The 115343-nt window shown below is 44.0% G+C and carries 108 protein-coding genes and 2 pseudogenes (1 of these 110 cut by a window edge); 38 read left to right on the top strand and 72 right to left on the bottom strand.

Translation table 11 applies throughout. The features are described from left to right. Together F6K63_RS00985 and F6K63_RS00980 are read right to left on the bottom strand one after the other, a co-directional pair. Window positions 1–720, bottom strand: partial view of an SPFH domain-containing protein gene (locus tag F6K63_RS00985; protein WP_008189472.1) — the 5' portion only. It extends 273 nt beyond the left edge of the window; only the first 720 of its 993 coding nucleotides appear in the window; its start codon is at window positions 718–720; its stop codon lies beyond the left edge, outside the window. A 307-nt stretch (window positions 721–1027) separates the two neighbouring features. Beyond that, window positions 1028–1459: an NfeD family protein gene (locus F6K63_RS00980; RefSeq protein WP_044495164.1), complete on the bottom strand. Its 432-nt coding sequence runs from the start codon at window positions 1457–1459 to the stop codon at window positions 1028–1030. A 536-nt stretch (window positions 1460–1995) separates the two neighbouring features. Here F6K63_RS00980 and F6K63_RS00975 point away from each other — a divergent pair. Next, window positions 1996–3990 carry a PP2C family protein-serine/threonine phosphatase gene (locus F6K63_RS00975; protein WP_008189467.1) on the top strand — a complete coding sequence of 665 codons (1995 nt, stop codon included), beginning with the start codon at window positions 1996–1998 and terminating at the stop codon, window positions 3988–3990. A 213-nt stretch (window positions 3991–4203) separates the two neighbouring features. After that, window positions 4204–4431 (top strand): ferredoxin-thioredoxin reductase variable chain, encoded by a 228-nt coding sequence (locus tag F6K63_RS00970; protein ID WP_008189465.1) that lies wholly within the window; start codon window positions 4204–4206, stop codon window positions 4429–4431. A gap of 182 nt (window positions 4432–4613) precedes the next feature. On the opposite strand, the gene F6K63_RS00965 is transcribed toward F6K63_RS00970, so the two are convergent. The 4 genes from F6K63_RS00965 to F6K63_RS00950 form a co-directional block, all read right to left on the bottom strand. Then, window positions 4614–4847, bottom strand: a complete 234-nt coding sequence (locus tag F6K63_RS00965; RefSeq protein WP_044495218.1) for a hypothetical protein — start codon at window positions 4845–4847, stop codon at window positions 4614–4616. A 43-nt stretch (window positions 4848–4890) separates the two neighbouring features. Further along, window positions 4891–5736, bottom strand: coding sequence for a YdcF family protein (locus F6K63_RS00960; RefSeq protein WP_008189461.1), 846 nt, complete (start codon window positions 5734–5736; stop codon window positions 4891–4893). A 120-nt stretch (window positions 5737–5856) separates the two neighbouring features. After that, window positions 5857–6174 carry a hypothetical protein gene (locus F6K63_RS00955; RefSeq protein ID WP_008189459.1) on the bottom strand — a complete coding sequence of 106 codons (318 nt, stop codon included), beginning with the start codon at window positions 6172–6174 and terminating at the stop codon, window positions 5857–5859. Between the two features lie 171 nt (window positions 6175–6345). After that, window positions 6346–7767 (bottom strand): DUF2252 domain-containing protein, encoded by a 1422-nt coding sequence (locus tag F6K63_RS00950; protein WP_131827205.1) that lies wholly within the window; start codon window positions 7765–7767, stop codon window positions 6346–6348. Window positions 7768–8087: 320 nt separating this feature from the next. Between F6K63_RS00950 and F6K63_RS00945 the strand changes: the two genes are divergently transcribed. Next, window positions 8088–8567: a DNA phosphorothioation-associated protein 4 gene (locus F6K63_RS00945; RefSeq protein ID WP_287294829.1), complete on the top strand. Its 480-nt coding sequence runs from the start codon at window positions 8088–8090 to the stop codon at window positions 8565–8567. A gap of 529 nt (window positions 8568–9096) precedes the next feature. Here F6K63_RS00945 and F6K63_RS00940 read toward each other — a convergent pair. Together F6K63_RS00940 and F6K63_RS00935 are read right to left on the bottom strand one after the other, a co-directional pair. Next, entirely contained in the window at window positions 9097–9252 is a 156-nt protein-coding gene (locus F6K63_RS00940) for a hypothetical protein (protein WP_154659945.1), read from the bottom strand. A gap of 73 nt (window positions 9253–9325) precedes the next feature. After that, on the bottom strand, window positions 9326–10927 hold the full coding sequence (locus F6K63_RS00935; protein ID WP_008189444.1) for a DGQHR domain-containing protein: 1602 nt from the start codon (window positions 10925–10927) through the stop codon (window positions 9326–9328). A 702-nt stretch (window positions 10928–11629) separates the two neighbouring features. On the opposite strand from F6K63_RS00935, the gene dndC reads away from it, so the two are divergent. From dndC to dndD, 3 genes are all read left to right on the top strand, one after another. Further along, window positions 11630–13180, top strand: coding sequence for a DNA phosphorothioation system sulfurtransferase DndC (gene dndC / locus F6K63_RS00930; protein ID WP_287267817.1), 1551 nt, complete (start codon window positions 11630–11632; stop codon window positions 13178–13180). Between the two features lie 21 nt (window positions 13181–13201). After that, the gene (locus F6K63_RS00925; RefSeq protein WP_287294638.1) at window positions 13202–13789 is read left to right on the top strand and encodes a DUF924 family protein; all 588 of its coding nucleotides are present in this window, start codon (window positions 13202–13204) and stop codon (window positions 13787–13789) included. A gap of 240 nt (window positions 13790–14029) precedes the next feature. Next, window positions 14030–16030, top strand: coding sequence for a DNA sulfur modification protein DndD (dndD, locus tag F6K63_RS00920; protein ID WP_287267819.1), 2001 nt, complete (start codon window positions 14030–14032; stop codon window positions 16028–16030). Here the strand turns inward: dndD and F6K63_RS00915 are convergent. Continuing rightward, complete coding sequence (locus F6K63_RS00915; protein ID WP_287310410.1) at window positions 16020–16553, bottom strand: hypothetical protein; 534 nt, start codon at window positions 16551–16553, stop codon at window positions 16020–16022. The two genes, dndD and F6K63_RS00915, sit on opposite strands and share 11 nt — an antisense overlap. A gap of 87 nt (window positions 16554–16640) precedes the next feature. Then, a complete protein-coding gene (locus F6K63_RS00910; RefSeq protein WP_008189435.1) occupies window positions 16641–17453 on the bottom strand; it encodes a calcium-binding protein in 813 nt (270 codons plus the stop codon). 390 nt (window positions 17454–17843) lie between these two features. Here F6K63_RS00910 and dndE point away from each other — a divergent pair, with 390 nt between their 5' ends. Beyond that, on the top strand, window positions 17844–18239 hold the full coding sequence (gene dndE / locus F6K63_RS00905) for a DNA sulfur modification protein DndE (protein WP_008189434.1): 396 nt from the start codon (window positions 17844–17846) through the stop codon (window positions 18237–18239). 43 nt (window positions 18240–18282) lie between these two features. Here dndE and F6K63_RS00900 read toward each other — a convergent pair whose 3' ends face one another. Together F6K63_RS00900 and F6K63_RS00895 are read right to left on the bottom strand one after the other, a co-directional pair. After that, window positions 18283–18930, bottom strand: coding sequence for a DUF2062 domain-containing protein (locus F6K63_RS00900; protein WP_081431929.1), 648 nt, complete (start codon window positions 18928–18930; stop codon window positions 18283–18285). Window positions 18931–19122: 192 nt separating this feature from the next. Then, a complete protein-coding gene (locus F6K63_RS00895; protein WP_008189429.1) occupies window positions 19123–19731 on the bottom strand; it encodes a thioredoxin family protein in 609 nt (202 codons plus the stop codon). Between the two features lie 267 nt (window positions 19732–19998). Here F6K63_RS00895 and F6K63_RS00890 point away from each other — a divergent pair, with 267 nt between their 5' ends. After that, window positions 19999–20403 (top strand): NIL domain-containing protein, encoded by a 405-nt coding sequence (locus F6K63_RS00890; RefSeq protein ID WP_008189427.1) that lies wholly within the window; start codon window positions 19999–20001, stop codon window positions 20401–20403. 94 nt (window positions 20404–20497) lie between these two features. Further along, a complete protein-coding gene (locus F6K63_RS00885; RefSeq protein ID WP_008189425.1) occupies window positions 20498–21835 on the top strand; it encodes a HEAT repeat domain-containing protein in 1338 nt (445 codons plus the stop codon). 152 nt (window positions 21836–21987) lie between these two features. Here the strand turns inward: F6K63_RS00885 and F6K63_RS00880 are convergent, their stop codons facing one another. Further along, a complete protein-coding gene (locus tag F6K63_RS00880; RefSeq protein ID WP_071986957.1) occupies window positions 21988–22107 on the bottom strand; it encodes a photosystem I reaction center subunit VIII in 120 nt (39 codons plus the stop codon). 1200 nt (window positions 22108–23307) lie between these two features. Between F6K63_RS00880 and F6K63_RS00875 the strand changes: the two genes are divergently transcribed. Continuing rightward, the gene (locus F6K63_RS00875; protein ID WP_044495154.1) at window positions 23308–23799 is read left to right on the top strand and encodes a photosystem I reaction center protein subunit XI; all 492 of its coding nucleotides are present in this window, start codon (window positions 23308–23310) and stop codon (window positions 23797–23799) included. A 139-nt stretch (window positions 23800–23938) separates the two neighbouring features. Continuing rightward, a complete protein-coding gene (locus tag F6K63_RS00870) occupies window positions 23939–24418 on the top strand; it encodes a recombinase family protein (protein WP_287310408.1) in 480 nt (159 codons plus the stop codon). A gap of 21 nt (window positions 24419–24439) precedes the next feature. On the opposite strand, the gene F6K63_RS00865 is transcribed toward F6K63_RS00870, so the two are convergent. Further along, window positions 24440–24574, bottom strand: a complete 135-nt coding sequence (locus F6K63_RS00865) for a hypothetical protein (protein ID WP_267872107.1) — start codon at window positions 24572–24574, stop codon at window positions 24440–24442. Between F6K63_RS00865 and F6K63_RS37035 the strand changes: the two are divergent. From F6K63_RS37035 to F6K63_RS00850, 4 genes and pseudogenes are all read left to right on the top strand, one after another. Then, window positions 24559–24675 (top strand): annotated as a pseudogene (locus F6K63_RS37035) (RNA-guided endonuclease TnpB family protein); the annotation flags it as partial. The gene F6K63_RS00865 and the pseudogene F6K63_RS37035 overlap by 16 nt on opposite strands. Window positions 24676–24699: 24 nt before the next feature. Continuing rightward, window positions 24700–25164, top strand: a complete 465-nt coding sequence (locus F6K63_RS00860; protein ID WP_008189419.1) for a hypothetical protein — start codon at window positions 24700–24702, stop codon at window positions 25162–25164. A 67-nt stretch (window positions 25165–25231) separates the two neighbouring features. After that, window positions 25232–25648, top strand: a complete 417-nt coding sequence (locus tag F6K63_RS00855; protein ID WP_287310406.1) for a zinc ribbon domain-containing protein — start codon at window positions 25232–25234, stop codon at window positions 25646–25648. Window positions 25649–25851: 203 nt separating this feature from the next. Continuing rightward, window positions 25852–26094 carry a FeoA family protein gene (locus tag F6K63_RS00850; protein WP_008189415.1) on the top strand — a complete coding sequence of 81 codons (243 nt, stop codon included), beginning with the start codon at window positions 25852–25854 and terminating at the stop codon, window positions 26092–26094. Between the two features lie 78 nt (window positions 26095–26172). Here F6K63_RS00850 and trpE read toward each other — a convergent pair whose 3' ends face one another. From trpE to F6K63_RS00835, 3 genes are all read right to left on the bottom strand, one after another. Next, the gene (gene trpE, locus F6K63_RS00845) at window positions 26173–27705 is read right to left on the bottom strand and encodes an anthranilate synthase component I (RefSeq protein WP_287310404.1); all 1533 of its coding nucleotides are present in this window, start codon (window positions 27703–27705) and stop codon (window positions 26173–26175) included. Window positions 27706–27799: 94 nt separating this feature from the next. Then, window positions 27800–28228 (bottom strand): photosystem I reaction center subunit II PsaD, encoded by a 429-nt coding sequence (locus F6K63_RS00840; protein ID WP_008189408.1) that lies wholly within the window; start codon window positions 28226–28228, stop codon window positions 27800–27802. A gap of 1067 nt (window positions 28229–29295) precedes the next feature. After that, entirely contained in the window at window positions 29296–30240 is a 945-nt protein-coding gene (locus F6K63_RS00835; protein ID WP_161603198.1) for a DALR anticodon-binding domain-containing protein, read from the bottom strand. 70 nt (window positions 30241–30310) lie between these two features. On the opposite strand from F6K63_RS00835, the gene F6K63_RS00830 reads away from it, so the two are divergent. Next, complete coding sequence (locus tag F6K63_RS00830) at window positions 30311–31012, top strand: Crp/Fnr family transcriptional regulator (RefSeq protein ID WP_008189404.1); 702 nt, start codon at window positions 30311–30313, stop codon at window positions 31010–31012. Window positions 31013–31437: 425 nt separating this feature from the next. Here F6K63_RS00830 and F6K63_RS00825 read toward each other — a convergent pair whose 3' ends face one another. The 5 genes from F6K63_RS00825 to rimM form a co-directional block, all read right to left on the bottom strand. Beyond that, window positions 31438–31974: an NADPH-dependent FMN reductase gene (locus F6K63_RS00825; protein WP_008189403.1), complete on the bottom strand. Its 537-nt coding sequence runs from the start codon at window positions 31972–31974 to the stop codon at window positions 31438–31440. An 839-nt stretch (window positions 31975–32813) separates the two neighbouring features. Then, complete coding sequence (locus F6K63_RS00820) at window positions 32814–33596, bottom strand: ABC transporter ATP-binding protein (RefSeq protein WP_008189402.1); 783 nt, start codon at window positions 33594–33596, stop codon at window positions 32814–32816. After that, on the bottom strand, window positions 33581–34123 hold the full coding sequence (locus F6K63_RS00815; protein ID WP_008189401.1) for a hypothetical protein: 543 nt from the start codon (window positions 34121–34123) through the stop codon (window positions 33581–33583). Before F6K63_RS00815 ends, F6K63_RS00820 begins: the two co-directional genes overlap by 16 nt. Before the next feature lie 792 nt (window positions 34124–34915). After that, a complete protein-coding gene (locus tag F6K63_RS00810) occupies window positions 34916–35806 on the bottom strand; it encodes an alpha/beta fold hydrolase (RefSeq protein ID WP_044495152.1) in 891 nt (296 codons plus the stop codon). Between the two features lie 143 nt (window positions 35807–35949). Further along, window positions 35950–36576, bottom strand: coding sequence for a ribosome maturation factor RimM (gene rimM / locus F6K63_RS00805; RefSeq protein WP_008189395.1), 627 nt, complete (start codon window positions 36574–36576; stop codon window positions 35950–35952). 662 nt (window positions 36577–37238) lie between these two features. On the opposite strand from rimM, the gene F6K63_RS00800 reads away from it, so the two are divergent. Beyond that, on the top strand, window positions 37239–39065 hold the full coding sequence (locus tag F6K63_RS00800) for an ABC transporter ATP-binding protein (protein ID WP_229414747.1): 1827 nt from the start codon (window positions 37239–37241) through the stop codon (window positions 39063–39065). 288 nt (window positions 39066–39353) lie between these two features. Here F6K63_RS00800 and F6K63_RS00795 read toward each other — a convergent pair whose 3' ends face one another. The 3 genes from F6K63_RS00795 to F6K63_RS00785 form a co-directional block, all read right to left on the bottom strand. Next, on the bottom strand, window positions 39354–39803 hold the full coding sequence (locus F6K63_RS00795; protein ID WP_287310402.1) for a QcrA and Rieske domain-containing protein: 450 nt from the start codon (window positions 39801–39803) through the stop codon (window positions 39354–39356). 177 nt (window positions 39804–39980) lie between these two features. Further along, window positions 39981–41705: a cytochrome c biogenesis protein gene (locus F6K63_RS00790; RefSeq protein WP_287310400.1), complete on the bottom strand. Its 1725-nt coding sequence runs from the start codon at window positions 41703–41705 to the stop codon at window positions 39981–39983. Window positions 41706–41766: 61 nt separating this feature from the next. Beyond that, a complete protein-coding gene (locus F6K63_RS00785) occupies window positions 41767–43542 on the bottom strand; it encodes a cytochrome c biogenesis ResB family protein (protein ID WP_287310398.1) in 1776 nt (591 codons plus the stop codon). A 704-nt stretch (window positions 43543–44246) separates the two neighbouring features. Between F6K63_RS00785 and F6K63_RS00780 the strand changes: the two genes are divergently transcribed. After that, a complete protein-coding gene (locus F6K63_RS00780) occupies window positions 44247–44708 on the top strand; it encodes a pentapeptide repeat-containing protein (protein ID WP_287310396.1) in 462 nt (153 codons plus the stop codon). A 7-nt stretch (window positions 44709–44715) separates the two neighbouring features. Here the strand turns inward: F6K63_RS00780 and F6K63_RS00775 are convergent, their stop codons facing one another. From F6K63_RS00775 to F6K63_RS00745, 7 genes are all read right to left on the bottom strand, one after another. Further along, complete coding sequence (locus F6K63_RS00775; RefSeq protein WP_287310394.1) at window positions 44716–45147, bottom strand: hypothetical protein; 432 nt, start codon at window positions 45145–45147, stop codon at window positions 44716–44718. A 17-nt stretch (window positions 45148–45164) separates the two neighbouring features. Then, window positions 45165–45638 carry a thioredoxin domain-containing protein gene (locus F6K63_RS00770; RefSeq protein WP_287310392.1) on the bottom strand — a complete coding sequence of 158 codons (474 nt, stop codon included), beginning with the start codon at window positions 45636–45638 and terminating at the stop codon, window positions 45165–45167. Window positions 45639–45763: 125 nt separating this feature from the next. Continuing rightward, a complete protein-coding gene (locus F6K63_RS00765) occupies window positions 45764–46375 on the bottom strand; it encodes a hypothetical protein (RefSeq protein ID WP_287310390.1) in 612 nt (203 codons plus the stop codon). Window positions 46376–46687: 312 nt separating this feature from the next. After that, on the bottom strand, window positions 46688–47332 hold the full coding sequence (locus tag F6K63_RS00760) for a Tll0287-like domain-containing protein (RefSeq protein WP_287310388.1): 645 nt from the start codon (window positions 47330–47332) through the stop codon (window positions 46688–46690). Between the two features lie 154 nt (window positions 47333–47486). Further along, a complete protein-coding gene (locus tag F6K63_RS00755; protein ID WP_287310386.1) occupies window positions 47487–48329 on the bottom strand; it encodes a cytochrome c3 family protein in 843 nt (280 codons plus the stop codon). Further along, complete coding sequence (locus tag F6K63_RS00750) at window positions 48326–48970, bottom strand: cytochrome c3 family protein (RefSeq protein ID WP_287310384.1); 645 nt, start codon at window positions 48968–48970, stop codon at window positions 48326–48328. The genes F6K63_RS00755 and F6K63_RS00750 overlap by 4 nt, the downstream gene beginning before the upstream one ends. Before the next feature lie 25 nt (window positions 48971–48995). Then, window positions 48996–49559, bottom strand: a complete 564-nt coding sequence (locus tag F6K63_RS00745) for a globin family protein (protein WP_287310382.1) — start codon at window positions 49557–49559, stop codon at window positions 48996–48998. A 541-nt stretch (window positions 49560–50100) separates the two neighbouring features. Between F6K63_RS00745 and F6K63_RS00740 the strand changes: the two genes are divergently transcribed. Continuing rightward, the gene (locus tag F6K63_RS00740) at window positions 50101–51294 is read left to right on the top strand and encodes a HEAT repeat domain-containing protein (protein ID WP_287310380.1); all 1194 of its coding nucleotides are present in this window, start codon (window positions 50101–50103) and stop codon (window positions 51292–51294) included. 395 nt (window positions 51295–51689) lie between these two features. Then, window positions 51690–52289: a PAS domain-containing protein gene (locus tag F6K63_RS00735; RefSeq protein WP_044495145.1), complete on the top strand. Its 600-nt coding sequence runs from the start codon at window positions 51690–51692 to the stop codon at window positions 52287–52289. A gap of 166 nt (window positions 52290–52455) precedes the next feature. On the opposite strand, the gene F6K63_RS00730 is transcribed toward F6K63_RS00735, so the two are convergent. From F6K63_RS00730 to F6K63_RS00690, 9 genes are all read right to left on the bottom strand, one after another. Then, window positions 52456–53061, bottom strand: coding sequence for a Uma2 family endonuclease (locus F6K63_RS00730; protein WP_008189366.1), 606 nt, complete (start codon window positions 53059–53061; stop codon window positions 52456–52458). A gap of 281 nt (window positions 53062–53342) precedes the next feature. Then, the gene (locus F6K63_RS00725; RefSeq protein WP_287310379.1) at window positions 53343–53549 is read right to left on the bottom strand and encodes a type II toxin-antitoxin system HicB family antitoxin; all 207 of its coding nucleotides are present in this window, start codon (window positions 53547–53549) and stop codon (window positions 53343–53345) included. Between the two features lie 116 nt (window positions 53550–53665). Further along, the gene (locus tag F6K63_RS00720) at window positions 53666–57172 is read right to left on the bottom strand and encodes a CHAT domain-containing protein (protein ID WP_287310377.1); all 3507 of its coding nucleotides are present in this window, start codon (window positions 57170–57172) and stop codon (window positions 53666–53668) included. Continuing rightward, entirely contained in the window at window positions 57169–58461 is a 1293-nt protein-coding gene (locus F6K63_RS00715; protein WP_287310375.1) for an AAA-like domain-containing protein, read from the bottom strand. Before F6K63_RS00715 ends, F6K63_RS00720 begins: the two co-directional genes overlap by 4 nt. 88 nt (window positions 58462–58549) lie before the next feature. Next, on the bottom strand, window positions 58550–58765 hold the full coding sequence (locus tag F6K63_RS00710) for a XisI protein (RefSeq protein WP_287310373.1): 216 nt from the start codon (window positions 58763–58765) through the stop codon (window positions 58550–58552). A 6-nt stretch (window positions 58766–58771) separates the two neighbouring features. Further along, on the bottom strand, window positions 58772–59986 hold the full coding sequence (locus F6K63_RS00705; protein WP_008189359.1) for an RNA-guided endonuclease InsQ/TnpB family protein: 1215 nt from the start codon (window positions 59984–59986) through the stop codon (window positions 58772–58774). Between the two features lie 101 nt (window positions 59987–60087). Next, window positions 60088–60225 carry an element excision factor XisI family protein gene (locus tag F6K63_RS00700; RefSeq protein ID WP_287310371.1) on the bottom strand — a complete coding sequence of 46 codons (138 nt, stop codon included), beginning with the start codon at window positions 60223–60225 and terminating at the stop codon, window positions 60088–60090. 24 nt (window positions 60226–60249) lie between these two features. Further along, window positions 60250–60432, bottom strand: coding sequence for a PD-(D/E)XK nuclease family transposase (locus tag F6K63_RS00695; protein ID WP_287310702.1), 183 nt, complete (start codon window positions 60430–60432; stop codon window positions 60250–60252). A gap of 34 nt (window positions 60433–60466) precedes the next feature. After that, on the bottom strand, window positions 60467–61072 hold the full coding sequence (locus F6K63_RS00690) for a Uma2 family endonuclease (protein ID WP_287310369.1): 606 nt from the start codon (window positions 61070–61072) through the stop codon (window positions 60467–60469). Between the two features lie 464 nt (window positions 61073–61536). Here F6K63_RS00690 and F6K63_RS00685 point away from each other — a divergent pair, with 464 nt between their 5' ends. The 3 genes from F6K63_RS00685 to F6K63_RS00675 all read left to right on the top strand — a co-directional run bounded on the left by F6K63_RS00685 (window position 61537) and on the right by F6K63_RS00675 (window position 65246). Then, window positions 61537–61782, top strand: a complete 246-nt coding sequence (locus F6K63_RS00685) for a hypothetical protein (RefSeq protein ID WP_287310367.1) — start codon at window positions 61537–61539, stop codon at window positions 61780–61782. A gap of 495 nt (window positions 61783–62277) precedes the next feature. After that, window positions 62278–64251 (top strand): iron uptake porin, encoded by a 1974-nt coding sequence (locus F6K63_RS00680; protein WP_287310366.1) that lies wholly within the window; start codon window positions 62278–62280, stop codon window positions 64249–64251. 608 nt (window positions 64252–64859) lie between these two features. Further along, window positions 64860–65246 carry a mannose-binding lectin gene (locus F6K63_RS00675; RefSeq protein ID WP_287310364.1) on the top strand — a complete coding sequence of 129 codons (387 nt, stop codon included), beginning with the start codon at window positions 64860–64862 and terminating at the stop codon, window positions 65244–65246. A gap of 277 nt (window positions 65247–65523) precedes the next feature. On the opposite strand, the gene psbA is transcribed toward F6K63_RS00675, so the two are convergent. Next, window positions 65524–66603 (bottom strand): photosystem II q(b) protein, encoded by a 1080-nt coding sequence (gene psbA / locus F6K63_RS00670; protein WP_070393396.1) that lies wholly within the window; start codon window positions 66601–66603, stop codon window positions 65524–65526. 496 nt (window positions 66604–67099) lie between these two features. Between psbA and F6K63_RS00665 the strand changes: the two genes are divergently transcribed. Continuing rightward, window positions 67100–68095 carry a LysR family transcriptional regulator gene (locus F6K63_RS00665; RefSeq protein WP_287310362.1) on the top strand — a complete coding sequence of 332 codons (996 nt, stop codon included), beginning with the start codon at window positions 67100–67102 and terminating at the stop codon, window positions 68093–68095. Window positions 68096–68125: 30 nt separating this feature from the next. Next, window positions 68126–69235 carry an anthranilate phosphoribosyltransferase family protein gene (locus F6K63_RS00660; protein ID WP_287310361.1) on the top strand — a complete coding sequence of 370 codons (1110 nt, stop codon included), beginning with the start codon at window positions 68126–68128 and terminating at the stop codon, window positions 69233–69235. Between the two features lie 118 nt (window positions 69236–69353). Here F6K63_RS00660 and F6K63_RS00655 read toward each other — a convergent pair whose 3' ends face one another. After that, the gene (locus F6K63_RS00655) at window positions 69354–69485 is read right to left on the bottom strand and encodes a hypothetical protein (RefSeq protein ID WP_267872019.1); all 132 of its coding nucleotides are present in this window, start codon (window positions 69483–69485) and stop codon (window positions 69354–69356) included. A gap of 1 nt (window position 69486) precedes the next feature. Beyond that, window positions 69487–70029, bottom strand: a complete 543-nt coding sequence (locus F6K63_RS00650) for a hypothetical protein (protein WP_287310359.1) — start codon at window positions 70027–70029, stop codon at window positions 69487–69489. A gap of 498 nt (window positions 70030–70527) precedes the next feature. On the opposite strand from F6K63_RS00650, the gene F6K63_RS00645 reads away from it, so the two are divergent. Beyond that, on the top strand, window positions 70528–71208 hold the full coding sequence (locus F6K63_RS00645) for a hypothetical protein (protein ID WP_287310357.1): 681 nt from the start codon (window positions 70528–70530) through the stop codon (window positions 71206–71208). Between the two features lie 443 nt (window positions 71209–71651). On the opposite strand, the gene F6K63_RS00640 is transcribed toward F6K63_RS00645, so the two are convergent. The 18 genes and pseudogenes from F6K63_RS00640 to F6K63_RS00555 all read right to left on the bottom strand — a co-directional run bounded on the left by F6K63_RS00640 (window position 71652) and on the right by F6K63_RS00555 (window position 90234). Beyond that, window positions 71652–72581, bottom strand: a complete 930-nt coding sequence (locus F6K63_RS00640) for a hypothetical protein (RefSeq protein WP_287263428.1) — start codon at window positions 72579–72581, stop codon at window positions 71652–71654. A gap of 870 nt (window positions 72582–73451) precedes the next feature. After that, window positions 73452–74259: pseudogene (locus F6K63_RS00635) on the bottom strand (D-alanine--D-alanine ligase family protein); the annotation flags it as partial. An 8-nt stretch (window positions 74260–74267) separates the two neighbouring features. Beyond that, window positions 74268–75599, bottom strand: coding sequence for a sedoheptulose 7-phosphate cyclase (locus F6K63_RS00630; RefSeq protein ID WP_287310353.1), 1332 nt, complete (start codon window positions 75597–75599; stop codon window positions 74268–74270). A 474-nt stretch (window positions 75600–76073) separates the two neighbouring features. After that, window positions 76074–76232 carry a hypothetical protein gene (locus tag F6K63_RS00625; RefSeq protein WP_154659750.1) on the bottom strand — a complete coding sequence of 53 codons (159 nt, stop codon included), beginning with the start codon at window positions 76230–76232 and terminating at the stop codon, window positions 76074–76076. A 771-nt stretch (window positions 76233–77003) separates the two neighbouring features. Continuing rightward, a complete protein-coding gene (locus F6K63_RS00620) occupies window positions 77004–80417 on the bottom strand; it encodes a DEAD/DEAH box helicase family protein (RefSeq protein WP_287310351.1) in 3414 nt (1137 codons plus the stop codon). A 24-nt stretch (window positions 80418–80441) separates the two neighbouring features. Then, the gene (locus F6K63_RS00615) at window positions 80442–81638 is read right to left on the bottom strand and encodes a restriction endonuclease subunit S (RefSeq protein ID WP_287310350.1); all 1197 of its coding nucleotides are present in this window, start codon (window positions 81636–81638) and stop codon (window positions 80442–80444) included. A 57-nt stretch (window positions 81639–81695) separates the two neighbouring features. Then, window positions 81696–81941 (bottom strand): type II toxin-antitoxin system HicB family antitoxin, encoded by a 246-nt coding sequence (locus F6K63_RS00610; RefSeq protein WP_287310701.1) that lies wholly within the window; start codon window positions 81939–81941, stop codon window positions 81696–81698. 280 nt (window positions 81942–82221) lie between these two features. Continuing rightward, a complete protein-coding gene (locus F6K63_RS00605) occupies window positions 82222–82404 on the bottom strand; it encodes a hypothetical protein (RefSeq protein ID WP_287310348.1) in 183 nt (60 codons plus the stop codon). 35 nt (window positions 82405–82439) lie between these two features. After that, entirely contained in the window at window positions 82440–83927 is a 1488-nt protein-coding gene (locus F6K63_RS00600) for a type I restriction-modification system subunit M (protein WP_287310346.1), read from the bottom strand. A 113-nt stretch (window positions 83928–84040) separates the two neighbouring features. Beyond that, window positions 84041–85921, bottom strand: a complete 1881-nt coding sequence (gene ftsH4 / locus F6K63_RS00595) for an ATP-dependent zinc metalloprotease FtsH4 (RefSeq protein ID WP_287310344.1) — start codon at window positions 85919–85921, stop codon at window positions 84041–84043. A gap of 464 nt (window positions 85922–86385) precedes the next feature. Further along, entirely contained in the window at window positions 86386–86577 is a 192-nt protein-coding gene (locus F6K63_RS00590) for a DUF2949 domain-containing protein (RefSeq protein ID WP_287310342.1), read from the bottom strand. 11 nt (window positions 86578–86588) lie between these two features. Continuing rightward, on the bottom strand, window positions 86589–86819 hold the full coding sequence (locus F6K63_RS00585; protein ID WP_008182589.1) for a photosystem II protein, Psb35-related: 231 nt from the start codon (window positions 86817–86819) through the stop codon (window positions 86589–86591). A gap of 55 nt (window positions 86820–86874) precedes the next feature. Continuing rightward, entirely contained in the window at window positions 86875–87045 is a 171-nt protein-coding gene (gene psb34 / locus F6K63_RS00580) for a photosystem II assembly protein Psb34 (RefSeq protein ID WP_044492715.1), read from the bottom strand. A gap of 136 nt (window positions 87046–87181) precedes the next feature. Beyond that, the gene (locus F6K63_RS00575; RefSeq protein WP_287310340.1) at window positions 87182–87412 is read right to left on the bottom strand and encodes a photosystem II protein, Psb35-related; all 231 of its coding nucleotides are present in this window, start codon (window positions 87410–87412) and stop codon (window positions 87182–87184) included. A gap of 54 nt (window positions 87413–87466) precedes the next feature. Beyond that, on the bottom strand, window positions 87467–87637 hold the full coding sequence (gene psb34, locus F6K63_RS00570; RefSeq protein WP_044492715.1) for a photosystem II assembly protein Psb34: 171 nt from the start codon (window positions 87635–87637) through the stop codon (window positions 87467–87469). A 136-nt stretch (window positions 87638–87773) separates the two neighbouring features. Further along, the gene (locus F6K63_RS00565; protein WP_287310340.1) at window positions 87774–88004 is read right to left on the bottom strand and encodes a photosystem II protein, Psb35-related; all 231 of its coding nucleotides are present in this window, start codon (window positions 88002–88004) and stop codon (window positions 87774–87776) included. Window positions 88005–88058: 54 nt separating this feature from the next. Beyond that, window positions 88059–88229, bottom strand: a complete 171-nt coding sequence (gene psb34 / locus F6K63_RS00560) for a photosystem II assembly protein Psb34 (protein ID WP_044492715.1) — start codon at window positions 88227–88229, stop codon at window positions 88059–88061. A gap of 763 nt (window positions 88230–88992) precedes the next feature. Next, complete coding sequence (locus tag F6K63_RS00555; RefSeq protein ID WP_287310699.1) at window positions 88993–90234, bottom strand: vWA domain-containing protein; 1242 nt, start codon at window positions 90232–90234, stop codon at window positions 88993–88995. A 227-nt stretch (window positions 90235–90461) separates the two neighbouring features. Here F6K63_RS00555 and F6K63_RS00550 point away from each other — a divergent pair, with 227 nt between their 5' ends. The 3 genes from F6K63_RS00550 (at window position 90462) to F6K63_RS00540 (ending at window position 92675) form a co-directional block, all read left to right on the top strand. Beyond that, window positions 90462–91118 (top strand): ATP-dependent Clp protease proteolytic subunit, encoded by a 657-nt coding sequence (locus tag F6K63_RS00550; RefSeq protein ID WP_287310338.1) that lies wholly within the window; start codon window positions 90462–90464, stop codon window positions 91116–91118. 88 nt (window positions 91119–91206) lie between these two features. Beyond that, the gene (locus tag F6K63_RS00545; protein ID WP_070393421.1) at window positions 91207–91803 is read left to right on the top strand and encodes an ATP-dependent Clp protease proteolytic subunit; all 597 of its coding nucleotides are present in this window, start codon (window positions 91207–91209) and stop codon (window positions 91801–91803) included. A 248-nt stretch (window positions 91804–92051) separates the two neighbouring features. Then, window positions 92052–92675 (top strand): J domain-containing protein, encoded by a 624-nt coding sequence (locus F6K63_RS00540; protein WP_287310336.1) that lies wholly within the window; start codon window positions 92052–92054, stop codon window positions 92673–92675. Between the two features lie 151 nt (window positions 92676–92826). Here the strand turns inward: F6K63_RS00540 and F6K63_RS00535 are convergent, their stop codons facing one another. The 5 genes from F6K63_RS00535 to tnpA all read right to left on the bottom strand — a co-directional run bounded on the left by F6K63_RS00535 (window position 92827) and on the right by tnpA (window position 96949). Next, a complete protein-coding gene (locus F6K63_RS00535; protein WP_287310335.1) occupies window positions 92827–93933 on the bottom strand; it encodes a T3SS effector HopA1 family protein in 1107 nt (368 codons plus the stop codon). Window positions 93934–94059: 126 nt separating this feature from the next. Next, window positions 94060–95241 (bottom strand): phosphotransferase family protein, encoded by a 1182-nt coding sequence (locus F6K63_RS00530; protein WP_287310334.1) that lies wholly within the window; start codon window positions 95239–95241, stop codon window positions 94060–94062. Window positions 95242–95405: 164 nt separating this feature from the next. Then, the gene (locus tag F6K63_RS00525; protein ID WP_287310333.1) at window positions 95406–95777 is read right to left on the bottom strand and encodes a hypothetical protein; all 372 of its coding nucleotides are present in this window, start codon (window positions 95775–95777) and stop codon (window positions 95406–95408) included. Window positions 95778–96001: 224 nt separating this feature from the next. Next, window positions 96002–96394: a hypothetical protein gene (locus F6K63_RS00520; RefSeq protein WP_271970251.1), complete on the bottom strand. Its 393-nt coding sequence runs from the start codon at window positions 96392–96394 to the stop codon at window positions 96002–96004. 66 nt (window positions 96395–96460) lie between these two features. After that, window positions 96461–96949 (bottom strand): IS200/IS605 family transposase, encoded by a 489-nt coding sequence (gene tnpA / locus F6K63_RS00515; RefSeq protein ID WP_071104753.1) that lies wholly within the window; start codon window positions 96947–96949, stop codon window positions 96461–96463. A gap of 26 nt (window positions 96950–96975) precedes the next feature. Here tnpA and F6K63_RS00510 point away from each other — a divergent pair, with 26 nt between their 5' ends. Further along, window positions 96976–98229 carry an RNA-guided endonuclease InsQ/TnpB family protein gene (locus F6K63_RS00510; RefSeq protein WP_071104754.1) on the top strand — a complete coding sequence of 418 codons (1254 nt, stop codon included), beginning with the start codon at window positions 96976–96978 and terminating at the stop codon, window positions 98227–98229. Between the two features lie 32 nt (window positions 98230–98261). Here F6K63_RS00510 and F6K63_RS00505 read toward each other — a convergent pair whose 3' ends face one another. Next, a complete protein-coding gene (locus F6K63_RS00505; RefSeq protein ID WP_287310330.1) occupies window positions 98262–99908 on the bottom strand; it encodes an acetolactate synthase large subunit in 1647 nt (548 codons plus the stop codon). A gap of 159 nt (window positions 99909–100067) precedes the next feature. On the opposite strand from F6K63_RS00505, the gene F6K63_RS00500 reads away from it, so the two are divergent. Further along, window positions 100068–100214, top strand: coding sequence for a hypothetical protein (locus F6K63_RS00500; protein ID WP_154659688.1), 147 nt, complete (start codon window positions 100068–100070; stop codon window positions 100212–100214). Window positions 100215–100806: 592 nt separating this feature from the next. On the opposite strand, the gene F6K63_RS00495 is transcribed toward F6K63_RS00500, so the two are convergent. Next, window positions 100807–102174 carry an NAD-dependent succinate-semialdehyde dehydrogenase gene (locus tag F6K63_RS00495; RefSeq protein ID WP_287247621.1) on the bottom strand — a complete coding sequence of 456 codons (1368 nt, stop codon included), beginning with the start codon at window positions 102172–102174 and terminating at the stop codon, window positions 100807–100809. A gap of 792 nt (window positions 102175–102966) precedes the next feature. On the opposite strand from F6K63_RS00495, the gene F6K63_RS00490 reads away from it, so the two are divergent. After that, window positions 102967–104574, top strand: a complete 1608-nt coding sequence (locus F6K63_RS00490; RefSeq protein ID WP_008180370.1) for an adenylate/guanylate cyclase domain-containing protein — start codon at window positions 102967–102969, stop codon at window positions 104572–104574. A 477-nt stretch (window positions 104575–105051) separates the two neighbouring features. Continuing rightward, window positions 105052–106323, top strand: a complete 1272-nt coding sequence (locus tag F6K63_RS00485) for a serine/threonine protein kinase (protein ID WP_044492365.1) — start codon at window positions 105052–105054, stop codon at window positions 106321–106323. Between the two features lie 161 nt (window positions 106324–106484). On the opposite strand, the gene F6K63_RS00480 is transcribed toward F6K63_RS00485, so the two are convergent. After that, the gene (locus F6K63_RS00480; RefSeq protein WP_287247617.1) at window positions 106485–107387 is read right to left on the bottom strand and encodes a c-type heme family protein; all 903 of its coding nucleotides are present in this window, start codon (window positions 107385–107387) and stop codon (window positions 106485–106487) included. Between the two features lie 60 nt (window positions 107388–107447). On the opposite strand from F6K63_RS00480, the gene F6K63_RS00475 reads away from it, so the two are divergent. The 3 genes from F6K63_RS00475 (at window position 107448) to hetR (ending at window position 110226) form a co-directional block, all read left to right on the top strand. Then, window positions 107448–108311 (top strand): phosphate/phosphite/phosphonate ABC transporter substrate-binding protein, encoded by an 864-nt coding sequence (locus tag F6K63_RS00475; protein WP_287310328.1) that lies wholly within the window; start codon window positions 107448–107450, stop codon window positions 108309–108311. Window positions 108312–108785: 474 nt separating this feature from the next. Beyond that, window positions 108786–109031 (top strand): hypothetical protein, encoded by a 246-nt coding sequence (locus F6K63_RS00470; protein ID WP_008186642.1) that lies wholly within the window; start codon window positions 108786–108788, stop codon window positions 109029–109031. 295 nt (window positions 109032–109326) lie between these two features. Further along, window positions 109327–110226, top strand: coding sequence for a heterocyst differentiation master regulator HetR (gene hetR, locus F6K63_RS00465; protein WP_287247612.1), 900 nt, complete (start codon window positions 109327–109329; stop codon window positions 110224–110226). Between the two features lie 190 nt (window positions 110227–110416). Here hetR and F6K63_RS00460 read toward each other — a convergent pair whose 3' ends face one another. Beyond that, on the bottom strand, window positions 110417–111181 hold the full coding sequence (locus F6K63_RS00460) for a TIGR00297 family protein (RefSeq protein WP_287310327.1): 765 nt from the start codon (window positions 111179–111181) through the stop codon (window positions 110417–110419). A 235-nt stretch (window positions 111182–111416) separates the two neighbouring features. Between F6K63_RS00460 and F6K63_RS00455 the strand changes: the two genes are divergently transcribed. Next, window positions 111417–111590 (top strand): hypothetical protein, encoded by a 174-nt coding sequence (locus tag F6K63_RS00455; protein WP_154659852.1) that lies wholly within the window; start codon window positions 111417–111419, stop codon window positions 111588–111590. 34 nt (window positions 111591–111624) lie between these two features. After that, complete coding sequence (locus F6K63_RS00450; RefSeq protein WP_008186652.1) at window positions 111625–112056, top strand: VOC family protein; 432 nt, start codon at window positions 111625–111627, stop codon at window positions 112054–112056. Between the two features lie 223 nt (window positions 112057–112279). Here the strand turns inward: F6K63_RS00450 and F6K63_RS00445 are convergent. Beyond that, window positions 112280–115343 (bottom strand): Calx-beta domain-containing protein (locus F6K63_RS00445; RefSeq protein WP_287310325.1); only part of this gene is annotated, 3064 nt, incomplete at its 5' end.

Raw genomic sequence — 115343 nt, 5'->3', positions numbered from 1 at the left:
CTGTCGTTCTGCCTGAGCTTTCAGAACTATTGCCTGTTGTTGGGCTTCAGCGTCCATAATCGCAGCTTTTTTACGGGCTCCAGCATCTAACTCTAGTGCCTCGGCCTTACCTCTGGCAGTGTTAACCGCAGATTCTCGTTCCCCTTCAGAGGTCAAAATTGCCGCCCGTTTACGCCGTTCTGCGGACATCTGTAACTCCATTGAGTCCTGCACTGCCTGAGATGGCACAATGTCCCGCAGTTCCACCCGGGTGACTTTAACTCCCCAAGGATCAGTGGAAATGTCTAATTCCCGCAGTAGGGTTTCATTGATTTGAGAGCGAGCAGTAAAGGTTTGATCCAGTTCCAGTTTCCCCATTTCAGCTCGAATCTGGGTCAGCACCAAATTCTGCATGGCGGAGCGCAGGTCTTCAACCTTATAGTAGGCTTTCTCCATATCCATGATCCGCCAGTACACCACAGCGTCAACGGTAATGGAAACATTATCGGAGGTGATACAAGGCTGAGGTGGCACATCAAGGACTTTTTCCCGAATGGTTTGCTGGAAAACCACCCGCTCAATCACGGGAATGACAAAGTTGAGCCCAGGTTCGAGTTTTTTGCCACTATATTTTCCCAATCGTTCCACTAAGGCTTGGTTTCCTTGATTAATAATCTTGACGGAACCGAAAAGACCTGAACCGCCCAAAGCTAAAAACACAAGCAAAAACCACTGTGACACGCTCTTTCCTCCATTTCTGGTAGTGTTTTACAAATTTGTTGTTAGAGGGGGAGCGGATGGGTGGGGGAGGGCAGAAAACTGATTTAGTCTGATTCTCAAGTGCTTGAAGCTGACTCTATTCCCATCTGCCCAACCTGACTTTTTAACCTATCTTTTGTCAAAAAACAGTGGACTGGGTTAGAAGGGAGACTCCCAACAACTAGTCACTAGGGGGAGTAATAAATCTACCGTTGACTCTATTACCCCATCACCCTATTAACCCATCACTATCCCCTGAACCTGGCAGAGCACCCTTGGTCGATCAACTTCAGTCATGCAATAGGTGATGAGGCACAACAATCAGGGTAGTGCCTTCCCTACGCACTACGTAGACTTTTTGGTTGGGTGCGATCGCATCTGCATAGTCTTCACAACGGGCACGCCATGAGTTGCCTTCATAGAGTACCCGCCCAGTTTGCCCTGGCAGAATTTCTGTCAAGGTTTGAGCTTCCATCGCATCCAAATTTTTGCCCACTCTAGCAGGGGGCATCAGGCGACGGGATAAAAAGACTGAGGCAGTGGAAAGCAGCAACCATAACCCCACTTGTAGGGTATAAGATATGGGCAAAATCGAGATCACAAATGCTACGACCAAAGCACTGATGCCCATCATGAAAGCAACAAATGCTGTTGGCACAAACAGCTCGACTAAGCACAGCATTGACCCGGCAATTAGCCAAAGCATCGAGGAACTTACCATCGGCTCATAATATACAGGGTATGGGGTAAGTAGTTGCGGGTAACTCTAATTTATTTTGTCTGACGTCAGACAAAGATATAGGTTGCTGAGTTATGTTAATTTTCTTGAATCTACTAGACAACTTTGAGAGAAAATGTTTAAAAGCTCAAACAACCCCTCTTGTGACATACTCCTAAACTGAACTCGCCGAGTCAGTGTAGGCTTCTTGCCAACTCCACCCAACGGGAACGGATACAAGGCCGTAGGCCACGCGGGGCGCGTTCGGCAAGCAATATTTACGACACGAGATGCCCCTCCGCGCCGGAACAATACAAAAAAGTTCTATTTTTAGGTAGTAGGTGGCGGTTAGCTCTTAATTTGATTACCCTACTATGTTCATTATAGATGATCACAAAGTATCAAAGTTCTTGTCTGCCATTCATCCCACGCCGACATGCAAGTGGGGACGTGGGGCATAAGCGCGGACCAATGCTAATTTATCTCAGCCGTCTAGAATTTGACCGTATAGCCGTAAATTAACTTCATAGGTATTAGCCGTGGATCGTTATCTTTGGGCAGTTGGTTCTGCTGCCGTAGAGCTACCAGTTGGAGAACAAGTGGCAGACCGCTACCAGGTAGTTGCCCCGCAAATTTGGCAGGATATGCAGCCAGAACTGCCACCGGATTTTCCCGAACAAATCAACGGCCATATCCTTCCTTACCTACGCTTGTATCCCCACTGCCTCCATGTGCCAGAGGTTTATGGGATATGCCAGTTGCCACAGCAACGGAATTTTCTGTCTACACCTGGTCAAGATGTAGTCATTTTGCTAGAAAATGCCCCCATTGATGCCAATGGCAACTTATATCCCTCAATGGAGTCGATGTGGACTTCTGCTACCGCAGTGCGTCAAGTCTATTGGCTTTGGCAAATTTGGGAATTATGGATACCCTTATCAGAATTGGGTGTGGCTTCTAGCCTGTTAGTGCCAACTAATTTGCGAGTTGAAGGGTGGCGGCTGCGACTGCGGGAATTATATCGCGATACAATGGCTGATACGAGTCTATCACCAGTTGTACCGTCTAATGGTCTAGAGGATAGGGGATTTGATACATTGGTTTCCCGAGACTCCCCTGCCGAACCGACTTCTGTGAGTGAACCCTCTGTGGATGCTAGTCTTAAACAGCTAGGAGAGTGCTGGGAAGCTTGGTGTCGCACAGCTTCAGTTTCTGTGGCGGATCCGCTACAAGCTATTGCCCAACACCTGCAAACTGAACACCCCTCCTTAAGTGCGATCGCATCCCAACTTAATCACCTATTACTTGAGCAAGCTGCTCAGCACCCGTTGCGGTTACAGATTGCTGGTATCACCGCAACTGGTTCAAGTCACAGCCACAATGAAGACAGTTGCTATCCCACTAAGGCTGACTTGATTAAGCACCCAGAGCAACCCCAAGACCCCTTGATTCCCCACCTGTCGATTATTTGTGATGGCATTGGTGGTCACGAAGGGGGGGAAATTGCTAGTCAGTTAGCACTACAGTCGATTAAATTACAGGTTCGGGCATTACTGGCTGAGTTGAACGAAGATCCGGAGCTGATGACACCAGAACTGGTAACTGAGAATCTATCAGCAATTATCCGGGTTGCTAATAACATGATTTCTTCTCGCAACGATCAACAAGAACGAGAATCCCGGCGTCGCATGGCTACTACCTTAACCCTAGCGCTACAACTACCCCAAATGGTGAATACACCAGAAGGGAAAACCAATGGTCACGAAATCTATATCGCTAGTGTAGGAGATAGTCGTGCTTACTGGCTTACTCCCGACTATTGCCAGCAGCTAACTGTGGATGATGATGTGGCTACTCGGGAGGTCAAGCTTGGTCGTAGTCTTTATCGACAAGCGTTGCAGCGATCTGATGCACAAGCACTCACTCAAGCCTTAGGGACAAAGGAGGCTGAATTACTTCGTCCCACTGTGCGACGCTTTATTTTGGAAGAAGATGGCTTGCTGCTGCTGTGTTCCGATGGCTTGAGCAACAACAACTTGATTGAAAAATTTGGTCGAGATTTACCCGAAAAAGTCAATAGCCACCGACTTTCCGTGGAATCGGCGGCTGAGTCTTTAATTGACCTGGCCTTTAAACATAATGGTCAAGATGACATTTCGGTGGTGCTAACATACTGTGCTGTCTCTCCCCAATATCCGACAGTGCTAAATTTGGGAGACATCTCTAGCTCTAAAGAACTACAGGTGGTTAATCTGGGGCAGCAAACCGCTCTGACTCCATCACTACCAGCGGAAATAACCACAACCAATGATAATAAACCCGAAACCACCCGCTCATACCGGGATTGGATAAGAGCCTTGTTTGGGCTGCTGGGGGTAGTCGGTATACTAGTTGGTGCTGGGGCTATTTTACTGACTACCCAATGGATACTAGCTCCTGAGGGCTTCCAGAAAATGCGCGATCGCTTTTTACCATCACCCGATCCAAATCTACCACAGTCTTCACCTACCGAGCAGGAGCTCCCAGACAACTAAGGGTGAAACTAAGGGTGAAAAAACCTTACATTATAATTTTCACCGATAATCACCGGCATCAGACCAGGGAAGCAATTCCAATAAACCTAAATTTTGTTGATGCTCACAACTGTGCTAAATGTAAACAACCCACTCTGTGAGACAATAAGAAGGTTGCCTGAGCCCACCCTAGCTTAGGTAAGGGATGTCCGTATAATAGTTAGAGTTACTTATATGAAAGTTGGCGATCGCGTCCGAGTCAAAGAATCAGTTGTGGTATATACCCATCCCGAACACAGAAATAAACCTTTTGATATTAAAGGTCTCGAAGGGGAAGTTACCGGAATAATTTCTGAGTGGCAAGGTAGGCCCGTCAGCGCCAATTTACCAATACAAGTCAAATTTGACAAAAAATTTAAAAAAGTTCACTTCCGTGAAGATGAACTAGAAATTATCCCCTAGGCGGCTATATTATTAGCTAATACTATAGAAACCAATCATAATCACCATCACAGGGATTTTTAAACAGGTCTGCACGGATAGGATTAAGTTAGATTCTTACTGTATCTATTGATATCTATTACTATCCGTGTTTACTTTAATTAGTTAAACCATCTTTTAAGATAATAAGCTAGACTTGTAGTCTAATCTACCTCTGAGTTGCGGCGACTGAACCAACGAAAAATGTTGATGTCACCGCGCATTTTTTCTAATTCCTCTTGATGGCTTTGTGCTGTAAAATAATACCACTGGCAATAGTCTTCAAATTCTTGTCGATGCTCTACTTCCTGGCTAAAGTCATAAGCTAGCTGGTAAGTGGCAAACATATCGGCTGCTGGTGGTGGTGCTGGGACAATCCGTTGGAATTCTTCTGGCATAGTAACTAGGCAAATAATCAAGGATAATATTTCAGCAATAATGTCATACCCAACCACGAATGCGATAAGCGACTATACCAATGTATTCCTTGATAGCACGGGTAATCCTAGACAATTGCTCAGCATTTGGCAGAGAATGTAGCAAAGCAGCTTGACTACTGCTGCTAGGTTCATCCAGTTCATGTTGGGACACTAGAAAATCTGTTGGTGCTGGGATCACATCAATACCCTGACGCCGGAACACTAGGACAGAACGAGGCATATGGATGGCTGAAGTTACCAATAATACCTTGGGAAAATCCCGCTGATCCAAAATTTTCCGCACATTGACCGCATTTTGGTGAGTGTTTAAAGACCTAGACTCTTGAATGATAGCGGCTCTTGGAACACCCAGGTCTTCTAGAATCTGTGCCATGTCTTCTGATTCAGGAGCCAACCGTTGTGAGGATTGACCAGACTCGGAAGAAAGTCGTTGGCTAGAGTTATTACTACTGGAACCCCAAACAATCCGACCACCAGCAGGAATCACCCAGGGAGCTTTCCCTTCACGGTATAGCTGAGCACCATAGAGAACGCGATCGCCTGCTTCATCCACTTCTGGAGTAGGTCGTGGTGGAAAAGGTGGTTTAGTCGCTCCCCCCAAGATCACAATCGCATCAGCCTCAGGTAATTCTGAATTAGGAATATATTGCCACTCCAGAGAGCGTATTAAGCTGTTAGTCACCCAAGTATTACTTGAGACCAACAACACAATTAATGCTAAAGCCACCGGTATCGGAACCCAGCGAGGGTTGCGCCACGACATTACTAAAGCTACTACCAGTAGCACACAAGCCAGGCCCAAGGGATACAGAAAGAGTGGCAATAGCTTTGAGAGAAATAGAAACATGTTAGATTTTAGTTCTAAGTCGGAAAGTACTCAATCCAAAGCAAGTTCTTCTAGATTAGCCCTAGCTTAAATCTCTTGGTATTTTCTTTTGACCAATAAGCAATAATTAATTACTCTTGCTTAACGTCTAAAAAATCTACTAATAGGATTGAGTGACCCTTCTGAGCGGCTCTTTTCTCTAGCTTGTCGTTCTTGTACAGCTAAACGGATGCCCGTTAAGTCAGAACTACCTTCCTCGGTATACTCTGCTTGCTGGGGTTGTGAGTCCCTGGGTTTGTCTGGGTGGTGCCACCAGTCAACTATCAAACCACCGGCGAAAGCGCCAATGCCACCAAATAGTAAGCTGAATTCGATTGGGTATCCCAGAAAGGCAAGGGCTAAGATAAAAAACACCAAAATTTGAAGCCCGCTTAAAAAACCGTCTTTCTTACCGTTCATGTGATTAAATATAAGGTATGTAGCTGTTTTGTTTCTAGGTTAGAGGTTAGAGGTTATAGGTTATAGGGACTAGCTCGCGACCATCCCTTTGCCGCTTATCCTGTTATTTAACCTTCCCCCTGTGCCATATCAACGCATTATATTTTACCAAAGCCAATTAAACTAAAACGATTAGTCACAAGTGCCGCTAGAGCAGCTATTGGGTTTCAGCTTTTCGAGAAAGTAACCATAGTCTTTCTCAACTTGATCAGCATAAGTCAAAGCCACTTCCCTTACCAATTGCCGAAACTCCTTGTGGCGACCGTCAGTCAACTCATCCACCTGTTTGTCTATGGAATAAGGCACTAAGGCAGCATCAAAATCTTTGTCAGCTCGGGCGTGAGCTGTTGCTAACACTTGACCCCATTGTTCAGCTAGCTTAACAAAACGTTTCTCTTTGGTTAGCTCAGTGATATCAAAGGTTTCCTTAAATGGCGATCGCTCTCGCACTGAGTAATACCCATCCCCAAGTTTCATCCAGCCCAGGTGATTATCGGTGTGCTTGGTTAAGGCTCGATAGGCTAAAGCATGACGTTGACCCTCATTGTTAAAATTTTTATCATACTTTTCCCGTTCCTGCTGACTCAGGTAATCATAGGCAGTAGGGGAAGATTGGAATTTAATGTCCAAGATCCGGTCATCATCCTGGGAAGAGGTCTCACCCTCAATCAGGAGATAATAGCGTGGTATTCCTAAGGAACCAGTGCCAGCCAGTAAACGTTGCGCAATATCTTTGACTCGGAAGTAGTTTTTATCATATTTAAACTTTTTTGTCAAGGTTTTCTGATAATCTGCGATCGCATTCTCAATATCCTGTCGCTCGGAAGCAGTAGGTTTGCCTAACTTAACCTTGGATAGATTGAAGCGACGCTGATTTGGGTCCAGTTCTGTCCATTTTTTCAACATTTTTTGGCGGCTTTCGCTGGCTTCGACTCCTTCTAGGAAGTCATCCAACTTCCCATAAGTATTGTCTTTAGTGAAGTAAGTCTCCAGTTCACGATCATTACCGCGATAGGAGGCCATAGTATCAAGATAGGACTCACTAAAGGCATCAATCCCGTTGTTCTGTTCCTCAGCAGACAAACCATTCTGACGACCGACCAATGCTAAACTAGCTGCCATGCGCCAGACATCATATTGGTAATCGGCAATAATTCCATCATCAAAGTCATCGAGTGAGTAAACGATTTCCCCTCGATTATTATCATATGCCCCAAAGTTCTCGGCATGCATATCCCCCGATAACCAAATCTTGGTTTTGGCATTTCCAAAATCCTTGAGGCGATTATCCCCAGCGAAATCTTTCCAAAATAGTTGGTTAGTGCCACGGTAGAAGACAAATTTAGAACAAGCCATTTTGCAATATTTAGTTTCTCGATCTTGCTTGGAAATGCCAGTGTTTGCCTCCTCAATCGTTTTCACGACTACCGTTGCACGATCCTTGGTTTTCATTGGGGGGTCTTGTCGGTCGGGGGAGGAACAGGATAGGTTAGTCAGTAAAAGTAGGATTGCGATCGCACTCACATAAACTGGTTGTTTACAAGTCTTCATCATTATTACCTTACTCTATGAAACATCAAGCAATAGATCTCTAATAGCAAAGGGAACAGGGAACAGCGGATCTGGGAACAGGCAATATGGCATCAAAAATTATCACAATTCATTTAAGATCCCTAAAGAGGCTATTCGTTTACGTTTCTTCATGTTTAGTTTTCTTGACAGCTTACTGGGTTTCATAGTTCGTAAAAGGTTGGCTTATTGCTAGGTAAGGGAGTTTTCAGGGATAAATATGGTATAATCCATAGATTACCGCACTTTACGCTTTTTGCGCTTAGGATTGTGCATAAGATTTACTAAAATTAGATACCAAGACAATGGCTGGAAACAGAATCAGGGTTGCTAAAGATAAGGCGGCTTTGGTGAAAGACCTAACCGCTTCCGATGGAAAAACCGGACCGTTTCAGACTTATGCTGATGTGATGGTGTTTGCAGCTGCTTTAGGAGTAAAGCGTAAAAAGCGATCGCCCCTGAAAGTAATTTCTAAACGAGAGCCTGGTCCGATTGGACTGGAAATTTTTGTGTCAAGGGGATATGAGGTGGTAATTAAATTAATTGCGATCGCTGAGATTAAGGATACAAAAATTCTTTCCTCTATCGATAAAGAGTCTGAGGAAAAACGCATCTATATTTTTGAGGAGTATGCGAATGGAGGACTTGATATTTTGCGCAATGAGTTGCGGGGAGCAGTAGACTATTCCGAGCGACTTTTGTTACTTTTAAATACTGATAGGTATAAGAAGAAAGAATCTATAGCAAATGAGCAACAGGAGTTTGATTTGAGTCGATTTTTGTAATGTCAGCATTCAGCTATCAGCTATCAGCCGTCAGCCGTCAGCTGTCAGCCGTCAGCTGTCAGCAATCAGTAGGTGCGTAGTGGACTGGCACACCTTAAATGTTGCTTTATAAAAATACCATGATCTAGTTTTAACAAGGGTTTAGCTGAAAAAGCTATTGCACTATTTTAGCTGTGCCAGTCCAGTAGGGTGCGTTAGGGGCGGGCTTGCCATCATGTTCAACACCGAGCGCCAGTGTTAGGTTGCTGCCCGTAACGCACCACCCAAGAGCTCGCCGTGATTTTCTGCCTCTTCAGCAGTGTTGGGTTGCTGCCCGGGAATTGAAACGGGCAAGATGCCGGTTCCACCCCTGATGCTCGTTCCACCCCTGATGCCCGTTCCACCCATCAGGTCAAATAGCAAATATGAGATGCACCCGGCAATGGATTTGTCAGGGATGTAATTGCTAATTTTAGTAGACCTCTTGCAAAAGTATTGTTCTGATAGTGTTCTTGATGCAGTCGCTCCTGGGGGAAACCACGGCAGTCGCTCATGGGGGGAACCCCCAAGACCGCGCTGCCTCCCCAAGACCGTAATGGTGCGCTTTCCGTAGGCGAATTAAATTCGCCACGGGTCGCACCTCTGCATCGCTTTGGGTCAATTCTTGTCCACTGTTCCCTGTTCCCGTCTTGATGCAGTCGCTCATGGGGGAAACCCCCAAGACCGCGCTGCATCGCTGTTCCCTGTTCCCGACTTCTGCAAGAAGTCTAGTAATTCCGTTACAACTGAGGTGGTAATCCTACCTCCTTCGGTTTCACAAACTTGCCCTCAAAGCTGATCGCTTGATCTTTGCTAACACTCCTGGCATTAGCTACAGCTATGCGCAGTTGAGCACGTTCCATACGCTCTGTAACACCACCCAAAAGATATAACATCACTTTGCAGGCTAACTCTCGTCCAGAAACTAGTACTCGCTTTCGATTTGGCTCATACAAAATGCCGTACCAAGGGGATTGTGGGTGATCTATCTGACTAAAGCCACCCGAACCATCGTATTTTTGAAGTTTCTCGAAGATGGTTTTGAGAGAGAAATCCTGGTTAAATACTAGAATACCCAAAGCTTGAACTAGGGCGATTTGTCCTACTGGACGGAATAGCATGTTTCCTTCTCCTCCACCCCTTTCATGGTTAAACCGACGCAGTTGAGGTGTTTCTTTTCCATGTTCGAGCTTTTGATAGCTGGGTAAACTAGCTAGATAGTCGAAAAGCTCTGTCAATGTCTTAGTTCCCATCTCTAGCTCTTCATCTTCAGGACGCATGGGAATTAGACCTTTCTCACAAGGTTTCCAGTGAGGGAATTGGTAGCCCAAATACAGCTCAGATATATGTTTGAGAGCTTGTAAAGTAGTCAAGACTGTTGACTTAGCTGAAACCGTAGCACTATCCCAATTAACCCGAGGATTACGATTTTCCATCTCCCTCAGCAGAGGATGACTCATGGCAATTTTTCTAGCAACGATTGAGAAGCCATCGTCTTCATTGAGCAACGCTAGTTGTCCTTTGCTCAACCTTACTGCCATCAGGTTAACGTGAGCAAAGATCGAGCGGATGCGTCGCCGTGCTTCTTCACGAGTTTCTCCCTGAACCACAGCAGGAATGAACTCAATACCAATTTTTTCTGTGGCTAGACTTTGCAGATAACCTGGCGAGATGTGATACTCCTCCATCAAGTCATCAACTGTAATCAGGGAGCCGATTGGCTTTTTGCCTTTGCTATATTTCTGGAGCGTACCGATTTTAATCAATTCCATCAGAGCCTGGATTCCCATCAGTCGATGCTGACCGTCTAAGGCAAAAATTGAAACATGGTCTGAAACATCAAGCAGTCCGACTGTGCCATCTTTATCTAAACTGGTGAACTCAGCTGCCGACTGGAGAGCGCGTTGATTCTTATCCCAGTGAGCAGCCTGGGCATTATCTACCCAGCCAGAGCTAAGCACTACCAGGACTGGGGGAAACTTGTGAGTTTTGCGGGCTGCTAGATATTGAGCCAGAGCAGCTTGACGTGACCAATCAAGAGGACGCTGCTGAAGCGCTTCTATAGTATCGGCATCTCTGACGATATTGTTCGTTTGTTGATCAAACTTTTGCTGAAATAGCGGCAGTTGGGAAGCGTAGCGAACCCGAATCGCTAACCATTCCAGAGTGACTGAGCCAATAAATGCCTCTGTAGTGCCCATGTGAGTTTTCTGCACCAAGATTTGATCGTTTCTAGCCAGATGCCTATCGAGCAATAACGCCAGCGCCTGTCGATCTTGGTTTTCTTGTTCAAGAATTTGCTTGGCCAGGTCATTGGGATGATTTGCACTTTTGATCACCATAGTTTTAAACCCATAATGCTGCGTTGTAGAAGCTATCGATAAATAGTAAGCATTCAGCTATCAGCATTCAGCTATCAGCTATCAGCATTCAGCATTTAGCTATCAGCTATCAGCATTCAGCATTCAGCTATCAGCATTTAGCTATCAGCTATCAGCTATCAGCTATCAGCTAATGCGCTACCTCCCAGCGTCGAAGCCTGTGCCACGCTACTGTTCGCACAGCGTGCCCGTAGCGCAATCGGTGCTTTTGAATAAAATATAGCGTTTCTAGGATTTATGAGGTACGCTTTTCAACCTCAAAGTCCCCCTTGATAAGGGGGATTTAGGGGGATACCTTTGTACCTCATGGCATAGAGAATTGCTATAAGCTGTTCCCGTAGCATGAGCCTTTAGCTGACGGCTGACCGCTGATGGCTGTTCGCGTAGCGTGCGCGTAGCGCATATGCTTACGATAAATATTTTTAAGACTAGCACAAGTTTTTAAGGATCAAATTAGCTTATTTCCCTATACTCGGGCTTCGATAGAGTAAAACTATTAATCATACCATTTTAGGAAGAAAAACGTTAGATCCACTGTCAAGAAATTTTATTCAAAACTTGGGATAAGCTCGAAAAAAGGACTAATCTGTCAAGCCTTGTCTTAGCAGAGAGTCAGCACCCCGCTCTTGCCTAGAGGGGGTTTCCCTACTCCCGTGAAGTCAGATGAATCAGGTCAAACTCTCAGAAAATAAGCCAAAAAATCGCACTGTGGCTGAGCTGGTGGAAGAGATTACTGCTCTAACCACTGAAATTCAACAGTTATACTGCTTGGATGCAATTCCCTGGGTTATAGGGTATAGTGGTGGCAAGGATAGCACCGCAACTCTACAGCTGGTATGGAATGCGATCGCAGCTCTGCCACCAGAACAGCGAACTAAGACTATCTATGTCATCACTACAGACACGTTAGTAGAGAATCCCATTGTTTCAGCTTGGGTTCGCAATTCCCTAAAACAGATTAAGTTGGCAGCTGAAGCTCAAGGATTGCCCTTTGAACCCCATCTCTTACAACCGGAGGTTAAAGAAACCTACTGGGTAAGTTTAATTGGTAAAGGTTACCCAGCTCCACGGGGTAAATTTCGCTGGTGTACTGAACGTTTGAAAATTAAACCCTCTAACCGTTTTATTCGGAATGTTATCCGATCTAGTGGAGAGGCTATTGTTGTTTTAGGCACTCGCAAAGCTGAAAGCCAACAACGGGCAAGACGGATGAAAAAAATGGAAGCTAAACGAGTACGTGCTCGTCTAACTCCTAATATGAATTTACCAAACTCCTTGGTTTATAGCCCCATTGAAGATTGGCAAAATGATGAGGTTTGGCTCTATCTCATGCAATGGCAAAACCCCTGGGAATACAGCAATAAAGACTTATTTGCTATGTATCGAGGGGCTAGTGCTGATAACGAATGTCCATTAGTTGTGGATACCTCTACTCCTAGTTGTGGTAGCTCTCGTTTTGGTTGCTGGGTTTGTACACTGGTGAGTCAGGATAAATCCCTGACAGCAATGATTGATAATGACGAAGAAAAGGAATGGCTGGAACCTCTACTGGATTTGCGCAAGGAGTTGGAGCCTGGAGAAAACCGTGAGCGACGAGATTTTAGACGTAGCAATGGTAATGTCCAACTGTATGAACGGAATTTAGATGGACAAATATCTGTTGAGCCGATTCCTGGTCCTTATACCAAAGAAGCACGGGAGTATTGGCTGAGGAGATTGCTTACTGTTGAAACTGACGTTCGTCAGAATTGTCCAGAAAATATGGGGGACATCACGTTGATTAGTAAAGAGGAACTTAGTGAGATTCGTCGCATCTGGCTAGAAGAAAAACACGAATTTGATGATAGTTTGCCCCGCATCTATGAAGAAGTTACTGGCGAACCCTTCAAAGACATCCGTCCTGGCGCTGAAAATCGTTTGCTTGGTGGTGATGAGTGGCAGGTCTTAGAAGAAATCTGTGACAATGATGCTATGCATCTCGAACTAATGGCAAAACTGCTAGACACAGAACGCCAGTATGTGACTAGGTCTCGTCGTATTGGGATCTATGAGGCTTTGGAGCGGTGCTTTGACACTAGTTCTCGGTCTAAAGAAGATGCGATCGCTAATGCTCACTTGAAACGAGATTTAAAAACAGCTGCTGATGAAGGGGATGTTGACACTGTCAAGCAGCTGGCTTGGGCAAATTTGAAATTTCCAGTCCAGAATTCGTAATCATTCAAACTAGAGTAACTTATGATACAGGCTTTGGATAGCTCCAATCAGATATTAAATTTTTGGTTTGGTAAGCCGGATGAACCCGAATATGGCAAATCCCGAAAAGTCTGGTTTACTAAGAATCCAGATTTTGACCAAGAAATGCGATCGCGTTTCCTCGACATCTATCAACAAGCGGTGGCTGGGGAGTTAGATAACTGGCAAACATCACCCTATAGCTGCCTAGCGCTAATTATCCTATTCGATCAGTTTCCTCGTAATATGTTTCGGGGTCAACCCCAAGCTTTTGCCACTGACTCCAAAGCCTTGTCTACTGCCCAGTATGCTGTTGATCGAGGCTTTGACAAAGAACTCTTACCAGTTCAGCGGTGGTTTATCTACTTACCCTTTGAGCATAGCGAAAATCTCGAACATCAGCGCTACTGTGTTGAATTATTCTCGACTCTTAAGGATGATCCCGATAGTGCCAGTACAATTAATTATGCCTATCGTCATCTAGAAGTGATTGAACGTTTTGGTCGCTTTCCCCATCGTAATAAAATCCTTGGTCGGATTAATACTCCAGAAGAGGAGGAATTTATAAAGCTGCCCGGTTCATCATTTTAGGGTTAATTATCGAACGTTAACTCTGAACGGTTTCACTTTCGACGATTAACAGCAAATATAGCGTTTCTCATAGTTATGAGGTACACAGGATTTTTTCTATGTTCCCTATTACCTAATCTCTATAATTCCAAAGGTACCTCACCTATTGAAAAAATGCTATAAAGGCCAATAAACAGTTATTATTTTGTGGTTCTCGATCTATGTATAAACTTTGTAATCAACTTCGTACTTGAGAAACTGGTGATTTTCCTTGAACTTGTCCTAGAAAACTTTGGACCCTATCTCGGGCGTCAGGTAATCAATCTCTGTCCAAAAAGGGATGATAACTCTCGACCTATTATTCTAGTCGGTGGTATGAATGGTGGTGGCAAAACCACTATGATGGATGCGATTCGTCTGGCTTTATATGGACACCGCGCTCAATGTTCCACCCGTGGCAATTTGAGTTATAGCGACTTTCTAACTCAGTCAGTCAATCGCAATGCCTTACCTATTGACAACACCCGAGTGGAATTAGTTTTTGAACATATCGAGAACGACCAGCCCATGGAGTATCGGATTGTACGCACTTGGACAAAAAAACCGAAAGATGGTAAGGATAACTTAGGCATTTTAGAGGGAGACTGGCTGGATTCTGCCCTAACCAATACTTGGGACGAGTACATTGAAAATCTCTTGCCCTTAGGAATATCAAACCTATTTCTTTTTGATGGGGAACAGGTTAAAGAACTAGCAGAAGTGGAAGCACCACCCCCGGTTGTTGTGGAAGCGATTCGATCATTACTTGGTCTAGAACTTGCTGACCGCTTAGCCATTGACCTTGATATTTTAGTGACGCGCAAACGTAAATCTATGGCGAATCAACAGCAACTGTCTAATTTAGAAGATATCGAAAAAAAGCTCTCCTCTCAACAATCAGACTATGAACTAGCTAAACAAGAGTTAGCGATTACTCAAGAGCAGCTAGAACAAACCAGAGAAAAACAGCAACAAGCGTTTGATAAATTTGTCTGTGATGGTGGCAAAATTGCAGCCCAACGGAACCAACTAGAGAGTCAACTCCATAACTACAATACTAAAGCTGAACAAATTCGTGAACAGATGAGGGAATTAGCAGCTGGTATTTTGCCTCTATCGTTAATTGAACCCCTACTTACCCAAGCCCAAGCTCAAGCAGAAAAAGAATCGCTAGCATCACAGGCAAAACTAGCTAGAGATATTTTACAACACCGTGATCAACGTCTGATAGATTTATTGACTGCTCTGAAGTTGCCTGCTAAAAAATTTGATAAAATTAAAGCGTTCTTGGAAAAAGAAAATCAACAAATAGAGCAAGAGGCTGGGGAGGGTAAAGACGCTTGGTTAGGAGCTGAGGAAGAAATGTTTCATTCCCTAACTAATCTCTTGACTTACTACCAACCAACTCAAAAGCAATTAGCTGAAGAGCAATTAGTTAAGCGCCAAAATCTGGAAGCAGATATTAATGCCACTAAAAGACAACTAGCAACAGCTGCTCCTCCGGAATCCTATCAAGAACTCGAAGATGCACTAAAACAGGCACAAACGGAATTGGCTCAAGCTCAAGCAGCTTACGAAATCGCCAAACGCCGCTGCGATAAATTAGGATATGCGATCGCACAAACCAAAAAAGACTTAGCCAGGTATGGTGAAGAAACCATTGACCGCAAAAATGATCAGCATATGCTTACAGCATCTGCTAAAGTCCAACAGAGCCTTAAGGTTTTCCGGGAACAGTTAACTCTCAGAAAACTGAATAAATTAGAACATGAGGTAACCGAATGCTTCCTCTATCTCCTCCATAAATCTGACCTAGTCCATCGAGTTGCCATCGACACCAACAGCTTCAGCCTATCCCTGTACGACCTACAAGGAAAACTTGTACCGAAACATCGTCTATCGGCTGGGGAAAAGCAATTATTAGCGATCGCATTATTGTGGGGACTCGCCCGTGTTTCTGGACGTAATCTACCCGTAGCCATTGATACCCCCCTCGGACGATTGGATTCGTCCCATCGCAGCAACCTAGTGGAACGTTACTTCCCCGCCGCCTCCCATCAGGTGATTCTGCTGTCTACAGATACCGAAATTGGTAAGGTCGAAGCTAAACAATTACGAGACGCTGATGCGATCGCACAACAGTATTTGCTAAATTATGACCCAGCCAAACATTGGACAACCGTGGAATCGGGTTACTTCTACTCAGAACAGGTCACGGCATGACCATAAATGTTGTTGACTTTGCATGCAATTTGTCTTGGAGTGCTTCTGGGACAGGGTCTAACGTAATCCTGTATTCTCCTTCTTGCTCCAAGGTGATGCTAGGACCTGGTTGATAGGGCTGACTAGGATCCGCAGTAGGATCCAAACCCACCCTCGGATAGTTACAAGAATCGTCTTCCCCTGGTATGGGATCACAAGGGTAATAGACAACTGGACTTTGCACATCGACCATGACTTGTTTTTGGCTACCATCTGGTAGGTAGACAGTCATTCTCAACGGAATCGGCTCTAAGATATTGACAGGCTCGCCAACAGCTTTAAAAGCGAATTGGACAGTTTCCCCAGCAGTAATTGGTTGGTCTGTATTTGGGACTAGCTGGATGGTAAGAGGTTTTGACAGTAACTGTGGTTCTTCAACTAACTCTTTTGTATTATTATAGCAGCCAGCAGTAATCAATAACGGGCTAATCAATAGGGCAATGGCGAAGACAGTTTTACGAATGTACATGGAGGTAAATCCCATCGGTATTTGCTATCAAAGACGCCAAGTTGCCCTAAAAAGTTCTAGTGACTGCTGAGTACTGATAGCTGAATCTTGATATTCAGATGGCTATAGTTGTACATCCATTAAGGTTGCCAAAATATCACCACTTTGGGCAAATACCAAGGTATTATTTCCGGAAACAGTAAAACTGAGTTCATTATTTTGGAAGACATCTTGACCTGATTGGAAGCCATGAATAGTAACTGCTCCCTCACCCTCTAACAGCAAAAACTCGTCAATACCACTGCCAGCGAAAACAGTATCATTCCCGATGCCAGCACTAATAAAATTATTGCCAACTCCGGCAAAAATTAAATCATCACCGAAGCCAGTCGTAATTTGGTCATTACCACTGCCAGCGTAGATCGTATTGTTACCGGATTGAGCATCGATCAGGTTATCTCCCTCTCCTGCGAAGATAACATTATCACCAAATTTAGTAGTAATTGTGTCATCCCCAGTGCCCATGTAGATGATATTGTCACCAAAGAGAGTAGTGATAACGTTATCCCCCTCACCAGCAAAGATTTCATTATCCCCCCTTTCCGTAAAAATTGTGTCATCCCCAGCACCAACAAAAATCTGATTGTTGTCACTTTTAACCAGGCTGATTTGGTTATTCCCCTCCCCTGCAAAGATTAAATTCTCATTACTTTCAAAGACTGTAATCACATCATCGCCAACGCCTGTGTAGACAGTATTATTGCTGCCCATACCTAGGCTAACCCGATCACCCTGATTGCCTTCATTGGCGAAGATGGTATTATTCCCCCCTTGGAAAACGGTAAGATCGTCCTTGCCAGTGCTAGCGAAAATAGTAGTGTTACCACCGCTAGCTGAAATTATGTCGTCACCCGGTGTACCGAAGATTGTTTTCATGATCAAAAGCACGCGAAACAGTTTCGAGAATGTTACAAGTCATCGCCCAAGCTGGCGTTGTAGGAGCGCAAAGCTTTTAGCCGCTACTAATTCCCATGACAAGAATTACAGCGCCAGCATTAGACATTGATCACTTTTTTAGTTGAGTAGTAGTAAACAGCAAAATTTTTATTCTACTGAAAAAATTTTAGGTGAAAACCCATAGAGCTTGATTAAATGTATAATTAACTAGGTGAAGATTAATGTAAAGATTCAATAAAGATCAACGTCAGATAAGACGATCACTTAAGGTAAGTAAATTCCCTTCTACCTTTCACCTTTAACCTTTTCCCAAAAAGGGTGAAGCAATATTTGAATCAATAGTTGAAGCAATTAAGCATTAATTTATTCATGCAACCGCCAATAAACCAGATCACACTTTCCCAAACTGCCAAAGACCAACTGATTAAACTCAAACGTCAAACCAAAATCCCTCAGTGGCATGTTCTTTGTCGCTGGGCAATCTGCCGTTCCCTCGCCGAACCGACAATGCCCTCTCCGGTTCCCATACCTGCCGATAGTAACGTCGAACTCACTTGGAGCGTTATGGCAGGAGATATGGCTGATATGCTCCTGATTGCTCTCAAACAACGCTGCCATAACGATGGCTTAAGTTTGGAACAAGAAACCCTAGCGAATCAGTTTCGCCTTCACCTTCATAGAGGTATTGGTTACTTAGCAGGGGATACCACTATTAAAAAAATTGAGGATTTGATTGCCGTGGCTGTTATCAAGGATGAAATATGAAGTGTGAAGGATAAAGTGTGAAGTATGAAGTCTTACTTAGCACTCAGTACTTAGCACTCTTGGACTCAGTACTCAGCACTGAGGATTCACAACTATAGTGCTCAATGCGGTGCGTTCCCGTAGCGGCTCTTCGAGAACATCGCTTTTTCTGATGCTGCAAGGAACGATTTGTCCGCAATCGATGGATCAGCTGCACACTCAACCAATAACTAACCACAGCACAGACCAATCCAACTGCGAAACAACCAACGAATAAGGTTAGGATAATTTCTGACCCCAATTCTGTAAATTCCTGCCAAGATTGGAAACTCACATTAGCCAATTCATCCTGGTTCAGTAGCCATTCACCGACGTGAAAGTTGAATGCAAAAATCGGTACATAAGTCAAGGGATTACTAATCCAAGTTCCAGCAGTAGCAGCTATTTTGTTACCTCGCAATAGTACCGCCAGCAAAATCCCTATAATTAACTGGAGACCAAACAGCGGAAAGAACCCAGCAAACACACCACATGCTAAACCTCGTGCGATCGCTTCTGGTTTTCCTTGCATACGAACTAAGCGCCAATATATGTATTTTAGGCGTCGTCTAAAAGTTCCCCTCGGTCTGATCGACTTTCGTTTACCTAGCTCAAGGGGTTTGGTGGCTGAGGGTAAAGGCTGTGGGTAGCTTGACAGGGATTTTCTAGACATTTTCGCAAATCAATCAGCAACCCTCTAGCAACTGGGGCAGATTATTCTGGGGCAGATTATTAGTCAGCAGCTAATCTTTACTGTAGCGGAAAATCAGCTTCAAGGGCTAAAGCCAAAGGCCAAAAGGGGAAATAAAGCTGCAAAAATCTTAAGAAATTCTATGCAAGCTTGTTGCCTTTTACCTTGTGCCTTTTACCTTGTGCCTTTTACCTGACTACCATGGCTACGAGGATCATCTTGATTCGTTATTGTAATTGATAGGGAATCGTCAATATCCGAAACCGTACCACTAGCTTGGCTATAGGGTAATGGCACATGGGTTACTATTGCATCTAAGTTAGCTTCGAGTACTTGACGGGGTTGTTCTCCAATAGTTTGGGCGATCACTGTGCTGGCTTCATCAAAAAACACAAAATGAGGAATACCATCTACTCGATACTTGACCAGTTCTGGTAACCACTTGCTGTTATCCACATTCAGCATGACAAAATTGACTTTGGTTTTATACTGCTGTTTCACTTCACCCAAATCCTTTGCCATGGCTTGACAGCTGGTACACCAGTTGGCATAAAACTCCATCAAGGTTGGCTTGCCATTGCTCAGTGCAACCTCTAGAGGGGTAGATGCTTCGGCTTGGGCTTCCAAGGAACCGAGACTAGTCTCAGTTTTTAATCCCAAGAATAGGGCAATACCCAGTGCGATCGCTACTAGGGCAATTAAAAAGTTTCTGATCCGGCTGCCACTAGTGGGTACTGAAGGGGAGGATGATGGTGTAGTTGAGTCTGGTGAATTAATAGCCATCTTGCTACAACTTTCTTGGTACAACTTTATAATTGTTTACATTTTACAACAACAAGACTTAGGCACCAACAGCCTTAAAACCCGGTTTCTCGTTATAAATCCAGCAATAGTAGGGTTTGGGGCGTAACTTCTGAGTAACTTAGAAGTAGATTAGATTCAAACGTTTTTTGTTGACGGTTGACGGCTGACTGTTGACAGTGAACTGTAAACAAGTGCAAATGTTACGTTTATTTTTACTGGCCTACTGATAAAGTTTGACAAATCACAATGAAAAAACGGGTAACCCTGACCTTTCCCCGACGGGCGATTCAGATGCCGGTGGCTTACCGACTGGCAAAGGATTTTAATGTGGCTGCCAATATTATCCGGGCCCAAGTTGCTCCCAATCAAATCGGCAAACTTGTGCTAGAGTTATCTGGCGACATTGATGAGTTGGATGCTGCGATTGAGTGGATGCGGACGCAAAACATTGATGTTTCCCTGCTAAGTCGCGAGATTTTGATTGATGAGGATAGTTGTGTCGATTGTGGCTTATGTACTGGGGTTTGTCCCACTCAAGCCCTGATTCTTGAGCCAGAGACATTCAGACTGAAGTTTAAGCGATCGCGTTGCATTGTCTGTGAGCAGTGTATCCCCACTTGCCCTGTTCAGGCCATTTCTACAAATTTTTAAGATTTCAGACGCCTTAAGCTATTGCCCAACAACCCTGTCTTCAGGCACACTTTCAGATAAAATCAACTAAATATCAACCCCAAGAGGAGCCCTCATGAACCCAATTATTATTCTTATTGTAGCTATACTTGCAGCAGCCGTTGTTGGGGCAATCGTATTTTTTGTACTGCAAAATAAACTGGATTTTCTATCCGAACAAACCGACAGAAAATTAGAAGTTTTTCAAAATAAGTATGAGACTAGGGTACAACAAAGTTCTCAAGCTCTGCAAGAAAGTTATCGAGAGCAGTTAAATCATAAAATTGCCGAAGTCAAACAGCAGTTAGAGTCTAGCCCTGCTCCTCCTGCCCAATCTTTACAGGAAAATTATCAGGCTCAGTTAACCGAAACCACTAATGAGCTGAAGCAACAACTTGATGCTAGTCTTCTGGAAACTGTCCAATCCTCGGAAGCAAGATATCAAGAACAATTGACACAAGCTACCCATCAGTTAAAGGAAGAACTTGAGTCTAATTTTCGCCAAGAGCTGCAATCTGCTGCTGCTCCTGCCGAATCTTTACAGGAAAATTATCAGGCTCAGTTAACCCAAACCACTAATGAGCTGAAGCAACAACTTGATGCTAGTCTTCTGGAAACTGTCCAATCCTCGGAAGCAAAATATCAAGAACAATTGACACAAGCTACCCATCAGTTAAAGGAAGAACTTGAGTCTAATTTTCGCCAAGAGCTGCAATCTTTGGAAGCGAAATATCAGGCTGATTTAGAGTTAGCCCATCAAAAAATTGCTGAATTAGAACAAGCTCATAAATCCCCAATACCAGACGAGGTTAATAACCTAGATGAAACAGAGGAAACTTCAGCGCAAACTGGTAATGAATTAGTAGAATTATTACAAGAGGCAGAAACAAATCAAGACGAGCCTCAACCAGTGGTCAAGGACGAAATGTTGCCTGAGCCGAGTCAGCCAGAGCAAACAATGCTGACAGAAACCCCAAGTATTACTGATCAGTCCAGCCAAAGTGATCAGGACTTGGATGAAACCATAACTGCTTTGGGAAATTATGCTCAAGCCAGGGATATTCCCCAGTTAAGTAAGTACATCAATCATCCTGAAAGCCTTATTCGGGGCTCAATTGCATCAGCCTTGGGTAAAATTGCTGCGGGTCTTGGACTCAGAGCCGAAATTCAACAGGCCATACCGCTGATCGGCAAATTGATTCAAGATCCCCAACCATCCGTGCGACAGTCTGCTGTTGAAGCCCTGAGTAATATTAAATCTGAAAAAGTTATACCCTTGCTTGAAAGGGCATTAAGGGATCCAGATAGTAATGTGGTTAAATCCGCCAGTGCTGGGATTAGTCAGTTTAAGAGTTATCGGCGAACTCCTAAGCCCAAACCTGCTCAGAAGACTGTAAAGCCCTCTAAGCCTTAACGAGTGCTCTAATCGAAAAGCATAGCCCAAAACCCTAGGGATGTGGGGATTGATCACCCTTTCTCGGGAGTCAACCCCCATGATTGAGTCCCACTCTCACCGATACTCCCTTGAAAAAAGGGGGCTGGTATCCTGCAGGACTTCTAGCTTGTTTAGTCAGCGTCGCTTTCAATGTGGATAAACAAAAGTCCCAAAACTACAGTAGGCATAACTAAGCCTATGAAGGGGACTAGCATCGTTGGTAAGAAAGAAGCTGCGTATGCGCCTGTCATATCTTATTTTCCTATTTGCCTATTAATACAGTAACAAGTTGAACCGATACTTTTTAGCTACCAAAGTCTACCAAGATAGACCAAGGCCCGCCAATGCAAGATGCTTTCGCATCTAGGGGGTATCTCCGCTCTGACGGAATATCCCGCGAGCGCCATAAAAATGTCAAAAAAGTTCGTTCCACCGGGATAGAGAGCGCAACTATTAAACCCTTGGTTTTCGGCTTTAATTTAAGTTACATAATAATCCCTGTCGGTGTTACCCTAATTTAAGTCTAACAAATAATAAGAGTTTTTGGTAGACTCTGCGACATTTTCTCTAGCTGTTTACTAACCTTTTACCACACCAACCCAATTAAGAATGGTGTTGGTTGCCGGTTTGATCTCAAGCAAGCCTCTACCTACCTAAGTAAGTCTCGGTCTTACACTGCCGAGCCAGGGCTTTGCTCTATATTTAAAGAGCCAGCACTGTTATCCAGATGACTGGAACACGGCAGATACCCGCTTACTAGAGGGGTAGATTACTATCGATTTTTTCGACAAGTTAATCCTATCACGCTTCAGGACTATGAAATACCAAGATCTACCTCGGAATTTCCCATACAACCTGTGGCAAAAACCTGATGATTGCTTCTGCCCTTGCTGAGTCTTTGATAGAGTCAATTCTAATCAGTCTGCCATCCCTCTATTGACATCAACACCTGTCGTTGACCTAGACAAAAGCACACAACTCCATTCAATTTGGGTTAACTTCCCGTTTCACCTCGTAGCATGGGAGGGGTTATCCCAACCTGCCCTTATACCAACGACCCAGTTTCTTCAATGGCTCAGATTACTGGAAAGTTTATGCCAGTCGGATAATTATTAAGATTTTTAACAAAAGTTGACCGAAATTCTTTACAAAAATTAATTACTTTTTGTTACAAAAACCAAAGAGACTGAAAGGGGGTTAGTCATCAAAACCCTTGGTTTTAGGTGATTACAATGGTTTTACAAAGGTTATATTACGGTAAAGAACTAAAGCTAAAATTTTTGCCATTGACTAAAAAGGTTAATAAAAAGAACAATATCTCGTATAATTCGTTACGAGAGGATGCGCTTCTCAGCGACGATTACTCGCGCTGATTCTTTCAGTTCCTTTTCTCCCCCCTAAAGTATGATTACTCAAGGGGTTTATCCGATTTGATAGGAGATAAATTTACAATGACGATGGATGTAATTAACCATGGTGGAGATCCCCAAGTGGGTAATCTAGCCACCCCAATTAATTCCTCTGCTTTCACAAAAGCTTTCATCAACAACTTGCCAGCCTACCGTCAAGGGCTATCAGCCAATCGCCGGGGTCTAGAAGTTGGTATGGCTCATGGCTACTTTCTGTATGGACCGTTTGCCTTACTAGGTCCGTTGCGTGGGACAGAGTATGCCAGCACAGCTGGTTTACTGGCAACAGTTGGCTTAGTGGCTCTTCTGACAGTTGCTTTATCTATTTATGGAGCGGCTGGCTCCGGCAAACCTAAGGCAACATTGACCACACCCAATCCACCAGAAGACTTAGGAACTAAAGAAGGCTGGAGTGAATTTGCCAGTGGTTTCTTCCTTGGTGCTTGTGGCGGGGCAGTTTTTGCCTATTTCCTATGCCTGACACCTCATCTAGCGCCACTGCAAAAGATTGCTAGTGGAGTATGGTCCTCTTAACTCTGACTGGAGACAAGAGTTTCTGATCGCGCAGGGTCGGCGAAAGCCGATAGCTAAGCAAGAGAGTAAGGTTAGTGGACAGTTACTAAAAGTGTCATATAGTCTACCAAAATCTACTAAGGTTCGGTAGACTATAGTGATGGCACTAATACCACTCCGTAAGGCGGTCGAACTGACGGGACTTTCCAAAAATACTCTTCGGAAATATGCCGACAATGGCACGATCAAATGTGAACGAATCCCAAGCGGCTACCGGCTCTTTGACACGGAAAGCTTACTCAGCCTCGGAAAAGTACCCATGGCTCAAACTGCTACTATCTGTTACTGCCTCCTCAGCAGCAGAAAACAGTGGGATCACCTTGATCGACAGGTCCCTGATCTGCATTCCCTGTACCCAGAAGCGGAAATCATCCAAGACATCGAGTCAGGTCTCAACTACAAACGCAAAGGGCTTAAAACCATACTGGAACGACTTATGCGGGGCGATAAGCTCACAATTATTGTTGCCTGTAGAGACAGACTTACCCGGTTTGGGTTTGAACTCTTTGAATACTTGGTTAGAAGTTACCGTAAGAGTAGTGCAGCCTTTATAGTTGGTAAATTATGCAGCATAGGGTAAAGGTTTTGTAGTAAGGCTGCACTACTCTAAGGTTTCATCTCCGGTCAGTCTCAACGGTGGAAAACTCGTGGTTCTCAACGACACTAAAAGTTGTCTAGAATGAGAACTTACCGCCGCTCGCGAACCATGACCAAAGGTCAATCTTCTGTCCATCATTCACGTCTTCTCTTGTAGAGTCCACGGACAATGAAAGTACGGTTCAAAAATCAAATAAGATCCGACTATTCCTAAACGCTGATCAACGTGCAACTATTCGCCAGTGGTTTGGAGTGTCCCGTTATGTGTTTAACAGAACCGTCGAAATACTTAAGGATGGCGAGGTTAAAGCTAACTGGAAAGCCATCAAAACTGACATCTTAAATAGCCTCCCTGAATGGTGTAAGGAAGTCCCTTATCAAATTAAATCTATAGGGATTAAGGATGCTTGCACTGCGGTAAAGGAAGCTAAAAAAAAGTACAATAAAAGTGGGCAAATTAATCGAGTTCGTTTTCGTTCTAGGAAGAACCCTTTTCAGTCTTGCTACATTCCAAAGTCGGCTGTTTCAGTCAAAGGTATTTATCACACTAAATTAGGTAAATTAACCTTTGCTGAAACACTACCGGATCAGATCTGTGACTGTCGATTAACTAGCACCAATGGGGACTATTACCTGGTAGTTCCCCACAAAGTAACTAGAAATAAAACCGAGAACCAAGGTAAGGTAGTTGCTCTTGATACCGGTGTCAGGACTTTTTTGACATTATGAGCGTGAAAATTATGTAGGCAAGATCGGCCATGGTGACTTTTCCAGAATTCAGCGTTTATGCCACCACTTGGATAATCTGATCTCAAAAATCAGTAAGGCAAAAGGTAAGCAGAAACGTCGAATGAGAAAAGCGGCTAGACCGATAGTTATTAGAATACAGAATTTAATCAACGAGTTGCATCACAAAGCCGCTAGGTTTCTGGTAGACAACTTTGATGTAATCTTACTTCCAACCTTTGAGACATCTCAAATGTCAAAACGACAAGATCGGAAGATTCGATCAAAGACCGTTCGCAATATGCTCTCCTTTGCTCACTACAGCTTCAAAGAGTTCCTCAAGCATAAAGCATTTGAAACGGGTAAAACTGTTGTTGATGTTTGTGAAGCCTATACCAGCAAAACTGTTAGCTGGAGGGGTGAATTAGTCAAGATCGGCGCGAGTAAAATCATCAAGTCAGGAATTGATGGCCAAAAGATGGATTGACCAAAGGTCACGCTTCGCGAACGAGATCTAAATGGCGCTCGTGGAATATTTCTTCGTTCGCGCAGCGTGGCCTACGGCCATGCTTTGGTAGATACACCCTGGGTGAGAAATCACCTTGCATTGGCGAGCTAAGGTCTGCCTTTGGTAGACTTTGGTAGCTAAAAAGTATCGGAATTTTCTCAAACCAATTATTAATTAATTAAATGACTTTAGCCGAATTAAAACCTGGAAAGCTTGCCATTATCGAGAAAGTTCAGATAGGTTTGCAAGTCGAAGGTCTCGCCAATCGACTAGAAGCAATTGGCATTATTCCTAATCGACAGGTACAAGTGTTGCGCTCAGCCTGGTTTGGGGGACCGTTGCACATTCGAGTTGGTTCCACCACAGAAGTAGCTATCCGACGGCAAGAAGCTAGCATGATTCTAGTTAACCCTGTGAAGGAATAGTTAGCGGTTAGCGGTTAGGGGCGATTTTAGCAGTAAGCTATCGTCCCGTTCCCTGCAGGGGCGCGCCTAGCTGATAGCTTACTGCTCAAAGTCTAAACAGCGGATAGCCTCTAGTAAGCCTCTAGCTTTATTGAGGGTTTCTTGATATTCTTTTTCTGGGTCAGAATCTGCTACCAAGCCAGCACCAGCTTGCACTGACACGGTATGTTTACCAGAACCACATGGGCGAACTACCATAGTCCGGATTGCGATCGCACTATTGAGCTGACCTTCAAAATCGTACCAGCCATAGACACCGGAGTAAGGTCCGCGACGTTCTGGTTCCAGTTCCTGAATGATTTCCATTGCCCGAATTTTGGGGGCTCCACTCACTGTCCCCGCAGGGAAACAAGCTTTCAGTAAATCCCAAGCTGTTTTACTAGCATCCAGATCCCCTACTACGTTGCTAACAATGTGCATGACGTGGGAGTAGCGCTCAATGAGCATCAGTTGATCCACTCTGACTGTACCACTCTTGCACACACGACCCAGGTCATTCCGACCCAGGTCAACCAACATAATGTGTTCGGCAATTTCCTTTGGATCTTCGAGTAACTCCTGAGCTAGAGCTTCGTCTTCTTGAGGAGTTTGACCCCGACGTCGAGTTCCAGCAATTGGTCGTAATGTTGCCTGGATTTTTTCCTCTGGGGAAGCTGTTGCCTTAACCATTACCTCTGGGCTAGATCCAATGATTTGCCAGTCCCCAAAATTAAAATAAGCCATGTAGGGGGAGGGATTAATCAGCCTTAGGGAACGGTAAAGGGCAAAAGGGTCACCTTTGTATTCTGTCGAGAGGCGCTGGGATAATACGACCTGAAAGATATCCCCAGCTCGGATATAGTCTTTCGCTTTTTCGACATTAGCGCAAAACTGGGACTTGTCTGTATTGCTTATATAAGACAGTTCTTGAGTACCACTATCTGGAGGTGTCCATGGGAGTACTGTGTCCTTACCTAAGAGCTGCCCTTGTAGTTTGTTGACCAGAGTACGAACGCGATCGCATGCTTTTTGATAGGCTGCCTCTAAATCTCCTTGGGCCTGTCGTAAATCAGCATAAGCGATCACCCAAATCTTACGCTTGACCTGATCAAAAATAATCAGGTTGTCCACTTGCATCCACAATCCATCGGGCAAGTCATTGGACTGTAGAGGATAAATTGGCACACGGGATTCACAAAAACGAATTAACTCATAACCCCAGAAACCGAACAAACCCCCAATTCCTGGCGGCAATTGGGGTAAATTTACAGGTTGATAGGATTTCAGACAATTCCCTAAGGTTTCAAAGGGGTCTCCCTCAAATACTGTTACTGACCCATCCCGGTTGGTCTGAGTCGTGCGATTTCCCCTAGTTTCCAATACCCACAGGGGGTCACAACCAAGTAAACTGTAACGTCCCAGATTTTCACCACCTTCTACCGATTCCAACAAGAAGCTGTAGGGTTGACCAGCACAGACCTTATACCAGGCAGAAACTGGCGTTTCTAAATCCGCCACCCACTCCTGGGTTACCGGTACAAAATTACCTTGTTGAGCTACGGTTGAAAATTGGGAAAAATCTGGGAAAATCATGGTCTTTCTCAGCTCAAGGTTGAAAATTCGGCAAACAGCTGAAACTGTTGGTCACAACGTTCAACTTTTTCCCCTTTACCTTATCACTGATTAATTAAACCTCGTAAGCTGCCTTCCCACTGAACTTGATAGTTGCAGGTTCTGGGTTGCTGCCAATATTGCGGTCTATTTTCCCTGCATAGGGACGCCCTTCGTTGACTTTCTCTGGGAATACCCCATCTGCAGGATGCAGAAACTGGATTTCACCATTGGGATAAACCCGGTAAATTTTATAGTCTTCGATTTTGGGCTTAAATTTCGTCCGCAGTTGGGTTCCCAATGCCAGACACTGTTCCTTACGAGCTAAGTAGAGCAAGTTTTCCCCTTCATTCATGATGGCAGCCCCACCAGTAGGCATTTCAAACACTTGCTCTTTTGAGCTTGTCCAGGTGATAGCGTATTTTTCTTCAACTTCAGCTTTGGTCAGCAATCCGCCAGTGCTACCACCAAATATGGGAGTTTGTCCCGTCAGTTCTTCTGCCATAGTTTTTTTCTCGTGTCTATAAATAAGGCATTCAAGGGAATGCTATCATCGACTTCATACCTGTCTGGCTACTTTGTCAAGAACTGTAACAGTTCTTTAGCTATTCGTGATTTTAGTCATTGGTCTTAGTGATTGGTCTTAGTGATTGGTCATTTGTGATTTCTTCTGCCAAGGGACTTCCGGCTGATGACAAAGGAGCTATTACAAACAAAAACAAGCAACAACACACAAAATAAGCCCTAGTTACCCGTCAAGGCAATGACATGAGGCTACCAACACCACCCTACCCTGATCGTTGTGGAAATTTTGCCAACCTTAATTTTCTTTAACTGAAATACTCCTATACTTGCCTATCTGGTAATTTTGGGCTTATCACCAATCCCAGCCTCATCAATCCCAGCCCTGGCTATTGGTAATGGTCAATTATTGGCTTAGTTGACACTCTCCGCCCGCTTATGGACGGGGATTCTTAGTTCCTCGACATGCCTTAAAATTAGCTATCCGTCAAAGGCAATACTTAAGCCAAATATCCGTTTAAGAACCAAATACCTAGCCTAATTTAACTAACCCCAGTGGGCTTATCTCCCTAAGCGTTGAGTTTCCTCAGTTTCCGTGTGCCCCACGGTACTTTTTATCTTTTAAGGTTTACTTTACTGGTTTGCGGTATTTGTTAGGATCCATACGTTTTTAATGAGGTTTTTCGCGCCTCAGGTGCTAACATCGCTTTACGTCGTGAGGTTATGACAGTACCGACGAATCCTGTCTGTGTTAGGCCACTCTTCTATTCTAGTAATTTTATTAAAAGCCGTCGAACGAAGGACGGGGCTTGAGACCCATTTTTTTTGTCAAAGAGCCCGCCTTTGGGCATCAAGCCAGCTTTGCTACTGGCGGTATCTGCCTCGGCCAATTAAATCAGAAAATTAAATCCGGCAATTAAATCAGAAAGGGAACCGACGACTGGCCGTGTTTCGTCTCGGTTCCCTGACTGGTTCGCTCCTCACACATCCGTAAATATACCGAAAACTTTCTGGATTTGTCAACCCCTTTGGCAAAATTTTTTTTTTCGGTCAAAGTTCACCTGGTGCAAGGACACCTAGTTGGTCTTCTAGAAGCGATCGCAAGACTACTTGAGTTACTCCCACTAATCCTAACCTTGCTTGAGCCAGCCTAGGGGTCTGGTGTTTCACCTCCCCCCAAATGCGACAGCTACGGTAGAACTGCTCAAAAGCATTGCTCACAGAACTTGCCAATTTTAGCCAATGCTTTGATTCAGTTCCACTAAAGTAGTCTGTCAAGTCCATGATTTGACCAATCAAAAGTCTTTCTGCTGGATGGACCAACTGTATAAGCGGCTGCTTTGTTCCTTTTCCTAAGTCGTCTTTTAACCAGGGAATTGGATATGGCACAACTATGAGTCCCTTAGAGGTTTTCAAGTCCATACTCTGAATCTGGATTAAGCCCTGGCGATGAGCCAAGCCCAGGAGTGAGCAGCAACGAGCATGGGCATACTGAACTCTAAAGATCTTGGAAGTATCTTGTGAGAAGAGTGCTGAGTGCTGAGTGGTAAGTTCTAAGTAGGGCAAGAGATTCTTTTGACCTTGTTGAGGGCGAAAGCTAATCAGGGTGTCTGTTGAAGGTTGAATCCAATCTTGTAACCAAGTTGCTAACCCCTGATCTGTCAGCCAAAAATTAATCCAGCCTGGGGGAGCTACTTCAACCTCGAATTCGATCAAGTTTTGTTTCCCAGCATCTTGAGTTATGGTTGGCAAAGATACAGTTAACTGATGAGCAATGGCGAGAGGACTTTGCTGCATGGCGCGAGAAAGCTTGAGAGCGATCGCTGAGCGATATGCTACACCAGTATTATCTGAGCACCTTTCTAAAGGAATCGTTTCCAATATCAACTGGGGAATACCAGAATATACTATTGCTCTCGATATCTGTTGTTGTAATCGGGTACTCAGAGCAGCAGAATTACCTGACAAATTTACGCGCCATGAGCTACTTCTCAAGGTATTTTTTGTTACTTTGGACTCCATGTAAGATCTAGATAAACTTGTGTATCCATCAGGCTCGGAGCTTATGTATTCACCATCCGACCCATTAGAGGCATCCCGACCCTTTGTAACTTGGCAAAGGATCTTAGATTGGGGACAGGAACACTACCGTTATAGGACGTTTAGCAAAGATGAGCGGATTCCTACCCGTCCTGGGTTGTTGTATTTGGTAGAGCGGGGGGCAATCCGTTTGGTGGGTACTTCTCAAGTCAGCGCTAGCCCCAATTTTTCTGGAGCTCAATGCTCCCATCAGAATATGGAAGAAGCGTTTTTAGGATTCATTGGTGCCGGTCAGCCCTTTGAAATTGTTGCCCTTTCACCCTTCACACTTCAGGCTTACTCCCACGTTGAGCAAACTGCTGTGGTATGGATGTACTGGGATGACTTAGACAACTGGCCACACTTCCGACGGGAGATCTTAGATGCATTTAGGCTTCAGCATCAACGCAAACTCCTCTGGCTGAGTACCTTAGGACAGCGACGAACCATTGATCGGCTCTTGGGATTTCTCATATTATTGGTTGAAGAGTTCGGGGAACCGTGTGAACAAGGTTACTGCTTACCATTTCCCTTAACTCATGCACAAATCGGTAGTGCCATTGGCTCCACCCGCGTGACTGTCACTCGGTTGATAGGAAAGCTTCGCCAACGGGGAATCATCAACACTCAGAAGGATAATTTAATTTGCTTATCAGGTGACTCAGTACCTAAGATAACTCCTAATTAGGTACACTTGTAGATGCTTGTGTTCGAGTAATTGCAGTGGAAATCTAATTTACTGCCAAACTGGCAACACAGCCATGCTAAATTCCTTTTTAATAAATATATACCTAACAGATCGCACAAATCAGCCATCCTGTGCCGTAATTGATGATCAGCTTGGTTGTGCTGTGAGGGGTAACACCCTTCACAACACAGCCAGTTTTTTTTATATAAATGTTTTTATGGCAATGGGTGTAATGGTGTTTCCAAATTTCCAAATTTGAGGGACAAAGCGATGCAGCGCTACTGGCTGCTCCGTTCGCGTTTGGCCGTAGGCCACGCGGGGCGCGAACGCGCCCCGCGTCGGGCAAAGCCCGAAATTGCTATACTTTGCCCACCCTACTTTAATTGGTATTTTTTTTACACCCAAGTCCCTAACCCGATTTGCGCTTACCTTAACTTCTGAGTATTTGCTACCAAACTTTCAGCAAATTTATCGAAGCGCTCGGAGAGTTTTTTATCCAAAAGCTTGCCATCTTCACCAAAGGCTTTCCAAGCCTGACCAATGGCAATCTGCTCTGGAATCACCCAACTATGTACCCAGCGCATAATTATCCGTAGGTCATTGAGAGCGTTACTATTAGACTGACCCCCCAATACACTAATCAAACCGGTAACTTTCCCTTCGAGATGTTCAAAACTCATCAAATCTAGGGCATTTTTAAGTACACCACTCACACCACCGTGATATTCCGGTGTTGCCAGAATTAAGCCATCGGCTTGCTTCACGGTTTCCTGTAATCGGGTGACATCTGGATAGTCTGGATAGTCACTATCACCAGTGCAAAATGGTAATTGCATCTGACGCAAGTCGAGGATTTCAGTGGATACACCATTAGCTTTCACTCGGTCTATAGCATGCTCTAGAGCCTGATAGCTATAGGATTCAGGACGTAAACTACCACTAATTCCAACAATGTTCACCATCTCACTAACCTCTGTTTAACTATAGTGCTGATTGCTGAGTGCTTAGTACTGAGTACTGATTGCTGAGTGCTTAGTCTGGTTGACTGTCAACCGTCAACCAAGCTGAGTGCTGAGTGTTTCAGTAGGTTAGGTGCGCTTTCCCATTAAGAATTAAATTCGCTATAGGTGCGCGCCTCCAAGGGCGCGAGGGATTGCTCGCGCCCTTGGGTCGCACCTTCGCGTCGCACCTTAAGTTGTGATTTTTTGTCGTGAAAGCTACCAATTATCAAGGAAAGCCAATTTTATACGTAGTCGTTATGACTACGTATAGTCTAGCAAGTTGGCAGCAACTTTGTCAAACTCCTGTTGTAGCAGATCGGAGTATGTCGATCATGACCGCAACGATAAATTCGACCATCATGCTTTGACCGATAAGGCATAGGTGGGCTTTCCGCATCTAATTATTAAATTCGCCACGGGTCGCACCTGATCATTTTGTTGTTTAATCGACAGGGCATCCAGATCAGCCCCAATGGGTATAGCACTACGCGCTACTGTTAGGACATTCCTAAACTCCGAAACGTAAGTAATCGCTGACTTTTAGGTGCGACCCGTGGCGAATTTAATTCGCCGTTCGCGCCCCGCGTCTCCTACGGAGAACGGAAAGCGCACCTTTGACTTCTGACTTCTAACTTCTGACTTGCGCGTAGTGCTATAACACAGGTCCTGGTCGTTGACTAGTAATTAGAGCGGCTTAGCCTAGAGCCATTCAACGTACAGCCGTTATGCCTAAAGCCATTCAACCTACAGCCAACGAACCTAACCAAATTCATAAATAAAAACAGTCTCTTGACCTATAGTCAACCTATTACTTGAATTGGACCGGTGGTACTGGCACTAAAGAATTGCTGCACTAGAGGATTATCTGTGGTATCTATCTCCCCAACGCTGCCAGACCACTGTACTTTGCCTTTGTAGAGGAAAACAACCCGGTCAGCGGTGCGGCGAATTGTACTCTCCTGATGGGTAACCATTAGGTAAGTACTACAAGCGTTTTCTTCCCGTTGTATCTGGCGCACTAAATCTTCAATCACTGTTGAGGCGATCGGGTCAAGTCCAGCGGTTGGTTCGTCGTAGAGTAACACCTCTGGGTTGTCCCTGGGATGATCAGGATTAGAAATGATAGCACGGGCAAAACTGACTCGTTTGCGCATACCTCCTGATAACTCAGCTGGGTAGCGGTCTCCAACACCAGATAACCCTACCATCTCCAGGCTTTGATTGACCAATTTCCTAATTCGATGATGTGGTAGTTTAGAATGCTGGTAAAGCAAGAAACCCACATTCTCTTCCACCGTCAGCGAGTCAAACAAAGCTGCCTGCTGAAATACCATACCAATGCCAATGGGGTCTTGAGCATCTTCTATTAAACCGGAGCGCCGTTGCCCTTTAACATAAACTTCACCAACATCAGCAGGTAGTAAGCCAGCAATAATCCGAAGAATTGTTGATTTGCCAGTTCCAGAAGGACCAATAATAACTAGGGCATCACCCTGATAAATTTTCAGATCCAACTGATTCAAAATGACATTGCTTCCAAAGGATTTGCTCACTCCCTTCAGTTCGATCAATGGTTCTGGCATCGGATATTTCTGACATTTTTCATTGTCTTCTCCATACAATGTATAACCTCTTCATCAAAAAGCACTACTTTTTGATAATCAGGAAATTCTCCTGTATGCAGGCGCACAGCCACTTGCCCTAACCCTTCACTAAAGAGAAGTTGCTTAAACAACAGGTTGTCTGTAAAGGACATAATGTGAGCAGCAATCGCGCACTCGCCTTCCCAGCCAAAGTCCACATCTAGTTTAACGTGATGCCTTTCATGAATACATCGGTAAATTAAGTTGACGTCCTTACCTAGTAGATCTGATTCATTATATTGGGCGCTGATTTTAACATTTCCTTGTTCAAAGTCAGCTTTGATGTCATTCAGACATAGATCTGGTCCTCTAAAGTAGGGTTGGTAGTCAACGTACTCAAAATTGACCCCTTGCAGTTCTACCTTTGCTAAGTCAATCACAAATTGACGAAACTCTCTAATTAAGGATAGAGGAGCTTCATAGGCTGGAGCTGTCATATAGCCCTTGGCTAATTCTTCAATTGTCATTATTATGATCTCCTCCTGTGCATAAATTACCTGCTAGGAATTTTTGTAGAACTTCTGCATTTACACTCTTATTAGAGGATAAGTGATATAGTCAACTTATTAATGGGGGGTGAACCCCCTGATAGGGTAAGTCCTATCTTGGCAACAAAGAGTTAAAGCTTCCGTGTTAAACTCGTAACACTTGGAAGCCAATTTTGGTTTCTTCTAAATTGTGATATTTCTTGACAATAAAGACGTCGCGACAACCACTTAAACAATCTTGAAGAATCAGCAAGATTTCAAAAAGCTTCCCGTGAATTTACTTAAAAGTTCTCTGGAATACTGCGGGAGCTTTACCTGATTTTTATTTCAGAGCCACCCTAGCTGGTTCTTTAAGCAATCTGACCCTGACAAGCGCTTTATTAATAATATCTGAATCATTCAAACCTCTTGAAGAAGCAGTTAAATTAACTCTTCCCGCTCCGGTCATCAGTAATAACACGTACATAGCTCATACTCACTCAATTTCGGTTACTTCACATTAATTCGTCCTAACAATCTATGCACCGAAAATCTAGCTGTTGATGCCATAATAACTATGTGCTTACGGCTAATCAACGATAGGATTGTCTATGGCTTGATAAATATCGCTTATTATTATTTATATCCAGAGAAAAGCCAATCTATAATCAGTGAATTTACGGAATATTATCTTGGTTTACAGGGAAAATGCCTAGTATTATCAATAGCTGTAAATGTTAAAGTTTACCCTTCTTACTTACGTGCTTGACCCTGATTAATTCCTTTTCTATTTCACCAGCTAGATGACAACCAATCGAGAATCAGTGAATTTACGGACTCTGGGTTTTCGTCATGAGGGCAGTGACCAGCGTTAGGAATTCCTACAAATTTTACGTCTTTACCCTGATCACTCTGCTTTTGGAAGATGGTAGCACCAGAAATCGGTGTCCAAGGGTCTTCCTCTCCCCAAAGAATGAGTAGAGGACTTTGTAACTTAGGTAAAAGTTCACTAGGTCCAGGACCAGGAGGAGCAGTAAGAACTGATGCAAATACCTTTTGAGCCCCGGGATCACAAGCAGGCTGGTAGATTAAGTCTACAAGTTCATCTGTAATGGCATCTGAATCACAGTAGACTTGACGAAGGGTGCTGCGGATGCGATTTTTCTGGCGGATACGGTTAAACAGGAACGGTCCAAAGGTTGCAGAGTTCACTAATCTGGTGAAAGCTCCCATCACCAACCGCAAAGGTAGATTTAGCTCTTCAGGGCGGTGATTGAGTCCACCAGCACAGTTAATTAAGACACCACCAGCAGCAATCTCAGGATAGTTTGTTACCACCATCAGACTTAACAGAGCACCAATGGAGTTACCGATAAATACGGTAGGTTCGTTGATGTAGGTATCCCAAAAGTCCTTTATTTGTTGTTGCCACAACTCTACGGTGTAGGACAAGGCAGGTTTATCAGAACCTCCAAATCCCAGCAGATCGATGGCAAACACTCGATAACCCCCTGCGGCTAGGACAGGAATATTCTTGCGCCAATGTCCAATGGATGCCCCAAAACCATGAACCAACAGTAGAGGCTTACCAGTCCCCATTACGGTGTATTCAATTTGGTGACCTTGCCAGTTCCAAACATGGTTTTCCGTCCTGTGGTAGGGTATTAGTTTTTGTGTAGACACAGCTTTTTGTTAACTTTAATTAACTTACTCATTTTAATATTACTAAACATTTAGGTACTAAGTTGATTATGGATGATAAATTAGTTATAATTAATCGTTATCTTTTAATACGATTAAACATGACCTAGCAATGATTGATCAGGTCAAGGCTTCAATTCTAGTAAACCCGGAGGAGGCGTAATCTCAATCCGACCATTTTCGAGATCGACCACTGGTGCGATCGCTTTTACAAAGGGAATCAGTACCGTTGCTGGCTGTGGTTCCTTCTTACCTTTGGCTTGGCGTTTCTTGCTAGTTCGAGTGGGTGGTGGAGTTTCCGGCTGGGTTGGGGGCGGTTGCACTGAAGATAGCAATTTGACTTTCAAAAGGTCATTACCCGCTGGGATCACATCTACGACTACCCCCACAGCTTCACCGGTGAGTTGATTAAAGACTTCAAGGTCAATCAAGTCTAAGATGTGATACTCATCTTCCTCTAACTCTGGGCGATCGCTGGTTGGTACCAACAGTTGATAACCGCGCAACGCCTCTGCCTGATCCCGGTTGTCTACCCCTTTGAGCTGCACAACATATAACGCTTTACCAGGGACAAAACGCCCCCAGAGTAATTCTACAGGTTGGGGTGGATTATCCCCTGGTGGTTTTAACCAGCGCTGTCCTGGCTCCTCAAACCTTTCGGGAAAGTCAGAACTTGGATAGACTCGCAACTCTCCTTTTAACCCATGGGGGGAAACAATTCTACCGATTTCTAGCCAGTCTTCATTGGTCATTTGAGCATTTTTAGGTAAGTGAAGTAAGCACTAAGGGCAAGGTAGTACCATCATCCCTAAAGAGGCCCGAGAGCGTGGATAGCGCGGACCTGTCATTTAATTTTATCCTGATTACCGGCATTTTGATCAGAAAAAATACTATAAAACACACCCTAAATGTTCAGGATAGTAGTATATAAAAAAAATCCAATTAAATCGTAATTTTAGTCATTTTATATTGAACAAGATATTGCTTGTTATTTTTAACTATACAATTACTCGTTTTTGGGGTTTTAATAATAACTAACTAATGAAACTAGATAAATTATAAATAGTTTGTGAACTATAACCTATACAGTATGCCGACACTAACAGGGCTTGTGGGCTTCTGGATTTTGAAAACTGGTTTATAGACGTTATAGATACTAACAGTCTAATCAGGGTTACTTCAATCAAGGCAATTGGCCATTAGCTCAGCTTCGAGAGCTTAATGACTTTGTGCAAGTAATTGAGATTGTCCAGCTTCTCCTGATGCTGCTCGGCAATGGCACCGGACTAGGACAATTGTCTAGATTTGACCAAATCTCAATCCTTCCTCTTATCTTTGACGACATCGTAAAGCTGATTTAAACTGAATTATTCATTTATCATCCTAATAATTTCAATACCAAATGGTTAGCTATTTGTCAAATTTTTTATACATTCTCGGAGAAAGAAAACTCAGACTAATCCCTCTTCTGTTATTAATCTTACTAACCTCCCTCCTGGATACTGTAGGTATTGGACTTGTCGGGCCATTTATGGGGTTAGCTACTAACCCAACTTTGATTGAACTAAATTCTCGGCTGCATTGGGTTTATGTCAAGTTAGGTTTAACTTCTGAAGTTCAGTTTATTGCCTTGCTAGGTTTAATTATTATTGTTGCCTTCTGGACTAAATCCTTATTAAGTTTCCAAGCTCAAAAATATATCTTTAAATTTAGCTTTACTCAATACGGTGAACTATCCTCAAATTTGCTCCATGCCTACTTGGTAGCACCTTACACATTTCATATTAGGAAAAATACGGCTTTTTTAATCAACACGGTCTTGGAAGAATCTGGAGTTTTTAGTGTCAAATTCATGATTCCTTTCCTAAAAACCGTAGCCAGTTTTATTATTATATTGTTTTTAGTTATTTTACTAATAATAACCGATCCGATCGCAACAATTACTCTAGCCTTGATTTTACTAATACCCTTGGGTATTATCTACCAATTTAAAGACAAAATTTCCGAATGGGGAAAAAAGGTATCTCAATCTAAGGAGGAAATGATTCGCATCATCAATCATAGCCTTGGAGGATTAAAAGAAACACGCATCATTGGTTGCGAATCTTACTTTGAAAGGCAAATGAGTGATCAAGTCGATCAACTGGTTAATGGCATGACATCATTTCATACTTTCCAAGCTTTGCCTCGCATTATAATTGAAGCAATTTTAGTGACATTTTTAGTAGCTTTTGTATCTATAGTCTTAGTCTTTAACCTTGGGACAGAAAATATTATCGAAGTTTTAGGTATTTTCGCTTTGGCTTCCGTGCGCATGATTCCAGCATTTAGTCATTTAACATCTAATATTGCTTTGATGCGAAACGCCAGCTATTCGATTAATAAAATATACTTGGATTTAAAAGAGTTAGAAGACATTGAAGTAGAGGAAATTTTTGAACCTAAATATTTATCAGATTTATCTCCCCTATCCAAGCCTAATACTCCCTCAGAGCAATTCAGTAATTTTGCAAAGTCTATTGACGTTAATAGAAGTCTATCACACCAGGATAATCAGATCGAAATTGATAGAATTACCTACCGATATCCCAAAGTTTTAGACCCTACTATTATGAACATATCCTTGACTATCAACAAAGGTCAATCTATTGCTTTAGTCGGTAAATCAGGCTCAGGTAAGACAACATTAGTTGATGTAATTTTAGGTCTCTTAGCACCTGAAAGTGGTGAGATTAGGTACAAAGGTAAATCCATATATAAGAATCTGCGTTCCTGGCAAAATTTAATTGGCTACATCCCACAGTCGATTTTTCTCATAGATGACACAATCGAAGGAAATATTGCCTTTGGTGTTCCAAAGCATTTGATTGATCGAGAACGATTAGATCAGGCTATCCAATCTGCTCAACTTGCGGAGTTTGTTGACCAATTACCTGAGGGAGTTAAATCTGTTGTTGGTGAACGGGGAGTGCGTTTATCTGGTGGTCAACGGCAGCGGATAGGAATTGCTCGCGCACTTTACCATCAGAGGGAAATTTTAGTCCTAGATGAGGCGACTTCTGCACTAGATAATGAAACTGAACACTTGGTTAATGAAGCAATTAAATCTTTGAATGGCACTAAAACGATGATTATTATTGCTCACCGTCTCTCTACTATTGAACATTGTGATTGTATCTATTTACTCGATCAAGGTCGTTTAGTGAAGTCAGGTACTTATCAAGACATCATTTTAAATTAACAAAGCCTTAATTTTTGAATTGGAAAAGAGCAGGAGCAGGTTAGTTATAGCAATTCTATCTCCCATGAGGTACAAACAGATCGGGTGCATCTCATATTTGTAAATGTTGCGTAGGGTGCGTTAGGGGGGCTCGCCGTCATTTTCAGCCTCGTAGCCAGCCTTGGGAAAGTCTGCCCCGTAACGCACCACGGGGTCAAACACCAAAAATGAGATGCACCCAACAGATCCCCCTAAATCCCCCTTAAAAAGGGGGACTTCAGCTGCAATATCAAACCTGCTCCTAAATGACTAGCTTACTTTTACCAAAACTAAATTATCTTCTTCCTTTGTTTCATAGCTTTTCAATGGTTTGTCTGCAGGTCCTTTCGTTACTTTGCCATCTAAATCAAATTTAGAACCGTGACAAGGACAGTTAAATATTTTGTCCTCTTGCTTCCAATCCACGCTACAACCTTGGTGAGTACACCTAGGATTCACGGCAACAAGACTATTGTTGCTCAGATTACGCACGACTAGAATATCTGCTGTCTTGTCGCTAATTTTGCCTTTTTCTTCTAACTCCTGCACTGTGCCAACGGCTTGGAATCCATCTTCTCGCACCGACTTATCAATATTAGGGCTTTTCTTTTCTGTTGCTTTTGGGGGACTTTGATCAGGACTACAAGCGGCTAATGCTACTGGTAGATAAGTAGCCAATGCACCAACACCAAACCAGCCCATAAATTGACGACGATCCATAGTATCCCTCTATGTGGAAAACGATTTATTTTAATAATAAACCATAATCAAGGATTAATTATATTTATTATCTCTCAAACCAGGATTTTTTAATTGAAAATATGAGCAACTAAATTAGGTTTATAATATCTTCATCATTAGTTGAAATTATGCATTTTTATTTAGTTTTAATCAATTTTAATTATCTTTAGCCATGACTGGTTGGTTGTTACTCAACTGTTTCACTATATTGTCACTAGATTTAGATAGCAACCAACGGTTATGTCTGGTAGCGGCAGCTGCTACAAATAATAAGTCTAAACCAACGAGGGTTCCGACAATTAATTCTGAGCCACCAGTGCTAAACCCATAACTGTGTAAACCAGTACCGAGAACAAAGTTAACGCCATACCAAGCCATCAACACAGCATTAAAACAAACTACACTAATGACTGCCATGCCAAAGTCTGCTAACCATCCTACCAGACGACCATGTAAGGGGACTATGTAACACATTAGGGCAATCAACGCCCAGGTTTCTTTAGGGTCCCAACCCCAGAAGCGACCCCAGGAGAAGTGAGCCCATATCCCACCGAGAATAATGCCAGTAGTGAGCAGTAAAACACCAATTTGTAGTACTCGATAGTTGAATTTTGAAAGATTGGAAATTCGTTGAAAGGATTGGGGAGCAACTAGATAATGTCCTAGAATAATATGTCCTAATCCCATAGCTAAGGCAAAACTAGCATAGCTGAGGGTAATGGTGGGAACGTGGATACTTAGCCAAAAGTTATCTCGTAGTACTGGTACAAGGGGGGCAATACTTGGATCTAGGACGGCTGGAAGACTGTCTGCTAGAAGTAGACAAAGGATTGATAAAGGAGCAGCGGCTAACAGATAGTATTTTGCTCGGTAGATTAGCTCAAATACTAGGGCGATGGCGGCAATCCCAAATCCAACCCAGACTACGGATTCATACATATTGGTGACTGGGGGACGTCCGGCAATTTCCATGCGGGTGATAAAGCCGTAGCCTTGGATGAAAAGACCTGTGAGGAAAATTCCTACTGCACCTGAGTAGAGGTCGAATTGTTTGAAGGATAATCCTAATAACAGGACTAGTAATGCGATCGCATAAATTTTCCAGGCTTTACTAAAGGGACGAAAACTAGAGAAGTTAACTTCCCGTTGCAGCACGGAATCCTTGGGGTAAATTTCAGGGCTAAGAGCGGCTAACTGCTGATGTAGTGTTTCTGCGACTTGCCCAACCTCAACATTAGTCAGTAGGGGATCTAAACGATAGGCTTGTTTGAGTGTTTGGTAACTTTGCTGTAGAGGGGTAATTTGTTCGTTGGTGTAATACTGTTGCGATTGAGGTATGCTTACCCAAGTGCCTTTACTATCGCTGGGATGGGGAACTAGGGGTAGGGTATCAGTACCTACCGTGCGTAACATTAATGCCAGTCTGTCTTCTATGGTCAGGGCTTCTCGTTCGTCTCTAGTCAGCTCAATGTTGTCCGCTTCTTTTTGATTGGCTTCCAGAATGATGGCACCTAGGTTGGAACTGACTAATTCTCCGAAGGAGAAGTATTTTTGTTCTAGGTCAAGGCCAATTTTTTCTTTGAGGGGGCGGTAGGTCAGTAGAATGAAAGCTTCTTGGTTCCAGTCTCGGTTATTAAACCATAGGGATAGGTAGGTTTGCAGATAGTTAAGGCTTTGATTGTTTTCTAGGCGGTAGTTAGTTGAACCGTGAATTTTGGCTACGGTTTCTCGGGCTACGGTGTCTAAGGGTTTTTTGCGTCCATCAAGTTGGACAGCTAGGGTTTGTAAGGGGTCTAGGGGTGATGGTTGGAATTGGGTTGGAGGTATGATTAGGATTACGATTCCCAGACAGAGTCCGATCAGGAGTTGGAGTGGTTTCATCAGAACACAGGAGTTGAAGCTAAACAGAAGTAAACGCTAATCTGAACTAGAACAAAGTATGCTAGGGGGAATGATAATACAACGGAACTCCGGACTCCTGTGGCTGGCGGCGCAGTTTTTTAGCTACCCCTCGACCATAGAACATGATGGTGATGCCACCGATTACTAGACCAGAGCCTGTCCAAGTTAAAGCAGTTACCCAGGCTGGTTCTCGCTTGATTTGTAGGGTTGATTGTTTTAAGTCACCGGGATTCCAGGAAGCTTGGGCTATTTTCCAGCCTTGATACCAGGTGGGATGGTTCATCCAAACGTTGCGGTGGGAGATGACATGGTGATCGCGGTCTTCGATCCGGATTTTGCTAGTCCACATAGCAACGGAATCACTGCCTTCATTCCGTTCAACGATGAAGTCTTCTAATGCGATCGCAAACGGCAGTTGCAATAGTTTGGGACTAAAGGCAGCAAAGATTTCTCCTGTTGGTTCGTTAATGGTAGTCGGTTCGCCCCAGGGTAACCAAGTTTGGGTTCCGGTTTCGGTGCTGACTAATAAGGCTGGTACTCCCTTAGCGCTTGGGTCAAATACAGGTATGACCTCACGATTGATTTTGCCATGGGGAATATACTCGTCTAGGGTAATTTGGAAATCTGCCCAACCGGGACTGACAGCTTTTCCAACCTCTAAAGTCCCAGATTTAAATCCTTTCGAGGAATGGGCAGCGTAGAATAGCTGACCTGATTGAGTGACGATTACCCGGAAATAATCCTCTGATTCCTGGGGTTGAATGTTATAGCTAATCTCAATTCCTTCTAGGGGTTTTCCTGATACAACTGAACGAATTGGCGGAAAGTTTTCCTTTCCAAACACAAACCAGCGTTCAACCCCTTCTGGTGTGGATACCTCCAACTGTACTGCGGGATTTCTCAGTTGTTGGGAGGCCGTGGTCGGTTGGTTGTTGGCGTCTAGTCGGAAATCCGGCCAAAAATCGACGACTTTGACTGAGGAGTCTGGGGCTTGGGATGACAGAGCTTGTTTTATATCGATAATCTCTGTATCTATCTTGTCTGTTTCTTTTGACGTTACCTCGATGCTACCCCAAGGACTCAGGTTTTGTTGTTCAGGGGGAGATAGCAGAGATTTTCCTTTTCCTGTCGCTACCGTTTCGACCTGAATGATTTCTAATTCAGCTGGCCCAATCCCTACTTTGCTATAGGCTACTGGGGCTACAGCTAAATATCGCTCTAGGGTTTGCCCCATGCGATCGCTTTTCAAGCGTAATCGCACAGCTGGATTATCTACTGCTAGATTATCTGCCGTTGCCCCTTCCGTAAAACTGACTGTTTTGATGGTATTGTCGCTGTAGCCTACCAAAGACAGTTTACCAATTTGCTTGGGGATGACTGAACCATCTGGCTTGATCAATACATCAGTCTGCTGCAACTGTGATGATGGTGTCATCACTTCCAACAATTCCCCTTCAACCCGAATCTGATTGCTCGAAGCCATATCGGTGCGCAAAGGTAACATGCCCTCTACACCTAAGTGGATTACAGCCGCTGAACCAGCGATAATTACGATGATACCAAGATGGGTCAGAGCAAAGCCAATTTTACGCGCACCTCGCCAGGGGTAACGATACAGAGCTGAGACCGCTAGGTTGAGGGCTAGTAGGAACATTAAGGCTCCAAACCACGGACTTTTATAAATCTCCTGTTGAACGGTAGTTGACCCTACCTGAGATTCGTAAAACGTCGCCCCAATTAAGATAGCGACAATCATACTAAGTAAAGGGACAGCTAGTTTAATCGAGCCAATAAATTTCAAGGTATGCTCAAGCATATAGCAATCCTAGGTTATTTTTGAACATACTTGTCAAGATTGGTAGCACACAACATGGTTCAGTAACTATAAGGTAATCAGGAATAGTTTTTACCCAACATTTAGTACTTCTATCTATATAATACACCCTGGTATAAAACAATTTTATCAACACAAGCTTTTTCCTAAATTATGGTTTTTTTCGCTTTTTTAAAACTAAGCGATCGCTTTTACCAAAACGCCTTAACGTCATAACTCTCTACCATTAATTTAAATTAATACTGTATTAATTTATACATTTATTATTTTGTAACCATTCAGCCGTCAGCTGTCAGCCGTCAGCTGTCAGCCGTCAGCTTATTTTATTCAAAAGCTATAGTTATTGTAGGGTGGGCAAATGACATAATTCCTGATTAAATTGTGATTGGCTTGGTATTTGCCCACCCTACTACTGAGAGCTGATAGCTGAGAGCTGATAGCTGAGAGCTGATAGCTGAGAGCTGATAGCTGAGACCTGAATGCTTACAGCATTTTTTTAATCTTAAAGGTGTACTAAATTAGTCTACTAATAGTCTACTAAATTAAACATTACTCAACTATTCCGTAAACGCGATCGCTAACATCAGACTTCGATACTGGCCATATTAGCGTCTGTATACAATCTCCCATCTGTAAGGAATTGTCACTAACACCAGACCGAATCCAGATCACGTTTGAGGTTATCTATGCTGTTGTACACTAGTCCATCTAGCCAACTCACTACAACCAATCCTGAGGAACTACTGAAGCGATATGCTAGGGGAGAACGAGATTTTCGCGGCATAAATCTGAGTGAGGAAATGTTGAGTTGGGTAGATCTTGAGGGGATAAATCTCAGTGGTGCTCAGCTTTATGTATCTATCTTAGAAGGCGTTAACCTTACCGAAGCGAACCTTACTAGAGCTAACCTCAGTTGGATAGACTTAACTGCAGCTACTTTAATCAAGGCAAATTTGACTGAAACTAACTTACACAAAGCCGATTTGCGTGAAGCAGATTTGAGTGGTGCTAACCTTCAGGGAGCAGATTTGAGTGGTGCTAACCTTCAGGGAGCAGATTTAAGTGGTGCTAACCTTAGTGGTGCGGACTTAACTAGTGCAGTCATGTCTCGTAGTTTTGATATCGGTATCTTAAAAGCAGCTTTCTAGACAGATATTATTTAAGGTTGAAGGGTTGTTCGCGTAGCGTGGCCAAAGGCCAAGGTTGAAGGGTTGTTCGCGTAGCGTGGCCAAAGGCCAAGGTTGTTCGCGTAGCGTGGCCAAAGGCCAAGGTTGAAGGCTTGAAGGTGGTTTGGTTGAAGGGTGGTTCGCCTAGCGTGGCCAAAGGCCAAGGTTGTTCGCGTAGCGTGGCCAAAGGCCAAGGTTGTTCGCGTAGCGTGGCCAAAGGCCAAGGTTGAAGGCTTGAAGCTTTAAAGTTGGTTTGTTTAAGCTTTAATAAGCTGTAACTTTCTAACCTGTAACTTTCTAACCTGTAACTTTCTAACCTGTAACTTTCTAACCTGTAACTTTCTAACCTGTAACTTTCTAACCTGTAACTTTCTAACCTGTAACTTTCTAACCTGTAACTTTCTAACCTGCAACTTGTCACCTATGGTAATCCTGTTTTCAAGATAATAGCTCTTGCAGCACTTTACTGATAATTGTTTCAGGGATTTTGCCAACTAGGATTTCTGTCTCTTGCTGATTACTGTCTAGAAATGTGAATTGTGGCACACCAGTCACTCGGTATTTTTCAATCGGTTTAGCCCACTGGGGATCATCTATATTTAGCATCACCCAATTGACGGTTTCTCCATACTGTTGCTGCAATTTGTTCAGGATGGGAGCCATGGATTGACAAGTGGTACACCAGTCAGCGTAAAATTCTATTAAAGTGGGCTTATTATTGTTCAAAGCAACGTCATAAGGGACTGATTGCTTTACCATCGTCTTGATTAGAGCTAACCCAGCCACCGTTGAAGTCCTAAGGCTAGATAGATCAGAACGAGTTAGGAAAAATGTTCCAGCTGCGAAGACAACAGTGATTATTCCTACAATAATGCTGAATTTTGCCCTGAGTTTTCCTTTCTCACTATTCATTATACTGCTTGCCAAAGTATTGTCTTGATCCAAGATACCTCCCACACTTACCTATTCCCTATTCCCGTTTTCCCATTCCCGTTTTCCCATTCCCGTTTTCCCATTTCCTATTGCCTGTTCCCTATTCATTGATAGTAATAGGCGATAAATATGTGAAATCCTAGCATGACAAAGAAGACACTGACTAGGAAGATATGGGTAGATAGCCAGATAGAGCGTAGATTACGAATTAGGGGGCCTTTAGATATACCCGGTAGCATCGTGCCAATGCCATCCTTTGCTGGCACCCAACCAAAATATTTTCTAGGAGATTCCAGCACCCCAGTTTCCGCCACAACACCGACTAGAGCCGATAGGGTTACACCAAAAAATACCCACAGGAATATAGAATTAAAATTCTTACCTGTCGCACCAATGGTATGAATTAATGTTGTCCCTAAAAGGGCGACTCCCAAAAAGATATGTAAACTGCGCCACAGCTGCATAGAACCAGGAATAGTAAACTTAATCATCCAGCCGCGACTACGCTTTCTAGCTGTTAGTACCATCTCAAACAATACAAAGGCTAGGGATAGATAGCCGGTAATTTGCTTATAACGTTCCCCTTGTAAAAGCTGATACCATTTAAAGTAATTGTCCCGCAGCATCGGTAGATAAAGGGGACTGAGCGCAAAGGGAGTCAGAATTACCACACAGATGAAGGTGAGGATGATTAAGGTAGAAAATTTGGGCTTCATAACATAGTGGCTTTTCGGTTAAACCTATTTTTTAAGCAGTCAGCAGTCAGCAGTTAGCAGTCAGCAATCAGCAGTTAGCAGTCAGCAGTCAGCAGTTAGCAGTTAGCAGTTAGCAGTCAGGAGTCAGCAGTCAGTCTTTGGGTGATAGTTGATAGCACCTCAAGTAGCGTGGGCATAAGCTGATAGCTAATAGCTGATAGCTAATAGCTGATAGCTGATAGCTGATAGCTGATAGCTGATAGCTGATAGCTGATAGCTGATAGCTGATAGCTGATAGCTGATAGCTGATAGCTGACACATTTCCCCTAAAAATTAGGTGCCTTTTAGAGGCAGATTAATGATGACGCCACCCATGACTTCGCCCATCTCAAAGACTTTGTCGGGATAGCGCTCTTTGTGTACAGGATGGGTGTTGTGGCAAGAGACACAGGCTTCAGCCACAGCTTTATCAGGGTAGACGGCAGAATAATAGGTTTTACCAGCAATTTCTTGATAGTCTTTGTAAGGCTCACCGGTTTCAACCACTTCTGCCATGGCTTTCTTTTCAAATTCAGATTTTGGCGCTTGGTTATCGTTGATGTTCCAAGGGGAAATTAAGCCGTAGGTAAACTCTCCGCTATCAGAAGCAATCTCTGCTCCTAGACGGAACATCTGAGCTGGTAGGGGAATACCACCAGTTTGTTGCCAACCTTCAGTGGCTTCCGCATCAACTACTCCTTTTGGCTTGTCTTTGCCTTCTAATGTCTTCAAGCGGTTAACGACATGCTTGGTGTAAGCGGTGCGGTCTGCTAACAACACAGTATGGATATAATCCACAACTATTTCTGGAGCAACACCTGCAGCTTGCTGACTTGAACCGCCGCCACAAGCTACAACAGTGACGCAAATCGCTAAACCTAAGGCAATTAAGCCTACAGCTTTCGTTTTCATGCGATGTAGCAATGTATTGATTGCCATGATTTCGTGTCTCCTCTCGTTGTATTTAATTGGTATGACGTGGCTATAACGTAGCTATGACTAGGGCTAGGAATAATTAGCGTTACCTAGTAGCGTTAATTAGTAGCTTTTACTACTAGTAGCGTTAATTAGTAGCGTTAATTAGTAGCTTTTACTACTGTTCAGCGTTACTCGACCGTTTCTTCTCAAATGCACGAATTAGATCAAAGGTTTCTAGCTTCAGGCTAGGAGGTTCAGCAAAGTTTTCCTCCACTAGCTCATCGTCGAAGATACTGTTATAGCTATACTCGACGCTGTGGCAGTTCATACAAACTTCCTTAACCATGCGATCGCGTGGTTTCAGAGTAAAGGTATTGTTGTGATTAACGACAATTGTGTTTTCTGAATTTTCCAGCTGCTGACGAGGTAAATGACAGGTAGCACAGGTTACCGATTCACCATTGGGTCTGGGTAAAGTGCCTTGGTCGGCAAGTAGTTGGGCATGCTTTGAGTTTTGATAGTTAAGGGAGTGGCTGTCATTATGACAGGTCAAGCAGGAATCTACAGAGGCTTGCCAGGTATCTACAGAATGGACATTGTGACAGCTATTGCAGTTCATTTGCTTGTCCATGGCTGACTCTTTCATCGCCAAATGAGCCATTGCTGGTGTCAACGGAGATAGTCCTTCTGAGATCCGAATGCCATGCTTACCATACACAAAGGTCTCAACTGCTACCTCATGGCAACTTTGACAACTTTCCTGGGTTGGTTTCACCACTAATTCTTTAGTGTCAGAGTCTTGGTGACAGCTAGAGCAGTTAATGTCTGCTAAAGCATGAGCACTGCCTTCCCACAACTGATTAATCTCAACTAATTCCCCTTGGGAAAGGGATGCAGCGGGGTCTTTGGGCACACCCCCATTAGTAGCTACATCAATAGCAGTGTTTGCGTTACCTCGGATACTGCTGACCAATACCAACCCAATTAGAACGAGTACAATGGCAATCAGTTTTTTCATGACTCGCTCCCCAGGAATTCTTCACCTAAATCGGGAGTAGGCGGTTCTTCTAATTCCGCAGTAACTGTCCGCTCCAACAGTATAGGTTCTGGCAACATCGGCAACTGATCGATATTCTGACGCAGGAATCCTGTGGAGATGGAGCGGTGGTCGTGGAAGTTATGACAGCCTGCGGTCCAGCAACCATCCGGAGCAAATCCTGTATGACTGGCTAAGTCACCGGTAATGATGCCTTCATGGCAAGCCATACATAGGTCTGGCTTTAGGTGAACTCCTCGCCCAAACATATGGACGTGTTCGTTATGACAAGCTGTACAGGTCAGTACATCTATATTGGTTAAGAGTTCAGCCCAACGGGGGTCACGGAACTTTTTAGCTCCGTGAGCATCTGCTGCCATTTCCGCTTCGTGACAGCGCATACAGGTTTCGTTGGTGACCGGTTTAAACCCCTCATGACAAGAGTTACAGGACACCTCAAACAAAACATGCCCCTCCGAGGTAGTGCCAGGAAGGAACACACTGCGATGATCTAATGCGAAGGCAGCGGTTAACCACGTTAGTAGGATCACCATCACACCGATGATGACTACTTTGGATTGGAGAATACTGGGCTTAAAAAACTTACCGAGATTGCTTGCCATTTTTAACTATTTACAACAGGATGGCTTACAACAGCATGGCCAGGATAAGGGTGACAATTCCACCAGCCCCAAACACTCCACCGACTAATGGCCAGTTAATGTTTGTTTCTGGCACCTCATACTGTTGGGGGCTGGGTTTTGTAGCCTCTGGTTTTGGGGAATCTAACTCCACCTCTTGAGAGGAATAATCCGCACCATCCAACATGATGGTGGTAATGGCTCCGTAGGCATCTACCCAGGCTTGCTTGACTTCTGGTGTCCAATCCGCACCCAAGTATTGCTCAAAGGTTTTTAGGAGGCTATTGCCCACTAATGGATAATGTTCTGGCAGCGCTCCATACTTAACATGTCTCGCTCCTAGTCCTTTGAGGGCTGAACCGAGGGTATCTGGTTTGCGTAGATTTTCTACTACCAGTACCAAGGAAGCCAGCAGTTTTTTCTGTTGGGCACCCATGTCTGTGGTATCGAACAGAGGCTGGGCTGCTGGATAATCGGTGAATAGATTTTCGTAGAAGCTGGCTACAAATTCGGTAGCGCGAGGCTTAACTTTATCAAAGCTTTGTTCTAATAGTTCGACTTGTAAAGACATTGTTCTATATCACTCCCTAGGATTTAGATAGGATTTAGATGGGATTTACATGGGATTTAACTGTTAGCTTGGCACCGAGACCCCTTTACTTACTTCAGCCCACTTCTGGGTTGGAGTTATTGAGGTTGAGAGTTTGACATCCCCTAAAGGTAGATGCCCAGTGGAGATAACCTGCCACCAGGCAGGATTCTAAAGATGTCTAACTGTGTAAGGTTCCCACTGACTAACACTGACTAAGTCGATGTGATTAGATCAATAGTCCATATCGAGATATAACGATAGGTTTCACAATTGGCAGACATCGTAGCTTTTGTTACAAACAATTTATAAAAATGAATATTATGCATTAAAAGTTTGCATTTAATACATTTTCGATTTGATAATTAGGCTTTTGTTGGAGAACGCTTAAATTAGAGTCCGATATTCGAGTCGGGAAATCAGCTGTTCGTCGGATCAGTCTCCTCTCCTATCGAGAATAGTAGTCAAATGCACTTAATTTGGTGCAGTTAATTTTTTATTGCCGTGAGGCAACGATTAAACAATGCTGAACATTTTAGAACAAGCCAGTCTTGCTGGACAGCAGGAAAATTTTTCATTACTCACTCATCATCTTCAGCAGTTGTCCATAGGGAAAAATGGTCAGAGACAGCAGCGGTTAAATGATGAAGAGTTCCAGCTAGCCTTGAGTCTGGGATTACAGGTGCTCAAGAGTGGCGATTTTCACGAAAAATGGGATTTAGTAAAGGTGCTACCAAAACTGGGGAAAGCTGTTATTGCTCCGGTGATCAGCATCCTAGAAGATGAAGCACTAGATTTGGAAGTCCGTTGGTTTGCTGGTCGAATCTTAGGTCAGTTTGATGACCCGGCAGTGGTGATGGTGCTAGTCAAATTGCTGAAGGATGGTGAAGATGAAGAGTTAGCCTATATGGCTTCTGAAGCACTGGCAAACATTGGGACTTCAGCAGTGGCGGCTTTAAGCCGTTTTCCAGAATCCCCAGAGGCCAGATTATTGGCAGTGCAAGCCCTGGCTCATATTCACCGTCCTGAAGTTATTGAGCCATTGCTGAGTGTGGTTAATGACCCCAGCTGGGAAATACGGGCTACTGCTATTGAAACCCTCAGTAATTTTCGCTCACCTTCAATTACTTCAGTCCTGCTGAATGCCTTAACCGATAAAGTGGCAGCGGTGAGAAAAGAAGCGGTGATTGGTCTAGGGTTACTACGCACTTTGTTGCCAGATTTAGATCTAGTCAAGCGGATTAAACCATTGCTTTATGACCTGAATTTGGAGGTTTGCCACCAAGCTGCGATCGCACTCGGGCGTTTAGCTACCTTAGACGCCCATCAAGCCTTAGTTAAGGCACTCCAGTCACCAGCTACACCAATCAGTTTACAAATCGAGATTGTCCGTGCTTTCACTTGGGAGTTTACTACCAATTCCCTACAACAGTTGCAAGCAGTGCTGAGGGAGGCACCTACACCAGTCTGTAGGGAAATCATTAGCGTCCTGGGGATGGTAGAGTCAGACTATTTGAAACCCAAAGCGGCTGAGATTTTGATCGACTTTTGTCAATCAGGGCACCTGGCTACGGAAGATCAGCAAATCAAACAAACTCTAGCCATGTCTCTAGGACAATTAGCTCAATTTGAATCAATACCATTACTCAAAGACTTAGTCGCAGATTCAGATCACTCCGTGAGCTTGCATGCGATCGCAGCCCTGAAAAAATTCTGATTGTAAATTCTCATTCTAAATTCCCTTTAGTCTAGGGGCGTAAAGCCTTCAGGGTCTACCGTTGCTAAGGCTTGCATTTTTTTGTGCTATACTCTATAATTGTGGTTTAATTCAGAAGTGGGCTACCCCTTAACTCAAATCCCTAAGGTGGACTTTAATTGAGGAAAGCCGATCTGAGCCATCCATAGAGACAACAGAAAAATCAATAAAAGCAAAGATATTGCGGAGCAAGCGTGGTTTAAAAGCCAATTCTGGGCGTTTGCTTCATGATTTTGCCACAAAAATTTGCTACCATCAAGTACACTCGCGAACCCTAGGGGACGATTTAATAGAAGGCCATTGAGTAGTCCAGCCTCAATTGTTCCTAGACTTGCTCTGTGGATGGAGAAATACGAGTGAATATAAACGACGATACCGTATTCAAAGCACTTCTGAGTTCACTGAACACAAATCCAGGCTTTGACTTTACTAAGCACCAGATTCCAGGTCAAAAGTGCCTCAAAATTGAATCACTAGATCCTAAGCAATCCTCTCTAAAGCCGGAGCTGCTCTATGCTGCTCTAGAGGAACTCTCTACCGGTTTTGAGGAACTCAGCGAGAAGTATGAGGCTTTGCAAGCGGCTTACGCTGTGTTACAAGCACGGCAACAACACTACCATAATTTGTTTGAATTGGCTCCGGAGGGTTACCTGGTAACCAATGCTCAAGGAATTATCCAAGAAGCAAACAGTGCAGCTGCTAGTCTACTAAACGTACAGCAGTATTATCTGGTGGGTAAACCGCTGATGAGCTTTATCAGTGAAGCTGAGTCTAATCGGTTCGACCTCCAACTCCACCAGCTCCAGGAATTGCAAAAGCTCAAGGACTGGCAAGTGGTATTGTGTCCACGGCAAGGTAAACCTGTAGCGGTTGATATGTCAGTGTCTGTCTGTTGTGACTCTCAAGGCAATGTGGTTAGTATCCAGTGGATCATACTTAATGTGACTGGGTTCTAGAACCGCTAAAAGAGCTCGAAGTCAAAGACATCAGGGCTCTACAATCCGGTTTTATCATTACCCTTTCTCTGGAATTGAGCAAACCCCTGAATAAGATCATCAATTAACTACCACAGATGGCTGATTGTGCTTCTCTGCTTGGGTTGACAAGGCTAATCCGTTACCCTTACCAGATTTTATCCAGCTTCAGCACGAAACCAGGCAGTACCGACTCATCACCCTTGACCGTAGCCGGATTGTCCAACTGTTCCACTTCTACCCCAGGACGGTAAATATACACCTGACGACTATTTGGGTCAATCAACCACCCCAAGCTAGCGCCATTTGACCTGTACTCCTCCATCTTGTTCTTGAGATCTTTCACCCTATCAGTGGGGGAACGCAATTCAATCACAAAATCCGGGCATATGGGAGCAAATTTTTGCCTTTGTTGAGGTGTTAGGGCTTCCCATCTTTCTAACTTTACCCAAGAGGCATCAGGGGAACGTTCTGCACCATTGGGAAGTTTGAAACCAGTGGATGAGTCAAAACCTACTCCTGTACCGTCCTGTTCCACCCAAGTCCACAACTGACCACCTATACTTAGATTACGTTTTCCGGTTTCACCTCCTGTTGGGGGCATAACAATTATTTCTCCCTCTGATGTCCGCTCAATACGTAATTCTCGGTTAACCTGACAAAATTCAAAAAATTGGTCATCATCCATCTCCAGTGCCGGGGGCATCCTCAGCACAATCGGATTAGTTTCAACAGCTGTGGTGGCGAATGTCATGATTTAGTTGCTTCCCGCACAACAGAGTTTCTTCTATTCTAGTTATTGGTACTTACAGCGGTTTTCAATTCGGTGAGGTACAAATTTCTACGTTTTAGGGAGCAGGGAAGAGGCAAGAGGCAAGAGGAACCCACCCCTAACCCCTCCCAGGAGGGGAAGGCAAGAGGCAAGAGGCAAGAGGCAAGAGTGAAAAAATTCTGTGTACCTCAGGTGCGACCCGTGGCGAATTTAATTCTTAATGGGTCAAGCGCACCTAATAGTTATGAAAAATGCTGTAACTATCAGACTACAATTTGTTGTGTACCGACAAATTCTGTTTCAAAGGTTAAATTTTCATCTTCTAGCAGCATTTCAATTACTTCTCGCAAATTTTCCTTTAACTCGTCTAAGGTTTCTCCCTGAGAATGTGCGCCTTTAAATCCTGGAATATAACCAACGTAGAGATTGGTATCTAAATCTCGCTCAACAATTGCAGTAAATGTTTTCATGAAATTCTAGTTTTTTAATTTAATAATATCTTCTAGCGGTTTGCGACTTTTCAAGTAGCGTGAGCTTTTAGCTGACGGCTGACGGCTGACGGCTGTTCGCGCTACGTCATAGCCCCTTAGCGCCAGTCACCGATTATAACAAAGTGTGCCCAGTAATAGGGATGACTGAATTCATACTTTTTTAACATACTTAACTGAGCACGGCGCAGGGCTTCAGCTTTAGTAACGTTCCGTTGAGTAAATTCTTGGTAAAACTGAACCATCAGCTCAGCAGTGGATTGGTCGTCAACAGACGCCAGAGTGCCGACAATACTTCGTATTTTAGACCTTAGGGCTACTCCCGCAAATCCAAAAGGTGTTTGATTATTCCCTTGAGCAATTTCACAAGTACTGAGGACGAGTAATTCAATGGGATTGGATTTTTTGTGTTTTTTTGAATGCAGTAACTCCTCAAATTCCTTGGCTGTAATTTTTTTGTCCCAAGCCAATATAAATGTATCTTCTGAAGAAAACTCTCCATTGGTTGCCAAGTGAACTATAGGGAAGTAAGAGGAGTTAAGTGCGTTTTCCAGGGCTTTACCAGTGAAGTCCTGATTAAGTAGGATTGAACTTGGTATCATTGAGCTAATTTTTTTTACCTCCACCTCAACAAAGGGTAATGGTGAATAGCCTTGGCGGGATTCAGAAACTCCAGCAATCAAAGCTTTTAAAGGTTTTTGTTTCTGGGGCTGAGGCTCTAGACTCTGTAAAGCGGGGGTCACAGCAATGGCATATTTTTCTACTAAATACTGCTCGCCATCGTGGAGAGCTGCCATGGGAATATTTCCTAGCCTACTATTTGATACAAATACCAGGGTCTTGATACTGCTTTTAGCTAACTTAGTTTCTGCTGGTTTAATCAGCAATTCGTAAATTTTTGGGGAGAATCTACGCCATAAACGTCTATGCACGATTCGCACTGCCTCTTTAAAACTGCTAAGCGTTTCCTCAACTTCTTCTGCAGATAAAGGTGTTGAGTAGCGGTGCAAGGGTTGACCGGGCAAGTGAAGAATTACTTCCAAGCGGTCTTCCAAAAGAATAGGATAGATTACTGCTGCTTGGGAATCAATTTGGTCAATTTGGATGAGATTAGGATTCAAAGGAACTATCTCACGGAAGTTATTGAGTTCAGTCAAATGGAGAGATTCAATAACCTGACGAACTTTTCTGAGATTTTGCTGGTTAGAGCCAGTTTCCTCAGAATCCAAAAGTGACCCGATAAACCCCTGATAAACACTCTCTACAATTTCTCCAAAAGAAACCCGTATAGCTGGATTTATCCTAGTTAAATCCCTACCTAAGGATTGGATAGTATCAAAAGCTTTGGCGTAAGCAGACGACGCTCTTTGAGTATCTCCTTGAGCTGCGAGTAAACGAGCTTGGGCATTTAAAGATTGGGCAAGAAGAGCTGAGTGATCTAGAGAGTTTCTATTATCTGCATTGGCTAATAGTTTCAAACTTTCTGAAACTGCCTTATTTGCCTGATCAAACTGTTCAAGTTGCTGATAGGCAATAGCAATATTGCTCAGCAGCATGGCTTGTTTGAGTTCATAGTCTTGAATCTCAAAGGACAGAGCTGCTTTTTTCCAGGCTCTTTCTGCCTGAGAGCGCTTATTGGCTTTGTAAAGTTTTCCAGCTACTTCAGATAGCTGCGAGACATTTTGAAATTCTTGCTTTACCTGGTTAAGTTCTATCTTGGCAGAATCAACCTGGCGATTCGCGTTTACCAATAGAATTACTGTTAGTATTCCAGAAATCCCAGCTCCCAATAACGCTAAAATTAAGACACCTAATCCGAACCGCATCTGCCCTTTGGCTTTCCGATTCGCCTCAGTTAGTACCAGATTTATCTTCTGGGCAGCTTCCCTATCTTTCCTCTCTCTCTCTAATGCTGCAAATCGCTCTTTTTTAGCGATTTGCTCCTCTATCTGCTTTTTCTCACTTGCCGCCAGAAACTGCTGATCTAAATAACTTAAATTTTTACCCTTTGCCCAAGCTTGAGCATTCTTTAGAGTTTGACCGCGCAACAATAGTGACTGATCCTGACAATCCGACGCCACCCAACCCCTAAAGGCTTCCGAATAGGGACGTAACTGGGCTAATTCTTGCTTAATCCACTCCTGATTAAAGACTTCACGGTAGATCGGGTTATACACTTTAAGCACTGGAGAGGTTCCAAGTCTGTGCTTGACCACTAACCCAGATAACTGTAACTTGCCCTCTTCAAAACTGTTATTAGCAACAACTTCCCCCTGCTGCCACACCTGCTGATACAATTCCAACAAATAGGCAGCCCGTTGCTCATTACAAAGAATGCGATCGCGTATGGTCTTCAAGTGTTCCGGTTGATCGGTAGCTTCCCAGTTCTCGATAAAATGCGATCGCACTAATGTCTCAATCCACTCCCTCTCCTTCTCCCCCCTTGTTAAGGGGGGTTGGGGGGGATCCAAACTTGTTAAGGGCTTCTCAATCGATTTATTCTCCCCCCTTATTAAGGGGGGTTGGGGGGGATCCAAACTTGTTAAGGGCTTCTCAATCGATGCCTTCTCCTTCTCCCCCCTTGTTAAGGGGGGTTGGGGGGGATCCCAACACCCAGAACTCACCTTCTCAATCGATGCCTTCTCCTTCTCCCCCCTTGTTAAGGGGGGTTGGGGGGGATCCCAACACCCAGAACTCACCTTCTCAATCGATGCCTTCTCCTTCTCCCCCCTTGTTAAGGGGGGTTGGGGGGGATCCCAACACCCAGAACTCACCTTCTCAATCGATGCCTTCTCCTTCTCCCCCCTTGTTAAGGGGGGTTGGGGGGGATCCCAACACCCAGAACTCACCACCAACTGACACAGCTTTTGAGTAAGAAACGGTTGTCCTCCTGTCCACGTTACTATCTCCTCGATAACAGCTTGGGGGTTACTGACGTTTCCCTCCAACCCCTTGATTAACGGCTCAACTTCATGGAGTTGAAAGCCATGTAACTCAACTGCTCGGCCAATATTAAACGGGGTGCGGTCTTTATCTGCTATTAAATCCCCTGGTGTCGCCACCCCCAACAGCACAAAACTGATGCGATTATAAGCAGAATTTTCCGCCCGTTTGTTATAACAGGCTCGAATTAGGGCAAAAAAGTCATCTTTAAACGCCAGTTGCAGAACGCTATCAATTTCATCAATAAAAATAACAATCCGTTCCGCAATTTGGATCAGTAATACCTCTTCGATAAACTCCCGAAAAAGCTGTACTGGGGGAATATCTTTGTGCTCATTGAGCCAGCTCCGAAATGATAATTTCTCCTGTAGACCGAATCGGTTAATCAGAGTTTTGGTTAAGCCGCCATACCATTTCTCTGGGGTAACCTGTTGGGTTCCTAATTCTGTAATATCAATGGATGCACAAGCCACCCCCTGGTTTTGCAGCCGTTTCATGGTTCGCACTCTCAGGGAAGACTTCCCCATTTGGCGGGAATTCAAGACATAGCAAAACTCTCCAGCCAGCAACTGCTGATAAAGTTCCCCGTCAGCGGTACGCACTACATAAGTACTAGCATCAGGTGGTAGGCATCCCCCAACCTGATAGGCTCCTGTACTCATGACAGTTCCCCTAGGTGGTCTCTAAAATACTGTCGATATAAATTACAACTGGCCATGACCTGATTGCCTTGCTTTTTCACTAGCCCCATGCTGTACAACTGATAGGCTGCGATCAAGTCCAGATGCACAGGAGCGTTAGCATCAATCACCTGTAATAGTGCTTTGGCCAAGTCTGGGTGTGGTTGCAGCATCCGCCACAGATGTCGCAGGTGGTTGGCGTAGATGCCAGCATCTGTGGGAGCGGCTTGCAACAGTTGCGCCAGGGAGTTATTACCGTGGATTTGGCAGTGAGATAAGGCTTGCTGTACCAGATCAGGATGACCTCCCACCATCCCCATCAGTTGCTCCACAAGGGATTCACTCAAATCCTGTCCATGTTGTCGGGCTAATTCCTGGACTTGTTCCGGGGTAAATTCTGGTAATTCGATGGGCACTCCCACATTAAACGGGGATTCATTTATATTGAGAGGGATATAGACATCTGTGGAATGAACAACCACCAACCGCAACCGTTTCCAGACCTGTTCCACTTTCCCCCGTTCGTGCCACGCCCTCAGCAATCCCAAAAACTCTGAAGCCACCTCAGGGTAGGGAAAAACTCGGTCTACTTCATCGAGACATAAAACCACGGGAGCCCCAGCTTCAGGCAGAAGATAGTTCTCAAAGTATTCGGTACAATCGACCTTAGCGGTGGAAAAGTCTTCATCCCAATAGTCTCTTAACCGATTTGGTATCTTCAAGCTTTGGGCAACACTGATACAAAACCACTTGAACAATCGATCCACATCGGTCAAGTCATTGCTATTGGCTAAGTGAAAATTTAAATAGGCCTTTCGGTAGCCCTTCTGGGCAAGCTGATCCAACATTCTCACCATCAGCAATGTCTTCCCCATCAGCCTCGGGGCTTTAATCCTGACCAAGGCACCGGGACCTAAAAGGGCTTGATAACAGGAGTGTTCAATGGGAGGACGTTCAACATAAATCAATGAAGAGTCTTCTTCAGGGCAGTGTGTGTACAATACTTCTGAATTTACTTTTACATTGGCTGACGTATCATTGTCAATGTTGTCCTCAAAAAATGCGATCGCATTCCAGTCTTGCCCCAGTTTTTCACTAATTTCTTTGAAATTCAGGTTATCTACAGCTCTGCCATTGAGATAATTATTGACGGTTGATAGAGATATCAATAACTCCTCAGCTAAATCTTTCTGGCGAGGGAAACCGTTGCGTTGAACCGCTAATTTTACCTGGTCAATATACTCTGGGCGAACTCTAAGTGAGCGTGGCATGGTCTAGGTTAGATGAGCTAATCAAACTATAACGCTCTTTCCTAGGGACTTAGCCCAACTCAGGTACAACTCAGGCATAACTCACCTTTTAACCTACGGCAAATTCTGTCAACTTACGTGCGTTGGGGTCATGATAACCGATGACAATTTCTGACTTAGGTACTCCTAATTCTACGAGCTCATCGGCTACACCAACCTCAGTACCATCATGTTGAATCCAGATTTTTTCTCCCTTGATATCAATATGGATCAACGAACCACAAACTCGACGGTCACCTGACCAGCCAACTGTTACTATTGACACTCCCCGCTAATCGCGAGACGGGGATTCTTCGCTCAACGATTCGACTTGCTGAACCTGGCCGGAACCAAGAACAGTAGAGGTCAAATCTCCCGAAGCGTTGGGGTCTAAGACCCAGGTTCCGGTGTGCCCCACCGTACCCAAAGCTCTCTTCAGAATGTTGACTGCGGCGTTGTGATCTCGATCTAATCTACAACCACACTTACAGGCGTGAGTCCTAGTTGATAGTGACTTCTTCACGATTTCACCGCATTCAGAGCAGTTTTGACTGGTATAGGCAGGATTTACTGCAACGGTGACCCTGCCGAATTTTGTTCCAAAGTGCTCTAACCATTTCCTAAATTGATACCAACCAGCATCATTAATAGATTTAGCGAGACAGTGATTTTTAACTAGATTCTTAACCCTTAAATCTTCGTAGGCGACCAAATCGTTAGATCGGATTACGCAACGTGCCAGTCTCTTGGCATGTTCTTCACGCTGCCTACTTATTTTAAGATGGTGTCTACCTAGTCTATTAATGGCTTTTTTCCGATTGGCTGAGCCTTTTTTCTTCCGAGATACCCGGCGTTGATAAAACTTTAGACGTTCTTCTCCCTTTCTATAAAAACGAGGATTAGACTCTGAGTAGCCATCAGAGTCAGTGTAAAACTCTTTCAGTCCTACATCTAGCCCTATAGTCTTCCTGGAAGGGTCTAATTCTTCTTTTACATCAACCGCAATACAAAACTGAACATAGTATCCGTCAGCCCTTTTAACAATGCGAACTCGCTTTATTTGCTTTAAATCAAATCGCCACAAGTCCCATGTCCCCTTGAGCTTCAGTTTTCCTATGCTTTTTTTGTCCCTGAATGTTATAGCTTTCTTGTCAGGCGATAGTTTCCATCCAGATTGCTTATACTCTACTGAACGGCAATGCTTTTGGAAGCGAGGGAATCCTTTCTTGCCAGGTATCTTTTTCTTGCAATTGTCGTAAAATCGAACGATCGATGACCATGCACGCTCAGACGCAGCCTGTCGCGCTGTTGAGTTCAGTTCATTAGCGAAAGGTAATTGCTTGGCCAGTAATTTGCAATACTTACTGAGGTCATATTTCCCGGTTCCTTTATTGTCCATCCATAATCTAATGCAACAATTACGGATAAACTTAACTGTCCGAATAGCCTCATCTATTGCAGAGTACTGACTTTCTTTCCCGTAGGCTTTGAACTCAATTATGATCACCGGATATCGACCTCCTCCGTTACTATTTTATCTTACACTATTTAGCGACTTTAGTCGCTACTGGCTTTCATCCCCGGTTTAAAAACACGGGGCTTTCAGCCTTAGGAGCCCCGTAAGTAATGATCATCGTTGTGGTCAAACACTGTAAATTGTTCAATCTCACCATAAGAAGGTACAAACTGGTTATGTCGAGCTAAAACCTGCTGAATCCATTGCCGATACTGGTTCAATCGTTCCACTGTACAACTACCTCCTTGTCTGGGTCAAAAACTAGTAGTTTTACCTTGTATTATTTTACGCTTATTCGCCATTTTCGGTGGCACCGTATCTAAGGAATGCGCATTCTTTAAAAAATACATCCACAACTCATCCAGTTGGTCTAACTCCTCCAACTGCTTCTCAAACTTCGGTAATTCTACAAACACTAATTCTAAGTGATTTTCTATATAGCTGATGTTGGTGCTTTTTTCTCGTATACCTTTACCAGATTTTATCCAGCTTCAGCACGAAACCAGGCACTACCGACTCATCCCCCTTGACCGTAGCAGGATTCTCCAACTGCTCCACGTCTACCCCAGGACGGTAAATATACACCTGACAACTATTTGGGTCAATCAACCATCCCAACCTAGCGCCATTTGACCTGTACTCCTCCATCTTGTTCTTAAGATCTTTCAACCTATCACTGGGGGAATGCAATTCAATTACAAAATCCGGACATATGGGAGCAAATTTTTCCCTTTGTTGAGGTGTTAGGGCTTCCCATCTTTCTAACTTTATCCAAGAAGCATCAGGGGAGCGTTCTGCACCATTGGGAAGTTTGAAACCAGTGGATGAGTCAAAACCTACTCCTGTACCGTCCTGTTCCACCCAACTCCACAACTGACCACCTATACTTAGATTGCGTTTTCCGGTTTCACCTCCTGTTGGGGGCATAACAATTATTTCTCCCTCTGATGTGCGCTCAATACGTAATTCTCGGTTAACCTGACAAAATTCAAAAAATTGGTCATCATCCATCTCCAGTGCCGGGGGCATCCTCAGCACAATTCGATTAGTTTCAACAGGTGTAGTGGCTACTGTCATTATTTAGTTGGTTCCCGCACAAAAGAGTTTCTTCTATTCTAGTTATTGGTACTTATAGCAGTTTGCGACTTTGTTAAGGATATATTTATGGGTTTTTAAGGAAGAGGGGATAATCGCAACAGGTAATAGAGCAGTTGGCATCCAACCTACGTTATTTATTATTGCCAATTAAGAAGTAAAATTTATCCTTTCACCCATAACTCACCGACCTCTGTTTCCCTATTGCCTATTGCTAGCTTCTCTATTCCCTTTGCCCTTGGCTAATGCGTTCGTGTAGCGTGACCAAAGGTCAATCCCATTAGCTCAACCACTGTATTTTATCATATAAATTACTTAACGATACACAAATGTTTTGATTTCAATCTTTACTCTTGCCTCTTGCCTCTTGCCTCTTGCCTCTTGCCTCTTGTATGCATGCCTCTTGCCTCTTGCCTCTTGCCTCTTGCCTCTTGCCTCTTGTATGCATGCCTCTTGCCTCTTGCCTCTTGCCTCTTGCCTGTTCCCGATTCCCGATTCCCGATTCCCGATTCCCGATTCCCGATTCCCGATTCCCGATTCCCGATTCCCGATTCCCGATTCCCGAATTTAATAATTGTTTATTGTTACTTATAAAAGTATTATTTAAAATAAATATGTATCATATATCAAAAATTTGGATTACAGCGGTTAAACCGGATTTAATATCGAAAATTATTGTCATAATTGCATAATTACTATGCTTTAAGCTCATCAAGGCTAAATTTTTTGTATTAAAAAATACAAACAAAACCTCCATCCAAGGTAATTCTTAAATCGGTGTCTTGATGCAGTCGCTCATGGGGGAAACCACGCCAGTTGCTCATGGGGGGAACCCCCAAGACCGCACTGGCTCCCCAAGACCGCGCTGCATCGCTAAAGTTAATCGTCTCTTAAACTATCCCTTGATCAAAAACTGATCAAAAAGGGCTCAAATGAGACTAACTCAGGACAAACGACCATGACGGGATCGGGAGATGAGCAGAAGAACTACCAGGATTCTGAAGCTGGTATTTCCTGATCTGTTATCTCTGTGTGTCATGTTGTAATCAATTTGTAATGAATTAGTGACACCCCTGAAAAGAGACGGTAGTCCTGTTGACTTGATCCAGAGGTGCGACCTGTGGGAAATTTAATTCACCAAGTAAGAGCGTACCTATCAAAACCCTGATTGTGTGTGAGGAAACCCTGTGAACAGATCAAAAAATTTGTGGCTCTCTGTGCTAAAATCCCCCAGCTTGTTTGTTGGGGCAACCCTATTGATTTCATCCTCAGCAGTAGCAGCAACTGAGGAAGCTTTGCCAGAAGAGACTATCTCTCAAGAATCCGCTGTCAAGCCTACCACTACAGTAGAAACACTGACTTTACAAGCACTCCCTGAGGTCACTTCCCTAACTCAGTCCGTTCTTGCCTCTGATCTGCCATTAGTGGCTGATGCCTCTGATGCCTCTACTGGGTATACGGTTAAGCTCAGTAATTCCACTACCAGTAATTCCACTACCAGTAATTCCACTACCAGTAATTCCACTATCAGTAATTCCACTATCGGTAATTCTGCTAGTGATTCAGTGACGTCATACGGTGACGAGGAAACTGCAGAGGATGACTTGATGGGACCGGTGACTGGTGTTTCTCAACTGAGTGGACAGACTGTAGAGGATGACTCTATGGAACAAGTCACTAATGTGTCTCAACTCAGAGACATTTCCCCTGGAGATTGGGCTTATGAAGCATTACGCTCTTTGGTAGAACGCTACGGCTGTATTGCTGGTTATCCCAATGCTACCTTCCGGGGTAACCGAGCTTTGACTCGCTACGAATTTGCTGCTGGTTTGAATTCCTGTTTGAACCAAATTGAGCGTTTACTGGGGGGCGTTACTGGAGATTTTATCACCCGTGAGGACTTAGAAAGTCTACAACGGTTAATACAAGAGTTTGAAACAGAACTGGCTACCCTAGGGGCACGAGTAGATAACCTAGAAGGACGGGTAGCCTTCTTAGAAGACCATCAGTTTTCCACCACCACTAAACTCAAGGGTGAGGTGATCTTTGCTCTAGCTGATGCCTTTGGAGGGGATGCTGATGATGTTCAGACTGTTTTTCATAACCGAACTCGTCTGAACTTCTTAACCAGCTTTACCGGTAAGGACATGCTCCAAACCCGTCTCCAGGCTGGGGATGCCCCAACTTTGATCACAGGGGCTGGTGGTGAACTGGCGGGAACTCAAGAAGGTCGCTTTACCTACGATGGACCGAGCGGTAATGACGTTATTATTGATATCTTGCGCTATAAGTTCCCCCTCGGGGATAAGGTAACAGTTCAACTGTTGGCTAACCGAGCACTGCATCACTATTACGTCGATACCGTTAACCCTTTCTTTGAAGGTCGTGCTGGTGGTTCCAATGCTATTACCCGTTTTGCTGAACGTAATCCCATCTATCGGATTGGGCCGTTTGGTGCTGGGGCTGCCCTTGCCATCAAGCCGATCAAGGATGTTCGGATTGATTTAGGTTACATCTCCAACACCGCTAGCAATCCTCAAGAAGGCCAGGGTCTATTCAATGGCAACTTTTCTGCGATCGCTCAGTTGGTTTATGGTAGTGATTTCAAAGTTGGATTCACCTACATTCGGGGTTACGAAGATAATACTGATGGACGACCCCGTTTAATCCTAGGGGGTACTGGCACAGCTCTGGCTAATCTTAATCCAGCAGCCTTGGGGAATGCTACCAATTTAGGCACGGTTGACTTTGCTAGTGCAAAGGTAGAAAGCAACTCTTTCGGTGTTGAAACCTCTTTGAGACTTACCCCCAACATCGTACTCAATGGCTGGGCAGGCTACACCGATGCTGAGTTGATTGGCTTGGGTGATGCGGAAATTTGGAACTTTGCTGCTGGTATCGCTTTCCCCGATTTGGGCAAAAAAGGTAATCTGGCCGGAATTTTTGGTGGTGCTGCACCAACCCTCAGAGGACTGGATTTAGATGATGGCAACAGCAACTTTGACAATGATTTTGCCTACCAGGTTTCAGCGTTCTATAAGTACAAAGTCAACAACAACATCTCCGTTACTCCAGGTGTAGTTTGGCTTCTGAATCCTAACCAAAGTTCTGACAACGATGATGTAGTCATCGGTACCCTCAGAACTACCTTCACTTTTTAAGCTTTAAGCTAGATGTCCGGCGCTCTACCCATGGTTGGTGAGCGTCGGGATCAAAGCTGTTAGGGAAATTTGACTGGAAACTTTACGACCGAGCAAGCCCCCTCACCACTGTCATCCCTTTGCTTACAGGAAGCGGGACCCCGAAACCTCCATCGCCTCACTATCGGTAGCGATCCCTTGAAGGTGCTAGCTCTTCGGGCTAATGGCGAAGCGGGACCCCAAAGCGTCCATGCTATCGCCACTTACTAATACATTTTTTGATAAATTTGTCAATTTGTAAAATATAATACAAATTCGTACCTTTCGCCCCTTTGGGATTGCCTGTTGAACCCTAGGCTAGGCAAAGGGAGAGGCCAAAGCGTCAATGCGATCGCCACTGACCAATACATGTTTTGATTTGTTTGTCAATTAGTAAATTTTGATACAAATTTGCAGGATTATAAGCACTTTTCTCTCTCGGTAGAAAAGTGTTGACTAGCTAAAAATGTTTAGGTAGATTTAATTTGTAAGCCTAAATAAGGGTTACATTACACCCGATAGCAGTTTTTTTAACAGGCTGTTATGGGTTCCAGATGCTAGTTAGTTATCCATTTTTGGAGTTAATGATCATGAAAGGTCTCTTGAAAACAATTGCTTGTTTTCTGTTTACCGTGGCAATCTCTTTTGGTGTATTTGCAAATAATGCTTTTGCAGGTAACTTTAGCCAAACTTGCTACGATTCCAGTGTTAGTGGTTCTATTTTATCCTCCATTTGTCAGCGGATGAATGGTTCTTGGCAGCCCACTGCTATTAACCTGGATGAGTACATTGAGAATATTGATGGTGGTCTTACCTGGCAGTACGGCAACTTCAGTCAGACCTGCTATGGTACTGGCCTCTCCACTCCAAGTGTCATGGCTTCTGAGTGCTTGACACGTGATCAACGCTTGGTTCCTACCTCCATTAATCTAGATCAGCACATTGCCAACATTGATGGCACTCTCAAGTACGAGTAATAGATAGAATTCCTTGAATTCTGTCTGGTGAGCATCCCTACCAAATAGTGGCTAGCTGTGCTCAACCAAAACTCAAAAATGAATTGATTTAGTAGTGGGTGAGCCTAGCAATTTGGCTTGGGTTTACCCATTACTAATTAAGCTGATAGCTGTTCGCGTAGCGTGCGCATAGCGCTTAAGCTGATAGCTGATAGCTGAATGCTTACTATCAAACAAAAAAGCGCTCCCCATATGGAGAGCGCTTTGTTTTAATCAAGTAGATTATGGCAACTTGAAATTAACCGTTGATAGCTGGAGCAGTCAAAGCTACAGGAGTAGCTTCAGCCGCTGCTAGGTCTAGAGGGAAGTTGTGAGCGTTACGCTCGTGCATTACCTCGAAACCTAGGTTGGCACGGTTTAGTACGTCAGCCCAGGTGTTGATCACGTGACCTTGTGAGTCAATGATGCTCTGGTTGAAGTTGAAGCCATTCAGGTTAAATGCCATAGTGCTGATGCCCAGTGCAGTAAACCAGATGCCGATTACAGGCCATGCACCCAAGAAGAAGTGCAAGGAACGGCTGTTGTTGAAGGAAGCGTATTGGAAGATTAGACGACCGAAGTAGCCATGAGCTGCAACGATGTTGTAGGTCTCTTCCTCTTGACCGAACTTGTAACCATAGTTCTGAGATTCAGTTTCGGTGGTCTCACGCACTAAGGAGGAGGTCACCAAAGAACCGTGCATCGCAGAGAACAAAGAACCACCGAATACACCGGCTACACCTAGCATGTGGAAGGGGTGCATCAGGATGTTGTGCTCAGCTTGGAACACGAACATGAAGTTGAAGGTTCCGCTGATACCTAGGGGCATACCATCGGAGAAAGAACCTTGTCCGATTGGGTAGATCAAGAATACGGCGCTAGCAGCTGCAACGGGTGCGCTGTAAGCGACGCAGATCCAAGGACGCATACCTAAGCGGTAGCTTAGTTCCCACTCACGACCCATGTAGGCGAATACACCAATTAGGAAGTGGAACACTACCAACTGGTAAGGACCACCGTTGTAAAGCCACTCATCTAGAGAAGCAGCTTCCCAGATTGGGTAGAAGTGTAAGCCAATGGCGTTAGAAGAAGGAACAACAGCACCAGAGATGATGTTGTTGCCATACATCAAGGAGCCAGCAACGGGCTCGCGGATACCATCGATGTCCACAGGAGGAGCAGCGATGAAAGCAATGATGAAGCAGGTGGTAGCAGCTAGCAAAGTTGGAATCATTAAGACACCAAACCAGCCGACATAGAGGCGGTTGTTGGTGGAGGTGACCCAATTGCAGAACTGAGACCACACAGAGGTGTTGCTCTGCTGTAATACAGTAGTCATGTTCTTATGATTGCGGGTATGAATATGAAGTTATCGAGGTTCGTCCGGCTTGTTTGCGCCTTCATGTATTTATATTAAGCAATATCTAAAGTTTTGTAAAGGGTTTTGAGAGTAATTTCCCCTCAGGTTATTAAATAATGTAAATAAGTAAAAGTTATATTACGTAAATATTGACTTAATAGTGTAATTGTGGTATAAATACGGGTGAAAAATTTGGTTGTACCTGATCCCACTGAGAACCGCTATAAACTATAAAATTTATTTATCTATTTATTTATAATTTCTTAACATCCTCGATTTTCCACTGATCCGAAGTTCCCTGTTCTCCCAAGACCCGTGACGTTCCCGTTTGAAATTGCTTTACTGATTACATTGGTTGAGCTGATGGGTTTAGTTAAATGGCAGAGCCTCAATGTATCAAATTCTACCGAAGTTCCTCAAAAAATCTAGTATGTTCAATGAATTATGATGAAACCTCATACACCTTAGACAAATCATGCGGATTGAGCAGTTGCAGGCATTTCTGGCAGTCACCCAGACCGGTAATTTTGGACAAGCGGCACAAAAATGCGGCGTAACACAATCGACTATTAGTAGACAAATTCAGTCTCTGGAAAGCCATCTGGGTATGCCACTGTTTCATCGCACTGCTCACGCCAAGTTGACTCTTGCAGGGGAACAGCTTTTACCCCGTGCTCGTAAAATCTGTCAAGAGTGGCAAACTGCTACCCAAGAATTAGCAGATTTGATCGCAGGTAAGCAGCCAGAATTGTGTGTAGCAGCAATCCAATCAGTCTGCGCTCACTATTTGCCACCGATCTTAAAGCAATTTTGTCGAGCCTATCCTCAAGTGCAATTACGAGTGACGGCCCTCGGAAGCGATCGCTCTTTGAAGGTACTGCGAGATGGTCTAGTGGATGTGGCAATTGTGATGAACAATCGCTTTTTGACCACTAGTTCAGAGATGGTAGTTGAGGTACTCTACGAAGAGCCCATCGAAGTCCTGATGGCATCAGACCATCCCTTAGTCAACTATAAAGCAGTGCCCTGGTCAGAACTGATTAAATACCCACAAGCAGTCTTTAAAAGTGGCTACGGGATGCAACGTTTAGTACAGCAGCAGTTTTCCCGCCTAGGGGCTAATTTGCGGGCAGTTATGGAGTTAAATACCCTAGAAGCATTCCAAGGAGTAGTGCGCCAAGGAGAATTGATTGCCCTATTGCCCAAATCAGCCGTGATCAATGTACAGCAAGACTCTACTTTGGCTGTGCGTACCCTAGAAAAACTACCAGAATCCCTGGCTAGCTCCAACAAACTAGTAGGTAACGTCTCTGCCTTGGATTCCAACTGGACTCGTCAGGTGGTCTTGGTCACGACTCGCGATCGCTTAGAGATTCCACCAATTCAGCATTTTTGTCAACTGGTGCGTCAGCTGGATATGCCAACAGTTCAGGATTGGAACGTCCAGCTGCCAGCCCTTGCTCAAGCTTGATCACTGTTTCCAGCTTTGGACTAATCATCGATGAGTAATGCCTTCAGGGAATTATTAAAGAAAGTGGGCAGTGGTGTACACACTGGCAAAGCCTTAACTCGTGAGGAAGCCACCACTGCAACCCGCCTCATGTTGACACAAGAGGCTACGCCAGCGCAAATTGGAGCATTTATGATTGCCCATCGCATCAAACGACCGACCAGTGCAGAACTGGCAGGGATGTTGGATGCTTATGACCAACTTGGACCAAGGTTACAACCCTGGGACATCAACCATGGGCAAGATGCCTCTCGGTCACTTTCGTCTTCTCCATCCCTGGGGGTTACAGCGTTAGGAACACCCTATGATGGACGAAGCCGTACTGCACCAGTCACACCCCTGACCGCTTTAGTCTTAGCTACTGCTGGCGTACCTGTGGTCATGCATGGCGGAGATTGTATGCCCACTAAGTATGGAGTCCCCTTGATTGAGATTTGGCAGGGATTGGGCATGGATTTCTCCCAACTTTCTGTGCCCCAGGTGCAACAAGTATTGGAGACAACTGGCTTAGGATTTATCTATTTACCCCGGCATTTTCCCGAAGCTCATCAGTTAGTTTCCTACCGCGACCAAATCGGTAAACGTCCACCGATAGCAACCATGGAACTCCTGTGGTCTGCCTATAGGTCTGCTGATCAAGCAGAGACTCATTATGTGGCCGGGTATGTTCATCCACCTACAGAAATTCTGTTTAGACAGACATGTCAGCTGCGTCTGGTCAAGAATTTTACCTTTGTCAAAGGCTTAGAGGGTAGCTGTGACCTACCACGCGATCGCACTGCCATCATAGCGATTAGTCAACCATCAGCCAGTCAAGGGTTTGAACGTCTGCTACTCCATCCGAGTGAATACGGTTTGGCTGGCAAGGAGGTACCGTTTGAGTCAACCACTAAACTGCTGGCACAGTACCAGGAAATCCTAAAGGGTAAATCCAACCCATTGATGCCAGCCGCGATCTGGAATGGTGGCTTTTATCTGTGGCGTTGTGGTGTTTGCCCAGATTTTAGAGCAGGTCTGGCCAGGGCTGAAGATTTATTCACCAGTGGTAATGTGGAGCAAAAATTTAAGGAAATTGTTGATTACTTACACAAGCTTAAATAAACAGAAGGTAAGTATTCAACTATCAGCTATCAGCTATCAGCTTATGTGCTACTTGATGTGCTTATGGGCTATGGGCAATCTAAATGAAGTCCCAGCGTCGAAGCCTGTGCCACCCACGCTACTTGATGTGCTTTTGAATAAAACAAGTAAGCATTGGTTTAATCTCTGTTACGTCAGCCATTCCCTTAGCGTGAGCCAAGGGAATGGCTGACGGCTGACGGCTGACGGCTGAATGCTTACACTCAACCAAATTACTGAACCAAGGTTCTTGCCGGAGGTGGCGCAAAGGTCGGAGACAATTGGGAGGGATATTGATTAACAGAAATACAAGTGTTTAGAGCCTTGTCAGGGCTAGCGACATTGGCACTATTCAAGCCAATAACACATTCAGAAAATTGCTCTGGCAGGAGGCTACGACGGCAGTGATCCAGCACTGAGTTAGCATTTATGTTTTCAATCTGATTGTCAATATCAACCACACAGCTAGCCAATTCCAAAGGTCGTCGGACTCGTGTACAAGCACCTAACGCTTTTTGGCCTGCTAATGAGGTCAGTACCTTAATTTTCAGTACACACAAGGATAAATCCTCAGGTTGTAGTGCCTCTGAACAAGCTTGTGATGCGATTTCTGAAGTGATATTGGCCGCTTTAAGATCTTTGGCACACAAACTAAATTGATTCCCAGCAGTGGCAGCACCATTAGGAATCCCTAGGGTTACTAGGCCAGCGATTGCCAACTGAGTAGTACAAAATTTCAATAAAGATGTATGTCTAAACCTGCTTTGCTGCTTCATAATTAGTCTTAGTGGATAAAATTTTATAAGCTATCAATTATAAACGCTCAATTATAAACAATCAAGGTATTGATTATGTTAGACGTTGATTAGGGTTCCGTGGTAAATCCATCACTAACTACCAATCAACTTAGCTCGTTTTTAACAACTTGCTATGATAGTCGATATTTTCAACCCCTAATCTGACAATTAGTCATTCTTTGTAAGCTATCTCTAAGGTAAGCTCTCAGCTCTCAGCTCTCAGCTCTCAGCTCTCAGCTCTCAGCTCTCAGCTCTCAGCTTTTGAATAAAACAAGTAAGTATTGGTTTAATCTATGTTACGTCAGCTGACCGCTGACCGCTGACCGCACCTCAAGCAGCGTGCGCGTAGCGCATATGCTTACTCCCTAAGGAATATCTAATCTGTTTATACCTATGCCTATGCGATTCTACCAGTTTTTAAGTCAAACAGTTCGCTCACTTTACTCTAATAGGCAGGGGACTGTACTCCTAATGCTAATGGCATTGTGTGTCAGTTGCTCCCAAAAAAAATCCCCTGACCTTGAGTTAGAACTCAGTGTGAAACCGGCCAGTCGTCCTGGTGCGTATACTGTATCGGGTACTAGTAATCTACCTGACCAAAGTCAAATTGCTGTAGCTGCTATTCGCTATTTGCGTCCGACACAACAGCCTTTATTTGGTTCTAACCCCCTAGGCACCTATTCCATTTTGGATCGCCAAGTTGTTGACGTAAACGAGCAGGGTCAATGGCAAGCTAGGCTTAACCTATGGGAGGTAGCACCAGATGGTCGCCTTCAGGAAGCTTGGCAAATCAATCAATCACAAGGACGATTCTCGGTTAGCCCCAATAATAGTGTCTCTTTCTTAGCTACCTATGAGCCCTATGGTCACCTAGGAAGGGCTGAAGAGCAACAGCCGCAGATTCCAGAGATGGAAGGTGACCTCGTCCGATTTAATAATGATGGTCAACCTTACGTAAAGGCGAGTTACACCCTACCGATAGCGCTACCTAGTGGCAGGAAATCAGTACCTAGCATTAGGGCAGCAGAACGCAATGGTGGCTGGGGAAACCGCTCAGAACTTAAACCCCAACCATCGGTTAGTGGTAGTATTCGCCCACAAACCAATTTAAAAAATCAAAACAATACTCCACTCTCGCCGTCAGAGTTTTTCCGATAAGACAAAACCTTTATCTTGGTTCATAGTTCATGGTCATGGTTCATGGTTGGTCACTATCAAGCCTGAACCATGAATAATATTAATAATAATACTAATTATAATACTCAGCCACACTGTGCAGGCTCTTACTGAAATACCCTAACAGTTTTATTGAATTAGCGCTATGGTCGCGTTTTGTTGGCGCTTTTTGTGGAAACGCTCACGGTGATCTCAATCGTGACAATCTAGTAATTGGCGAATGCCAAATTAGTCCATCGATAAATCGAGGTTACAATTATAGATTCGGAAGGCAGAAATGGTCAACCAAATTCAGCAATTTTAACTAATTACCAACAGTAAACTATTTATACATAACTATCTGGAGTAAATTCCAGTAGATGCTTTTTAGCTTATGGTTGGATCAGGATGCACCCTAATCGTCTATCAACTTGTCTTAAAAGTTCTTAACCCTTGACAGACCAGGACTTAACAAGTTGTTTGGATGGGTGATTCGCTACAGGTACCTCAATCCCTCGACTTCTCTGTGTGCCATCAAGGGCGGATTGTAAAGAAGCCATCTGAGCCATAATTGTTTGAAGTTGAGTGTTGAGTTGCTCCAGCTGCTCAGGTTTTGGTGAACTCACCTCAATAGGTTGGGTGACTACAGGTTTTGTGCGCACAAAACCTAAAAACGTTTGTGCTGAGGCAAACTTCTGGGTTACATCCTCTACAGACCTTGTCGGGGCTGTTATGGAAGGCTCTTCAACAAAATTCGACCTAGTCACTAGAGTTTCAAAGACTGGCTGGGATTCAAGGCTGTTATCCCGAGTTTCTATAACGTTTTCTATAACTTTGTCCGTAACGTTTTCCGGAACCTTTTCCGTAACGTTTTCTATAACTTTGTCCGTAACGTTTTCCGGAACCTTTTCCGTAACGTTTTCTATAACTTTGTCCGTAACGTTTTCCGGAACCTTTTCCGTAACGTTTTCTGTAAATGTTTTCGGGGTTTCTGCCTCATCTATAAAATCAGTGAGTCCAGAAGCTGCCAAACTCGACAGAGAAAGCTTAAGGTCTTCTAATTCTTTTTCTTTTGCCTGGATACCCTCAGCTAGAGTGGAAACTTTGTCCTGAGTTTGAGCAAATTTATGGGAGGAGTCTTGCCACCCTGAAATTGCCAAACTGGCTACACCGACTCCCAAACTCAAGGCTCCAACCAAGCCTAGGTAAGGGGGAGCAAGATCCTTAACTTCACCATCCATCCACTGTTCTCCCTGAATGCGAATGGAAACTGGTTGTGAGCCAAAAATTGCTACTGGTAAGGACAGTACTGACAAGACCGCTGCTGCAAGAAGAACGGGTTTGAAAAGGAATTTATTCAGAGGAGAGCCTGACATGTTTTATAGTTAACTGTTAAAACTACTCGTGTTACTATTTACCTCAAGGGCTGTGAGAGAAATTCCGCATAGTACGGTTTTTTGACTCTGGCTAGCATCTTGGCTTTTAAGTAGTGACCTTGAGAAACTGCATGCTTTGAGTACCTGACTTTTTGCTTCTTCTAAAGTTAACCATGTCTATCAGCCATTTTCCGTAAATTACTTGTGAATAGTCCCAGCAGATTGTAAATTTTCTGTGAACTCTTTATAAAAGTTAGCTTATATAGGCTATTTTAGCGCAAAAATGGAGGCAATCAGAATAAAACAACCGTTTTTAGCCAAATATCGGGATTAAATTGCTCTAATTAGCCAAAAAGCCAGCTTCAGCTAGCTTTTTTAGGTAGCTACTAGTGGGAAGTCTAATCCCTCCGATCGGTCACTTGTAGGGTAAAATCACTAATACCCAAATCATCGTGTCACCAATGAACACCCTGATCAGGAATCGGTTAAGGCCATTGAGAGCAATTTAGATAACAATTTAGATTTAGATAACGCTGATGGTGGTATGATTTCATCACCAAGACTACATGCGATCGCTAACTCGGGAGTGGCACTCTTCTTGCGGAAAAGTTAAACCTTACTTACTCATAATAGCAGTTCTCAATTGGCTGAGGTACCTCGTCCTGGGTTAATGGGAATAGGGAATAGGGAATAGGGAATAGGGACTAGGGAATACCTAGGCAGCACTGTCTTGGGGAGCTAGTTGCTAATCTGACTCCCCATCTCCCCACACCTCCCACACCTCCCACACCTCCCACACTTCCCATATTATCCCCATTTCCCCACACCTGCCGCGCCCCCGCCTCAGACTATTTCCTGATCCAAAGTTCCCTATTCCCTACACGCAGCCTTATTAATTAACGTTTCATCAATCGCTATCATCAACAACTCATTTACAGATATCCCCGATGCTTTCGCCATAGAGGCAATCACACTTTTATTAGAAAAGAGCAATACAGACCTGCTTCTAGAAACCAAGGTTGCCCTTGTGGGTCGATACGGAAGTCAAAAAGACTGTAGTGGCGACAGCCCAACGCCTGATGACACCTCTTTGCTACTTCCTGAACTGGCTCTGTTAAAGGGTCGCTAGGGTCTACCATCCAAGCCTTAACACCATCCTTAGCAGTCAAACTTAAGTCGCCATCATTTGTTCGTTTTAGTTTATCCTCATAGTTGCGAATCGGGTGGTCATGGGGATTCACCAGATACTCTTCCAGGGGTAAACCCACGAGCTCACCGTCTTTGACAACGATTCCACATCTGACTTCCCGACCCAGTTCGATGTACTCTTCGACTAAGACCTCATCTGAATGTTCAAACGCTGTTTTGAGGGCAGCGTCATAGTCAGCGACATTTTTGACTAAAGTCACCCCACAAGAATTGTCAGAACTAGCAGGTTTGATCACTACTGGCGGCTTAATGGTGGGAATGTCTCCCTGGCGAAGTAGTTCTCCAAAAGGTACTTTAACTCCTGCGGCTGCCACAATCGCCTTAGCTCTTGCTTTGCTTTATGGGCAGTTAGTGCCATCAAATCTGGGGTATTGCCCACATAGGGAATATTAAGCAAGTCCAATAGGGCACGGTATTCAGTCATGCCAGGGATACAAAACATTTGTGGCAGCACTAGGTCAATAGTTTGTGCTCCTTTTATTCAAGGCCGAGGTCGCTGAGGTACATTTCTGTGCCTTTTCCAGCATCAGGAAAAGAAGAACATAATTCTTTATGCTTGTCAATGGCTAGTTGTAGCAATCCTGACGATACTTCTTGAGCGTAATCACAGGAACCAATCCCTGTTGGCAATGGAGCCCACAAACCCCCTTCTCCTCGCTTGCGCCGCATATTTTTTTGACCTTCAAGCATCAGGTCAATATCTTCTAGGATGGGGTGGTAAACAGACAGACCCAGAGAGCGACACAAAGCGATAATGCGATCGCGTTCTTCTGGTTTGAGCCAGCCCATCTCTGCCGCTAAAGTCGCACCGAAGGCCATGCCAATGGTAACAGAATGACCGTGCATTAATTTAGCAGCAGGTTCAAAGCGAGGACTCCAGGTGTGACCATAAGCATGGGGACGGTCTTGGTAAGTCTCGAACATATTTGTTCCTTCATGCTTCATATAGGAAAACAATGCCCGATAGATGACTGTATCAGCGATCGCTGCCAGTTTCTCATCGCCATCCAAAGTCGCAAAGTGAGTGTCTACTAAGCGAGGACCGTATTGTTCCATTAACTCAAACAGAACCGGATCATCGGTGACTGCCATTTTAATAATTTCTGCCATACCGTTGCGGACGTGACCTGTCGCTAAAGTACGGAAGAAACTCCGGTCTACCAAAGTCATTACTGGAGGATGATAGGAGCCAATGCTGTTCTTGAATTGGGCACCGTTAGTACAAGTGCGGGGCGACGGACCAGCATCGATAGCAGCCACAACCGTGGTTCCGACCATAATATAAGGAGTGCGTCGGTGCTGCAGGGCGCAAGCCAGTCCGGCTACGTCACTGAGAACACCGCCGCCTACTACTAGTACGGGTTCGTTCCGGGAAACGTCGCAGCCATCTTTACCTAAAAATTTCAGCAAGCGGTGGACGGTTTCGGGAGTTTTGTCAGATTCCCAAGCGCGGCAGGCCAGCAACTTTAGAGGAATTTCATATTCCTCGAAGTAGCGGCGAATTGACGCTCCGTAAAGCTCATCTACGGTCTGATCCACAATTGCCACACAACGACCGCGACGACTGTAAACTTCCGCCAAGGTGGGATTGGAAGGGTTGAAAACTCCGTCCACTAACTTAACTGTTGCCTTTAACGCATAGGTAGCAGATATTTCAAAAGAGCGACCGTCTCCACTAGCAGCGATCTCTCCAGTACCGGTGTACCACTCTGAGGTGTGGTACTTCTCTGGGTGGTGGAATTGAATTATCTGTTCTGAGTCTGAAGGAGAGAGCTTTTGTGATGTTGGATTAGGTTTAGCTTGAACCATACTTCTGCTGCTGCGATATTACTTGTTTGGATGTTCGGATTAGTATCGAAGAATTTACATGGCAAGGCAGATTTCTGGGTATAATTCCCTCCCCCTAGCCCCCCAATTTTGGGGTGCCCTTGACCCGTAATTTAATTACGGGTCAAGGGCACCGGGGGGGGGAACAAAAGTCTCAACTTCCCCCAAAGTTGGGGAAGCAACGGGGGATTTACCAAAACCAGACGATCTAAATTCATTCTTGAATGTCTTTATGCCATAGCGAGTGGGTAAAACCCCCTTTGGCCGCACCGGTAGTCACTCATGGGGCGGGAACCCCCTTTGGCGGCGCTACCTCGCTGCATTGCTTAAGCAACGCTGATTTTACATTTTCTTTAGATTTGCTTTGTAAGGAGTGACTAATTTAACTTGAGCGTTGCCACTTGAGTAGTTTAACAAAATTTTAATAATTTGGATAGTGGTAGGAACAAATTTTTTTTAGAGAACTGTATTGTTAACAACAGACTCAATCGACGCTAGAGGTGAAACCCAACGGGAGCACTGCACTACCACTGTTGGCAATACAGGCATGTTGGCATTCCTCTGGGTCTCAAACCAGGTGGGATGACGAGCCTCTTCTACGGTGAAGGGCGTCATTCCTTGTGGTTGACATTAGGCGGCTATCCTATTAAGATAATTATTTATTACTACTAAACTGCTGCTCAGGCTAACCCCACTCACACCAGTGATACCCGTAATCATCACCCTCCTCAATTCCCGATTGCGACCGCTACAGCTGTTGTGCTAGTAGGGCCGTTTCAAGCTTGGAAAAAATAGGTAGGGATATGGTCGGGTGATCAGATGGGGATAATGTTTGACAAGCGATGCAGCTTGGTCTTACGGGTTTTCTTGATGAGCGACTGCATCAAGAAATAGTCATAGTCGGGGTTTTCGGCAAATTTAATCAACACTAATTTCTGTTAGTTAACATTTCTTTACCCACGTCAGTAGATTAAAGCAGACTAATTAGTCCTGTGTCAAAGGCACTTATTCGCTTATTTTTAATCAAATTTAGTGTTATTTAGCGATTTACCTATTCTTAGATCCTATAATCTCCGAAAATCATTAACTTATTGCCTGATCAAGCTGTATTTACTGTGGTAACAGGGGCTGGGGTGGTTCACGCTTTCCAAATTTTGTTCAGGGTAAACACATGTTAGTTACAAATACCTATTGGATATGAGAGTATTAACATAAGTATTTTTGCTTATTAATTCTGATTAAGGTTTCGAGAATTTAGATGGGTTTGCCCTCGGAATCAAAGCTGTAGCAATCCCAATTGCCATGATTGCGATCGCTATTTATTACTTCTTTAGCTTCTGGTAGCTTGGCAGTGCTTGTTTCTGTGGTGGTAAAGGTAATGGTGGTTTATGCTACGCTACCAAATCCTTCGTCTACTGTTTGATTGAATGATCCCACTGTGGCTATAATTAGATTGACATCATCCTCATCAAATACTCCATCGAGTCCTTCATCATGGAGATCGGTAAAGGGGGATTCGTATAGCAGTCCGGGATCCATGACTCCGTTCTGGGTTAGGTAATCAATGATTGTCTCTACAAACCTGATCTGATTAGCACTAAAGTTAGTTGCTTGTAGGTATTTGCTAAAGGCTTCCTTAGCAGCATTGCGATCTAAACCCACTATCTCGCGAATGAATAGTTTGAGACTTATATCTTTACCATACACCTCAAAGAAGCGATCGCGTCCTCCAATTTCCTCAGCAGTAAACAGCATCTCTTCTAAGGCAGTCAAATCTGCTTCTGTAAGAGGGACATTACGCTTTAGTTTGGCAATGGTAATATGGTCTTCATTATTCTTAATATAAGCTTTTACCTTTTTGTGGTATTGGTCGCGACTAAAGCCTGTTTGCTGAATAGGGACATCTACCTCTACTATTTCCCCCAGTTCATCCTCAAAGTTGGTGTGTACAATATTTTGCTCTTTCTTATCTATGAATTTTATCAGGTCGCGGAGGCGCACTCGCAGTGATTCGATCTGACTGGGAGTTACATCTGACCACCATGTTTCTTCTTTAACGTCTTCGATTAGAGGGAGTTGTTGCTTTACCATCGGAATGGTTTCTTTTTCCTCTAGGCGGTCTAGTAAGTCTCTAACTTTATCTCTGAGTTGGATGAAATCACGGGATTTCTTAAGTATCGCTAGTTGTATTTTTAGACAAAGTAGGTCGAAGCGTTTACTTCCTTCGTTTTCTTTGGGGAGTCCGTTGGGAAGGGATGCTAAGGTTTCGATTTCCCCGGGGGAACTGGATGATGGGAGCTGGTTGAGGTTGTTCCAATTTGTGCGATCGCTAAAATACTCTACTGTCTTTAGATGTCGGCGTACTAGAAAGTTACCTTTCTCCATGGTTGCGACATGGTGGTGGAGTTTATCTAGTAGTGAATCCCTTAGTTGATCATAGTCTGGGTTATTGCTTTCTATGATAGCATCATTTAACTTAAAACGAGCGTTAAAGAGTTGAGCGGTTAGGCTTTCTGGTAGCTTTGGCTCTGATTCTTTTAGGTTTTGACTGAAGTAATCGAAATTGCTACAGAGGTCGAAGATAAAAAAATTATCTTTATCTTGTTCTACTCCAAATAGTTCTGGACATAGACGAGTTCCCCGTCCAATCATTTGATTGAATTTAACTCTAGAATAGATTGGCTTGAAGAAGACTAAATTAACGACTTCCGGAACATCTACCCCAGTATCTAACATATCCACAGATACGGCGATGGTTGGCTCTTTGTTCAGCTCGGAAAAATCATCAAGTAGGCTTTGGGCGTAGGAATTATGACTATCAATTACTTGGGCGAATTTACCTTTATGATGGGGGTAATTATGATCGAAGCGTTGGACAATAAACTCCGCATGGCTGTGGTTGCGGGCAAAGATGATGGTTTTTCCTAAGCGATCGCCTCCTTCTATTTTTAGCCCTTTCCCCATTAATAACTCTAGGGCTTGGTCTACTGTGTTACTATTAAACAGCCATTTATTAATTGCTGCTGCATTTACCTTGTCCGGAAGTTCTCCTGTTTCCTCATCTCTGAATTTTTCCTCATACTCTTCCCGTTCGGCTTCGGAAAGTTGGTTATAGTTTATTCCTTGGCGCAGGAACTTGAAAGGTACTTTAATACCTTGGGGCGGAACTAGATAGTTATCGGCGATCGCATCATTTAATTCATAGGCGAAAGTGGGAACACCAGCCTCTAGGTCAAATATACCATAAGTGTCTCTATGGATTTCATTCCTAGGAGTAGCAGTAAGTCCCACTAGCAGGCTATCAAAATACTCGAATAAAGCCCGATATTTTTTATAGATACTCCTGTGGGCTTCATCCACAATTACTAGGTCGAAATATCCCGGACTAAACTGTAACTTGGAGCTATTATTACCACTAATGCAGTTGAACATAGTCGGATAAGTGGAAAGCACTACATTAGCGCTATCTGCATCCTTCTTATTCTTGGTTATGTCCACAGCAGTAACATTGGGTAAGTGCTTCTTGAAGTTACGAAAGGCTTGGGTTAGCAGTGGTGTACGATCGGCTAAAAATAGCACTCGTTTCACCCATTCCCCTCGCATCAGTAAGTCAACTAGGGAGATAGCAACTCTAGTTTTACCGGTACCAGTCGCCATCACTAATAATGCTTTGCGCCCTTTGTGCTGGTCAAAGGTTTCCGTAATCCGGCGAATCGCTTCTCGTTGATAACAGCGCCCAGCAATATCTTTACTAGGTATGACGTTATTAAGGCTTTTGCGATGGCTACGGCGAAAGATGATTCTTTCTAATTCATCCTTTTTGAGAAAACCCTGTATTTTACGAGGGGGATAAGTGCAATCGTCCCAGATCCAATGTTCGTAACCGTTGGAATAAAATATGACTGGACGCTGGTTAAATTGTTTTTCCAAACAGTTAGCGTATAACTCGGCTTGGTGTTTCCCTGTGGTGGGGCTGACACTGCTGCGTTTTGCTTCAACTAAAGCCAAAGGTTTGCCATCATCCCCCCAGAGTACATAATCAACATAACCGTTACCCGTATCATTGGGCATTCCTTCAACTGGGTACTCTTTCCAGTCTGGTTGATCAATGTCCCATCCTGCTTCTTTCAGCAATACATCTATAGTGTAGCGGCGTGTATCAGCTTCGTTGTAGTTGTGGCTATCTGGAACTGTTTGATTTTGCTCCTTGAGTTTGGTAATTTCTGCTTTCAGGGTTTCAAGTTCTTCCTCTGTTTGTTTTTGCCGCTTTTCTGCGATGCTGCGCATTTCCGAGGCTTGGTTTAGCTTCGTTTCTAGTTCTTGAACCTGGGCAACAGATAAGTCTTGTTGAGTTTTGGGGTCAGGGATAAGACTGGGATCGAACAGGATCCCCCCGGACTTAGTTCCGCCCTTATTCTGGGATCCAGAATAGTAGCGACATAGCCAGTAAAGGAAGTGAAACAGATCTTCAACTACCCGAAGGGAATCCTTTTTGGTTATTTTACTAGAACTATGGGCGGCTAAGTTACCTATTTTGTGGATCAGGCGAACTTTGGGGAATAGTCCAGGTTTGAGATTGTCTTTAAAGGTTTGCTCGTGGATAAGTGCCCCCAGGTTATTCTCATAGGGTGGATTTAGGTAAGCATCATTTTCGTAGAGCCACATAACTGCTTGTTCTAGGGTGAAGCGAGTATAGAAGCAACTGGCTCGGGGGGCTGAGTAAGTTAGACTTTCGGCTTGTTTGGCGTGCTTGTGGAGTTGGGGGAATTGGTTGCTGAGAAAGTCAAAGTTAGATGCCATGGTTTTGTTCCTGTTGTTTTATTATTAGAGTTCCCCTCGGAAGGCTTTTTGGAGCAGTGAGTTGAAAAGGTTTTCTGAATTTTCAAGCTTCTTTTGTTGTTTTACTATGTGCTCACTAACCGTTTGATTAAAAGTTAAGTATCTTTTTTGATTATCCATCGGCGGACAAATCAGCTTAAGACGGCTCAATCCTTGGATGTTAATGTTATAATTTCCTGCTGTAGTCCGAGCTTCTCTTACTAGACGAGAACGGAAGCTAGGAAAGGAAATTATGTCACGTATAAAGCCAGGATATAATTGAGCATCTGGTTTGATTCGCGCTCTTATTAAATAAGAAGCATAAACCGCTTGTTTCCCATTTCCTTCAAATAAAGCACATCTACCGATATATTCAGGATTCCCATTAGACCTTACAAATAATAAATCATCGTTTTTAAGAATCAGCTTTGATATTTCTTTTGATTCAAGATTTGTATATTTTAGTTCATTCCAGGATAGTTTATCTCCAACAATATTTGGAATTCTCAGAACTGGAATATCTTTTTTTCTTTGTAAAGTGCTACACTTTGAGTTTGTTCCATACTTAAGTTCTTCAATTTGCGAACCTAATTTAACTATTTCCCACCCCTTTGGATTAGTTACAGGATCGCCGAACATATCGAGGAAAGTCGAGCGCAAGAGTTCTTCAGTTAGAGCGATCGCTTTTTTTCGCTTCCGTCGGATTGAATCAGCTTTATCCAGTATGGCAGCTATGCGCTTTTGTTCTTCTAGGGGAGGGAATAATATCGGAAATTCAGCGAGAGTTTTAGGACTCAACCGAGGAAGATTAGCACCTGTAGACCTTGTTGTTGCTAACTCAATGTATTGAGGTTGCCGAAGGTAGTAATAAAGAAAACTCCTATCAATATGTGCGCCTGGAAGAATTGGAAGTATATCTGTGCTACAAATCCCATTAAAGTTAGGTCGAGCAATTTTCTTTAAGTAGGGGCGTAGTTTGCCATAAAGCAGGTGTCTAGAATCAAAAGCGAACTTATTACTGGCTATATCACCAGTATCAACAGATCGCACTCCGCTAAACATTCCCTCTCCATCAATATGTTCTAAACCAATATATGTAGTACCAACCTGAATATTTTCTGGTTTGACAGATTCTCTTTCAATTTTGGCGACTTTCCCAAGCTTAGATCTTACCCATCCTACTGGAGACTGTGCTTTATTCAAGTCAACATCCCCTCCAACACATCAACATCCCCCCTAATCTCATCCTCAATCAATCTACTAAGCATCAAATAACCTCCCCTTAGCAGTAGGAATATCACGCCCCAACTCCTGAGCCGTTTCGATCCACTCTCGGATAATAATTTCTGCATTAGTTACTGCTTCGACGTAAGTTTGACCATCTGCCATACATCCAGATAATTCTGGCACTTCTACTATAAAAGCTTGGTCTGATTCACTCCAATAAATGATTAATTCGTACTTAAGGACACTCACCATATTTACCACACTCCCCACACTTCCCATACTTCCCACACTGCCTGCTCCCTGCTCTCTAAAAAAAAATTTACAAAAATTTTCAAAATATGCTATAATTTTATATTTTTTGTGATACACTGAAATAGTGGACAAAAAAATCCACGGGAAGAGCCAGCCTAAGAGTTTTCCTAGGCCAGAGGCTGGCTCTGGGTCCCCTTTACAGGAGATAACTTAATATTATGTCTGATAGTTTACGCCTATACCCAGCGATGCAGCGCGGTCTTGGGGGTTTCCCCCATGAGCGACTGCATCAAGACATGGGTGGTGGTTAGGTTGTTACGACCGATGCCACCAGTCGTTTTCGCTCGGTTCGAGAACCCTGCTGATGCCAAGGGCTATGTGCAGGTAATGAAACTGCTAATGCCTGGTGCCAAGTTTCTACTTTTTTTTGACCACCGAGTAATTCCGTAGCACAGGCAGTTATGTGGCACAGGCATCTTGCCTGTGACATAGGGAATCGGCAGTAAGGGCTGGGGGGGATCCAACTTATCCCAACATCTCCTCTAGGGCATCAAGATCCGCCCGAATTTCATCCTCAAGCGTCCGCAATTTCTCTAAAATAACCTTGGGTGGTTCATACTCCACCTCTTCATACTCAATTTCCTTGTAGCGATTGATTGATAAGTCATACGCATTTGCTTTAATCTCATCCTTGGGTACAAAAAATGCTTTAGCCTTCCTGTCCGACTCTTGAGTGCTATCCCGCTGTTTCCACTTCTCCAACAGATCGGGGATATCATTCTCTTCCACGGGCTGACGTTTATCATCTAATGACAACCCATCAGCCTTCATGTCATAGAACCAAACAAAATCAGTGCCATCCGCCTCTACTCCAACCTTCGTAAAAATAATCACTGCAGTTGAAACACCTGCATAGGGTTTGAACACCCCAGAAGGCATAGAGATCACCCCTTCTAACTTATGATTTTCTATTAAAATACTGCGAATCTTCTTATGAGCCTTAGAAGAACCAAACAATACCCCATCAGGTACAATTACAGCAGCTTGTCCGCCAATTTTCAACAGTCGCAGAAACAAGGGTAAAAATAGTAACTCTGTCTTAGTGGTAGAAATGACTTTAGTTAAATCCTTAGCAATGGTAGACTTCTCCACAGAACCCTTAAAGGGAGGATTAGCTAAAATCAAAGTAAACGCTTCTTTGAGATCAGCATAATCCTCTGACAGAGAATCCCGCGCCTCAATAGACGGGTCTTCTATACCGTGTAACATCAGGTTCATGCTACCGATGCGCAGCATGGTGCCATCAAAATCAAACCCGTGGAACATCTCCTTATTAAAATGTTCCCTATTCCCTGGGGCATTAAGAACCAAGTTACCATCAGAATCTTCCAACTGCTGTAAGTACTCAGCAGCAGCAACCAAAAACCCCCCAGTACCACAAGCGGGGTCACAGATAACATCCCTAGTTGCTGGCTTGGTCAGTTCCACCATCATCTTAATAATGTGGCGGGGAGTGCGAAACTGTCCGTTAGTTCCTGCTGTAGTCAGCTTAGAGAGCATATACTCATAGAGGTCTCCCTTGGTGTCCCGATCCTCCATGGGAATATTATCGATCTGACTAACTACATTAGCCAACAATGCCGGACTAGCAATTAAAAAAACCGCATCCTTCATGTGGCGAGTGTAAGCATTTCCGTCTCCAGTAGTCCCCAGAGTCTTGATAAAGGGGAATGCTTCATCCCTAACAATGGCCAACATTTCCTCTGCATCGCTGAGATTCTTAAAATGGGACCAACGCGATCGCTGTTTGTCCTCTGGAAAAATTGGATCGTTGACTGGCTTTCCCAAACGCCTTGCTTTCTTTTCCTTCAGGAGTTCCAGGTCATCCAGTCGCTTGATAAACAGTAAATAGGAAATCTGTTCAATCACAGAAAGAGGGTTGCTAATGCCATTATTCCAAAACGTTGTCCAAAGCTTATCAACCTTGGATTTCATCTCACCTGTGATCGTCATACTATCCTGTTATTTTTGCCTAATATCCAATATTACCTCAGCAATAATCAAAGGGTTGGGCACGGGGAAATTCCGCACCCAACCCTTGTACTCTTTGCAATTTAAAATTGCGATTAAACTACAGCAGGCTCCTTCTCGGCAGACTTAACTTTACTCAAAAGCTCTTGCAATTTGTCACCCTCAATTACTTCTGTGTCCAATATTTGTTTAGCAATGGTTTCGAGCAACTCCCGATTCTCGTTCAGAATCGCTAATGCTTGTTGATGACCTGTTTCGACAATCTCTTTGACTTCATCATCAATTGCTTTAGCAGTTTCATCGCTGACATTGCGGCGGGGATTCATCATCCCATCTCCGAGAAAGCTTGACTGCTGACTTTTCTGGTAAGCTAAGGGTCCGAGCACTTTACTCATGCCATAGGTAGTTACCATCTGCTCCGCTAAATCCGTAGCTCGTTGGAGGTCATTGGAAGCGCCGGTGGTAATGCTATTAAACACAATCTCTTCCGCTGCCCGTCCACCAAGCAAGGTAGCAATCTGACCCTGGAGTTCTTTCTCATCCATTAAGAAGCGGTCTTCTGTAGGCATTTGCAGAGTGTAGCCTAGTGCTGCCATGCCCCTTGGCACAATGGAGATTTTAGCGACTTTACTACCACCAGGCATCAAAGCACCAACTAGAGCATGACCGACTTCATGGTAAGCAACGATGGTTTTCTCTTTGTCATTGAGTACCCGGCTTTTCTTCTCTAGACCAGCTACTACTCGCTCAATCGCTTCAGCAAAGTCGGCCTGGGTTACTGTTTCCTTGCGGTTGCGGGCAGCTAACAGCGCTGCTTCATTAACGAGATTAGCCAGGTCAGCACCAGCAAAACCAGGAGTACGAGTTGCGATCGCTTTTAGATCCACATCCTCTCCCAACTTCACTTTGTTAGCATAGATTTCTAGAATTTTCAAGCGACCGGATAAGTCAGGACGATCTACCAACACTTGCCGATCGAATCGTCCTGGACGTAACAGAGCTGGGTCTAGGGTTTCAGGGCGGTTAGTGGCTGCTAGGACAATTACCGTAGCATCACCAGCAGCAAACCCATCCATTTCCGTTAGCAACTGGTTGAGGGTTTGTTCCCGCTCATCGTTGCCACCAACAAAACCAGAACCACTAGCACGGGACTTACCAATAGCATCCAACTCATCAATGAAAATAATACAGGGAGCTTTCTTTTTGGCCTGTTCAAATAAATCCCGGACTCTGGCCGCACCAGCACCCACAAACAGTTCTACAAACTCCGATCCAGAAATACTAAAGAATGGTACACCAGCTTCACCAGCTACTGCTTTAGCCATTAGGGTTTTACCCGTTCCAGGAGGTCCAACTAATAGCACTCCTTTTGGAATTCGTGCTCCTATGTTAGTAAACCGTTGGGGGGTTTTGAGAAAATCCACAATTTCCTGTAATTCAGTCTTGGCTTCTTCTACCCCAGCCACATCATTAAAGGTAACTTTGGTGGCATCATCTTGTACATAAACCTTAGCTTTACTCTTGCTAATGGACAGAGCACCTTGGGGTCCGCCACCACCAAAACGTCCTGCAAAAAACTGCAAAATGCCAACAAAAATCAGTGGAGGTATCACCCAGCTGAGCACGATAGCAAACCAGCTTCGTTTAGGGGGAGGAGCAGCAGCAAATTCTACTCCTTTATCTTCTAGCCGTTGGGGTAACTCTAGGTCATAGATTGGGGTCGTGATCAGAATTTGTCCTGGCTGTTCAGTATCAGTTTTGAGCTGATATTGGATTTGGTCTTGCCCAACATAAACCCGCGCTACCTGTCCATCTTGGACTTGGTCAATAAACAAGCTGTAGGGTACCCGAGAGATTTTCTGTCCGAAGAACCCAGGCAAGAATAGGTTAGCTACAAGAAATAAACCGCCTAAAAATAATAGAATATTGCCAATTAGGCGAGATCGAGGGGGTTGAGGTTTGTCTTTAATACTCATAGATGCAAAGTAGTTAAATGCAAACTAGTGTTTGTTTAAAATGCTTTTGTTATAGAGGGTGAAAGCCCTCACTCTTAGCCTACCAGGGTAGGGTTGAAAATTATACCAATTGTTCAAAATAGGACTACAGATGCAGATGAGGAGATGGGGAGATGGGGAGATGGGGAGATGAAATTGATGTGTAGCGGTGTCAATCTTGAGAATTGGTATTAACTCTAAAATCCGTGACTTACTTGATCAGGGTAAACCCATCTTATTTTTGAAATGCCTAAGATAAGTATTTTTGCTTATTAATTGTGAAATCTTTGGTCAGTAAGGCTTTTAGTATTTAGATGGGTTAGATAAGTATTTTTGCTTACTAGTTATGCAATCTTTTGTTAGTAAGGCTTCTAAAATTTAGATGAGTTGATCACAGAGTGATCATATGGTCAACTCTAGGCAAAGCTTTATATTCAGAAATAGACTTAGACCGCTTCCAACCAATCAAATATTTGCTCTAATTGATCTAATGAAATTAGTCCGTATTGCCAAAGAATCATGGGTAAAAAGTTTGGGGTTGGTTCGCCCTGGCGTAGGGCCAGGGCAATGGAAGCCCGAGGAATCTCTAACTCTTCCTGTAACCAGCGAATCAATTTAGTGAGCACTGAAGACTGCATCGACCTCTGGTTTATGAATTGGGTAGAGAGTTGCTAGCAAAAGCATCCATGGCATAGGCCGGAGTGCGATCGCTATAGTCAGTGTCTTGACCAGTCACGGATTTGGCCAGTTTGTTGAAAGAGTTACTACGCCAGTTGCGCTCATGGATGGGCTTGGTTTGCTCACCACGGAAGTAAGCTTGAGTACCAATTAGCGCAGCAGCAGTCCAACCAACAATTAACAGTGCAATTACAATAGTCATCATTTTCTCCTTTGTGTTTTTTACAAGCTTTGGGTTTAACAAGTAATGAATGGTCTTAGCTGATACCGAAGGCGGTCAAAATTAACAAGCAGACTAACAAGCTAGCTATAGCACCTTGGGAAATATAATTACGCTGCTGTTCAAGTGTTGGGAAGTCTGCGTAGTAAATCTCGGTTTCAGGAGCGTAGTTGTTGAGGACTCCGGTTTCATCAACCGTGGTGTACATAGTGGACTTGGTCATGGTGTCAGTGCTGAAAGTCATTTGGTTTTTTCTCCTTTGGTCTTTATGTAAATAAATGGGTCAAACCGTTAAAGCATTGCTTGATCACAGTGTCAAAATCACAGTGTCAAATGCTTCAAGATTAGGAATTGGGCAGAGAGTTGCTAGCAAAAGCATCCATGGCATAGGCCGGAGTGCGATCGCTATAGTCAGTGTCTTGACCAGTCACGGATTTGGCCAGTGTGTTGAAAGAATTACTACGCCAGTTGCGCTCATGGATGGGCTTGGTTTGCTCACCACGGAAGTAAGCTTGAGTACCAATTACCGCAGCAGCAGTCCAACCAACAATTAACAGTGCAATTACAATAGTCATCATTTTCTCCTTTGTGTTTTTTACAAGCTAGTGGTCAAATAAGTAACGAATGGTTTAGCTGATACCGAAGGCAGTCAAAATTAACAAGCAGACTAACAAGCTAGCTATAGCACCTTGGGAAATATAATTACGCTGCTGTTCAAGTGTTGGGAAGTCTGCGTAGTAAATCTCGGTTTCAGGAGCGTAGTTGTTGAGGACTCCGGTTTCATCAACCGTGGTGTACATAGTGGACTTGGTCATGGTGTCAGTGCTGAAAGTCATTTGGTTTTTTCTCCTTTGGTCTTTATGTAAATAAATGGGTCAAACCGTTAAAGCATTGCTTGATCACAGTGTCAAAATCACAGTGTCAAATGCTTCAAGATTAGGAATTGGGCAGAGAGTTGCTAGCAAAAGCATCCATGGCATAGGCCGGAGTGCGATCGCTATAGTCAGTGTCTTGACCAGTCACGGATTTGGCCAGTGTGTTGAAAGAATTACTACGCCAGTTGCGCTCATGGATGGGCTTGGTTTGCTCACCACGGAAGTAAGCTTGAGTACCAATTACCGCAGCAGCAGTCCAACCAACAATTAACAGTGCAATTACAATAGTCATCATTTTCTCCTTTGTGTTTTTTACAAGCTAGTGGTCAAATAAGTAACGAATGGTTTAGCTGATACCGAAGGCAGTCAAAATTAACAAGCAGACTAACAAGCTAGCTATAGCACCTTGGGAAATATAATTACGCTGCTGTTCAAGTGTTGGGAAGTCTGCGTAGTAAATCTCGGTTTCAGGGGCGTAGTTGTTGAGGACTCCGGTTTCATCAACGGTGGTGTACATAGTGGACTTGGTCATGGTGTCAGTGCTGAAAGTCATTTGCTTTTTTTCTCCTTTCGTCTTTCTGTAAATAAATATAACACTATGTAAATTTTTGTTGCAATAGCTTGACAGGGACTGGCGGTAGGGTTAGCCGTATAGGTGATAGGTGTAAAAACCCTACAAAAAGGTAAAAAGCCTAAATTTAGAATATTAAACAAGAGTAAATAGGCGCAATTAGCATTAATTACGCCTATAACACCAAATAATGGCTGCTAATCCTTATTTATAACTATTTAAATCTAAGTGTTTCAGTCTAAGTGTTTCAGTCTAAGTGTTTAAGTTATTACTTTAGGCATATATCTTTGGGCATAGATGAGATCCCCCCAGCCCGACTCTACTCAGCCTTTCGATGATGAGGAGTTAATAGACTGATCAGATGTGTAGCAAGATGTTTGGACAGGACTGACTGGGTAAGTCCTGTTGATAGAAGCAAATGTTTTGGCAAAAAAGTAACTTCAGATATAGCGTTTCTTATACCTATGAGGTAAACAGGGTTTTTTCCCACTTCTGACTTCCCTGCTCCCAGCTCCGTTCGCACCTCAAGCAGCGTCTGGCTCTGCCAGTAAGCGTGGCCCACGGCCTTAGCTCCCATTAACCCCAAGGGCGTAAGTACCTCATCCAATTGAGAACTGCTATATGCGATCGCATTTCAAGAGCCCATGATTGGACAGCAGCAAAGGGTGGCAAGGATCATGCCTACCCTTTTGATTACTCCTACAATTGATCACTCCTGTAACAGAGTCTTAGACACAATTCTGGTTTTCTTACGATCAGCTTCTGAGAGGTCTTCCCCAGTTTGCAAAATCGTAGCATTAGTTTGCAGTACCGTTGCGGCTCCTTTATCCCCCATCTGGATAGCAGTTTTTGCCGCAGTTTGTAACATGGTGGCAGCCCCGACGCGATCGCCCTGCTGTAATTTGGTTTCCGCAATTTGAGTCTGACGATATTTAGCTAAAGCTAGAATATGCTTCTGTACCTCAGGATTGGGAACTGGTTGATAAGCCTCCTGGAAATTTGCCTGGACTGGCACGATTTCCGAGAGTAACTCTTGGGCACCACTGGATGGATCATCATATTTGACTTGTACATGGGCAATGGTTTGACGACCCTCTGGCATTTTCCCAACATACAAGTTAGCGAGAATCACCCGTTGTGAATCAGTCATCAAATCTCCCAAACGTACCATAAAGCGATCGCCTTCTGATTGTGCTGGGAGTTCAATCGCATCTGGTTCTACTTGGGCGATGGGTTTGAGCTCTGCTAACCGCACTTTTGGCATTAAATCCAATAACAGATAAGCATTAGTTAAGCCCACAGACTGCATGCGGTTGAACAAACGTGCAAACTCACTCAGGGCTTGCTCTGGTTCTTCAATGTAGGACAAGCTACCAGTAGCAATATCCGAAATTTTTTCCAAAATATCTTGGTTCCAGTTGGAACCGAATCCCAGAGTGTTGATAGTCAAGTTATTTTCAGCAGCCAGTTCAGCTAATTTTATGCAACTTTCATTATTTCCATGTTCGTTTTCCCCATCAGTGAGCAGAAACACCTGAGATACCGTGTCTTGTTTGGATTTAATAAGTTCTTTAACCCCTAGCTTTAGACCTTCATCAATGGCAGTACCCCCATCAGCCGCCAGTCGGTTAATCTTTCGTTTGATTTGGTCTAGGTTGCCCATCGGTTGATTGCGAACCAGCACTTTGGCTCTGTGGTCAAAGGCCACAATCGAGAGGCGGTCATCCGGTTGCAAGCGCTCAATTAACCCCACTGCTGCTTGCTTGACAGTTTCCAGAGGCTGTCCATGCATCGAGCCACTGTGGTCGAGTACCAGACACAAATTCAAGGGTACACTTCGACTAGAGGAAGCAGCGATCGCAGAAATCGCCATGGATAACTGACGCTGACTACTCGGTTGATTAGCATCAATATTAGTATCGTTAAGGGCTGGGTGCAAACCAACTTTCATTTTAGATAGCTCCTCAGACAGCAAGGGTAATTGATAATCGGTGTAGAGGCTATCGGTCAGCATGGGTGTAGCCATTGAGCTGCTTACAATAACCCGCAAATAAGGAAGTTTTCCCCTATGTTACAGTTTTAACCCTTCGGGGGCTAACCGGCACGAAGAAAATCACGAAGAAAGTATGGCAAGCTACACTGGTTAAAGATAGTGCCATTATTGCAGCCCCAAATATCATGAAACGACCCATCCAGGCTGTTCAATCTACCTACTATGGTAGACCTGCCTACCGCACACCGCCACCAGACTTACCCTCGCTGTTGTTAAGTGAGCGGATTGTATATTTGGGTATGCCCTTGGTGAGTGCGGTAACTGAATTAATTATTGCCGAACTGCTGTATTTACAGTACGACGACCCGGACAAGCCCATTAAAATTTACATCAATTCCACCGGCACATCTCGTTACGATGGCCAACCCGTGGGTTTTGAAACCGAAGCCTTTGCCATCTGTGACACCATAAATTACATCAAGCCCCCTATCCACACTATTTGTATTGGTTCAGCCCTCGGGATGGCAGCCATGCTCCTCTCCGCAGGAACCAAAGGCTGTCGGGCAAGTTTACCCAATGCCACTATTGTCCTACATCAGCCCAGGAGTTATGCCCAGGGTCAAGCCACGGATATCCAAATTCGTGCTCAAGAAGTTCTGACCAATAAGAAGACGATGCTCCATATCCTGTCTCGCAATACCGGTCAAGACCAAGAAAAAATTGCCAAAGATATGGATCGGTTCCTTTACATGACACCTCACCAAGCCCAAGAGTATGGTCTGATCGACAGGGTGCTAGAACCTCAAGAGCTTGATACTCCGATTCCTGCTGGTATTACTTAAGTCGTAAGCAATCAGCTGATAGCTAACATAAAATTGATCAATCTTTACATGCCCTTTTCCACAATCTAGTACTAACTCGGAGCGAATTATGCCAATTGGTGTGCCCAAAGTTCCCTACCAGATGCCAGGAAGTCAGTATACTGAGTGGATTGACATCTACAACCGTCTCTACCGGGAACGGATTATTTTTCTAGGCAAAGAGGTTGATGACGAAATCACCAACCAGATCATTGCGGTAATGCTATATCTCGACTCTGAAGATAATAGCAAAGATATTATCCTCTACATAAACTCTCCTGGTGGTTCAGTCACCGCAGGCATGGCTATTTATGACACCATGCAGCATATCAAATCCGATGTAGTCACCGTTTGTGTTGGTCTAGCTGCCTCCATGGGGTCTTTCCTGCTAGCTGCAGGTAAAAAAGGAAAACGAATAGCCTTGCCTCACTCCAGGATTATGATTCACCAACCCTCTGGGGGAACCCGTGGACAAGCTACGGATATTGAGATTGAAGCTAGGGAAATTTTGCGGATCCGCCATCAACTCAATGAAATCTACGCCCAAAATACCGGTCAAGCCCTAGAGAAAATCGAAAAAGACATGGATCGGGACTTTTTCATGTCAGCCGATGAAGCCAAGGAGTATGGCTTGATTGACCAAGTCATTGACCAGAGAGCACCCTAGAGTGTTGGTCTGGTCAATTTGATCAGGACTTACACGGCCAAGGCGGTTATTAACCGTAATTGCACCAATTGCAGCCTTTGATTTATAACTCGAAAGCGGGTTGTAACCGTCTTGGTGAGTAAGGGCTATTTGATGATCCCCTGATCAAGTAGTATAAAGGGAAAAGTAGTAACATTATTCAGAAGGGTAATCTATATATAAAAAGCAGATAAGTCTGTCTCAACGCTTATTGATTACTTATTCCATTGATGAATCTGGCTGATTGCTATCGCTTACTGGGTGTGGATCCAGGAGCGAAACAGGTTGAAGTAAAGGAGTCTTATCGGCGTCTGGCACGTCGGTATCATCCTGATATTAACCCTGGAGACAAGCTTGCCCAAGAAAAGTTTATTCGGTTTACGGAGGCTTATAAGCTTCTCCTCAGTGTTATCAAAGAGTCTGACCGTGAACCAGTCTTAACCTCCGCCACTAGCTTTGGTAATCAGAGTAATCAGCCTGAGGACTCACATCCCCCAACCTCAACTTGGGTCACGCCTCAGCCACCATCCGTTGAATTCAATCAACCCCTCTCAGCAGTTGAACAACAGCTGAAGTGGGATTCCTATCATCAACTCCAGCAATTGCTTCGAGAGCGACGGTTGATTAGAGCGATCGCATTAGTAGAAGCCTTGGCTCAAAGAATGCCCCAAGACCCAGAAGTGCGTCAGTGGCAAGCGATCGCTTATCAAAGTTGGGCAAGACACTTGGTTAAACAGCACAAGCTGGATAAAGCTAGAAATTATCTTAGAAAAGCCCTCAAGACTGACCCCTACAATAAGTCTCTCTGTGCTCAGATAGAACAGGATTTTCTTGTGATCGAGCAGATGATCTAACGCTACGCGCAAATCACAAGTCAGAAGTCAGAAGTCAGAAGTCAGTTATGACTTACGTTTCGGAGTTTAGGAATGTCAAACATATTAATGCGTAGTGCTACAATTGAAGCTAGAATCACCAATTGTGTAGCACTAGCCCTTAGTAAATCCTTTAATAAATATCTTTAGACTTAGTATTCAAGTAAGGACGCTTCAGGTCAATTCCAAGCAAAGAAAAGTTGTGGAGGATAAAATTCATCCGACCTTCTGCAGAGTCGTGACCTTGTAGCCAAGCTTCTAGTAAGGCATTAGCAACAATTTGGCAGCGATTCATGCCAAAATCTTCTTTAGGCGTAAATTTATAATCCGGTTCTTCTGATAGAGCCAGTCCTGGTAACAGCTGCTTCGTAAACAGAGGAACCCCTTGCATAAAATGGGCTTTGTGTTGAGCATAAACAGTCTTAAGCATAGGTTTGACTGTTTTATAATTAGCCTTTTCAAAGCACAGAACCCCTGAATCATAACGCCCGTAGTCAGAAGGATTGTATAGCACCTTAAACGTGAACGGAATTTTGACTCGGTTCAATCCCTCAGTGATAGCTTTCATAACAGCAACTGCACCTTCAGGACTCAGATTAAAATAAACATTTACTGTCTGGTGGTCACCATCTGAATGGCAAGGATTGACTCGACCAGCATTACCAACCGCTACATAGAATCCGTTTTGAACTAAATTAGGGGGCATCCGAATTGCCACTAAGCTACCTATAGTAGCAGCCCTATCAATCGGTTGTAAATGGAAATCTGGCCTAATGTGCAGAATTAGACCCTTCTTTTCCACAGCTACACTACCATCACTTTCCTGTCCTAGCACTAACCACCCTGGATCAAAGTAGCCTTGAGAGCGATTACTTTCGCACAATCGCTGGCAAAACTCTCGGTTGAGCCCCCTTACCGTATTGTTCTCCAAATCCTCGTCAACTGCCCAACCATTTGAATTGTGATCTGCTGCAAGAGTAGTTTGATAAGAGCCGTTGTAGTAGATACGGTAGAGAAACGTTCGTAGTTGCAGGCTTAGATAGGTATTCTGGATCTTTAAAGGTAGTTGCTGAAAACGAGCTACCACTTCATCAGGAAGTTCCAGGGGTTTGTACTCTGGATGAGTAATATAGAAATTAGATTGAATCTGAACATTGCTAAGAATGTCAGAAAAAACATCCAGCAGTCCAGGTATAGAAGAATCCAGTCGTTGATTTCGTAGAGTATCCAGTAATTGCATAATCAAAACCTTAGGACTTATATGATGTCCGGATAATTACCCTTAATAAAAATCTCCCCATCTCCCCATCTCCCCATCTCCCCATCTCCCCACACTGTGATTATGGGTATTCAACCGGACTTGATATTAGGCAGGAATACGGCTAGGACAAGTGAGTTCAGATTCTGTGATGCCAAAAACAATCGAGATTGATTGCTCTGGATGGCATAACAAGGTCTTAGCAACCTGAAGCATACAGATACCTGTGTTGTCAAAGGGTTTGAGGTTATTGATCTTTATATGAATTTTGCGAATCAAGATAAACCCAGCAAATTGCATCGCTCGTCTCAAAAAATTCTGACGTCGCTCAATAATTTCTGGAAAGTGAGCCAAATAAGCTTGAGTTAGAGCAACAAGGCTAGGTTGAATTACCTCAAGGGGAGTTGTGGCTAGACGCAAAGCAGTTTCAACATCGATTGCTGTACTGATCACCAAGCTACTCAGCCAAATTTGTAGATAGCTAGCGATAATGGTTCCTAAATCTAAGCTCGGATCTCCCCAAGTGAATTTCTCCCAATCAATTACTCTAACCATGCTTGTCGCTTCTAGCTTATTTGTCGAGAGGCATTGCTCCCACTCAAGGTGCAGTAATATGTTTTTCAGTTTTAGGTCATTGTGGATCAGACAGCAAGGCTCCCAAGTTTCGTTAAGTTCTGCGAGGGCTTGCCCTAAACTCTCGTAGCGCTGATAAAGTCTAAAAAATTCAAGAGAATCTTCAGAATAAATCCCAAAAACTTCTGGTTCAATTCGTTCTAACCTTTCAAGAAAATCAACCTCTTCGTCAATCGGTAGCTGTTTAGAATTAGAGTTCAAGAAGTCTTTATACTGCTGACAGTCTAGAGTCGTGCGATGGATTGTGGCTATAGTAGCTCCGAGCCGGCTAGCGATATCAGTAGGGAAAACCTGCTCTTTACTATAAAAATAGCCTAAATCACAATAGTCATTAAGATAGTTAAAAACCAGAATTGAGCGACTTAAATCAAAATGAATCGCCTCTGATATTAGTGGGCGAATAGAGCTTAGCTCTGGAAACTCTTGTAAAAACTCATAAAAAAGCCATTCGTACCAAAAATCACCATTAGTGTTCCCTTCATGATCGTGACGCTCTTGCTTAATCAGAAAATAGCGATCCTCTGTCAAACTCACCAGCAAATTAAAGTTTTTACCAGATTTTGGTTCAATCTGAAGCAGAGATTGCTGATTTTGCTCACAAATACCCTCTTCGATTAGATACTGAAAAATGTTTTTAGAGCTTAACAAAAAAGTCATTAAAAACTACGGATTGCAACTAATGGTTGATAAATTAACCCAGGATAACGCTAGTCATATGAGATGGGAATTGGGAAGAAGCGAATGGGCAATGTTAAAGAAATTATCCATTACTCATTCCCTAATCAGGATGTATTGGTAGCAAGTAAAAGCGTGAATTGGTATTAACTAGAGCTACCACCACGCTTCTGAAAGAATCCTGGAATTATGAAGATAAATTTGTTGAAAATGTTAACGTTTTGGTTAACGACTGCAGTACCACCCTTCTTAGGGATCGCGATCCCTTCCAAGTTCACGTCATTACTAATGATAATAGGCTGGCCATTGCCGAAAAAGTCATTAAAGTCTTTGATGTTAGCGGGGCGGCGTTTGCGGCGGCGTCCGCTACTGTCGTCACCTCCTTCAATCTTGTTGAGCTGATCTTCCGACACATCTGTCATGAAGTCCAAATCTTTGATAGAATCGATGAAGCTTTCCGAAGTTGAAAACAGAGCCGAACCAGCAGGACGCTGATCATACATTTCCATCTCATCCATATTGAGTACTCTCCCTTTTCACAAGGTTTAATTTGGGTAAAATTAGCTCTAGAGAATCGATCCAGTAATGACCATTATGGGTAGGCATTAAACATCAGGACAATCATATATATATCGCCCAACGTTTAGTTATTCGTTCCGCAGCCAGTAAAGCAGTTTAGCTAACCCTAGAGGTTTGGTGAAAGGTAAAGTAGACTTTGCCAATCCAGAGTAAAATCCTTCACCTATTCTTCCTGGATCAACTCTCTAGTGCCAAATTGATTGATGCAATAATTGGTTGTTAAAACCAACCGAGTTGTATGTAATTTAAGATAACTATATAAATTCCTGCTGTCTCGCCATTGTGGCGCAAAGGTTTGTTTAAGGTTAACCGGTTGAAGGTTAACCAGTTGAAGGTTAACCAGTTGAAGGTTAACCAGTTGAAGGTTAACCAGTTGAAGGTTAACAAGTTGAAAGTTAACCGGTTGTTCGCTATTGGCATCCCTTGTAGGATAGCTTGAAAGTGATTCACTGTTGAGGGAACAGGGAACAGGGAACAGGGAACAGGGAACAGGGAACAGAGGATTCACAACTTGAAGATTAGAACCTGCAACTTGCAACCTTGGCCAAAAGGCCACGCGTGCGCGTTCAACCTTCAACAACCTTCAACCTTGGCCAAAAGGCCACGCGTGCGCGTTCAACCTTCAACCTGCAATCCAACTTAAACAGGCAAGGGGTCTTCCGTTATACCCGCGCATGTTAGCGGGAGGGGAATTGCCTGACGGGGTCTTCTGGTTTTGCACGTAGCTTTTCAAGTGCTCAATCGTTACGCCACCGCATGATGCAACGAAATAAGAGCCAGTCCAGAATACTTTCTTGTCTCCGTAAAACTGTTTTAAATGTTCAGGAAATTCCTGGCGAATTAAGCGACTGGTTACTGTTTTGATATTAGCAATCAGCTTCACTGGTGCAACTTTAGGGTTGAGGTCAACTAGCAAGTGAACATGATCGAATTCACCGTTGAACTCAATTAGATTACATTCCCACTTGATGCAGGTATCTGCACAAATTTGTTGAAGACGGATCAAAATCGGCTCTGTGATAGTTTTTCTTCGATATTTTGTGACTAGGACAATATGTGCAGTGAGTCTATAGACCGACCTGTTTTCTCTAGTATAGTTACCTTTTACTATTTAACGATAAATGCTATAATCAATATATGCTACTGACCTATTGCTATAGAATCAACCCTAGTGACGAACAGATTACCATCATGGAGAGGTGGCTAGAACTTCTGCGTCGTCACTGGAACTATGCACTAGGGCAACGGCTTGATTGGCTGAACCGGACTCGTTCACCAATTGATAGATGTAGCTTGGTGAGTGAGCCGATTGGTGAAATTCCAGAAGCGGTTAACTATTACACTCAGCAATCAGCTCTCAAGGAAACGAAGAAACTGTTTACTGAATACAAGTTAATTTATGCTGAAACGCAACAAGTTAATTTGCAACGGCTTAATCAAGCATGGGAACGGTGGAGAAAACCTGATACAACAGGAAAACGCGGGGGAAGACCTCGGTTCAAAAAACCAGGGCAATTGCGGTCATTTGTGTTCCCACGGGTAAACAACTCCAAAGCGGGAGCGCATCTCAAAGATGGAATGCTTAAACTGAGTCGAATTGGTGAAATACCTGTGGTCATGCACAGACCCCTGCCGCAAGGTTTCACTCTAAAGCAATGCACCATCGTCAAGAAAGCAGATGGCTGGTATGCCTGTTTTTCTATGCAAGATGATACTGTCCCTGAGCTGTTACCTGTGGATTTGGTTAAATCTGCTGTCGGTATTGACGTGGGTTTAGAGAAATTCTTAACTACATCAGACGGTGATGCGATTGAAATTCCTCAATTTTATCGAAAGACTCAGAATAAACTGGCTTTAGCACAACGAGTTATGTCGCGCCGTGTGAAGGGTTCCAAAAACTGGGAGAAGGCTAAACAGAAAGTTGCTTTATTACACCTACACCTAGCCCGATGTCGGAAGGAATTTCACTATCAAGTAGCCCATTGGTTATGTAGTAAGTATGACCTAATTGGTCACGAAGACTTAAACATCAAAGGTCTTGCCAGAACAAAACTTGCAAAATCAATACATGATGCCGGATGGGGGTCTTTTCTGGAAGTCTTACAGGCAGTGGCGGTCAAACGCGGTCTGATAGTCCAGAAAGTCAATCCACGGGGGACAAGTATTGAGTGCTTCAATTGTGGTTCTAGGGTTGAGAAAAGTTTGAGTGAGCGCGTTCATCATTGTTCCAGTTGTGGGGTAAAGATTGACCGCGATTGGAATAGCGGAATTAACATTTTACATCGCGCATTAATGGCGGTTGGACTGCCGCTTAATGGCTGTGGTAAATCGGTTATGGATATCGAGGAACAGCAAGTCTCATTCGTGAGGAGCGAGAAGCCGACATCATAGCGTTAGCTTGATGTCGGAGTAGTCACATAACGTTAAATCTTGCAAGTTAAATCACCAGTCTTTTGGCTAAAGCGTAGGTTTTCGCCATAGTCTACCGGACAATCAATCACCGCAGGCACATCTTGAGCTAATGCTTCTCGTAGGATAGGAATCAACTCATCCACTGAATTGACACGATAGCCTTTTAGTCCCATACTTTCAGCAAATTTGACAAAATCTGGATTGCCAAAATTCACAAAAGCCGACTCACCAAAGTGATTTTGTTGCTTCCAATCAATCAAGCCATAGCCACCATCATTGAAAATCAGTGTCACAAAGGCAGTCCCTACTCTTAGTGCTGTTTCAAGTTCCTGGCAATTCATCATAAAGCCCCCATCACCAGTCACTGCCACGATATTCCGATCTGGGTAAACCAGCTTAGCCGCTACTGCTCCTGGCAAAGCAATCCCCATGGCTGCGAAACCATTAGAAATGATACAGGTATTGGGACAATCACAATGGTACTGACGAGCCATCCACATCTTGTGAGCTCCTACATCAGAGATCACAATATCTTCTGGTTCCATGACCTGGCGTAGGTCATAGATCAGTTTTTGCGGCTTGATCGGAAAGCCTTCATCATTAGCATACTGTTCGTAGTCCTCTCGGATTTCCGACCGCAGTTCAGCAGCGGATGGTATCGGTTTACCTTCCCGGTCTCCCTGCTTCATAATTTCCTTGAGAGAGTCAGAAATATCCCCCACTACCTCCACTAAAGGAATGTAGCTTTTATCAATTTCTGCTGGACTGGCACCGATATGAATAATGGGAATCTTGCCCTCTGGATTCCACTTTTTCGGAGAATATTCAATCAAATCATATCCCACCGCAATCACCAAATCCGATTGCTCAAAAGCACAGGTGATGTGGTCCCGTTGTTGTAATCCCAGGGTCCACAAGGCCAGGGGATGAGTATAAGGAATACACCCTTTACCCATGAAGCTATTGACCACTGGAATATTCATCCGGGTGGCAAATTGGGTTAGGGCTTCAGCAGCATTAGCACGAATTGCGCCATTACCCGCCAAGATTAGGGGATTTTTCGCCTTAGAAATTGCCACAGCTGCCTTACCCAAACTACGGAAAGACGCAAAGGTTTTTTCCCGACCATCTTTGCCTAGGGGTTGGCTATTGACTGGCATGGCCGCAATGTTTTCTGGCAAATCTATGTGTACCGCTCCTGGTTTTTCGGTCTGAGCGAGTTTAAACGCTTTACGGACAATTTCTGCGGTCGTATCAGGGCGGACAATTTGCCGGTTCCACTTAGTCACTGGAGCAAACATTGCCACCAAATCCAAGTACTGGTGGGACTCAATATGCATCCGGTCTGTTCCCACCTGACCAGTTATCGCTACTAGAGGTGCTCCATCCAAATTGGCATCAGCAACCCCAGTCATTAAGTTAGTTGCCCCTGGACCAAGGGTAGACAGGCAAACTCCAGCCTTTCCTGTCAGCCGTCCGTAAACGTCTGCCATAAAGGCTGCTCCCTGTTCATGACGAGTGGTAATAAATTGAATTGAAGAATGTCTAAGAGCTTCTAGAACATGGAGATTTTCTTCTCCAGGTAGTCCAAAAACGTACTCGACTCCTTCGTTTTCTAAGCAATTTACCAATAGTTCAGCGGTATTCATGTCACCCATATCTAATCATCCCTGGTATATATAGTTTTGGTATCAAAATAATCTTTGATTGTAAAAATTCCTGTTTAGATTTCTTTTGAGATTCCTTTTTAGCTTTTTCTATTAGCCTTCGTCCATATTTGTTATTAGTTCATGACAAGCGATGCAGAGGTGCGACCCGTGGCGAATTTAATTCGCCAACGGAAAGCGCACCTAAGCGGTCTTGGGGGTTTCCCCCATGAGCGACTGCATCAAGACAAGGATTTAGCATTTGAGATCCGGTGCATCCCAATTTTTCAGAAGTCAGTAGGGATCGAGCAATGTTAAAGCAGCCTTTGATAAGCTTTTGATAACTATCAAAGAACGGGAATACTGAGTTGTATAGCCATTCTGGCTTCTATCCGGGGAACTTTAATAAAAGTTAACAGTCAAAAATTGATGTAAAAAAGTTAAAAATGTTACATAAAAACTTCCTATTTTCCCCTTCACCAGCACCACAGGGACGGATACACAGATAGCCTCACCAACAAGGTTAATTTTAAGAATAGTGCTGAGTCCTGAGTCCTGAGTCAGAAAATCCGTCAGTAGTAACTATCACTGTTCAGGATTCAAATAGAATTGCTATAGGCTAATGGTTTTAGGCTAATGGTATTAGGCTAATGGTTGTAAGCATTCAGCAGTCAGCCGTCAGCTGTCAGCTTATTTTATTCAAAAGTACCTCAACTAGTGTGGCACAGGCTTCGACGCTGGGACTTGACCCATAAGCACGGCTGATAGCACCTCAAGTAGCACCATCTGTAGCGCATAGACTGTTCGCGTAGCGTGGCCGTAGGCCTTTAGCTGTTCGCGTAGCGTGGCCGTAGGCCTTTAGCTGATAGCTGAATGCTTACTAATGGTTTTAGCCTAATACCTAGGATTTTTACTTCACCCAAACAGTTTTGATGTTTACGAACTCATGTATCCCTTGAATGCTTAGTTCTCGCCCATAGCCAGAACGTTTGATGCCACCGAAGGGTAAACGGGGGTCGGATTTGACTAAGCCATTGATAAACACTGCTCCAGCTTCAAGTTCATCAATCAGCCTGGGGATTTGCTCCTCATTGGTTGTCCAGGCACTAGCTCCTAATCCAAATACTGTGGAATTGGCAAGCTTAATAGCAGCATCAATATCCGGAACTCTAAACAATAGGGCAACAGGGCCAAAAAATTCTTCGTTATCAGCTGGAGTGCCTGGTGGGAAGTCAGTTAGAATTGTGGGGGGGTAGAAGTTACCAGCGCGATCGCTTAAAGGATGGCCACCGATAAGAACCTTTGCCCCTTGTTCAATGCAGGCTTGTACCTGTTGGTCTAAGTCTCTAAGAATACCAGGGGTTGCCAATGGGCCAATATCGGTATCTTCCGCCATGGGATCTCCCACTTTCAAGGCTTGGAATTTGTCCAGTAGGCGTTGCTGAAAGTCCTCGGCTACTGCGTCCACCACAATAAACCGTTTCGCTGCAATACATGATTGACCGTTATTGAGCATCCTAGCAGTCACACCCGTGGTAGCTGCTGCTTCTAAATCGGCACTTTCTAGGACAATAAACGGGTCACTTCCCCCTAGTTCCAGGACAGTTTTCTTGATTTGTGTCCCAGCCGCTGCGGCTAAAGCTGCTCCTGCTAGCTCACTACCAGTTAGGGTGGCAGCTTTGACCCGTGGATCCTGAATTACTGCCTCTACTTGGTCAGCACCAATCAGTAAGGTCCCAAACACCCCTTCGGGAAATCCTGCTTCAACAAAGATTTGCTCAAGGGCTAAGGCGCATTGAGGCACATTAGAGGCGTGTTTTAGCAACCCCACATTTCCCGCCATCAATGCTGGAGCAGCAAAACGGAAGACTTGCCAAAATGGAAAATTCCAGGGCATGACTGCTAGAATTACTCCTAGAGGTTGGTAGCGCACAAAGCTTTGGGTGGCATCGGTATAGGCTGGGACATCTGCTAGGAATTCAGCTGCGTGTTCAGCGTAGTACCGACAAACCAAAGCACATTTTTGCGCTTCTGCGATCGCACTTTTGAGGGGTTTTCCCATCTCCGTGGTCATCAGCGTGCCGAATTTGACTCGATCCCGCTCTACAATCTCCGCCGCTGCGTTTAGCCACTCTGCTCTTTGCTCCATTGATGTTTGGCAGTATTGCTCAAACGCCTCTTGGGCAACTGCTAGCTTGGTCGCAATCGACGACGGACTCTCTGGCTCAAAGGTTTTGATGGTTTCCCCGGTTGCTGGGTTAACTGTAGCGATCCCCATGGCTTCCTCCTCCCCCCAATGGGGATAGTACTTCCAATTCTTTGATTATAACTAAGTATTTTCACTATGACTTATTTTTGCCAAAATGGCTTAATAGTTTGATATACTTTTAAAAATCGTCAACCCATTGCCCTATAAACTACCAGTCAAGCAAGTGTTAACCTAATATCAAGTTTTATCCTACTACCACGAAATTTATCTCACCAGTTTTTAAAACAGTTATCAACCAAATTCTAGGGATTAGAGCTTAGGGGTTAGGGATTAGACATTAGGCATTTAGGGGTTAGGGATTAGGCATTTAGGGTAATGGTGTTAGGGATTAGAGATTAGGGGTTAGGGATTAGGCATTAGGCATTAGGTAAAATACAAGCAGTTGACAGCCTCAGTGCTTGACGCGGAGCTAGGAAACTAGGTCAGACCACAAATTCTAGGTATTAGGTGTTAGGTATTAGTTACAACAGGGGCATTTGATAACCTCCTTGCTAAATAGGCTTGTCAGAACCCCCTTAGCCATTAAACCTAGTCCTAAGTAGTCGGACACAATTAAAGTTAACTGTGAGGACTTCGGAGCAGGTAGCTAAGGCCGTGGGCTACGCTTTTGGGCTTTGCCCGACGCTGCGCGAACGCGAACGGAGCAGGGAGCTTCGGAGCAGTAAGGGTTTGAGTCTAAGTAATATTTCTTAATACAGTGATCAAAATTTATGTCCGACTACTTAGAACCTTAAATTAGTAGTTTGATAATTTAGTCGATTATACTTAACTGAGATAAGAACTAATGACGAGAGCTAGATTGTGCCGTATTTAATTGCTAAATCAGAGCCGAATAACCAAGAAAGTTATAAATTGAGCAGTGGAGCCAATACCATAGGACGGGAAATAAAGAATAGTATTACCGTAATTCATAAAAGTCTTTCCCGTCATCATGCTCAGCTCACACTCACGAATGATCGGGTTATCCTAAAAGACTTAGGTAGCCTAAATCACACGTTTGTTAATGACGCCAAAATTGACCAGTGTGAACTCAAAGACGGAGACTTAATACGTCTGGGCAGTGTAATCTTTGAATTTGTGAGTGATGATGGCAGAATCACCCCAAATATCTTGAAGGATAATGATTCCAACTTTTCGATTGTCAGCAGGTTATCCCCAGAACAAACCCGTGTCGAAATTCAGGAATTACTGCACCATGACAGTTTAACTTATAAAGGCTCAGCCCTGAAGCTGCGAGAGCAAGAGACAGGTCAACGCTCAGTAGACAAGTTAAAAATCTTATTGGAGGTGAGTAAGCAACTTTCCTCTCCCGATGAGCCTGATCACTTGTTGAGAAAAATTCTTGACCTGCTGTTCGAGATTATGAATGTAGACCGGGCAATCATCCTCATGGTTAATCAAGACACGGGAATGCTAGAGGAAAAAGCTGTCAACTCCCGAACAGGCATACCCACCCATGAGCGATTTTATAGCAAACGAATTACCAATTTCGTACACCAGAAGGGGGATGGGGTTTTAATTGCTGATGCTGCCATTGACCAACGATTCAGTAATTCCCAGTCAGTGCTCCAGCAAGAAATCCATGCCTCCATGTGTGTACCTCTAAAACCGAGAGAGGAAGTGATTGGGGTATTGTATGCGGATAATCTCTCTAGAGCCAATATTTATTCTCAAGAAGACTTGGAGTTTTTGACGGCTCTAGCTAACCAAGCTGCGATCGCAATTGACAATGCTCAACTTTACCAGAAGATGCAGGAAGAAGCAGTAATGCGGAGTAAATTTGAGCTTTTCTTTCCGGAAGCTGTGAGTAAAAAGCTCAAGGAAGAAGGCCACTTAGAAATTATAGATACCGAAGTAACCGCCCTGTTTGCCGACATCAGTAAATTTACCCAAATGTCCTCTCGGATGAAGCCACGCCAAGTGATTGAGATGCTCAATGAATACTTCCAGGTGATGGTAGAGGATATTGTGTTTAAATACGAAGGCACTTTAGAAAAATATATTGGGGATGCCTTACTGGCTGTGTGGGGAGCCCCCTATTGCCAACCGGACGATGCTGACCGAGCCGTCCAAGCTGCGATCGCAATGCAACGAGCAGTTATTCACCTAAATCAGGATTGGTTCCAGCGGCGCAATTTAGAGATTGAAATCCACATTGGACTAAATACTGGCAAAGTAGCAGCAGGTAATATCGGTTCACACAAGCTGATTCAATACGCTACTATCGGTGACACTACCAATGTTACTAGCCGCATCTGTAGTGCCGCTCAGGAGGGAGAAATTCTAATTTCCCAAAGCACCTTCGACAAGCTGAGGGATAAAACTCTACCGTTGGAAAAAATGTCCCCGGTTAAGGTTAAAGGTAAAGACCAGCCCCTGCAACTGTATCGCCTACAGTGGGATACTTAATTCCGGGGAAGCTATAAAAGTTAAAGGTTACAGGTTGAAGGTTACAGGTTGAAGGTTACAGGTTGAAGGTTACAGGTTACAGGTTACAGGTTACAGGTTGAAGGTTACAGGTTGAAGGTTACAGGTTACAGGTTACAGGTTACAGGTTACAGGTTACAGGTTACAGGTGATTAAACCTTCAACCAAACAACCTTCAACCTTCAATCTTCAACCAAACAACCTTCAACCTTCAACCTTCAACCTTCAACCAAACAACTAAACAACCATCTCCTCAGGTTGGAAACCTAAAATCCAAATAGCCCTTTAAAATATCATGTGTAAAACTTGTTGTGACATGGTGGGTGCATAAATTGCCACGGCTGACCAGATAAGTAAATATAGATACCTAGCAAAAATTGACTGTTGCTAGAACTCTATTGACTTTATGCCTAAGTCCTGTACCTGCTCCTACCTTCCTCCTGTACCAGCGTGCTTCTGATGAGTCTGTGCATTAATCCCAACTGCTCAAATCCCCGCAACCCTGACAGTAAACTATTCTGTCAGAGTTGTAATTCTGAGTTGTTGCTGGAAGGGCGCTATCGAGTGATCAGTCAACTGGGAAATGGCGGTTTTGGCAAAACCTATGAAATTGTTGATCGTCAAGGCAACCCTAGAGTTCTGAAAGTTCTCATTAAGAATAGTCCCAAGTATATTGAACTATTCCAAAGAGAAGCCGAAGTCCTCGGCCGACTAGAGAATAGTGGCATTCCCAAAGTAGAACCTGATGCCTACTTCACAGTCTACCCCAGAAACAGCGACGAGCCAGTTCATTGTCTGGTGATGGAAAAGATTGAAGGATTGAATCTAAAGCAATACATCCAAAAGCGGGGTGCTCCCATTGACCAGAAAATTGCCATTCGGTGGCTGATCCAGCTAGCTACCATCTTACAGGCAGTACACAGTCATAACTTTTTCCATCGGGATATCAAGCCCTCTAACATTATGCTCAGGACAGATGGACAACTGGTGTTAATTGACTTTGGCACTGCCCGGGAAATTACAGGTACCTTTGTGACCAAAAAAGCCACTGGTATGGTAACAGGGGTAGTTTCCGCAGGGTATACACCACTAGAGCAGCTTAACGGTCAGGCAGTCCCCCAATCAGACTTTTTTGCTTTGGGGCGCACCTTTGTTTATCTACTCACTGGTCAAGACCCGAGTAAATTTTATGAATCCTATAATGATGAGTTAAGCTGGCGCGACAGTGTTCCGAATATTTTGCCACAACTGGCAGATTTCCTCGACTATCTGATGGCTCGTTTACCCAATCAGCGTCCCCAAACTGCTGAAGAAATTTATCAGCAGTTAGTAGATATTAACAATGCGTTGTATCCCACCAAGATACCTTTCCATACCAAAACTAGCCAAGCCTCCAAAGAAACAAAAAGCCATAAGTCAAGAATCAGTAATGGTTCTTCCCCAAGACGGCCAGCCAGTACAACTCAACCCTGGGTTGGTCCTACAGCACTGCCAATTTCTTCTGCCCCTAATCGGAATAGTAATTTACTAGACCCCAATTTTGTAGCTCTTTGCCAACAGGAACTCGCTGAGTTAATTGGCCCGATGGCTACCATTGTCTGCCAGCGTACTCTTGTCCAGCATCCTAACTCTTCCGCCCAAGAATTTGTAAAAGCTTTATCTCAACAAATTCCCAATCAAAAATATGCCCAAGACTTTCAACGGCGTTTAATGTCATCGGGTCAGTTATAGCGCTACGCGCAAGTCAGAAGTGAGAAGTCAGAAGTCAGAAGTAAGCTATGACTAAGTTTCGGAGATTAGGACATTCCTAATCTCAATGGGTAGTGCTATATAAGTAATACTTAGTAATCCTTCAGGCATCAGTTGAGCAAGCAATTAGTAATTTTGGATTACTAATTAGTTTCTGAATTCAGCATATTCATCGCCATTTCTAAACTAACTTTCATCCGATTCAGAGATTTGGCGAGTATACCAATTTCATCATCTGAATCATGGTCAAATTCTCCAGCCATATTGCCAGTACTAACTTCCTTAGCTAATTGAGCCATCTGCTTAAGAGGTTTGGTCACCGATACCTTTAGGAAACGATTAATCAGCAAGATTGCTACCAGGAAAAAACCAGTAATAATCCCAATCACCAATACCTGTAACTGCTTAGCATAATTAAAGATTTTAAACGCTGGAACTGATACAATTTTGGCACCAACAATTTCATCGAACTTCCAACCAAAACCATGCTCATCACCGTAGGTAGCAATTTGGCTAGCAGGGGCGGCTTCAGGAGTACTGTGGCATCGTAAACAGCTTTTTTCAGAAACAGCGAGAGGACGGGCAACATAAAAAATTTTTCCACTAGGAAGGGAGCGAAAACCGGTTTTTTCTGTTAGCTCTGGCTGCTGTCGAAAACTCTCCACGATTTCAGTCTCGAAACTATCAGCTTTATCTCTGAGGTTAGTTGGATTAAGGGTCGCTTCTTTATAGAAAAAATCACGATATTGCTCACGTTTACGTAAATTTTCAAAAACTTCACGAGCTGAATAAGCAGGTACTGTTTGGGGTAAAAATCTGTCTTCATTTTCTAATCGTTCAGCTAATTCTGGATTCACTTGATTATTGGTATACTCCCGCACCGAACCCATGGTTTCGATCAGAATTAGGGCTTGGTCAGTTACGACTTTTTCCCCATAGCCTTCTAAAAGTTGAGACAAAACCAAGCCACCAGTCAGTACAAGTCCTATAAAAATGGATAGCAATAGTAAGTTTAGCTTGATTCCTAAATTAAGTTTTTTTAACATTAGCCATCTCCCATAGTATCATTAGTGCCACAGCTGTTTTAGTTCTTAAGGTAATTAATTATGTTTTACCGCCGTCTATTCTTGTTGAATCTTATATTGATTTTCACAGCTTGTAACTCACCCGATACTCCTATGCTAGGGAAATTAAGTATTGGGATCGTAAGTTACGGGGAAAGCGATCGCTTTATAGAGCCATACTCAAAGTTAATCGAATATCTTGGTGCTCGACTTAAGATGATTATAGAATTAGAACCGATTTACAACGAGCGCAGAGCACTAACTTTGATTAAGCAGAGCAAGTTGTCTATAGTATTTGCTCCTCCTGGTTTAGCAGCCATCGCCATTGCTGAGGCACAGTACATACCAGTGCTACCTCTCGAAGGAGTCAAAAAGTCACGCTCAGTGATCGTAGTAAAACTCGAAAGCCCCATCCAAGACTTGACTGAACTAGCGGGTAAAGTCATTGCTTTAGGTCAACCTGGTTCTGCCACAGGATATTATCTGCCCATCTACAATCTCTACGGTCTGACCCTAGCGGAAGTGCGTTTTGCCCCCACACCAAAACAAGTCTTAGAGTGGATTGCCTCTGAGGAGGTAGTCGCTGGAGCTTTGTCTTTAGAAGAGTTGCAACGCTACCGCCTAGACTTTAGTCAGACTAGGTTCCGGATTTTATATATAGATTCTCATAAAATTCCAAGTGGTTCTATCCTGATCGGACCAACAGTCGAGAGAAATCTACAACAGGAGATCCACAAGGCACTAGAATCTGCCTCCAGCAGCATGGCAGCATCAGTAGGATACATCCCCAATGCTAAAGCACCTGATTATGATTACTTAATTGATGTGGTTCAGAAGGTTAGACCGATTGCCGAACGGATTCAAGAAAAACCTGCTCCTTTATACAGCCTTCCATTTGAGTTGTAAAACTTCCAAACAAGGGGAGAGACCGGCAGTAGCGGAAGAGAATCGATTATATTACCATTGGGGATTTTTAACAAATAATTTAGGATTGCTACATAAGCCGTTGGCAATGTGAATGGTTGCTAGGTAATCCCCTTTGCCTACTTAGCAAGTTTGCAGTTATTTAAAGACCCATAATCACCAGGATTACCTATCCTTATTTTTATTCAAAGTAATTGCAATTATAATTTTTTAAATAACATTCATGGCGGTAAATAAATAAATTGTTAACATGAGATAAATCCTTCTCATATAAGGATTACAGTCGCTAAACTTACACAAGTTCGTCAAAACTTTTTTTTTAAAATAAAGAATTTCACGAGGTATTTACAATAACGGTATTTTTTTTAAAATTTCATTATAGTTTATATTTTTCCCTGAACCATATGCGAGCCATCCGTATCAGTAATTAGAGGAACATTTATACGGATATAGGCTATGCGAATTTACACTACTCTTGCTTTAATTACTGTTTTAACCATCTGGTTTGGGGTTAATTTACCGATGATTGCCCATGGCTCAAATGCACCACTAAACTATAGTAATGATTGTCCCAGTGTAGTAGAGCAAACAGGACAAATTTTTTCTTATGGAAGAAAAGAAAACCACAAATTTGTCTCATCACCAGTAATTCCGACTACCCTGATCGCCCATCGTGGTAGCGGACGTGTGTCTCTTGTGTGAGAGTCAACTGACTGGATTCCGTTTGATGGCATATCTGGCTGCATTTCAATCCCACTGTTGGGTACGAGTAGCGGGCTACAGTGGGAAAGTGCTAATTCAATATAGTGTACTTGTAGTTGGCTTATTTTATATAATATATTGGAATAAGACATGATTAGGGTGCCTCTTAATTGGTCAATTTTCTGCCAAGCAACCTCAGCTCGCTTTCTTCGATGACAGTGAGTTAGTTCTAGTGTGGAAAAATGAAACTAAATAAGCTTGATAACCAACGGAAGTAGATGTGATTGCCCCTAAGATGATCAACCAATCCGATCTGATCAAAACCCTAAGCCCCAGTGCAATGGATCAGATCATGCTATACCTGGCTTTCAGCGCCCTGCGGACGAGTGGACACCGACATGGGGCGTTTTTAGATGCAGCAGCAACCGCTGCCAAATGTGCCATTTACATGACCTATCTGGAGCAAGATGGCAATATCCGCATGACTGGGCATTTGCATCACATTGAGCCAAAGCGGGTAAAGGTCATTGTTGAGGAAGTTCGACAAGCGTTAACAGAAGGGAAACTGCTCAAGATGTTGGGGTCTCAGGAACCTCGCTATCTGATTCAGTTTCCCTATGTCTGGATGGAACACTATCCCTGGCAACCAGGGCAATCTCGGATCAATGGCACCAGCCTTGACCTGGAAGAAAAGCGCAATCTTGAGATTAAGCTGCCAGATCACCTGCCGGATGCCCAGATCATCAATTCCTTACAATTCTTTGAATTAATAGAATTTCTCCACCGGAGATCCCAAGAAGACTTACCACCAGAGCGACGTCTGCCATTGAGTGAAGCTCTAGCTGAACACATCAAGCGTCGCTTAACCTATTCAGGAACTGTCACCAGAATCGATCACACCGGTGGCTTACCCTACTACGCTCTAACCAATGCATATTACTCGCCAGTAGATGACAAAGCCCGCACCTACACCATGATTGACGAAACAGCGCGATACTTCCGGTTAATGAGAAACTGGGCAGAGCGTCAGCCGCAAGTCATGCGAGGGTTGGAGGAACTAGATATCCCGCCAGAGAAAATCAATCAGGCCATGGAAGAGTTAGATGAAATTATCCGCCAGTGGGCAGATAGGTATCACCGCGATGATGGTGAACCAATGGTTCTACAGATGGTCTTTGGACCAAAATCTGAATAAAGTATGAAGTATGAAGTATGAAGTATAAAGTGGGAACTCGGAAGTCGGAAGTCTAACGCTATCTCAATTTATTAGATTGATTAGTTGCTTAGCAAGTTGTATGTTTTCATCCTTCATCCTTAATACTTCACGATTAACACTTCATGCTTCGCAATTAACACTTCATACTTCATGCTTCATGCTTCATGCTTCATACCTGGCTGATCCAGTGCCATGCTAGAGCTAACAGCACAACAGCGATCGCACCAATAATCGTATTAATAATATTCACGACTTCATTGGTCAACCATTCTAATTTAGATTGTAGTGTCGCACCAATTACACTCTCCAGATTGGTGGCGATGAAGGCAGCAGTAACACAGAAAAATACTCCTGTCAAGTTAACCAAACCAACGCCCCAACCCACAAATGCGATCGCAGCTGAAGCAATTACTCCAGCTAGGGTTCCCTCAAGACTTACAGCTCCTTCTGTTCCCCGGGCTACTGGCTGTAAGGTAGTAATCAGGAAAGTCCGTTTGCCGTAAGCCTTACCCACCTCACTGGCAGTGGTATCGGACAGCTTAGTAGCAAAACTAGCAACATAGCCCAGTAACAATAACTGCTGGTAAGGAGCATCCACCAGTAGGGTACCCAAGGCACAAATCGCTCCAGTCAGTGCTGAACCCCAAACATTCTCTGGTCCCCTAGCACCGGAACGCTTTTCCGCAATTCCTGCCGCTTCCTTTTGCGCCATACCAATGCGGGTGACACCAGACCCTACCAAAAAGTAAAATCCGACTACTGTGTAACCTGGCCAGCTCAGAGTACCCCAAATCAGTACGCCTAATATCCAAGCGTGGACAATCCCAGCAGGGGTGAGTAATTTTTTGGGGGCTATCCATACCATGGCAAGGAAAACTGTGTTCACTGCAACAGCAACTAGCCAAGGATTTAAAGAAAGACTATCATCAAGCATAGCAAAATAGTTATATTGGTAATTAGTAATTGGTTAATTGGTAATTAGTAATTGATAATTGGTAAGTGGTAATTGATAATTGGTAATTGTAATTGCTTCCGAGCCATTACCCCAGCACTCATACCCTATTACCCATTCCCCATTATCCAAAAAACCAATAACAAAGCACACTACTGAAGCAACCGGATCCCAGATTAGGTCAGATTCTTGAATAAAGTTGAATTTCTTTAAAACCTTGGCCAAAAGGCCACGCTACGCGAACAACCTACCCTACAAGAGATCCCTGGGCAAGAACAACCTTCAACCCTTTTGCCTTCAACCGTCAAAACCTTCAACCTTCAACCGTCAAAACCTTCAACCTTCAACCGTCAAAACCTTCAACCTTCAACCGTCAACCTTCAACCTTTAAAACCTTCAACCGTTTTCCCCTCAAACCAAAACTTATGAAACCAGTCCTATTTCATCTCGCATTTCCCGTTACCGACATTGAGCAAACTAAAGTCTACTACGGTGATGGACTTGGCTGCGAAATCGGTAGAGAATCTCGCCATGCGGTGATTCTGAATTTATACGGTCATCAACTCGTGGCTCACCTAACCAAAGAAACCCTGACACCTCAGCGGGGTATTTATCCTCGACATTTCGGGTTAGTTTTTACATCCCTGGCTGATTGGGAAGCCTTACTTTACCGTACTAAACAAAAACAATTATCTTTCTACGAGCAACCCAAGACCCGCTTTCCCGGTCAACTTACAGAGCATCGCACTTTCTTCCTCCAAGATCCATTTTATAACTTAATGGAGTTTAAGTTCTACTGTCATAGTTCAGCAATTTTTGGTGGACGTGAGTTGGCAGAAATTGGCGATCGCGTTTAAGCCAAATCCTTTTCAGCAATTCTCAAACGAGAAACACACCCAAGAAGGGTTGATGAACACAAAGGTTGATAAAACTAGAAAAACCCCTTACTGAGTAAGGGGTTTTTTCAGCTAAGCTGATTGGAACTACTGATACCAAGTCCCTATAGCTTCCACGGTCGCTGTTTTGGGGGGCTAGTTCTGATCGTCAATCAGCTCAGGTTATAACCGTGTGCAGTATAGCTTAGATAAGGTTGGGGTTGAAGCCAGCCTCGGGTGGCTGGTCGATGACCATTGCATCCCTCAATTCAGACCCATTCAAGTGCCAAAAAGCAATAGTATTATTGTTGTTCCAGACAATATCATACTTGCCGTCATTATCTACGTCTGCAATACCCTGAATGCTCCATCCAGTTGAGCTTAGTATTCCTAAGGGCTCACCATCCCGTGTGAGGATGTCACCTTTGACTAGTTTCTTATTAGACATCTGCCATGTGGCAATCTGTCCACTCTCCGAGTGGTACCACAGAATCTGGTCTTGGCCATCGCCGCTGAAGTCCGCCACAGCTTCGATTTGCCATCCAGTTGATGATGGTGCTAGTACCGGCTCATCGTCTCGTGTTACCACGGCAGCATCGACTAGTTCGTTGCCATTTATCTCCCATATGCCAACCTGTCCACTATCCTGGTTGTACCACAGAATCTGATCTCGATCCCCACCACTGAAGTTACCAGCACCGTGGATTTCCCATCCACTGTCTTCGGCTATCAGTAAAGCCTGACCATCCCGTTCAATGCTCCCCTTATTCACCAGCTGGTCACCATCTATTTCCCAGATTGCAACCTCTCCAGTATCTCGGTTGTAGGCGAGAATATCATGTTTGAGGTCACCGTTAAAGTCAGCAAACTCGGTGATTTCCCATTCCATGGGGTCTACCTCACCAGACTCAATAATCACCTCCTTGATCTCGTCACCTTGCCCTTGCCAGTATTTAATGGCTCCGGTTACTTTGTTAAGCCAGAATACATCATCCGTTTCACCGTCGCCATCAAAGTCTCCAGTACCTTGGATTTCCAAATTGAGATCTTTTTCCGCAGGAAGGCTAACTGTATTTACCTGGTGAGTATCATCTATCTTCCACAGCTTATTCTCTCCTGTCAGTGAATTACGCCAGACAAACCTGGTACTATTGTCAGGAACTGACGATGTGTCATCAGCAATGGTAATCTGAGCAAACCTTTTGCCAACTAAGTTATAATCTTCGCTGGTATTTAAGACCAGGTTAACAGTTTCATCACCTTCGTCGATTCGGGAGTCGATTTCTGGAGTGATTTTCAGCTCGACGGAAGACTCACCAGCGGCAATAGTGACTGACCCATTGAGGGTTTCACTGTAGTCATCTGCGGTAGCAGTGCTACCAAAAGTCATGTAACTGACAGTAAGGTCTTCACTAGTGTCTCCGGAACGAGTGATGGTGATGCTGCCTGGGTCTTGGTCTTTTTCCGCTGCCTCAAGGTCACTAGCAGTGATCGTGACAATCGGGATGTCATTATCAAAAATATTGGCAGTGACTAACCCAACATTGCCCAGGGGATAGTTCACACTGTCCTCGGATTTGGTAATCTCGTGGCTGATGGTACTTTCGTGATCCCCTTCAACCTCTTGATCATCCAGCCCTCGCACTGTGATAGTTTGGAGTTTTGCCTCATTGAAGGTAAGCACTTGCTCTGAAGCAAAGGTAGTTCCATCTAAACTGATTTCAGTTTGATCATCAGCTTTGATAGTAACTTCTACTTCTCCAAGGGGCTGTTTAGTTAACGCAACAGTGTAGATACCAGTACCACCCTCAAATAGTATTGGGTTTTCACTGATGATAATCTCTGGGGTTGTGGTAACAGTCTCATTATCAGTAATGGTAATCTCGGTGGATGGGATATTGAGAGTTGATGGATATTTGACCTCATCCCCGGTGTTGATAATGGCGTAGCTGATGGTGCTGGTGTGCTCACCTTCGACAACGGTGTCATCCACCGCCATTACCTTAATGGTTTTGGCAGCAGTATCGACTAGGCTGACCACCACTTCGTTGTCGAAGCTCTCTCCATCAACACTGATTTCACTGTTGTCATCGGCAGTAATGGTGATTTCTACTGCCCCAGCTGGAACAGTGTCCAGAGCAATAGTATACTCCTGTGCCTCTCCCCCTTCCGTCAGAGGAGAAATTGGGGTGATGATCACTTGACCAGCAGCATCTGCCTCATTATCAGTAATGGTAATTTCAGTGGATGGGATATCGAGAGTATCAGGATATTTGGCCTCATCCTCGGTGTTGGTAATGGCGTAGCTGATAGTGCTAGTGTGCTCACCTTCTATACTCTGGTCATCCACTGCCTGTACCGTAATGGTTTGAGCAAGAGTATCACTTAGGCTGACCACCACTTCGTTGTCGAAGCTCTCTCCATCAACACTGATTTCACTGTTGTCATCGGCAGTAATGGTGATTTCTACTGCCCCAGCTGGAACAGTGTCCAGAGCAATGGTATACTCCTGTGGCTCTGCACCTTCCGTCAGAGAGGCAATCTCGCTGATCAGGACTTTACCAGCAGCATCTGCGTCATTATCAGTAATGGTGATCTCGGTGGGTGGGATAATCAGAGTATCAGGATATTTGACCTCATCCCCGGTGTTGGTAATGGCGTAGCTGATGGTAGTGTTATGGTCACCTTCCACACTCTCGTCATCCACCGCCTGTACCGTAATGGTTGTGGGGGTGGTATCCGTTAGGCTGACCACTACTTCGTTGTCGTAGCTCTCCCCATCGAGACTGATTTCACTGTTGTCATCGGCAGTAATAGTGATTTCTACTGCCCCAGCTGGAGCAGTATCAAGAGCAATGGTATAAGTGCCAGGCTCTCCTGCTTCTGCGATCGGGGAAATTTCCGTGATCAGGACTTGACCAGGAACAACTGCGTCATTATCAGTAATGGTGATCTCGGTGACTGGGATAATCAGAGTATCAGGATATTTGACCTCATCCCCGGTGTTGGTAATGGCGTAGCTGATGGTAGTGTTATGGTCACCTTCCACACTCTCGTCATCCACCGCCTGTACCGTAATGGTTGTGGGGGTGGTATCCGTTAGGCTGACCACTACTTCGTTATCGAAGGTCTGCCCATCAAGACTGATTTCACTGTTGTCATCGGCAGTAATGGTGATTTCTACTGCCCCAGCTGGAACAGTGTCCAGAGCAATGGTATACTCCTGTGCCTCTCCTCCTTCCGTCAGAGGGGAAATCTCGCTGATCAGT

The organism is Moorena sp. SIO1G6 (genome assembly GCF_010672795.1).
GTDB lineage: Bacteria > Cyanobacteriota > Cyanobacteriia > Cyanobacteriales > Coleofasciculaceae > Moorena > Moorena producens.
This window is presented reverse-complemented; position numbering and strand designations above follow the sequence as displayed.

Bases quoted from the DNA above. Each gene is read 5' to 3' on its own strand.
- F6K63_RS00785 (WP_287310398.1), bottom strand. From the start codon at position 43,542: ATGCTTGAGCATACCTTGAAATTTATTGGCTCGATTAAACTAGCTGTC.
- F6K63_RS00725 (WP_287310379.1), bottom strand. From the start codon at position 53,549: ATGAAAACATTTACTGCAATTGTTGAGCGAGATTTAGATACCAATCTC.
- F6K63_RS00760 (WP_287310388.1), bottom strand. From the start codon at position 47,332: ATGGCAATCAATACATTGCTACATCGCATGAAAACGAAAGCTGTAGGC.
- F6K63_RS00450 (WP_008186652.1), top strand. From the start codon at position 111,625: ATGAAACCAGTCCTATTTCATCTCGCATTTCCCGTTACCGACATTGAG.
- F6K63_RS00925 (WP_287294638.1), top strand. From the start codon at position 13,202: ATGATACAGGCTTTGGATAGCTCCAATCAGATATTAAATTTTTGGTTT.
- F6K63_RS00565 (WP_287310340.1), bottom strand. From the start codon at position 88,004: ATGACTATTGTAATTGCACTGTTAATTGTTGGTTGGACTGCTGCTGCG.
- F6K63_RS00955 (WP_008189459.1), bottom strand. From the start codon at position 6,174: ATGAACGGTAAGAAAGACGGTTTTTTAAGCGGGCTTCAAATTTTGGTG.
- F6K63_RS00770 (WP_287310392.1), bottom strand. From the start codon at position 45,638: ATGAATAGTGAGAAAGGAAAACTCAGGGCAAAATTCAGCATTATTGTA.
- F6K63_RS00935 (WP_008189444.1), bottom strand. From the start codon at position 10,927: ATGGTGATCAAAAGTGCAAATCATCCCAATGACCTGGCCAAGCAAATT.
- F6K63_RS00915 (WP_287310410.1), bottom strand. From the start codon at position 16,553: ATGGGATTTACCTCCATGTACATTCGTAAAACTGTCTTCGCCATTGCC.
- rimM (WP_008189395.1), bottom strand. From the start codon at position 36,576: ATGACCAATGAAGACTGGCTAGAAATCGGTAGAATTGTTTCCCCCCAT.
- F6K63_RS00525 (WP_287310333.1), bottom strand. From the start codon at position 95,777: ATGGATGAGATGGAAATGTATGATCAGCGTCCTGCTGGTTCGGCTCTG.
- psb34 (WP_044492715.1), bottom strand. From the start codon at position 87,045: ATGTACACCACGGTTGATGAAACCGGAGTCCTCAACAACTACGCTCCT.
- F6K63_RS00665 (WP_287310362.1), top strand. From the start codon at position 67,100: ATGCGGATTGAGCAGTTGCAGGCATTTCTGGCAGTCACCCAGACCGGT.
- F6K63_RS00960 (WP_008189461.1), bottom strand. From the start codon at position 5,736: ATGTTTCTATTTCTCTCAAAGCTATTGCCACTCTTTCTGTATCCCTTG.
- F6K63_RS00750 (WP_287310384.1), bottom strand. From the start codon at position 48,970: ATGGCAAGCAATCTCGGTAAGTTTTTTAAGCCCAGTATTCTCCAATCC.
- F6K63_RS00470 (WP_008186642.1), top strand. From the start codon at position 108,786: ATGCGAATTTACACTACTCTTGCTTTAATTACTGTTTTAACCATCTGG.
- F6K63_RS00875 (WP_044495154.1), top strand. From the start codon at position 23,308: ATGACGATGGATGTAATTAACCATGGTGGAGATCCCCAAGTGGGTAAT.
- F6K63_RS00820 (WP_008189402.1), bottom strand. From the start codon at position 33,596: ATGCCAGAACCATTGATCGAACTGAAGGGAGTGAGCAAATCCTTTGGA.
- F6K63_RS00640 (WP_287263428.1), bottom strand. From the start codon at position 72,581: ATGTCAGGCTCTCCTCTGAATAAATTCCTTTTCAAACCCGTTCTTCTT.
- F6K63_RS00575 (WP_287310340.1), bottom strand. From the start codon at position 87,412: ATGACTATTGTAATTGCACTGTTAATTGTTGGTTGGACTGCTGCTGCG.
- F6K63_RS00780 (WP_287310396.1), top strand. From the start codon at position 44,247: ATGCTGTTGTACACTAGTCCATCTAGCCAACTCACTACAACCAATCCT.
- F6K63_RS00910 (WP_008189435.1), bottom strand. From the start codon at position 17,453: ATGAAAACAATCTTCGGTACACCGGGTGACGACATAATTTCAGCTAGC.
- F6K63_RS00535 (WP_287310335.1), bottom strand. From the start codon at position 93,933: ATGCAATTACTGGATACTCTACGAAATCAACGACTGGATTCTTCTATA.
- F6K63_RS00660 (WP_287310361.1), top strand. From the start codon at position 68,126: ATGAGTAATGCCTTCAGGGAATTATTAAAGAAAGTGGGCAGTGGTGTA.
- F6K63_RS00950 (WP_131827205.1), bottom strand. From the start codon at position 7,767: ATGATGAAGACTTGTAAACAACCAGTTTATGTGAGTGCGATCGCAATC.
- F6K63_RS00630 (WP_287310353.1), bottom strand. From the start codon at position 75,599: ATGGTTCAAGCTAAACCTAATCCAACATCACAAAAGCTCTCTCCTTCA.
- trpE (WP_287310404.1), bottom strand. From the start codon at position 27,705: ATGATTTTCCCAGATTTTTCCCAATTTTCAACCGTAGCTCAACAAGGT.
- F6K63_RS00795 (WP_287310402.1), bottom strand. From the start codon at position 39,803: ATGGATCGTCGTCAATTTATGGGCTGGTTTGGTGTTGGTGCATTGGCT.
- F6K63_RS00460 (WP_287310327.1), bottom strand. From the start codon at position 111,181: ATGCTTGATGATAGTCTTTCTTTAAATCCTTGGCTAGTTGCTGTTGCA.
- F6K63_RS00865 (WP_267872107.1), bottom strand. From the start codon at position 24,574: ATGATGGACAGAAGATTGACCTTTGGTCATGGTTCGCGAGCGGCGGTA.
- F6K63_RS00495 (WP_287247621.1), bottom strand. From the start codon at position 102,174: ATGGGGATCGCTACAGTTAACCCAGCAACCGGGGAAACCATCAAAACC.
- dndE (WP_008189434.1), top strand. From the start codon at position 17,844: ATGCAACCGCCAATAAACCAGATCACACTTTCCCAAACTGCCAAAGAC.
- F6K63_RS00755 (WP_287310386.1), bottom strand. From the start codon at position 48,329: ATGAAAAAACTGATTGCCATTGTACTCGTTCTAATTGGGTTGGTATTG.
- F6K63_RS00590 (WP_287310342.1), bottom strand. From the start codon at position 86,577: ATGCAGTCTTCAGTGCTCACTAAATTGATTCGCTGGTTACAGGAAGAG.
- F6K63_RS00830 (WP_008189404.1), top strand. From the start codon at position 30,311: ATGTATTCACCATCCGACCCATTAGAGGCATCCCGACCCTTTGTAACT.
- F6K63_RS00840 (WP_008189408.1), bottom strand. From the start codon at position 28,228: ATGGCAGAAGAACTGACGGGACAAACTCCCATATTTGGTGGTAGCACT.
- F6K63_RS00540 (WP_287310336.1), top strand. From the start codon at position 92,052: ATGAATCTGGCTGATTGCTATCGCTTACTGGGTGTGGATCCAGGAGCG.
- F6K63_RS00825 (WP_008189403.1), bottom strand. From the start codon at position 31,974: ATGGTGAACATTGTTGGAATTAGTGGTAGTTTACGTCCTGAATCCTAT.
- F6K63_RS00885 (WP_008189425.1), top strand. From the start codon at position 20,498: ATGAACCCAATTATTATTCTTATTGTAGCTATACTTGCAGCAGCCGTT.
- F6K63_RS00545 (WP_070393421.1), top strand. From the start codon at position 91,207: ATGCCAATTGGTGTGCCCAAAGTTCCCTACCAGATGCCAGGAAGTCAG.
- F6K63_RS00480 (WP_287247617.1), bottom strand. From the start codon at position 107,387: ATGTTAAAAAAACTTAATTTAGGAATCAAGCTAAACTTACTATTGCTA.
- F6K63_RS00940 (WP_154659945.1), bottom strand. From the start codon at position 9,252: ATGAGCGACTGCATCAAGACGGGAACAGGGAACAGTGGACAAGAATTG.
- F6K63_RS00965 (WP_044495218.1), bottom strand. From the start codon at position 4,847: ATGCCAGAAGAATTCCAACGGATTGTCCCAGCACCACCACCAGCAGCC.
- F6K63_RS00625 (WP_154659750.1), bottom strand. From the start codon at position 76,232: ATGACGCCCTTCACCGTAGAAGAGGCTCGTCATCCCACCTGGTTTGAG.
- F6K63_RS00745 (WP_287310382.1), bottom strand. From the start codon at position 49,559: ATGTCTTTACAAGTCGAACTATTAGAACAAAGCTTTGATAAAGTTAAG.
- ftsH4 (WP_287310344.1), bottom strand. From the start codon at position 85,921: ATGAGTATTAAAGACAAACCTCAACCCCCTCGATCTCGCCTAATTGGC.
- psb34 (WP_044492715.1), bottom strand. From the start codon at position 87,637: ATGTACACCACGGTTGATGAAACCGGAGTCCTCAACAACTACGCTCCT.
- F6K63_RS00685 (WP_287310367.1), top strand. From the start codon at position 61,537: ATGCCTCTTGCCTCTTGCCTCTTGCCTCTTGCCTGTTCCCGATTCCCG.
- F6K63_RS00530 (WP_287310334.1), bottom strand. From the start codon at position 95,241: ATGACTTTTTTGTTAAGCTCTAAAAACATTTTTCAGTATCTAATCGAA.
- F6K63_RS00475 (WP_287310328.1), top strand. From the start codon at position 107,448: ATGTTTTACCGCCGTCTATTCTTGTTGAATCTTATATTGATTTTCACA.
- F6K63_RS00890 (WP_008189427.1), top strand. From the start codon at position 19,999: ATGAAAAAACGGGTAACCCTGACCTTTCCCCGACGGGCGATTCAGATG.
- F6K63_RS00505 (WP_287310330.1), bottom strand. From the start codon at position 99,908: ATGGGTGACATGAATACCGCTGAACTATTGGTAAATTGCTTAGAAAAC.
- F6K63_RS00720 (WP_287310377.1), bottom strand. From the start codon at position 57,172: ATGAGTACAGGAGCCTATCAGGTTGGGGGATGCCTACCACCTGATGCT.
- F6K63_RS00585 (WP_008182589.1), bottom strand. From the start codon at position 86,819: ATGACTATTGTAATTGCACTGTTAATTGTTGGTTGGACTGCTGCTGCG.
- F6K63_RS00605 (WP_287310348.1), bottom strand. From the start codon at position 82,404: ATGTCACAGGCAAGATGCCTGTGCCACATAACTGCCTGTGCTACGGAA.
- F6K63_RS00945 (WP_287294829.1), top strand. From the start codon at position 8,088: ATGGCTGGAAACAGAATCAGGGTTGCTAAAGATAAGGCGGCTTTGGTG.
- F6K63_RS00790 (WP_287310400.1), bottom strand. From the start codon at position 41,705: ATGAAACCACTCCAACTCCTGATCGGACTCTGTCTGGGAATCGTAATC.
- F6K63_RS00600 (WP_287310346.1), bottom strand. From the start codon at position 83,927: ATGACGATCACAGGTGAGATGAAATCCAAGGTTGATAAGCTTTGGACA.
- F6K63_RS00550 (WP_287310338.1), top strand. From the start codon at position 90,462: ATGAAACGACCCATCCAGGCTGTTCAATCTACCTACTATGGTAGACCT.
- psbA (WP_070393396.1), bottom strand. From the start codon at position 66,603: ATGACTACTGTATTACAGCAGAGCAACACCTCTGTGTGGTCTCAGTTC.
- F6K63_RS00850 (WP_008189415.1), top strand. From the start codon at position 25,852: ATGACTTTAGCCGAATTAAAACCTGGAAAGCTTGCCATTATCGAGAAA.
- F6K63_RS00740 (WP_287310380.1), top strand. From the start codon at position 50,101: ATGCTGAACATTTTAGAACAAGCCAGTCTTGCTGGACAGCAGGAAAAT.
- F6K63_RS00900 (WP_081431929.1), bottom strand. From the start codon at position 18,930: ATGTCTAGAAAATCCCTGTCAAGCTACCCACAGCCTTTACCCTCAGCC.
- F6K63_RS00895 (WP_008189429.1), bottom strand. From the start codon at position 19,731: ATGGCTATTAATTCACCAGACTCAACTACACCATCATCCTCCCCTTCA.
- F6K63_RS00645 (WP_287310357.1), top strand. From the start codon at position 70,528: ATGGCATTGTGTGTCAGTTGCTCCCAAAAAAAATCCCCTGACCTTGAG.
- F6K63_RS00980 (WP_044495164.1), bottom strand. From the start codon at position 1,459: ATGGTAAGTTCCTCGATGCTTTGGCTAATTGCCGGGTCAATGCTGTGC.
- F6K63_RS00620 (WP_287310351.1), bottom strand. From the start codon at position 80,417: ATGGCATCTAACTTTGACTTTCTCAGCAACCAATTCCCCCAACTCCAC.
- F6K63_RS00485 (WP_044492365.1), top strand. From the start codon at position 105,052: ATGAGTCTGTGCATTAATCCCAACTGCTCAAATCCCCGCAACCCTGAC.
- F6K63_RS00555 (WP_287310699.1), bottom strand. From the start codon at position 90,234: ATGAAAGTTGGTTTGCACCCAGCCCTTAACGATACTAATATTGATGCT.
- F6K63_RS00730 (WP_008189366.1), bottom strand. From the start codon at position 53,061: ATGACATTCGCCACCACAGCTGTTGAAACTAATCCGATTGTGCTGAGG.
- F6K63_RS00970 (WP_008189465.1), top strand. From the start codon at position 4,204: ATGAAAGTTGGCGATCGCGTCCGAGTCAAAGAATCAGTTGTGGTATAT.
- psb34 (WP_044492715.1), bottom strand. From the start codon at position 88,229: ATGTACACCACCGTTGATGAAACCGGAGTCCTCAACAACTACGCCCCT.
- dndC (WP_287267817.1), top strand. From the start codon at position 11,630: ATGAATCAGGTCAAACTCTCAGAAAATAAGCCAAAAAATCGCACTGTG.
- F6K63_RS00610 (WP_287310701.1), bottom strand. From the start codon at position 81,941: ATGGGAAGTGTGGGGAGTGTGGTAAATATGGTGAGTGTCCTTAAGTAC.
- F6K63_RS00880 (WP_071986957.1), bottom strand. From the start codon at position 22,107: ATGACAGGCGCATACGCAGCTTCTTTCTTACCAACGATGCTAGTCCCC.
- F6K63_RS00870 (WP_287310408.1), top strand. From the start codon at position 23,939: ATGGCACTAATACCACTCCGTAAGGCGGTCGAACTGACGGGACTTTCC.
- hetR (WP_287247612.1), top strand. From the start codon at position 109,327: ATGATCAACCAATCCGATCTGATCAAAACCCTAAGCCCCAGTGCAATG.
- F6K63_RS00675 (WP_287310364.1), top strand. From the start codon at position 64,860: ATGAAAGGTCTCTTGAAAACAATTGCTTGTTTTCTGTTTACCGTGGCA.
- F6K63_RS00765 (WP_287310390.1), bottom strand. From the start codon at position 46,375: ATGAAGCCCAAATTTTCTACCTTAATCATCCTCACCTTCATCTGTGTG.
- F6K63_RS00715 (WP_287310375.1), bottom strand. From the start codon at position 58,461: ATGCCACGCTCACTTAGAGTTCGCCCAGAGTATATTGACCAGGTAAAA.
- F6K63_RS00510 (WP_071104754.1), top strand. From the start codon at position 96,976: ATGCTACTGACCTATTGCTATAGAATCAACCCTAGTGACGAACAGATT.
- F6K63_RS00690 (WP_287310369.1), bottom strand. From the start codon at position 61,072: ATGACAGTAGCCACTACACCTGTTGAAACTAATCGAATTGTGCTGAGG.
- F6K63_RS00815 (WP_008189401.1), bottom strand. From the start codon at position 34,123: ATGACAATTGAAGAATTAGCCAAGGGCTATATGACAGCTCCAGCCTAT.
- F6K63_RS00650 (WP_287310359.1), bottom strand. From the start codon at position 70,029: ATGAAGCAGCAAAGCAGGTTTAGACATACATCTTTATTGAAATTTTGT.